Origin of the sequence: Streptomyces sp. Y2F8-2 (genome assembly GCF_014905555.1) — a bacterium.
GTDB lineage: Bacteria > Actinomycetota > Actinomycetes > Streptomycetales > Streptomycetaceae > Streptomyces > Streptomyces cynarae.
This window is the reverse complement of sequence record NZ_BNGS01000007.1, coordinates 226,015-340,382: the sequence shown is the minus strand read 5'-3', so window position 1 is coordinate 340,382 and position 114,368 is coordinate 226,015. Positions and strand designations below refer to the sequence as shown.

Below are 114,368 nucleotides of genomic sequence, written 5' to 3'. Positions count from 1 at the left end.
ACGACCCCCAGGTCATCCGGTGGCGGCTGGCCGGCGCCGACCGCCCCCGGCAGCTGCGCTCACTGACCGTGCTGCGCTCGGCGATCGAACCGGTCGCCGCGGGCCTCGCCGCGCGCCACGCCACCGCCGAGCAGTGCGCCGAACTCACCGAGTGCGCCCTTGGGATGGTGGCCAACTCACGCGGCCACAAACTGGAGGCCTACCTGGTCCACGACGTGGCCTTCCACCGGGTCGTCCTCCGGGCGTCGGGCAACGAGATGTTCGCGCGCCTCGGGGACGTGGTCGCTGAGGTCCTCTCGGGCCGCACCCACCACGACGTCATGTTCGAGGACCCCGACCCGGCCGCGGTCACCCTGCACGTCCAGGTCGCGGAGGCGGTACGGGAGGGCGACGCGGCCCGCGCCGAGCAGCTCACCCGCGAGATCACCGTGGGCGCGCTGCACGAACTGGACATCCTGGCGCCGTGACGGCGCAGGGAACCGCCAGGAGCCGTCAGTCCCGGTCGAGGAACTCCCCGTCGACGTACACCCACGCCCCGTCGACCCGCTCGAACCGGCTGCGCTCGTACAGCGAGCCACCCCGGTAGGAGGCGCGGAAAGTCACGGTCCCCGTGGAGTGGAACGCGGAACCCTCCGTCGTCCCCAGGATCTCCAGCCCCGTCCACCGCATCCGCGGGTCGAGGTCGAGCCGTGCCGGGCGGGTGCGCGGATGCCAGGTGCGCAGCAGATACCCCGCGTCCCGCAGAACGAAGGCGCTGTACCGGGACCGCATGAGCGTCTCGGCGGTCGGCGCGGCCGCGGTCCCCATGGGGGTCCCCCCGGCCGAGCGCGTTCGAGGCTGGGGGAGGAAGCGGCCGCAGCAGTTCTCGTAGGCCTCGGGCAGCCCGCACGGGCAGGAACGCGTGGTCATGACCGCCATTCTGCCCGGCCCGGCGACGCGCCCCGCCAGGACTGTGCGGCACGCGCCCATCGGAGTCACAGTGGAAGGGGGCCGCACCCCCTTCAGTCCTCTTGCCTCGCACCCGCGTGAGGAGGGACGGACGATGACCCGAGCCGCCGACAGCCGGCCTGCGTCCGCCAAGGAGTGGACGCTGCACCTGTACCTGTCCGAACACGACCCGGCGACCACGGCCCGGGCCGTCCTGGACACCGGCGAGAACGTGCTCGAGAGCCACGCCGAGGCCCACCGCAGCCCGTACGACACGGCCGTGCCCGAGATCGGCGACGAACTCGCCGCCGGACGGGCCCTGATCGCCCTGGGCCGTCGGCTGGTCCGCGCCGCCGTCGGTGACATCACGGCGGCAGGGGCGTCCGAGGAGCCCCCGCCCGCACCGCTCTGGTCCCCCCGGGAGTGAGGAGGCTGCATCGTGGTCTTCACCGATCGTCTCGAAGCCGGACGGCAGTTGGGCGCCCGCCTCAGGCACCTCAGGGGCCGGGACCTCGTGGTGCTGGGACTGCCCAGGGGAGGGGTGCCGGTCGCCGCCGAGGTCGCCGAAGCGCTCGGGGCACCGCTGGACGTGTGCCTGGTCCGCAAGCTGGGCGTGCCCTTCCAGCCGGAGCTGGGGATGGGGGCGATCGGCGAGGACGGCGTGCGCGTGATCAACGACGCGGTGGTGCGGGAGGCCCGCGTCACCCCGGAGGAACTGGCCCAGGTCGAGGAGCGCGAGCGCGAGGTGCTGGAGCTCCGGGCCCGGCGCTACCGGGGCGGGCGCTCACCGGTCCCCGTCGAGGGGCGGACCGTGGTGGTCGTCGACGACGGGGTGGCCACCGGGTCCACCGCGCGTGCCGCCTGCCGGATCGCCCGGGCCAGGGGAGCGGCACGGATCGTGCTGGCGGTGCCCGTCGCGCCGCACGACTGGACCGAGCGGCTCGCCGACGAGGCGGACGAACTGGTCTGCCTCGACACACCGCGGGTCTTCTTCGCGGTCGGCCAGTTCTATGCCGACTTCGCCCAGGTCGACGACGCCGAGGTGGCCGCCTGCCTGCACCGGGCGGCGGGGCACACGGGGACCGTGGACCGCGAGGTGGAGGCGGCCGCCGGCGCCGTACGCCTCGGCGGACGGCTGACCGTGCCCGAGGACCCGACCGGGATCGTCGTCTTCGCCCACGGCAGCGGCAGCAGCCGGCACAGCCCGCGCAACCGCTTCGTGGCCGAGGGCCTCAACCGGGCCGGGCTCGGCACGCTGCTGTTCGACCTGCTCACCGAGGAGGAGGAGCGGGACCGGGCCAACGTCTTCGACACCGAGCTGCTGGCCCGGCGGCTCGCCGACACCACCGGCTGGCTGCGCACCCGGCCGGAGGCGCAGGGCCTCGCCGTCGGCTACTTCGGCGCCAGCACCGGCGCCGCCGCCGCGCTGTGGGCGGCCGCCGAACCGGGGGCGCACATCGCCGCGGTCGTCTCCCGCGGCGGCAGGCCGGACCTCGCCGGACCGCGCCTGCCCGAGGTGACGGCACCCACGCTGCTCGTCGTCGGCGGCGCCGACCCCGTCGTCCTCGACCTCAACCGGCAGGCCCAGGCCCGGCTGCGCTGCGAGAACCACCTCGCGGTCGTCCCCGGCGCCACCCACCTCTTCGAGGAACCCGGCGCCCTGGAGGCGGTCACCGACCTGGCCCGCGACTGGTTCACCGACCACATGGCCCCCGCGCACGTATGACCGGGACCCCCGTGGAACCGCGACCCTTCGCGCGGCGCCCGATACCGCCTTAGCGTGGGAGAGTGCACACGGGCGCGGTGACCCTGTTCCTGTGCGGGGACGTCATGCTCGGCCGGGGCGTCGACCAGATCCTCCCGCACCCCGGCGACCCGGCGCTGCGGGAGACCTACATCCACGACGCCCGGGCCTACGTCGGCCTGGCCGAGGCCGCCAACGGGCCCATTCCCCAGCCGGTCGACTACTCCTGGCCCTGGGGAGAGGCGCTGGCGGTCCTGGAGGACGCCGCGCCCGACGTGCGGGTGGTCAATCTGGAGACCGCCGTCACCGGCGACGGGCAGTTCGCGCCCGGCAAGGGCGTCCACTACCGGATGAGCCCCGCCAACCTGCCCTGCCTGACCGCGCTGCGCCCGGACGTCTGCGCCCTCGCCAACAACCACGTCCTCGACTTCGGCCGGCGCGGCCTCGAGGAGACCCTCGACTCCCTGGCGGCGGCGGGGCTGCGCACGGCCGGGGCGGGCCGGGACGCGACCGCGGCCGGACGGCCCGCGATCGTCCCCCTCGACGGAGGCGGACGCGTGCTGGTGTTCTCCTTCGGCATGCCCTCCAGCGGGATCCCGGAGGACTGGGCCGCCACCGAGGACCGGTCCGGCGTCGACTTCGTCACGGGCCCGACCGTCGCCGTGGCCGCCGCGTTCGCCGCCCGGCTGCGGCAGCTCAAACACCCCGGAGACATCGTCGTCGCCTCGGTCCACTGGGGCCCCAACTGGGGCTACGACGTCTCCCGCGCCGAGATCCGCTTCGCCCACGCGCTCGTCGACGCGGGCGTGGACATCGTCCACGGGCACTCCTCGCACCACCCGCGCCCGCTGGAGACCTACCGGGGCAGGCTCGTCCTGTACGGCTGCGGGGACCTCGTCGACGACTACGAGGGCATCGGCGGCTACGAGCGCTACCGCGACGACCTGCGCCTGCTGTACCTGGTGACGGTCGACCCGGACACCGGCCGGACGACCGGCGCCCGCATCGTCACCCTCCAGGCGCGCAGAATGCGGCTGGAGCACGCCTCGGACGAGGACACCGCCTGGCTGCGCACCGCCCTCGACGGATTCAGCCGGGAGTTCGGCACCCGCGTCGACCGTGAACCCGACGGCACGCTCACGCTGCGCGTCCAGCGCTGACCTACGGCCCGGTCTCGTCCTCGCCGTCATCCGGCACGACGTGCACGGCGGCCTCCTCGGCCGTGCGGGCGCCGCTGTCGAAGCCGACGTCGTTCGCGACGGCCTCCGCGTCGGTGTCCTCGTGCGCGCCCTCGTCCGGCGCGACCAGCCGCCCGGCGTCCGGGCCGCCGACCTCGTCGTCCCTCGGCTCACCCTCACCGCCGGGCAGGTCCCCGATCCCGTCGCCCACCGTGGCCGTGTCCTCGGGCACCTCCCGGGCCAGCCGCTCGTCCAGCGACTCCCCGTCGCGCTGCTCTGCCGCGGTGGTGCCCACGTCGTTCACCGCGAGAGGCTTCTCCGGCGGCGAGTAGCCCTCCTCCATGGGCTCCACGACCCGGTTCTCCAGGCTGTCCGGGGACTCCAGCGGGCTCATGTCCTCCACGACGTCCTCGTCCTGCTGGGGCTGGTAGACCTCGTCACCCATGCTGTTCTCAGTCACCGGGGCACCCCCTCACATATCGCGTCCCACAAGTTGCGGCGACCACCCCTCGGGTCTCCGGTCCCCCGGACGGCAAACGCGCGCCACCTCACCCCGACCCGTCCTTCGCCAGGAACCGGCGCAGCCGCCGCAGCGGCCAGGTGTTGATCACGTCGTCCGCCGTGAGCCAGCCGCGCTGCGCGGTACCGACGCCGTAGCGCAGATGGGCCAGGTGGAGCACGGAGTGCGCGTCGGTGTTCACGGCGAACCTCACGCCGTGCTGCCGGGCCCGCAGGATGTCCTCGTCGCACAGGTCGAGCCGGTCCGGCTGGGCGTTGATCTCCAGCGCGGTGCCGGTGCGCGCGCAGGCCGCGAAGACCTCGTCCCAGTCGGCGTCCACCCCCGGCCGCTTGCCGATCAGGCGCGTGGTCGGATGGCCGATGATGTTGACGTGCGGGTTCTCACAGGCCCGCACCAGCCGCCGCGTCATCGCCCTGCGGTCCAGGTCGAAGTGGGAGTGCAGCGAGGCCACGCACAGGTCGAAGCCGGCCAGGAACGCGCCCGGCCAGTCCACGTCCCCCTCGGCACTGATGTTGAGCTCGGTGCCGTGCAGCAGCCGCATCCCGTGGTGCGCGCCGTCCAGCGCTCGCAGCTCCTCCCGCTGGGCGAGGATCTTCTCGTCCGTCATGCGCTGCATGTACAGGTTCGGCGCGTGGTCGGTGACCGCGTAGTACGCGTAACCGCGCTCGGCCGCCGCCTCCACCATCGCCTCCAGGGAGGCCAGCCCGTCGGTGAGGTCCGTGTGCGTGTGCAGATCGCCGCGCACATCCCGCTCCGTGACCACTTCCGGCAGCTCCCCGCGCACGGCCGCCTGGATCTCCCCCCGGTCCTCCCGAAGCGTCGGCGGAATCCACGGCAGGCCCAGCCGGGCGTACACCTCCTCCTCGCTGCGGGAGGCGACCGACTCCCCGCTGCCCGTGTCGAACAGGCCGTACTCGGACAGCTTCAGACCCTGGCGTACGGCGATGGTGCGGGTGCGGATGTTGTGCGCCTTGGAGCCGGTGAAGTACTGGAGCCCCGCGCCCCACGAGTCGGGCGGCAGCACCCGCAGGTCCACCTGCACGCCCTTGGAGGTGCGGATCGACGTCTTCTTCTCACCGTGCGCGATCACCTCGGCGGTCGAGGGCAGCGCCTCCAGGGCCTCCATGAAGGGGGCCGACCGCTTCGCGGCGACCAGGATGTCGATGTCGCCGATCGTCTCCCTCATCCGCCGCAGCGATCCCGCGTACGTGCAGCGCTTGCAGCCGGTGACCTGGGACAGCTCGGCGACGATCTCCTCGGCGGTGTCCAGCGCCAGATGGATCGGGATACGGCCGCCCGCCTGCTGCATCAGCCGGATCCCGTGCAGGATGTTCTCCTGCGTCTTCTCGCCGAACCCCTTCAGGTCGGCCAGCGCGTCCGCCTCGATCGCGGCCGCCAACTCGCTCACCGAGGAGATGTGCAGGTCCTCGTAGAGCCGCATCGCCTTCTTCGGACCCAGCGTGGGGATCGTGATCAGCTCCCGCACCCCGGCCGGGATCTTCGCCCTGCGCTCCTCGACCACCGCGACCGTGCCGGTGCGCAGATACTCGATGACCTTCTCGGCGATCGACCTGCCCACGTTCGGGATGTCCCGCAGCCCGTCGGCGTCCAGATGGGAGATGTCGGCCGGGTGGCCGCCGATGGCACGCGCGGCCTTCTCGTAGGCGCGCGCCTTGAAGGCGTCGCCTCCCGTGATCGCGACGAGGTCCGCGTACTCCTGCAGGAGCGCCTCGACCTCTTCGTTGGCCCGGGCCACACCTCGAGTCTAGGAACCGCCCGAGAGGTGGGCCACACGCGAAAGGGTGCCGACCCCAACCGGTCGGCACCCTTCGCCTCAAGTGTCCGAGGGGGGACTTGAACCCCCACGCCCGATAAAGGGCACTAGCACCTCAAGCTAGCGCGTCTGCCATTCCGCCACCCGGACAAGGTGTCTGTCGTGCGGGCTTCCCCCGCGGCGACGAAGGAAACATTACCAGGCTTTCGGCGGCGTTCGATCACCCCCGTTCCCGCGTGAACGGCATGTGACGGGCCGTACACCGCCTTGGGGCGCGGCGGGGGTCGGGGGGAGGATGAGGAGGACCACCAGCAGGGAACCGGGAGGAAGCAGCGTGACCGACACCGGCACGGCCAGGAGCGTCACCGGCGAGGACGAGGTCGTCGACCTCTGCCGTGAGCTGATCCAGATCGACACCAGCAACTACGGCGACCACTCGGGTCCCGGCGAGCGCAGGGCTGCCGAGTACGTCGCAGAGAAGCTCGCCGAGGTGGGGCTCGAACCGAAGATCTTCGAGTCGCACCCGGGCCGTGCCTCCACGGTGGCCCGTATCGAGGGCGAGGACCCCTCACGGCCCGCGCTGCTCATCCACGGCCACACCGACGTCGTGCCCGCCAACGCGGACGACTGGACGCACCACCCGTTCTCCGGCGAGATCGCCGACGGATGCGTGTGGGGGCGCGGCGCGGTCGACATGAAGGACATGGACGCCATGACCCTGGCGGTCGTCCGCGACCGGCTGCGCAGCGGGCGCAGGCCGCCGCGCGACATCGTCCTCGCCTTCCTCGCCGACGAGGAGGCGGGCGGCACCTACGGCGCCCGGTACCTGGTCGACAACCACCGCGACCTCTTCGAGGGCGTCACCGAGGCCATCAGCGAAGTGGGCGGTTTCTCGTTCACGGTGAACGAGCAGCGCCGGCTCTACCTGATCCAGACGGCCGAGAAGGGCATGCACTGGATGAAGCTCACCGTGGCCGGCACCGCGGGCCACGGGTCGATGATCCACCGGGACAACGCGATCACCGAGCTGTCCGAAGCCGTGGCACGCCTCGGCCGGCACAAGTTCCCGGTGCGGGTCACCAAGACGACGCGGGCCTTCCTCGACGAACTCGGCGACGCGCTCGGCACCGAACTCGACCCGGAGAACATGGAGGGCACCCTCGCCAAGCTCGGCGGCATCGCCAAGCTGATCGGCGCGACCCTGAGCAACACCGCCAACCCCACCCAGCTGAACGCCGGTTACAAGGTGAACGTCATTCCCGGCGAGGCCACCGCGCACGTCGACGGGCGCTTCCTGCCCGGCTTCGAGGAGGAGTTCCTCGCCGACGTGGACCGGATCCTCGGGCCGAACGTGCGGCGTGAGGACGTGCACGCCGACAAGGCCGTGGAGACGGGCTTCGACGGCGCGCTGGTCGAGGCGATGCAGTCGGCGCTGCTGGCGGAGGACCCGGCCGCGAAGGCGATCCCGTACATGCTCTCCGGCGGCACGGACGCCAAGTCCTTCGACGACCTCGGCATCCGGGGCTTCGGCTTCGCGCCGCTGAAGCTGCCGCCGGAGCTGGACTTCGCGGGCATGTTCCACGGGGTCGACGAGCGGGTGCCGGTGGACGCGCTGCAGTTCGGCGTGCGGGTGCTGGACCGGTTCATCGACGCGTCCTGAGCCGGCGCCGGTCCAGTGCGCTATTCGCCAGCGTGTACGGGAACACGCCGGGACGAGTGAATGCGACCATACGCTCGTAGCTCCATTACTCCCTCCTCGTTACACGTGATGCGGTCCGAGGCTTGGATCGCTTTGCCAACAAGGAGGAATAATGATCAAGAAGGTCGTCGCTGCTGCGGCTGCCACCGGTGGTCTGGTTCTCGCGGGTGCGGGTCTGGCTGTCGCCGACTCCGGCGCCCAGGGTGCCGCCACGCACTCCCCGGGTGTCGTGTCGGGCAATGTGATCCAGGTTCCGGTGCACGTCCCGGTGAACGTCTGCGGCAACACGATCTCGGTGATCGGGCTGCTGAACCCCGCCTTCGGCAACACCTGCATCAACCACTGACGTGGTGCCTCACCCCATGAGGGGCCCGAACCCCGTGAGGGTGTGAGTCCGTCGGCCCCGGAGTGCGTGCCATGCGCTCCGGGGCCGACCGGTTCCTCCGCGTCCGCGCCCACCGCGCGGGACGCGTTCCGAAGGTCCACGACCAGCTCGAAGACAGGGAAATCAGCAATGCGACAGGTCACCCGCAAGGGCCTGATGACCATGGCGGCGGCGACCGGAGTCCTCGCCGTCACCGGCGGCTACGCGCACGCCGACGCCGGAGCGAACGGCTCCGCCAGCAACTCGCCCGGCGTGCTGTCGGGCAACCTGGTGCAGGTGCCCGTGCACGTGCCGGTGAACGTCTGCGGCAACACCGTGAACGTCATCGGGCTGCTCAACCCGGCGGCCGGCAACACGTGCGCGAACACCGGCAGCCAGTCCGGCGGCGGGGGCGGCGCCCACGCCGGCGGGCACACCGGCGACTCGCCCGGCGTCGGCTCGGGCAACACCGTGCAGGTGCCGGTCGACGTGCCGGTGAACGTGTGCGGCAACTCCGTCAACGTGGGCGGGATCGGCAACCCGGCGGGCGGCAACGACTGCGCCAACCCGGGCGGCGGCCACTCCACCACGCCGCCCGGCGGCGGTGGCGGGACGACGCCTCCTGGTGGCGGTGGCGGGACGACGCCTCCCGGTGGCGGTGGCGGGACCACGCCTCCCGGCGGCGGGGGCAGTACCACGCCTCCCGGCGGCGGCACCACCACGCCTCCCGGCACGCCCCGTCACCCCGGCACTCCGCAGCAGCCGGGCGGCGGCACCCACGTCAACCACCCCGGCGGTCAGTCCGTCACCCAGCCGGCGGCCACCGCACAGCTCGCCCACACCGGTAGCGACCTGCCGCTCGGCCTCCTGGCGCCGGTCGGCGCGGGAGCCCTGCTCGGCGGCGCGCTGCTCTACCGCAGGGCGCGGGCGCACGCGTAGCGGCACCGGCGCCGCCTGCTTCCCCCGTGGCCGACTGAACGGATCGGGCCCCGTCCGTGCGGGGCCCGATCCGTTTCAGCCACCTTTGCTCACCACGTGGCGCGCACCTGGCGGATGATCCGCCGGCGCAACCGCACCCTGCGGCTCCCGTCGCGCAGCAGGCTCAGGCGGTCCAACTCCCAGTGTCCGTACTCGGCATGCTCCGTCAGCAGGCGTGTGGCGTCCTTGCGGGAGACCCCGCGCGGTACGTACACGTCGACAAATTCGTATTCCGGCATCGCATCTATTGTGCGGGCTGGGGCCCGGTACGGATAGCGTCTGCACTATGTCTGATGCTGCGCAGCCCACCGCTGCCGAGGTACGTGCCGCCGCCGAGGCGGTCAAGACCGCACTCGACCGCCACCTTGCCGCGGTCGAGCGCAGGACGGGTGAGGACGACCCGGCCGTCTACGAGGCGTTCAACGAGCTGGCCGCGGCGGCCGAGGAGTACGACGAGCTGCTCTACGACCGCTACGACGAGGTCACCCCCTTCGAGATCCCCGGTGCGGAGGAGCCTCTTCCGCCGTACACGGGCCCCGAGGAACCGAGCGCGCTGAGCGTCCTGATCCGCCGGGACTACGCGGTGGCGGAGCCCCAGCGGCTGCTGGCACAGGCGGAGCGCGTGGAGGCCGCGGACGAGGAGACCGCGCCGGCGTCGTCGGCCGGCACCGTCCACGGCGCGCTGGGCGTGCTCTTCGGGGAGTTCGAACCGGACGAGATCGCCTCCCGGCACAAGGAGTTCGGCCTCGAGGAGGGCGACTCCACGCTGTGGGTGGTGGCCGCCGAGGAACCGGCCGAGCCGGGGGAGTGGCTGGAGGCGCCCTTCGAGCAGGTCGATCCCCAGCGGGTGATCTGCCGTTTCGACGTCAGCTCCGTCTTCGACGAGGAGGCGGACGACGAGGAGCTGCGGGGCGAGGTGCTGGAGGACGACGAGCTCGAGCTGGACGACGACGAGGACCTGGAACCGCTGGATCGTTGATCGTCAGCAGGGGCTTCCCCGGCGGTGCCGTGTGACCTGGGGCTGCACGGCACCGCCGGGACCCCCCGAGGTGAGAGCCCCGCCGTAGTGAGGTGCCTCTCTCAGTCCGACGTCGGGACCTGGGGCCTCAGCAGCGCGAGCAGGCGGGTCGTACGCGGCTTGGCCTGGATCTCCGCCACGGCCCGCGGCAGGGCCTGGTCCGCGCCGTGCACCACCGACAGATGGCGCACCGCGCGGCCGAAGGCCGTGTAGACCCACGGCCGGGTGAGGCTCTGGGCGGCGTCGCCCGGCAGGACCACGACCACCGCCGGCCACCGCTGCCCCACCGCCTGGTGCGCGGTCAGCGCCCAGCCGTGCCGCAGGGTCTGCTCCACCCGCTCCTTCGGCACCACCACGGAGACGCCCGCGCACTCCAGGTGCAGCCCCTCGGCGTCGCCCTTCACGACACGGCCCGGCAGCGTACGCCCCGGCGCGGGGGAGTAGGCGATCCGGTCGCCCGGGTCGAAGCCGCCGAAGCGACCCGGGCCCGGGTTCAGCCGTTCCTTCAGTGCCGCGTTCAGCGCGCGGGTGCCCGCAGCGCCGCCGTGGCCCGGGGTGATCACCTGCGTCTCCTCCGCCGGAACCCCGATCGCCCGCGGCACCGAGTCCGCGACCAGTTGCACGGTCCGGTGCACGGCCTCCCCGGCGTCCCGCACCGGCACGATCACGACCTCCTTGCCGGGCGCGTCGACCTGCGGCAGCTCACCGATGCCGACGGCGGAGACCAGTTCGCCGAGCGGGCCCGGGTCGGGGGTCCGCGAGGCGATCTGCGGGCATACGCGGGCCGCGAGCAGGTCCCCGAACACGCGTCCGGGGCCGACCGACCAGAGCACACCCGGGTCGCCGCTCAGCACCAGCCGGGCCCCGTCGGGCAGCGACTCGACGAGCAGGGCCGCTGTCTCGACATCCAGCTGGGGCGCGTCCAGCACGACGAGCAGATCGAGGTCCAGCGCGCCGTCGGCGTCCCGCCCGGGACCCTCGCCACCGGACAGGAGGCCCGCGACGGTGGCGAGCGGCGGCTGCGTTCGCCCGTCGTCCGGCAGGTCGAGGCGGGCCAGCAGCGCGCCGAACTGGTCGCGGCCGGCCGGGCTGTGCGTGGCGGCCCAGGCGCGCAGCCCGAGCCGGCGTGCCGCACGCAGCAGAGTCGCCGGCTCGATGCGGGACGCCTCCGACCCGGTGTGCAGTACCAGGCCGTGCCCCGCGACCGCACCGATCAATTCTGCCGCGGAACCCGCCGCCGACCGGGCCGCCCGCTGCCAGTCCTCCGCCGCGCCGTCCTCCTTCGGCACGGAGCCGACCAGCCGGGCCAGTCCGTCGGCGAGGCTCTCCTCCGCGAGCGCGTACCGCTCCAGGCCGATCAGGACGCGCACCGGGCGCTCCTGTTCCTCGTCGTCGCCCGGTGGGGCCGACTCCAGGGCGTCCTGGAAGACCAGGGCCTCGCCCTCGGCGATGGTGTCGCGCACGGCCGCCTCGGGGTCCGGCACCTGGCGCCGGCCGAGCGCCGCCTCCAGGGCCGGGACCTCCAGGGCGGTGTGCCCGGCCAGGGCCGCCTGCTCCAGCAGCCAGACCGTCATCGCACGGGCCCGGCGCTCGTCGTCCGGGCGGCAATCCGCGCCGAGCAGGGCGCGGGCGAAGGTGTCGGCCTGCTCGGGGCGCAGTCCGAAGACGCGCAGCAGCTGCCAGGGGTCGGAGCGCAGCTGCGCCTCCGCACCCTCGCCGAGCACCTCGGCGACCTGGAGGGCGAGTGTGTCCGGGGCGCCGCCCTCGGCCAGGACGGCCCGCACCGCCGCCACCGTCTCGGCGGCGGGAGGCGCCGCGGCGGCCGCCACGGGCTGGGGGCGCCGCACCGGCTCGGGGGCGGTGGGGCGGCGCGGTGCGGGCGTGGGCTTGCTGAAGGCGCTCGCCACCGGCTTCTCACCGCTCTCCACGGCCCGCACGGCGGCGAGCAGGTCGGCGGCCTTCCCGCTGAGCTTCCCACCGGCCTCGACGGGTCCCTGCTTCGCGGCCTTCCGCCGCTCGATCCGCTCCCGCTCGACCCGCTGAGCGGCCAGCTCGGCCTCGGCCTCGGACATCTCGGGCGCGGCACCCTCGCCCTCGGCGGCGTCCTGCGAGGGATCAGGGGAGCCGTCCGCCGGGTCCGGGCCGCCGTCCGCCGGCGCCTCGTCCCCGGAGCCCTCGGCGAGCCCCTCTGCGGGCATCGGGTCCGCGGCCCTGTCGCTCCCCGCACCGCCGCCCCCGGCGGTCCCGGCCCCGTCCTCCGCCCGAGGGGCCGTCTCCGTCGTCTCCGGGTCCGTGGTCACAGCGTGCTCCAGTCGTGATCGGGATAGCGGTGCACCGGGGCCGACACATCGTCCAGCGCCCGGCAGATCTCGTCCGGAAGACTAAGCGCCTCCACTGACAACGCCGCCGTGAGCTGCTGCGCGTTGCGCGCGCCGACGATCGGCGCGACCACACCCGGCCGGTCCCGCACCCACGCCAGCGCCACCTGCAACGGCGTCGCGGCGAGCCCGTCGGCGGCCGTCTGCACCGCGTCGACGATGCTGCTCGCGGTGTCGTCGAGGTAGGGCGCGACGAACGGCCCCATGTGCTCCGACGCCCCGCGCGAGTCGGCCGGTGTCGAGTGCCGGTACTTGCCGGTCAGCACACCCCGGCCCAGCGGAGACGACGGCAGCAACCCGACCCCCAGGTCCAGCGCCGCGGGCAGCACCTCCCGTTCCACTCCCCGCTGCAGCAGCGAGTACTCCATCTGCGTACTGGCGATCCGGGTCCTCACGCCCGGCGCCGCGAGCTGCCACGTCGCCGCCTTCGCCAGCTGCCAGCCGCAGAAGTTGGACACCCCCGCATACCGCGCCCGGCCGCTGCCGACCGCCAGGTCGAGCGCCTGCAGGGTCTCCTCCAGCGGGGTGTACGGGTCGAAGGCGTGGACGTGCCAGACATCGACGTAGTCCGTGCCCAGGCGGGCGAGCGAGGCGTCCAGAGCGGAGAGGAGATGACCGCGCGAGCAGTCGAAGCGACGGTCCGGGTCGGGGACGCTGCCCGCCTTCGTCGAGATCACCAGGTCCCGGCGGGGCACGAGGCCGTCCATGAGCCGCCCGAGCAGATACTCGGCCTCCCCGTCCCCGTACACGTCCGCCGTGTCGACGAGGGTCCCGCCCGCCTCCCAGAACACCTTCAACTGGTCCGCGGCGTCGTGCTCGTCCGTGTCGCGGCCCCACGTCAGGGTGCCGAGCCCGATCCGCGACACACGAAGGCCGGTACGGCCGAGATGCCTCTGCTCCATGAACGCCGAGATTACGGCCTGAACTCGGCTCATGGGGGGCCTGTGGACAACGCGTTCCCCCCGTCGGTGCGGGGATTTCCGGGGGGCCCGCCCCCACGCTAAGGTCGGGCACCAAGGGACGTTACTGATCGGTAAGGGGAATGGGCCATGCAGCTCGGGATCAACCTCGGCTACTGGGGCGCCGGAATGGACGCGGACAACCTCGCCGTGGCCCAGGAGGCCGACCGGCTCGGATACGCGGTGTGCTGGGCCGCCGAGGCGTACGGCTCCGACGCGGCCACCGTGCTGTCCTGGGTCGCCGCCAAGACCGAGCGCATCGACGTCGGCTCCGCCATCTTCCAGATCCCGGCGCGCCAGCCCGCGATGACCGCGATGACCGCCGCCACCCTCGACTCCCTGTCCGGCGGCCGCTTCCGTCTCGGCCTCGGCGTGTCGGGGCCGCAGGTCTCCGAGGGCTGGTACGGCGTCAAGTTCGACAAGCCGCTCGCCCGCACGCGCGAGTACGTGGAGATCGTACGGAAGGCGATGACCCGTGAGCGGCTGACGTACGAGGGCGAGCACTGGACGCTGCCGCTGCCCGGCGGACCCGGCAAGCCGATCAAGCTGACCGTGCACCCGCAGCGCGAGCACATCCCGCTCTACATCGCCGCCATCGGCCCGAAGAACCTGGAGCAGACCGGCGAGATCGCCGACGGCGCCCTGCTGATCTTCCCCTCCGCCGACCATCTCGAGGACACCGCGATCAAGTACCTGAGGGCCGGCCGGGAGAAGGCCGGCAAGACCCTCGACGGCTTCGACGTCTGCCCCACGGTCCCGCTCGCCGTCGGCGACGACAAGGACGTGACCGCGCTCGCCGACACCTTCCGCCCCTACACGGCCCTGTACGTCGGCGGCATGGGCAGCCCCAAGCAGAACTTCTACAACCAGCTCGCCCAGCGCATGGGCTACGAGAAGGCCGCCGCCGAGGTCCAGGAGAAGTACCTGTCCGGCGACAAGCAGGGCGCGGCGGCCGCGATCCCGCACGAGCTGATCGACCGGACCACCCTCCTCGGCTCCGTCGACCGGATCGCCGACCGCATGAAGGCCTACGCCGCGGCCGGCGTCACCACGCTCAGCCTGGCACCGGCGGGCTTCACCCTCGAGGAGAGGATCGCAGGGCTCCGGGCCGGGACGGAGGCCCTGGAGCGGGCCGGGCTCGCGTAGCGGGCAGCAGGCGAAGAGGTCTCTGCGGCCGTGGTGGGGGCTCGGGGGGTCTTCCCCGCCACGGCCGTCACCGGGAACAACGCTCGGCCGCCCGCGCGGTTACGGCCCGACCCAGCCCGCCTCCTCCTCCTTTCGGCCGAGTAGCTCCCGCGCAGCTGTTGCAGCACCTCCAGGGCCCCATTTGACTCGTTGTGACTCGATCGTCGCGGGTCCTGCAGAGAGGTGCGCCCATGCTGTCGGCCAAGAGCCTGTTCCAAGAGATCCTCGACAACGACGAGTCGTTCCGGCTGTTCTGCTCCATCGCGGCCGGCGGGGAGGCGCAGGGCGGCTGGGAGAACGGGCGCATCGCCCAGCTGGTGCCGGAGAGCGAACGCGCGCTCGCCCCCAAGATCTCCCGCCACGGCGCGGACGAGGAAAAGCACGGACGCATCTTCCACGCCCTGCTCAAGAAGCGCCGCCTGCAACCCGTACCGGTGCCCCCGGAGACCGACTACACGATGCTCCTGGAGCGCCGGGGCATCGGTCTCGCGCACGCGAGGCTCAAGGCGGACCAGCCGCTCACCGTGCGCGACGTCATCGTCTACCTGGCGCACAGCCGGGTCACCGAACAGCGCGCAGCCGAGCAGATGCTGATGCTGCGCAAGCACTTCGGGGACCACCCGGACATCGGCCGGGCCGTCCAAATGATCGCCGACGACGAGGACAACCACCTTGCGTACACCCACGAGGAACTGCTGCGCCTCGCCGCCGCCGGACACGGCCGGTTCATCCGGCGCACCCTGCGCGCGTACGCACTGGCCGAGATCCGCGGCCACCGGGACGTCAGCCTCGCGGTCATGGCCCACATGGCACGCATCCTCGGCTGGTCCGGAGCGAGGCCGGCGCTGCTCGCGACCGTGATCCGCCTCGTCTACGTCTACGAGCGGCTCGTCGGCCACCGGCGCATGGTGACCCTGCGGACGCCCGAGCGCCGCGACGCGCTCGGCGGTCCGGCTACAACCAGCCCCGCCGCTTGAACAGCCGGTACAGCAGCACCTCGAGCACTGCCATGATCACGATCACGGCAGGGTAGGACCACACCCAGTGGAGCTCCGGCATGTGGTCGAAGTTCATGCCGTAGATCCCCGCGATCATCGTCGGCACGGCGGCCATCGCCGCCCACGCCGAGATCTTCCGCATGTCGTCGTTCTGCCGCACGCTCATCTGCGCCAGATGCGCCGACAGGATGTCCGACACCAGCCGGTCCAGGCCCTCCACCGACTCGTTCACCCGGGTCAGATGGTCGTTGACGTCCCGGAAGAAGGGCCGCGACTTCTCCTGCACGAACGGCACCGCCGCACCGTACGCGCCCTGCCCCGCCAGCCGGGCCGTCGGCGGTCCCAGCGGCACCGTCGCCCGCCGGAACTCCAGGACCTGCCGTTTGAAGGCGTAGATCCGGGACGCCGTGTGCCGCGAGCCTCCGACGGACGGCGAGAAGACCTCCGCCTCCAGCTCCTCCAGATCGGTGCCCAGCTCGGTCGCCACCTCCAGGTAGTGGTCGACGATCGAGTCCGTGATCGAGTACAGCACCCCGGTGGGCCCGTGCCGCAGCATCTCAGGCTGCTGCTCCAGATGACGGCGGACCTGCCCGAGCGGCATGTCCACACCGTGGCGAACGGTCACCACGAACGAGTCGCCGAGGAACACCATCAGCTCGCCGGTGGAGACGGTGTCGCTGTCCGGCTCGTACGACACCGGCTTGAGCACCATGAACAGCGAGTCCTCGTACACCTCCAGCTTGGGCCGCTGGTGCGCCTTCAGGGCGTCCTCCACGGCCAGCGGATGCAGCCCGAACTCCTTGGTGACCAGCTCGAACTCGTCCTCCGTCGGCTCGTACAGGCCGACCCACAAGAACGTGTCCGACGAGGCGCGCGCCTGGTCCAGCGCGGTGGAGAGGTCATCCGGCCCCTCGTTGCCCTCGTTGCGGCGCCCGTCGCGGTAGACGGCGCAGTCGACGATCACGGAGCCCACTCTCCTCTCACTGGTACCCGGGCACCGACGGGCGTTTGACGACAAGACCTAGGCTGGTCGTCATGCCCACGTTGCTCCTCGTCCGGCACGGACGTTCCACCGCCAACACCGCGGGGCTCCTCGCCGGCTGGACGCCCGGCGTAGCTCTCGACGAACGCGGCGCCGCGCAGGCCGCGGCCCTGCCCGGGCGGCTCGCCGAGCTGCCGATCGCCGAAGTCGTCACCAGCCCCCTGCAGCGCTGCCAGGAGACCGTCCAGCCGCTCCTCGACGCCCGTCCCGAACTGCGCGCCCACACCGACGACCGGATCGGCGAGTGCCACTACGGCGACTGGTCCGGCCGCAAGCTCGCCGAGCTGAAGGACGAGCCGCTGATGGAGGTCGTCCAGGCGCACCCGTCGGCGGCCGCGTTCCCCGGCGGCGAGTCGATGCGGGCGATGGCGACCCGCGCCGCGGAGGCCGTACGGGAGTGGAACGCGCGCGTGGAGCGCGACCACGGCGCCGACGCCGTCTACCTCATGTGCTCGCACGGCGACGTCATCAAGTCTCTCGTCGCGGACGCACTCGGACTTCATCTCGACCTCTTCCAGCGGATCTCCGTGGAACCGTGTTCCATCACTGCGATCCGTTACACCCGGCTGCGGCCATTTCTCGTTCGTCTCGGCGACACCGGCGATTTCTCCTCCCTCGTGCCGCGTCCGGAAGCCTCGGATCCGGACGCCACGGTCGGGGGCGGTGCGGGCGCACCGTGATCGTCGAGCGCAGTAGGGTGAAGCGGTCGAACGAGCGCAGTAGTTGTTCAGCGTAGTTGTCAGCAACCCCACAGGACCGGCGCGGTCCGCCGGTCCCGACCCGATCCAATGGAGACAGGACGTGTCCCGTCAGGTGTTCCTCTACGACCCCCCGGACCGCTTCGTGGCCGGTACGGTCGGGCTGCCCGGGCGCCGTACCTTCTTCCTGCAGGCCTCGGCCGGACCTCGGGTGACCAGCGTAGCCCTGGAGAAGACCCAGGTCGCGGCGCTCGCCGAGCGCATGGACGAACTGCTCGACGAGGTCGTGCGGCGCAGCGGCGGCAGCGCCGCCGTCCCGGCCGTGGCCCCCGCGGAGATCGCCGACACGGCGCCCCTGGAGACCCCCATCGAGGAGGAGTTCCGGGTCGGCACCATGGCGCTCGCCTGGGACGCCGAGGAACAGCGCATGATCGTCGAGGCCCAGGCCCTCGTCGAGCTGGACGCCGATTCCGAGGAGGACCTCGCCGAGGCCGAGGAGCGGCTGCTGCAGGACGAGGAGAACGGTCCGCCGATGCTCCGGGTCCGGCTCACCGGCGCGCAGGCCAGAGCCTTCGCCAAGCGCGCACTCGACGTCGTCAACGCCGGGCGGCCGCCGTGCCCGCTGTGCAGCCTCCCGCTCGACCCGGAAGGACACGTATGTCCGCGCCAGAACGGATACCGCCGCGGAGCGTGACCACGGCCGAACTGCTCGCCGAGGGCGAGCTGACCGTGCGCGGCCGCATCCGCGACGCGTCCAACGCGGCGCTGTACTGCACGGTCTCCTACAACGGACGGGAAGCCACCTGCGTCTACAAGCCCGTCGCAGGGGAGCGGCCCCTGTGGGACTTCCCGGACGGGACGCTCGCCCAGCGCGAGGTCGCCGCGTACGAGGTGTCGGAGGCGACCGGCTGGGGGCTCGTGCCGCCCACCGTGCTGCGCGACGGCCCGTACGGCGAGGGCATGTGCCAGCTGTGGGTGGAGGTCGTGCCCGACGGCGAGCTCCTCGCCCTGGTGGACGGCGAGGAGCCCGAGCCGGGCTGGAAGGCGATCGGTCTCGCGGAGGTCGGCGACGGCGAGACGGCGCTGCTCGTGCACGCCGACGACGAGCGGCTGCGGCGGCTCGCCGTCCTGGACGCGGTCATCAACAACGCGGACCGCAAGGGAGGCCATCTGCTGCCGGCGGCCGAGGGGCGGTTGTACGGGATCGACCACGGGGTCACGTTCAACGTCGAGAACAAGCTGCGGACGCTGCTGTGGGGATGGGCGGGGGAGCCGCTGACGGGGGAGGCGGTGGAGGTGCTGAAGGGGCTGAAGGACGGCCTCTCCGAAGGGGCCGCCCTTGCCACCCGCCTGGCGGCACTGATCACTCCTGCGGAGGTCCGGGCGACGCGGGCGCGGGTGGAGGCGCTGCTGGAGTCGGGCCGGCACCCGGAGCCGAGCGGGGAGTGGCCGGCGATTCCCTGGCCGCCTGTCTAGTGGCCGCCGGTGCAGAAGCCGCCGTGGGCTGGGGCCGGGCGGGGGCAGGTCGCGCAACCCGGCGCTGACGGGGTGCCTCCCCGAGCTCTTCGAGCAAGGGGTGCCCCCGGTGCCCACCCGTGCCGCCCCGGGGGTCCCCCGGCCGGTCAAGGCTCTTGGGGGAGGCACGAGCGCCCGCAGCCGCGCAGGGCCGGGCATGCACACCGGCCGGGCTCCCGCAAGAGCGTCTTCCCGGTCATTCGCCGCCCCTCCGCCCGATCCGGTTCGTGGACAGAACTTCCCGCCGGTTACGCTCATGACATGCATGCCTGGCCCGCTTCCGAGGTCCCCGCCCTGCCTGGTCAGGGCCGCGACCTGAGGATCCACGACACCGCGACCGGCGGCCTCGTCACCCTCGACCCCGGTCCCGTCGCCCGTATCTACGTCTGCGGGATCACCCCGTACGACGCGACCCACATGGGTCACGCGGCGACCTACAACGCGTTCGACCTCGTTCAGCGCGTGTGGCTCGACACCAAGCGCCAGGTCCACTACGTCCAGAACGTCACCGACGTCGACGACCCCCTCCTCGAGCGCGCCCAGCGCGACAGCGTCGACTGGGTGGCTCTCGCCGAGCGGGAGACCACCCTGTTCCGCGAGGACATGACCGCCCTCCGGATGCTGCCCCCGCGGCACTACATAGGCGCCGTGGAGGCGATACCCGGCATCGTCCCGCTGGTCGAGCGCCTTCGGGACCTCGGAGCCGCGTACGAACTGGAAGGGGACGTCTACTTCTCCGTCGAGTCCGACCCCGACTTCGGCAAGGTCTCCCGCCTGGACGCCGCCGCGATGCGCCTGCTCTCCGCGGAGCGCGGCGGCGACCCCGACCGGCCCGGGAAGAAGAACCCGCTCGACCCGATGCTGTGGATGGCCGCCCGCGACGGCGAGCCCAGCTGGGACGGCGGCTCGCTCGGCCGCGGCCGCCCCGGCTGGCACATCGAGTGCGTGGCCATCGCCCTGGACCACCTGGGCATGGGCTTCGACGTCCAGGGCGGCGGCTCCGACCTCGCCTTCCCGCACCACGAGATGGGCGCCTCGCACGCCCAGGTGCTGACCGGCGAGTTCCCCATGGCCAAGGCGTACGTCCACGCCGGCATGGTCGCCCTGGACGGCGAGAAGATGTCCAAGTCCAAGGGCAACCTCGTCTTCGTCTCCCGGCTCCGCCGCGACGGCGTCGACCCGGCCGCCATCCGGCTCGCACTGCACGCCCACCACTACCGGTCCGACTGGGAGTGGACCGACCAGGTCCTCCAGGACGCCGTGGCACGGCTCGGCCGCTGGCGCGCCGCCGTCTCCCGGCCCGACGGCCCGTCCGCCGACGCGCTCGTCGAGGAGATCCGCGACGCCCTCGCGAACGACCTCGACGCACCCTCCGCGCTCGCCGCGGTCGACCGCTGGGTCACGCTCCAGCAGGAGAGCGGCGGCACGGACACCGGGGCGCCCGGTGTCGTGTCGCGGGCCGTGGACGCGCTGCTCGGCGTGGCTCTCTGAGCCCCTTCTGCCGGTATGGAGCGGGGCCGGTGCGCAGCAGCGCACCGGCCCCGCTCACTCCTCCGGTGAGTCCTCGTCCTCGCCGCCCGGCCGCGGCGGCTTCGGCGGACGCGGACGACCGCCGGGGTTGTCCTTGAGGAACGGGCCGCCCTCGCCGCCGTCCGCGGTGGCGTGCCCGCCGGGCGGGCTGACGTCCCGGCGCCGCAGATACCGCTCGAACTCGCGGGCGATCGCCTCGCCGGACGCCTCCGGCAGCTCGGCGGTGTCCCGGGCCTCCTCCAGCGTCTGCACGTACTCGGCGACCTCGCTGTCCTCGGCGGCCAGCTGGTCCACGCCGAGCTGCCAGGCGCGCGCGTCCTCCGGCAGTTCGCCGAGCGGGATACGCAGGTCGAGGAGGTCCTCCAGCCGGTTGAGGAGGGCCAGCGTGGCCTTCGGGTTCGGCGGCTGCGACACGTAGTGCGGGACCGCCGCCCACAGCGACACGGCCGGCACGCCCGCGTGCGTGCACGCCTCCTGCAGGACGCCCACGATGCCCGTGGGGCCCTCGTACTTCGTCTCCTCCAGGTCCATCCGGCGGGCCAGGTCCGGGTCGGACGTGGTCCCGCTGATCGGGACCGGACGCGTGTGCGGGGTGTCGCCGAGCAGGGCGCCGAGGATCACCACCAGTTCCACGCCCAGTTCGTGGGCGAAGCCCAGCAGCTCGTTGCAGAACGAGCGCCAGCGCATCGACGGTTCGATGCCGCGGACCAGCACCAGGTCGCGGGGCTTCTCACCGCCGACGCGGACCACCGAGAGCCGGGTCGTGGGCCAGGTGATCTTGCGGACCCCGGCCTCCATGAACACTGTGGGGCGGTTCACCTGGAAGTCGTAGTAGTCCTCGGCGTCCAGCGCCGCGAAGACCTCGCCCTTCCATTCCCTGTCCAGATGCGCGACCGCGGTGGAGGCGGCGTCGCCGGCATCGTTCCAGCCCTCGAACGCGGCCACCATGACCGGGTCGATCAGCTCGGGAACCCCCTCGAGCTCGATCACCCAGCGCCTCCTTCCGACGTGCCCTCACGTACGCCCCAACCTTACGGCGTTCGGCGGGGACGCCCGCAGTCCCCTGCCACGGGGGAGTGAACGGATGACTGCCCCGTCCGGGGCCGTCGAACACCCATGATCGCCTACCGGTCCGGCACGCCGCACGGGTGGCTCACACCGTGGGGCCTCACAAGGTCGAGCGCAGCCACTGCTCGACGGACGCGATGTGCACGGTCGCCCAGGAGCGGGCCGCCTCGGCGTCGCGGTCGCGCAGGGCGCCGAGGATCGCGCGGTGCTCGCGCAGGGTGCGGCCGACCGCGTCCTCCTGGGTGAGGCCGCGCCAGACACGGGCCCGGGTGGTGGGCCCGGACAGGCCGTCCAGCAGGGAGCACAGCACCGAGTTGCCGGAGCTCTGCACGATCCCCCGGTGGAACTCCAGATCGGAGGCGACCAGCTCCTCCACGGAGGGTTCGGGGCCCAACTTGTCCAACTGGGCGGTCAGCGCGTCCAGTTGCTGCTCGCCGATGCGGGAGGCCGCCATGGCCGTCGCGGCCGGCTCCAGGATGCGGCGCACCGCGAGGAACTCCAGCACGGTGTCGTCGCGGTGGAAGTCCACGACGAAGCTCATCGCCTCCAGCAGCAACTGGGGGTCCAGGCTCGTGACATACGTGCCGTCGCCCTGCCGCACGTCCAGGATGCGGATCAGCGACAGGGCACGCACGGCCTCGCGCAGGGAGTTGCGGGACAGCCCCAGCTCCGCGGCCAGCTCGCTCTCCTTGGGCAGGCGGTCGCCCGGGCGCAGCGCACCGGAGACGATCATTTCCTTGATCTTCTCGATCGCCTCGTCGGTGACCGCCATGACGTGCCTCCAGGTGCTCAGACATCCGATGTCTCGGCGTCATTATGGGGTCCAAGGGCCGAACGGAACCAGGATTTCCCATGTCACCCCGGGAAACACAGGAAGCCGCTCGCCGTGGGCCGCTCGCCGTGGGCCGCCCGCCGGGGGCTCTCCGCGGCTCTCCGTGGGCTCTCCGCGGACGCTCAGCCCACCGCCTCCAGCTCCGCCAGCGCCGCCGCCTCGTCGAGCGTTGTCAGCACCCGGTCCCGCATCAGGATCCGCCCGTCGACGACCGTGTCCCGCACATCCGCGGAGTGCGCCGCGTACGCGAGCGTGGACCACACGTCGTGCCGGGGACGCAGATGCGGCCGGCCGAGGTCGAGCACGAGCAGGTCGGCCCGCTTGCCTGCCTCCAGTGAGCCCAGCCGATCCCCGAGCCCCAGCGCGCGGGCGCCCTCGATCGTCGCCATCCGCACCGCCTGTTCGGCATCCACCGCGGTGGGGTCACCGGCCGCCTTGTGCACCAGTGCCGCCTGCCGCATCGCGTCGAACACGTCCAGCGTGTTGGAGCTGACCGCCCCGTCCGTGCCGAGCCCGACGGTCACACCCGCGTCCAGCAGCCGCGGCACCGGCGCGATCCCGCAGCCCAGCTTGAGGTTGGACACCGGACAGTGCGCGACCGCCGTCCCGCTTCCGGCCAGCGCGGCGATCTCCGGGCCGGTCAGATCGACGGCGTGTGCGAGCAGCACATCGGGGCCGAGCACACCGAGCGAGTCCAGCAGCTCCACCGGCCGCCTGCCGTACCGCGCCTCGACGGTGGCGACCTCCGTCGCGTTCTCCGCGGCGTGCAGGTGCAGCAGCGCCCCGAACTCCCGCGCCAGCGCGGCGATCCCGGTCAGCTGATCCGGGCTCACGGTGTAGGCGGAGTGCGCGAACACGACCGGCCGGAACCCCGGCCGCTCCCCGCTGCGCGCCGCCAGGTCCCGGCGCGCCCACTCCATGCGCTCCCCGTAGGCCCTGCCGTCCGGGGAGCCCGCGACGTCCATGAAGGTGGGCCCGGCCAGCAGCCGCCAGCCCGCCTCCTGCGCCACTCGCTCGGCCGCCTCGTGGAACCAGTACATGTCGAGCGCCGAGGTCACCCCGGCCCGTACGCTCTCGGCGACGGCCGCCCGCACCCCCGCCGCCACGTGTTCCGGCGACAGCAGCTCGGCCTCCCGGCGCAGCACGCGCTCCAGGAAGCCCTGCAGGGTGACGTCGTCGGCGCTGCCCCGCAGCAGCGTCATCGCCAGGTGCGTATGGGCGTTGACCAGGCCCGGCAGGACCAGACAGCCCCCGGCGTCGATCTCCTCCTCCGCCGCGTACCGGGCCCGCAGCTCCCCGGCGGGCCCGACCGCGATGATCTCCCCGTCCCGGACGGCGACGGCTCCCTCCCGGACCACGCTTCCGGCGTCGTCGACCGTCAGGACGTCACCGCCGTGCACCAGCAGATCCACGGGCTCGCTCATCCCGCCCGCCCCTCCGCCAGCAGTCGCAGCGCCTCCAGCGAGACCACCGCGCCGCGCTCCACGCCCCGGGCGACGACCTCGCGGTGCGGGTCGTAGGCGCCCGCCGAGAAGGGGGACGCCTCGTCGACGAGTTCGTCGGCGTTGACGCCGTCCACCACGAGCACCCCGCCCGCGACCAGCCCGCGCAGCGAGGCGGTCACCAGCAGCGCGGACAGCTCCATCTCGATCGCCACCAGACCCGCCCTGTCATAGGCGTCGAGCGGGATCAGGCCCGGCTGGAACGCCGCCCTCGTCCAGACGATCCCCCGGTGGTGCGGCACCCCCGCCTCGCGCGCCGCGCGCTGGAGGGCGAAGACCGCCTCGGGCGCGGCCACCGCCGGGTACTCCGGCGGCAGCAACTGCTGGGTGACCCCGTCGTCGCGCACGGCCGCCTCCGCGATCACCAGGTCGCCGTCTCCGATCTTTGGCCTCATCGCGCCCGCCGTGCCGAACCGCAGGACGGTGTGGATCCCTGCGTCCGCCAGCTCCTGGAACAGCAGGACCGCGCCCGGCGCACCCACCCCGTGCGAGGCGACCGTGACCGGCAGGCCCTTCCAGCTCCCGGTGAACACCCGGTACTCGCGGTGGTAGGAGACCTCCTCGGCCCCCTCCAGCAGCGCGGCGACGGTCGCCGCGCGCGCCGGGTCGCCCACGACCACGGCGTACGGCGGCAACCCGGTGCGTCGGATGCGGGCGATGGGGGACAGCTCCTGCGTCATGCGGCGACTCCAGTGGTACGGATGTACGAACACCGTACGCACCCCGGAGTCGCGCACAGCAGTCGCGCACCGGAAGCGCGCACACGAAAGGGGCGGCTCCGTGCGGGAAGCCGCCCCTCGCTGTGTGGGACCCGGTGGGTCCTGACCAAGGGCCTCTCGTTCGGATCACGCCGGGCTCGCGGGGCCGGGCACGCACCGCCCCGCTCCCTGATCCGGCCTGATCCGAACGAAAGACCCTGGACCTGCTTCAGACCTACTTCTTGTCCAGCAGGTCCTGCACCTTGCCGCGCACCTCGTCCGTGGCCAGGCCGCGGATCGTCAGGGTGGTGCGGCGGCGCAGCACGTCGTCCACCGTCTCGGCCCACTCGTGGTCCCGGGCATAGACGACCTGCGCCCAGATCTCCGGGGCGTCCGGGTGGACGCGCTCGCCCAGCTCCGGATTGTCGTTGGCCAGCCGGGCGATGTCGAAGGCCAGCGAACCGTAGTGGGTCGCCAGGTGCTTGGCCGTGTCGGGCGCCATGCGCGGGCCGGGCGCCGGGCCGTCCACGACGAGCCGGTGCGCAACCGCGCGCGGGTTGGCGATGCCCGGCAGCGGCAGCTTCTTCGGCAGCGAGGAGATCGGCTCGAAGTCGTCGCCCAGCGGGTGACCCGGCAGCGACTCCAGCTTCTGCATGACCGTACGGCCGATGTGCCGGAACGTCGTCCACTTGCCGCCCGCGACGGACAGCATGCCGCCCTTGCCCTCGGTCACCACGGTCTCCCGCTTGGCCTTGGCGGTGTCGCCGGGACCGCCCGGCAGCACCCTGAGGCCGGCGAACGAGTAGGTGATCAGCTCCCGCCGCAGCTGCTGGTCGCGGACGGAGAAGGCGGCCTCGTCCAGGATCTGGGCGATGTCCTTCTCGTTGACCGCCACCTCGGCCGGGTCGCCCTCGTACTCCTCGTCGGTCGTGCCGAGCAGCAGCATGTCCTCCCACGGGAGGGCGAAGGTGATGCGGTACTTGTCGATCGGGGTCGCCAGCGCCGCCTTCCAGGGGGAGGTGCGCTTGAGGACCAGGTGCACGCCCTTGGACAGCCGGATGGACGGCGCCGCGTTCGGGTCCTCCATACGGCGCAGGTGGTCGACCCACGGCCCGGTCGCGTTCAGCACCAGCCGCGCGTCCACGCCGAACTCCTCGCCCGAGACCCGGTCGCGCAGCTCGGCGCCGGTGACCCGGCCCTTGGTGAACCTCAGGCCGGTGACCTCGGCGTGGTTGAGGACGACGGCGCCCGCGTCGACGGCCGCGCGGACCGTCATCAGCGCCATGCGCGCGTCGTTCATCTGGTCGTCGCCGTACACGGCCACGGCCTTGAGGTTCTCGGTGCGCAGCTCCGGCACGTCCTGTGCCGCCTTGGCCGGCGACAGCAGGTGACCTATGCCGTCGCCGAACGCCGACAGCGCGGAGTAGGCGAACACGCCCGCCCCGAGCTTCGCCGCGCCGTGCGGCCCGCCCTTGTACACGGGGAGGTAGAACGTGAGCGGGTTCGCCAGGTGGGGGGCCACCTGACGGGAGACCGCACGGCGCTCGAAGTGGTTCTCCGCCACCAGCTTCACCGCACCGGTCTGCAGGTAGCGCAGACCGCCGTGGAGCAGCTTGGAGGAGGCGGAGGAGGTGGCGCCGGCGAAGTCGCCGGCGTCCACCAGCGCCACCCTGAGGCCCGACTGCGCGGCATGCCAGGCCGTGGAGATGCCCAGGATCCCGCCGCCGATCACCAGGAGGTCGTAGGTCGCCCTGGACAACTGCTCGCGGGTCTCGGCACGGCTCGGGTTGGAGCCGTAGGCCGGGTGGGTCCCCAGAGCCGGAACACTCTGCAGGGTGGTCATCGTGAATTACTCCTCGTGCTCGATCCAGCCCATGGTCCGCTCGACGGCCTTGAGCCAGTTCTTGTACTCACGGTCGCGGGTCTCCGCGTCCATGTGGGGCGTCCACTCGGCGGCCCGCCGCCAGTTGGCGCGCAGGTCGTCGGTGCTGGTCCAGAAGCCGACGGCCAGGCCGGCGGCGTAGGCGGCGCCGAGGCAGGTGGTCTCGGCGACCATCGGGCGCACCACCGGCGCGTCCAGGACGTCCGAGAGCGTCTGCATCAGCAGGTTGTTGGAGGTCATGCCGCCGTCGACCTTGAGGGTCGCCAGCTCGACACCCGAGTCCTTGGTCATGGCGTCGGCGATCTCCCGCGTCTGCCAGGCGGTGGCCTCCAGGACGGCGCGCGCGAGGTGCGCCTTGGTGACGTACCGGGTCAGACCGGCGATCACACCGCGGGCGTCGGAGCGCCAGTACGGGGCGAACAGACCGGAGAAGGCCGGTACGAAGTAGGCGCCGCCGTTGTCCTCGACCGAGAGCGCGAGGGTCTCGATCTCGGCGGCGGTCTTGATCAGGCCCATCTGGTCCCGCATCCACTGCACCAGGGAGCCGGTGACGGCGATCGAGCCCTCCAGGGCGTAGACCGGCTTGTCGTCACCGATCTGGTAGCCGACCGTGGTCAGCAGGCCCGAGTAGGAGTTGATGATCTTGTCACCGGTGTTCATCACCATGAAGGTGCCGGTGCCGTAGGTCGACTTGGTCTCGCCCTCGGAGAAGCAGGTCTGGCCGAACAGGGCCGCCTGCTGGTCGCCGAGCGCGGAGGCCACCGGGATGCCGCCGAGCAGCTCGCCGAGGCGTCCGCCCGTGATCTCGCCGTAGACCTCGGCGGAGGAGCGGATCTCGGGCAGCATCGCGAGCGGGACGCCGATGGACTCGGCGATCTTGTCGTCCCACTGCATGGTGTGCAGGTTCATCAGCAGGGTGCGGGAGGCGTTGGTCACGTCGGTGACGTGGCGGCCCCCGTCGACACCACCGGTCAGGTTCCAGATGACCCAGGTGTCCATGGTGCCGAAGAGGATGTCGCCGGCCTCGGCACGCTCGCGCAGGCCCTCGACGTTGTCGAGCAGCCAGCGGGCCTTGGGACCCGCGAAGTACGAGGCCAGCGGCAGGCCGGTCTCGCGGCGGAAGCGGTCCTGGCCCACGTTGCGGCCGAGCTCCTTGCAGAGCGCGTCGGTGCGGGTGTCCTGCCAGACGATGGCGTTGTGGACGGGCTCACCGGTGTTCTTGTCCCACAGCACGGTGGTCTCGCGCTGGTTGGTGATGCCGATGGCCTTGATGTCGTCTCTGGTGATGCCGGCCTTCTCGACGGCTCCGGCCACGACCTCCTGGACGTTGGTCCAGATCTCGGAGGCGTTGTGCTCCACCCAGCCCGGCTTCGGGAAGATCTGCTCGTGCTCCTTCTGGTCGACGGAGACGATCCGGCCGTCCCGGTCGAAGATGATGCAGCGCGAAGAGGTCGTGCCCTGGTCGATGGCGGCGATGAAGGGGCCGGCGGTGTGTGCGTCGGTCACGGTGTGCTCCTGGAGTTCCATGGTTAAAAGGGGCTGTCTTTACGGCGCGGTGCTGATGTGCGGAGCCTTGTACAGCTCACTCGATCTCAAGCAAAAGCGACGTTGTAGATGCCTGCGGCGATCGCCGCGCCGATCAGTGGACCGACGACCGGGATCCAGGCGTAGCCCCAGTCGGAGCCGCCCTTGTTGGGCAGGGGGAGGAGGGCGTGCACGATACGCGGACCGAGGTCACGGGCCGGGTTGATCGCGTAGCCCGTCGGTCCGCCCAGGGAGAGGCCGATCGAGACCACGACCAGCGAGGTGATCAGGGCGCCCAGGGTGCCCAGACCGTTGCCCTTGTCATTGAGGCCCTGCGTGAGGACCGCGAGCACCAGCACGATCGTGCCGATGATCTCCGTGGCGAGGTTCTGCACCGTGTTCCGGATCTCCGGGCCGGTGGAGAAGACGCCGAGCACGGGGCCGGCGCCCTTTTCCTGGGCCTCGACCGCCTTCGCGGTGGTGGCCTGCGCGCCCGGCCCGCCCACGATCTCCTTGTCGGTGAGGTGGGCCTGGAACTGGCCCGCGTAGGCGACCCACACCAGCGTCGCACCGATCATCGCACCGAGCAGCTGTCCTGCCCAGTAGACCGGGAGGTTGCTCCAGTCGCCGGTCTTGATGGCGAGTGCGAGGGTCACGGCCGGGTTCAGGTGGGCACCGGAGAGCGGTGCGGAGGTGTAGACCGCCGTCAGAACGGCGAAACCCCACCCGAACGTGATGGCGAGCCAACCGGCGTTACGGGCCTTGGAGGCCTTCAGTGTCACGGCGGCGCACACGCCGCCGCCGAGCAGGATGAGTATGGCGGTACCGATGGTCTCGCCGATGAAGATGTCGGAGCTGGACACCCGCGACTCCTTTGTCCTTCGTCCAGGGGAAGGCGAACCCCGGGTCCCTCCGGTGGTCCGCGCCCTCGGGGGTGAGAGCGATGCCGGCCCGTGGCGTTGTCACACTCTAGCGCTTATTGCCGGTAGGTGTTCGACAATGCCGACCGATGGACGGGAGTCTTGCTTCCTGTTCGCAGGGTCGTCAAGAGTCCTGTTGCACGAAGCGGGATCGTTACTGATCGACATCCGCCCACGCCCCTTCGATGCGTGCGCATCGCGTGCGAACAGGCACGTTTCGTGGCGGCCGCTCCCGGACGCGGGCAGGCCGAAGGCCCGGTACGGCAATGCCGTACCGGTTCTCGGGACTGCGCGATTCCGGGAGGGCGGGACCCGTGGTGGCCGCAGGGCTCAGAAGCGTCCGGCGCCCAGGTCACGCGACACCGCGCGGGCGCAGTCACGCACCGCCGCGATCAGCTCAGCGCGCAGCTCCCCGTCCCGGCACACGCGCTCCACGGCGCCGGTGATGCCCACGGCGCCCACCGGCATCCGCCGCCGGTCGTGGATGGGTGCGGCGACCGAGGCCACCCCGGTCCACGTCTCCTCGACGTCGGCCGCGTACCCGCGCGCCCGGGTGAGGTCGAGGACGTGCTCGAAGTCGTCCAGGTCGCACACGGTCCGGTCGGTGAACGCTTTGCGGTCGGCCTCCAGCGCCTCGCTGTGCGCGACCGGGTCGTACGCCGACAGCACCTTGCCCAGGGCCGTGGAGTGCAGCGGCTGCATGGCCCCGATCTCCAGGACCTGCCGACTGTCGTCGGGCCGGAACACGTGGTGCACGATCAGGACACCCTGCTGGTGCAGGACCCCGAGGTAGACGCTCTCCCCGCTGGAGCGGGCCAGGTCGTCCGTCCACACCAGGGCGCGCGCCCGCAGCTCGTGCACGTCCAGGTAGGTGGTCCCCAGGCGCAGCAGCTCCGCCCCGAGCTGGTAGCGGCCGGAGGCCGTGTCCTGCTCGACGAACCCCTCCTGCTGGAGTGTGCGGAGTATGCCGTGGGCCGTGCCCTTGGCGAGGCCCAGGGATGAGGCGATGTCCGACAGGCCGAGCCGTCGCTCGCCGCCCGCGAGCAGCCGCAGCATCGCGGCCGCCCGTTCGAGCGACTGGATGTTCCGTGCCATCGCCGTCCTGCCCTCCGTCCACTTCGGCCGTCGGCTGAGTACGTACACGCCGTTCGGCAATGCCGAACACTACCGGTCGTTGCCGACCTCCCGCTAATGGGTGGTCGCCATCCGTTCGATGGAAATCCCCGCGGGGGTCATCCGGGGCCTCGCCCGTCCCGCCCCGTGGACGCCCCTGACCGTACGGCGTGCTCCGGGCTACCCTGGCCGCGGGCGTCTTCCGTGGGAAGGTCCGGGGGAGACGCAAAGCCGACAGCCGTCGCACTCCAGGGAGCATCTTCCATGGCCTCGTTGCCGAACCCGTCCCTTTCGTCCGCCTCCACCGACAGCCGGACCCGAACCGAAGCCCTCCGGGAAGCCCTCGCCACCCGTGTGGTGGTGGCCGACGGCGCCATGGGCACGATGCTCCAGGCCCAGGACCCGACGCTGGAGGACTTCCAGGGCCTCGAGGGCTGCAACGAGATCCTCAACGTCACCCGCCCGGACATCGTCCGCACGGTGCACGCCGCCTACTTCGACGCGGGCGTCGACTGCGTCGAGACCAACACCTTCGGCGCCAACCTCACCGCTCTCGGCGAGTACGACATCGCCGAGCGGGTCGCCGAACTGTCCGAGGCCGGCGCCCGCATCGCCCGCGAGACGGCCGACGAGTTCACCGCGCGCGACGGGCGCCAGCGCTGGGTGCTGGGCTCCATCGGCCCCGGCACCAAGCTGCCCACCCTCGGCCACACCACCTTCACCGGCATCCGCGACGCCTACCAGCGCAACGCCGAGGGCCTGCTCGCCGGCGGCGCCGACGCCCTGCTGGTGGAGACCACCCAGGACCTGCTGCAGACCAAGGCCTCCGTCATCGCCGCCCGCCGTGCGATGGAGACGGCCGGCTACGAGGTCCCGCTGATCGTGTCGGTCACCGTCGAGACGACCGGCACCATGCTGCTCGGCTCGGAGATCGGCGCCGCGCTGACCGCGCTGGAGCCGCTCGGCATCGACATGATCGGCCTCAACTGCGCCACCGGCCCGGCCGAGATGAGCGAGCACCTGCGCTACCTCGCCCGCCACTCCCGCATCCCGCTGTCGTGCATGCCGAACGCGGGCCTGCCCGAGCTGACCAAGGACGGCGCGCACTACCCGCTGACCGCCCCCCAGCTGGCCGACGCCCAGGAGACGTTCGTCACCGAGTACGGCCTGTCCCTGGTCGGCGGCTGCTGCGGTACGACGCCGGAGCATCTGCGCCAGGTGGTCGAGCGGGTCCGTGGCCTGACGCCGCCCGAGCGGCACCCGCAGCCCGAGCCGGGTGCGGCGTCGCTGTACCAGTCGGTGCCGTTCCGCCAGGACACCTCCTACCTGGCGATCGGCGAGCGCACGAACGCCAACGGGTCGAAGAAGTTCCGTGAGGCCATGCTGGAGGGCCGCTGGGACGACTGTGTGGAGATGGCCCGGGAGCAGATCCGTGAGGGCGCCCACATGCTCGACCTGTGCGTCGACTACGTGGGCCGCGACGGAGTCGCCGACATGGAGGAGCTGGCCGGCCGTTTCGCCACCGCCTCCACGCTGCCCATCGTGCTGGACTCCACCGAGGTCGACGTCCTGCGGGCCGGGTTGGAGAAGCTCGGCGGCCGTGCGGTGATCAACTCGGTGAACTACGAAGACGGTGACGGCCCCGAGTCCCGTTTCGTGAAGGTCACCCGGCTCGCCAGGGAGCACGGGGCGGCGCTGATCGCGCTGACCATCGACGAGGAGGGCCAGGCCCGCACCGCCGAGAAGAAGGTGGAGATCGCCGAGCGGCTGATCGCCGACCTGACGGGGAACTGGGGCATCCGTGAGGAGGACATCCTCATCGACTGCCTGACGTTCACCATCTGCACCGGTCAGGAGGAGTCCCGCAAGGACGGCCTCGCCACCATCGAGGCCATCCGCGAGCTGAAGAAGCGCCACCCCCAGGTGCAGACCACGCTGGGCCTGTCGAACATCTCCTTCGGTCTCAACCCGGCCGCGCGTATCCTGCTCAACTCCGTCTTCCTCGACGAGTGCGTGAAGGCCGGTCTGGACTCGGCGATCGTGCACGCCTCGAAGATCCTGCCGATCGCCCGGTTCAGCGAGGAAGAGGTGCGGACGGCGCTGGACCTGATCCACGACCGCCGGGGCGAGGGCTACGACCCGTTGCAGAAGCTGATGGCGCTGTTCGAGGGCGCCACCGCGAAGTCGTTGAAGGCGGGCAAGGCCGAGGAGCTGGCCGCGCTGCCGCTGGAGGAGCGCCTGAAGCGGCGGATCATCGACGGCGAGCGCAACGGCCTGGAAGCCGACCTGGACGAGGCCCTCCAGGAGCGCCCGGCCCTCGCCATCGTCAACGAGACCCTGCTGGACGGCATGAAGGTCGTCGGCGAGCTGTTCGGCTCCGGCCAGATGCAGTTGCCGTTCGTGCTGCAGTCCGCGGAGGTGATGAAGTCCGCGGTCGCCTACCTCGAGCCGCACATGGAGAAGACCGACGAGGCCGGCAAGGGCACCATCGTGCTGGCCACCGTGCGCGGCGACGTGCACGACATCGGCAAGAACCTCGTCGACATCATCCTGTCCAACAACGGCTACAACGTCGTCAACCTCGGCATCAAGCAGCCCGTCTCCGCGATCCTGGAGGCCGCCGAGGAGCACAAGGCCGACGTCATCGGCATGTCCGGTCTCCTGGTCAAGTCCACGGTGATCATGAAGGAGAACCTGGAGGAGCTCAACCAGCGCGGTCTGGCCGCCACCTACCCGGTCATCCTCGGCGGCGCCGCCCTCACCCGGGCCTATGTCGAGCAGGACCTGCACGAGCTGTACGAGGGCGAGGTCCGCTACGCCCGTGACGCGTTCGAGGGCCTGCGGCTGATGGACGCCCTGATCGGGGTCAAGCGGGGCGTGCCCGGGGCGAAGCTGCCGGAGCTGCGGCAGCGGCGGGTGCGCGCGGCCGCCGTGGAGATCGAGGAGCGGCCCGAGGAAGGGCACGTCCGCTCCGACGTCGCCACCGACAACCCCGTGCCCGCCCCGCCGTTCTGGGGGACCCGCATCGTCAAGGGCATCCCGCTCAAGGAGTACGCGAGCTGGCTGGACGAGGGCGCGCTGTTCAAGGGCCAGTGGGGGCTGAAGCAGGCCCGCACCGGCGAGGGGCCGACGTATGAGGAGCTGGTCGAAACCGAGGGCCGGCCCCGGCTGCGCGGCCTGCTGGACCGGCTGCAGACCGAGAACCTCCTCGAAGCGGCCGTCGCCTACGGCTACTTCCCCTGCGTGTCCAAGGACGACGACCTGATCATCCTGGACGACGAGGGCAACGAGCGCACCCGGTTCACCTTCCCGCGCCAGCGCCGCGGCCGCCGGCTGTGCCTGGCCGACTTCTTCCGTCCGGAGGAGTCGGGGGAGAGGGACGTGGTCGGCTTCCAGGTCGTCACCGTCGGCTCGAGGATCGGCGAGGAGACCGCGCGGCTGTTCGAGTCGAACTCCTACCGTGACTATCTGGAACTGCACGGCCTGTCCGTGCAGTTGGCGGAGGCGCTCGCCGAGTACTGGCACGCGCGCGTGCGCGCCGAGCTGGGCTTCGCGGGCGAGGACCCCACCGACATGGAAGACATGTTCGCCCTGAAGTACCGCGGCGCCCGCTTCTCCCTCGGCTACGGCGCCTGCCCCGACCTGGAGGACCGCGCGAAGATCGCCCAGCTCCTGGAGCCGGAGCGGATCGGCGTCCGCCTCTCCGAGGAGTTCCAGCTGCACCCGGAGCAGTCCACGGACGCGATCGTGATCCACCACCCGGAGGCCAAGTACTTCAACGCCCGGTAACGTCCGTCCGCGGGCCCCGGCGGCCCCTCCCGTGTCGTCCGGCGCGGGCGGGGTGTGCCCCGCCGAGCTCCGGTGGCGGGTCTTCGGCGCGGGCGGGGTGTGCCCCGGTAAGCCACGCCGACGCGTCTTCGGTTCGGTGAGGGTGTGCCCCGGCGAGCCCGCCGGCGCGTCTCCCCGCGCCGCCGAGCGCCCAGAGCGCCCAGAGCGCCCCGGGTGTCCTGGTGGCCGGGTGGATGCCGCCCCGGCGGTCTCCGCAGGTCCCCCTGGGCCCGCACGGCGTGGCGCCCCCGCGCGAAGAGGCACTTCTTCCACGCGCGACGTACACTGGTCGATCCACCGCAGGCCGGTTCCCTTGCTGGGAACCGGCCTGGTCGTCCCTTGAAGGAGGTACGCCGGATGACCACCACGGTTCCCGCACTCGGAACCCGTACGGCCGAAGGCTCCGCCCTGCAGGCCGTGCTCCTCGACATGGACGGCACCCTCGTGGACACCGAAGGATTCTGGTGGGACGTCGAAGTCGAGGTCTTCGCCGGCCTCGGCCACACGCTCGACGACTCCTGGCGCCATGTCGTGGTCGGCGGTCCCATGACGCGCAGCGCGGGATTCCTCATCGAGGCCACCGGCGCGGACATCACCCTCGACGAACTCACCGTCCTGCTCAACGACGGGTTCGAGAACCGTATCGACCGCAGACTGCCCCTGATGCCGGGCGCCGCACGGCTGCTGGCCGAACTCGCGGCGCACGACATCCCCACCGCCCTGGTCTCCGCCTCCCACCGGCGCATCATCGACCGCATCCTGGCCTCCGTCGGCCCGCAGTACTTCGCCCTGACCGTCGCAGGCGACGAGGTCGAGCGCACCAAGCCGTTCCCGGACCCGTATCTGCGGGCCGCCGCCGGCCTCGGCGCCGACCCCACGCGGTGCGCGGTCATCGAGGACACCGTGACCGGGGTCACGGCCGCCGAGGCCGCGGGCTGCCGCGTGGTGGCCGTGCCCTCGATCGCTCCCATCGAACCGGCCGCCCGCCGCACCGTCGTCACCTCGCTCGAAGAGGTCGACCTGCCATTTCTGCAGCGTTTGATGACGCACGTTTGATGACGCACATGCGCTGATCACTCACTCAGCGTGCAGAGTGAATGGACGGATTACTTCCGGCTGTCCAGCCGAATGAATTAATACCGGCCCAGCCGAGCGAATTCCGGGCGGAGAGCGCCCGTTCAGTATGTGACGTTCCCCACGCTCGCAGGGGTCGACAGCGGGCCCGGCGTGTGCTGTTCCACCCCATTCGGGCGGCCTCGACGCGCCCTTGTGTCCCGATTGGTGAAACGCTGCACGAATCCTTCCCCCGCCCGGTTTTTCGGTCCGTTCACACCCGGTTTCACAGCGTGATGGGAACTCAACTCCGGTGGCTGTCAGCCCTCGTGCAGGTGCGGACTAATCTCAGCGCGAGAACATCACCACTTCCCCGTGATCCGCCGCACCACCCATGCATGGCGGATACACGGACCCAACAGCTCTGGAGAAACTCGAGCATGAACCGCAAGACTTTGGTGCTGCCGGCCGTCGCCGGTCTGCTCACCCCCGTCCTCGCTGCCTGTGGCGGGTCCAGCAGCGGGGGCAAGAGCGGTGACGCCATCGTCGTCGGCACCACCGACCGGTTCATCGCCTCCAGTGACGCCCCCGCGCCCGTCGACCCGGCGTACGCCTACGACGTCGGCTCCTGGAACATCCTGCGCCAGACCGTGCAGACGCTGATGGTGCAGCCGCGCGGCGACGGCGAGCCGCAGCCCGAGGCCGCCGAGAGCTGCGGCTTCACCGACACCGGCAACGAGCGCTACGCCTGCAAGCTGCGCAAGGACCTGAAGTTCGCCAACGGCGACCCGGTGACCGCGGCCGACGTGAAGTACTCCATCGACCGCGCCCGCGCCATCAAGGCCGACAGCGGTGTCTTCGCCCTGCTGTCCACCATCGACACGGTCGAGACGCAGGGTGACAACGAAGTCATCTTCCACCTCAAGACCGCGGACGCCACCTTCCCGTTCAAGCTGTCGACGCCGGTCGCCGGCATCGTCAACCCCAAGGACTACGAGAAGAACAAGCTCCGCGACGGCTTCGACATCGACGGCTCCGGGCCGTACACGATGCATGCCGAGGTCAAGAAGAACGAGCTGGTCAAGGCCACCTTCACCAAGAACCCCCACTACGAGGGCCTGCTGACGCCGAAGAACGACAAGGTCGTCCTCGAGTCGTTCCCCGACGCCGACGCGATGGGCTCCGCCCTCGACAAGGGCGACATCGACGTCATGACCCGCACGATGGACCCGGACCAGATCCGCAAGCTCCAGAACGACAGCCACGGCAACGTCAACCTCGTGGAGATGCCGGGCCTCGAGATCCGCTACCTGGCCTTCAACACCGACGCCCCCACGGTGAAGAGCAAGGCCGTCCGCCAGGCCATGGCCCAGGTCATCAACCGCGGTGAGCTGGTCTCCAAGGTGTACGGCACCGAGGCCGAGCCCCTGTTCTCGCTCGTCCCCGCCACCATCACCGGCCACTCCAACTCGTTCTTCAACAAGTACGGCAACCCCAGCGTGAGCAAGGCCCGCACCATACTCTCCAAGGCGGGCATCACCGACCCGGTGAAGCTGACGCTGCACTACACGACCGACCACTACGGTCCGGCCACAGCCAAGGAGTTCGAGGTGCTCAAGCAGCAGCTCAACGCCAGCGGTCTGTTCGACGTCACCATCCAGGGCGCCCCCTGGGACAAGTTCCGCCCGGCCGAGAAGAAGGGCGAGTACGACGTCTACGGCATGGGCTGGTTCCCGGACTTCCCGGACGCCGACAACTACCTCGCGCCGTTCCTCGACAAGGACAACACCCTCGGATCTCCGTACGCCAACCCCGAGATCATCAACACGCTGATCCCGCAGTCCCGCCGTGAGGCCGACCGGCTCACCGCGTCGAAGAGCCTCGCCGACATGCAGGACATCGTCGCCGACGACGTGCCGATCCTGCCGCTGTGGCAGGGCAAGCAGTACGTCGCCACCCGCGACGACATCACCGGCAGCGAGTACGCGATGAACTCCTCCTCCACGCTGCAGCTGTGGGAGCTCGGCCGCGGCGTCGGCAGCTGACCGGTCGGCCGACCGGTTTCCCACCGGCCAGGTGACCAGCGGTTCTTCAAGGCCCCCGGGCAGATGCCCGGGGGCCTGCCCCGTTCGCGGTACGATCCGGGAACTTCCGCACGGCCCGGAACGCGCGGAGTCCGGGGCGAACGACAACCGAAGACAAGGCACATGCACGTGAACATGCGCACCCAGTGGCCGGTTCTGTCCATAGCGACGGGGCTGGCCGCCGGCCTGCTCACCGGATGCGGCACCTCGACCGACGACTCCTCGGGCACCGGCTCCTCCGTGGTGGTGGGGATGTCCGACGACGTCCTGGCCACCGACCCGGCCTCCGGCTACGACCCGGGGTCCTGGCTGCTGTTCAACAATGTCTTCCAGTCCCTGCTGGGCTTCCCCAAGGGCGGCACGGAACCGGAGCCGGAAGCCGCCAGGGAGTGCACGTTCACGGACACGCAGACCAAGGTCTACTCCTGCAGCCTCAGGGACGGTCTGAAGTTCAGCAACGGTGACCCGCTCACCTCGAAGGACGTGAAGTTCTCCTTCGACCGCATGCTAAAGATCAACGACTCGGCCGGCCCCGCCATCATGTTCCCCATGCTCGGCTCGGTCGAGACACCCGACGCCAAGACCGTCGTCTTCAAACTGAAGTACTCCGACGCCACCTTCCCCAGCAAGATAGCCTCCGGCGCGGGCTCCATCGTCGACCACAACGTCTACCCCGCGGACAAGCTGCGCACGGACGGCAAGGCGGTCGGCTCCGGCCCGTACAAGCTGGACTCCTTCGGCAAGGACAAGGCCGTCTTCTCCGTCAACCCGCAGTACCAGGGCACCGCCAAGGTGCACAACTCCGGCGTCACCCTGAAGCTCTTCCACGGCGACCAGTCCGCTCTGAAGAACGCCCTCCTGGACCGGAAGGTCGACCTTGCCTACCGGGGACTGGCCGCCGCCGACATCGCCGGCATCGACAAGGACACCTCCACCGGCAAGGGCATCGAGGTCGTCGAGGGTTCCAGCGCGGAAGTCCAGCACCTCGTCTTCAACATGGACGACCCGGTCGCCGGCAAGCTCGGCGTCCGCAAGGCCATCGCCTACCTCCTCGACCGCGACGCCCTCGTCAACAAGGTGTACAACGACACCGCGACGCCCCTGTACTCGATCATCCCGGCCGGCATCACCGGCCACGACACGTCCTTCTTCGACACCTACGGCGCCCGCCCCTCCAGGGCCAAGGCGGCCGCCGCGCTGCGCGCCCAGGGCATCACCGGCAAGGTCACGCTCACCCTCTGGTCGACGCCCTCCCGCTACGGGCCCGCCACCGATGAGGAACTGAAGACCATCGCCCGGCAGCTGAACGACAGCGGACTGTTCGACGCCAGCGTCAAGTCCGTCCCCTTCGACCAGTACGAGAAGGACATCGCGGCCGGCAAGTACGGGGCCTACGTCAAGGGCTGGGTGCCCGACTACCCCGACCCCGACAACTTCACCGCGCCGTTCTTCGGCAAGGGCAACGTACTGGACAACCACTACGCCAACAGCACCATCACCGGTGAACTGATCCCCAAGACGGCCGCCCAGAGCGACCGCTCCGCCACCGACGACGAATACCGCACGCTTCAGCACATCGTCGCCGAGGACGTCCCGGTCATCCCCGTCTGGCAGGCCAAGCAGTACGCGGTCACACGGGACGACGTCTACGGGCTCGAGTACTGCCTCGACGCCTCCACCGTGTTCCGGTTCTGGGAGATCAGCAAGGGCTGAGCCGGGCCCCCACGCACGAAGGGCGCCCCCCAAGGGGCGCCCTCACCGTCACAGTGCCCCGACTACTGGGCGCCGGGACGCACCAGCCCGCTCTCGTACGCGTACACCGCCGCCTGGACCCGGTCCCGCAGCCCCAGCTTCGTCAGGACATGGCCGACGTGCGTCTTGACCGTGGTCTCGCTGACGAACAGATCGGCGGCGATCTCCGCGTTGGACAGCCCGCGCGCCACCAGCTTCAGCACCTCCACCTCCCGCTCTGTGAGGGTGTGCAGGGTGTCCGGCACCGGCTCGTCCCCGGACGGCAGATGCGTGGCGTACTTGTCGAGCAGCCGCCTTGTGATGCTCGGCGCGAGCATCGCCTCGCCCGCCGCGACGACCCGGATCGCCTGCACCAACTCGTTGGCGGGCGCGTCCTTGAGCAGGAACCCGCTCGCACCGGCGCGCAGAGCCTCCACCACGTACTCGTCCAGATCGAACGTCGTCAGCACCAGCACCTTCGCCGGGCCGTCCCGCCCCGGCCCGGTGATCTGCCGGGTCGCCTCCACGCCGTCCATACGGGGCATGCGGATGTCCATCAGAACCACATCGGGCTGCAGGGCACGCACCTGGTCGAGCGCCTGGAGGCCGTCTCCGGCCTCACCGACGACCGCGAGATCCTGCTCGGCCTCCAGAATCATCCGAAAGCCCGTACGCAGCAGCGGCTGGTCGTCGACCAGTAGGACGCGGATGGCCACGTAAGTCTCCTTCGCTAGTCCGGCCCCATTCTGCCCTGCGCGTCACCGCCCGATTCGGGCACCCTGACCGACGCGGACACCCCCGGGTCCGCAGCGCCGTCCACCCGCTGAGCCGGCAGCGACTGCGCCGCCGCCGGGACACCCGCGGCCGGGCGGACGTGCAGCGGATACGGCGGGGGAGTGCCACCGAACTCCGGGCACACCGCCTGGTGGTCGCACCAGCCGCACAGCTTGCTGCGGCGGGGCCGCCAGTCGCCCGTCTCCGTCGCCACCCGGATCGCCTCCCACAGCGCGAGCAGCTTGCGCTCCACACGCTCCAGGTCGGCAAGGACCGGGTCATACGTCAGCACGTCCCCACTGCCCAGATACACCAGCTGAAGCCGCCGCGGGACGATCCTCTTCAGCCGCCACACCACCAGGGCGTAGAACTTCATCTGGAACAGCGCGCCCTCGGCGTACTCGGGCCGGGGCGCCTTGCCCGTCTTGTAGTCGACGATCCGCACCTCACCCGTCGGCGCCACGTCGACGCGGTCGATGATCCCGCGCAGCCTCAGCCCCGACTCCAGCTCCGCCTCCACGAACAGCTCACGCTCGGCGGGCTCCAGACGCGTCGGATCCTCCAGCGAGAACCAGCGCTCGATCAGCCGCTCCGCCTCACCCAGCCAGCGCGCCAGCCGCTCACCGTCCGGATCGTCCGCGAACAGCTCCACGACCTCCGGTCTGCTCTCCCGCAGCCGGTCCCACTGGCCGGGCAGCAGCGCCTTGGCGCGCGGCGCGGTCCGCTCGGCGGCGGGCGCGTCGAACAGCCGCTCGAGCACCGCGTGCACCAGCGTGCCCCTCGTGGCCGCCTCACTCGGCTTCTCGGGCAGCTTGTCGATCACCCGGAACCGGTACAGCAGCGGGCACTGCATGAAATCGCCGGCGCGCGACGGCGACAGCGAAACCGGGGGCGCGGCGGCCACGGCGGACGGCACGGCGGCGCCGTCGGTGCTGGATTCCATGACCACAGACCATACGGCCCACCACTGACAGTGACCCAGCCACCATCCGGCCCGAGCACCCACCGACGGGCCGGGAAAGACCCGACCACGGGCAGAACGGAGGGGTGCCGGGGCGGAACACGACGCGACGGCCGCATACCATCGACACCGGACCCTCCCACCCGGCACGACCGGGGCCGGGGAGACGCATCGATCGAGGGGACAGCGTGGACGAGAGCGGCGGGAGCGCACAACCGCGCCCCGGCAACAACGGGGAGCCCCACGACACGCCCCGCGAGGAATCACCCAGTCCCGCCCAGCCCCCCACCGAGCCCGCGGCACCCACCACCGCGACCCCGGGACCCGATGACGAGCACACGCCGTCCCCCCACGGGCCCACCGCACCCACCACAGCCCCTGGCGCGCCCGGCGACGAGGACCCCGCGCCCGCCGGACCGCCGACCCCGCCCCCACCCGGCGGCGAAGCCACGACACCGGCCCCCACCCAGCTGCCCGCCGCCGACGACGGCAGCACCCCGCAGCCCCCGGCGAACGGCGCCCCCGACACCCGGGCGGACAACCACTCCGCACCCCGGCCGGCACCCCCTCACTCCGACGGCCCAACCACCCCCCAACCGCACACCGACCACCGCCAGGCACCCCCCGCGGACACCCACCCCGCCCCCCGGAACCCGCACAGCCACACGCCCGAGCGCACCACCGCCCACACAGGCGCCCCCGGCCAAGGACGCCCCCCGCAGCGCCCCAAGGACCCCGGCGGCGGCATCCTCATGGGACGGCCCTTCGGCGTCCCCGTCTACGTCGCGCCCAGCTGGTTCCTCGTCGCCGCACTGATCACCTGGGTGTTCGGCGGACAGCTCGACCGCGTCCTCCCCGAACTCGGCGCCGCCCGCTACCTCGTCTCCCTCTTCTTCGCCGTCGCCTTCTACGCCTCCGTCCTCGTCCACGAACTGGCCCACACCGTCGCCGCCCTCCGCTTCAAACTCCCGGTACGCCGCATCCAGCTCCAGTTCTTCGGCGGCGCCTCCGAGATCGAGAAAGAAGCCGAGACCCCCGGCCGCGAATTCGTCCTCGCCTTCGTCGGCCCCCTGCTCTCCCTCGCCCTCGCCGGGATCTTCTACCTCGCCCTCAAGCCCGTCGAACCCGGCACCGTCCCCGGCGTCCTCCTCGCCGGCCTCATGGTCTCCAACCTCATCGTCGCCGCCTTCAACCTGCTCCCCGGCCTCCCCCTCGACGGCGGCCGCATGCTCCGCGCCATCGTCTGGAAGATCACCGGCCGCCCCATGAGCGGCACCGTCGCCGCCGCCTGGGTCGGCCGCGCCCTCGCCCTCGCCGTCCTCATCGGACTGCCCCTGCTCACCCAGTCCGGCGCCCTCGGCTCCACCGCCGAGGACAACGTCGGCATGGACACCGTCACCGACGCCCTGCTCGCCGCCATCCTCGCCGCGATCATCTGGACCGGCGCAGGAAACAGCCTGCGCATGGCCCGCCTGCGCGAGCACCTCCCCGAACTGCGCGCCCGCACCCTCACCCGCCGCGCCGTCCCCGTCGAGACCGACACCCCCCTCTCCGAGGCCCTGCGCCGCGCCAACGCCGTCGGCGCCCGCGCCCTCGTCGTCGTCGACGCCCACGGCCAGCCCCTCTCCCTCGTCCGCGAGGCCGCCATCGTCGGCGTACCCGAACACCGCCGCCCCTGGGTCCCCGTCAGCGGCCTCGCCCAGGAACTCACCGACGGCATGCGCGTCTCCGCCGAACTCGCCGGAGAAGACCTCCTCGACGCCCTGCGCGCCACCCCCGCCACCGAATACCTCGTCGTCGAGGACACCGGCGAGATCTACGGCGTCCTCTCCGCCGCCGACGTCGAACGCGCCTTCGTCAAGGCCATGGCCCGCCCCAGCTGAGCCCAGTGCCACCGGGCATGGTCGGCGGCCCCCTCAGGTGCCGGTAGGCTGGTCACATGTCCGAACCGACCGGTGCCGCCCGCCGTCGCGGGCCCTTCAAGGTCGGGGACCAGGTACAGCTGACCGACCCCAAGGGCCGCCACTACACGTTCACGCTCGAAGCGGGAAAGAACTTCCACACCCACAAGGGCTCCTTCCCGCACGACGAACTGATCGGCGCACCCGAGGGCAGCGTTGTCCGCACCACCGGGAACGTCGCCTACCTCGCGCTGCGCCCCCTGCTCCCCGACTACGTCCTGTCCATGCCCCGCGGGGCAGCCGTCGTCTACCCGAAGGACGCGGGGCAGATCCTCGCCTTCGCCGACATCTTCCCCGGCGCCCGCGTCGTGGAGGCCGGCGTCGGCTCCGGCTCGCTCAGCACCTTCCTGCTGCGCGCCATCGGCGACCAGGGCATGCTGCACAGCTACGAGCGCCGCGCCGACTTCGCCGAGATCGCCCAGGCCAACGTGGAACGCTACTTCGGCGGCCCCCACCCCGCCTGGCAGCTCACCGTCGGCGACCTCCAGGACAACCTGTCCGACACGGATGTCGACCGCGTCATCCTCGACATGCTCGCTCCCTGGGAATGCCTCGAGGCCGTCTCCAAGGCACTCGTCCCCGGCGGCATCGTCTGCTGCTACGTCGCCACCACCACCCAGCTCGCCCGGACCGTCGAGTCCATCCGCGAGATCGGCTGCTTCAACGAGCCGACCGCCTGGGAGACCATGATCCGCAACTGGCACATCGAGGGCCTCGCCGTCCGCCCCGACCACCGCATGATCGGGCACACCGGCTTCCTCCTCACCGCCCGCCGCCTCGCCGACGGCGTCGAGCCGCCCATGCGCCGCCGACGCCCCGCCAAGGGCGCCTACGGCGAGGACTACACCGGCCCCAACGCCGACGGAGGCACCGGCCGCTGACCCCGGCCCCCACACAGCCCCCAACACACCAGCGCCGTGGCCGAGTTCCCGCACGCCTCGCGGAACTCGACCACGGCGCTCACGCGTTCAAGCACACACACCCACACACGCCCACCCGCCGAAGCACACACACGCGCACACACCCACCCACTGGCGCGGCCATCCCTCTCCACCCCCGGCGCACACGGAAACTGACGCACCACCAGCAGTGCCCACCCCGCAGTTCCCCCGCACTGTGACGTGTGGCACGATGCGGGGCACCCCCACCGGCACAGCCCTCACAGGAGACACCTCCCCCGTGCAGCACTCCGCCGTCCCGGAACTGGCTCACACCACCACCCGGCCCATCCACTGGGTTGCCACCGCCGCCGCAGTCTCCGGCGTGATCGCCCTGTCCTCCGTGCTGCAGCCGGGCGCCGCAACGGCGGCCCAACCCGACACCGGGACCAAGGCCGCCCCCGCCGCCACGGCACCCCCCGACCCCGCCAGGGCCGACTTCCCCCTCGACTGCGGCCCCACCAAGCTCCTCGTCGTCAAGAAAGCCACCGGCGACCTGGACGGCGACGGCCGCCCCGAAACCGTCGTCGTCGTCCACTGCGACGCCGGCATGGGCACCCCACCCGACGGCCTCTACGTCCTCACCCAGGCGGCGGGCACCACCACACCCCGCGTCGTCGCCACCCTCGTCGACCCGAAGGACCGCAACACCGTCACCGACTTCGCCGTCCGCGACGCCGCCGTCACCGCAACCCTGCTCGGCTACTCCTCGCCCGACGTACCGAGTTGCTGTCCCGACGTCAAAGACGACGTCAAGTGGCAGTGGAAGAACGGCGCATTCCTCCGCACCGCCGCCGACGGCAGCCGCAAAGCCTCGACAGTGTGAGAAAAGAGACACGGCTGACCTGAGGTGGCCGAGTGATCACGCAGCGTCCGGGCCGTACACCTCCACCCTGTCCGAAACCCGACGCACATGGATGCACTCGCCAGGACACTCCCTCGCCGAATCCACCACGTCCCCGACCAGCGGCAGCGGCACTCGCGTCGCAGCACCCCTGACCTGCAGAAGCTCCTCGTCCGGCCCCTTCACATAAGCCAGACCGTCGATGTCCAGCTCGAAGACCTCCGGCGCGTACTGGGCACAGATGCCGTCACCGGTACACAGGTCCTGGTCGATCCAGACCTCCAGCTCCTCGCCGCCGACACCGGCCTCCTGCTGCACGGTCATCTCCCCTGCCGTTGACTGCGCAGAGCCCCGGGAATCCGGCCAGCTCTGACGGGTGTTGAACACCCCGACCCTACCTTCGGCCGCTTCCCAATCATGTTCGGTGGGTATTCCCCTGGCGTGAGGGAGAGCGCAAGGGTGAAGATCGGACACACCCCGACAGTCTTTGTGATCTAGGGGTTTCAATCGACACCCACCCAGGTAGGGTCTGGAAGCGTCCAGCTCCCCTTGGAGGAGGTGAGGACCGTGGCAGCCCACGACGACGACATGAACCGCGGCATCCGCCCGGGACGAGGGTCCGACGACCCTGCCGGGCAGATCGCCTACCTTGAGCAGGAGATCGCCGTCCTGCGACGCAAGCTCGCCGACTCTCCGCGGCACACGAGGATTCTCGAAGAGCGGATCGTCGAGCTGCAGACCAATCTGGCCGGCGTGTCCGCGCAGAACGAGCGGCTCGCCAACACGCTCCGTGAGGCCCGCGACCAGATCGTGGCCCTCAAGGAGGAAGTCGACCGGCTCGCACAGCCACCGGCCGGCTTCGGTGTCTTCCTGCAGGCGAACGAGGACGGCACCGCCGACATCTTCACCGGAGGCCGCAAACTCCGCGTGAACGTCAGCCCCAGCGTGGACCTCGACGAGCTCCGCCGCGGCCAGGAAGTAATGCTCAACGAAGCGCTCAACGTGGTCGAAGCCATGGAGTTCGAGCGCGTCGGGGACATCGTCACCCTCAAGGAAATCCTCGAGGACGGCGAGCGCGCCCTGGTGCTCGGGCACACCGACGAGGAACGGGTGGTACGGCTCGCCGAGCCGCTGCTGGACGTCACCATCCGCCCCGGCGACGCCCTCCTGCTCGAACCCCGCTCCGGCTACGTCTACGAGGTCGTCCCCAAGAGCGAGGTCGAAGAACTCGTCCTCGAAGAGGTACCCGACATCGGCTACGAGGCGATCGGCGGCCTCGCCGGCCAGATCGAAGCCATCCGCGACGCGGTCGAGCTCCCGTACCTCTACCCCGACCTCTTCAAGGAGCACGAGCTGCGCCCGCCCAAGGGAGTCCTCCTCTACGGACCCCCCGGATGCGGCAAGACCCTCATCGCCAAGGCCGTGGCGAACTCCCTCGCCAAAAAGGTCGCCGAAGTGACCGGCCAGGCCGCCGGCAAGAGCTTCTTCCTCAACATCAAGGGCCCCGAGCTCCTGAACAAGTACGTCGGCGAAACCGAACGACAGATCCGCCTCGTCTTCCAGCGAGCCCGTGAAAAGGCCAGCGAGGGCACCCCCGTCATCGTCTTCTTCGACGAAATGGAATCCCTCTTCCGCACCCGCGGCTCCGGCGTCAGCTCGGACGTGGAGAACACCATCGTCCCCCAGCTCCTCGCCGAGATCGACGGTGTGGAAGGCCTGCAGAACGTCGTGGTCATCGGCGCCTCCAACCGCGAGGACATGATCGACCCCGCCATCCTGCGCCCCGGCCGCCTCGATGTGAAGATCAAGATCGAACGTCCGGACGCCGAAGCCGCCAAGGACATCTTCGGAAAGTACCTCACCGAAAACCTCCCCCTGCACGCCGACGACGTCAGCGAACACGGAGGCGACAAGGGCGCCACTGTCCAGGCCATGATCCAGACCGCCGTGGAACAGATGTACGCCGAGTCCGACGAGAACCGCTTCCTGGAAGTCACCTACGCCAACGGCGACAAGGAAGTCCTCTACTTCAAGGACTTCAACTCCGGCGCCATGATCGAAAACATTGTCGGCCGCGCCAAGAAGATGGCAATCAAGGACTTCCTCGAACACAACCAGAAAGGCCTCCGCGTCTCCCACCTCCTCCAGGCGTGCGTGGACGAGTTCAAGGAGAACGAGGACCTGCCCAACACCACCAACCCCGACGACTGGGCCCGAATCTCCGGAAAGAAGGGCGAGCGGATCGTCTACATCCGTACCCTCATCACCGGAAAGCAAGGCGCAGACACCGGACGCTCCATCGACACGGTGGCAAACACCGGTCAGTACCTGTAAAAGCAAGGGCGGCTGCGGGTGCCCCCACCGGGTACCCGCAGCCCACTGCTTTTCGGGCCACGGCTGGAGCACAGCAATGACGCAAATGATCTCCCCACCAGCGCAAAGGCGTTCTAGGCTCTTTGTTACCGCCGCGTCGCGCCGTGCGGGGACGGGCACCGCACGCGCACCGGAGCACCAGCGGTATCTGAGCGCCGCCCCCGACCGAGGGCGCCGCCGGGCAAGGAGGGCCGCATGACCGTACGGCGAGTAATGGGCATCGAGACGGAGTACGGCATCTCCGTCCCCGGCCACCCCAACGCCAATGCCATGCTCACCTCGTCCCAGATCGTCAACGCCTACGCGGCAGCGATGCACCGGGCCCGCCGGGCCCGCTGGGACTTCGAGGAAGAAAACCCGCTGCGGGACGCGCGAGGCTTCGACCTCGCCCGCGAGGCCGCCGACGCCAGCCAGCTCACCGACGAGGACATCGGCCTCGCCAACGTCATCCTCACCAACGGCGCACGGCTCTACGTCGACCACGCACACCCCGAATACAGCGCCCCCGAGGTGACCAACCCCCGCGACGCCGTCCTCTGGGACAAAGCCGGCGAACGCATCATGGCAGAAGCCGCGGAACGAGCAGCCCAGCTCCCCGGCGCCCAACCCATCCACCTCTACAAGAACAACACCGACAACAAGGGCGCCAGCTACGGCACGCACGAGAACTACCTGATGAAGCGGGAAACCCCCTTCTCCGACATCGTGCGCCACCTCACCCCCTTCTTCGTCTCCCGCCAGGTCATCGCCGGCGCCGGCCGCGTCGGTATCGGCCAGGACGGCCACGAACACGGCTTCCAGCTCAGCCAGCGCGCCGACTACTTCGAAGTCGAGGTCGGCCTCGAGACGACACTCAAGCGGCCCATCATCAACACCCGCGACGAACCCCACGCGGACGCGGAGAAATACCGCCGCCTCCACGTGATCATCGGCGACGCGAACCTCTCCGAGATCTCGACATACCTGAAGCTCGGTACGACGGCCCTGGTCCTGTCCATGATCGAGGACGGCTTCATCGCCGTGGACCTCGCGGTCGACCAGCCCGTACGCACCTTGCACCAGGTCTCCCACGATCCGACGCTCAAGCGCCTGATCACCCTGCGCAGCGGCCGCACACTCACCGCCGTCCAGCTCCAGATGGAGTACTACGAGCTTTCCCGCAAGTACGTCGAGGAGCGGTACGGCGCCGACGCGGACGACCAGACCAAGGACGTCCTGTCCCGCTGGGAGGACACCCTCAACCGCCTCGAGCACGATCCGATGAGCCTGGCGGGAGAGCTGGACTGGGTCGCCAAACGAGAGCTCATGGAGGGCTACCGGCGCCGCGACGGTCTCGACTGGGACGCCGCGAAGCTCCACCTCCTCGACCTCCAGTACGCCGACGTACGCCCCGAGAAGGGCCTGTACAACCGCCTCACGGCCCGCGGGCGCATGAAGCGCCTCCTGGACGAGACAGAGGTCGAGCGGGCCCGTACGAAGCCACCGGAGGACACACGCGCCTACTTCCGCGGCCGCTGCCTCGAGCAGTACGCGGACGACGTCGCCGCCGCCTCCTGGGACTCGGTCATCTTCGACCTCCCAGGCCGGGACTCCCTGCAGCGCGTTCCAACCCTGGAACCGCTACGCGGAACGCGTAATCACGTCAAGGAGCTCCTGGACCGCTGCCGCACGGCCGAGGACCTGGTCAGGGTCCTGTCAGGCGGCTGAGGGGTACTCGGACGAGCCCGGCCGCCCGGGGTGTAAATCCCGGCGACCGGGAATCATCGAGGTGGTCCCCGCACGTTGGAGTAACTGCGGGGCCGTTGTCGGACCCGGCTAGTAGGGTCTGATCACCACCGATCGGCAGGAAAGCCGACCTGTCGACCATGTCGGGCGAACTGAGCGGGGTGAGGGTTATGGCGACCAAGGACACCGGCGGCGGCCAGCAGAAGGCCACGCGCTCCACCGAGGAGATCGAGGAGCAGGAGCAGGAGGCTCAGGCTTCGGGGGATCTCAAGGAGCGGCACGAGAAGCTGAGCGACGATGTGGACTCCGTCCTGGACGAAATCGATGACGTACTCGAGGAAAATGCCGAGGATTTCGTGCGAAGCTTCGTGCAAAAGGGTGGAGAGTGAAGGTCTGAAGTAGCTTTTCCCTTCGGATCGAAATTGGCGGGGGACGGGAGTGGCTACAGAGCCGTCCGCAAAGCGATGCACGAGCTGCGAGAGGGAATCGCCCCTCGCTGCCTTCGCGCGGGACAGGAATGGGCGTGACGGTCTTCAGGTCCGGTGCCGGGAGTGCGTGGCCGAGTACAGTGCCGCGCACTACCGGCGCCGCCGGGCGGCCATGGGCAAGCAGGTGCGCGAGAAGGTCGAGGTCCCGCCGGGGGACAAGCTCTGCCGGACTTGTGGCCAGGTCAAGCCGCACAGTGAGTGGCATCGCAACGCGACCGCGTCGGACGGCCTGTCGACGCGCTGCAAGGCGTGCCGGGCGGTTCAGGGGCGGCAAGGTCACCTGAAGCGTCAGTACGGCATCACCGAGGCCGAACGTGACGAGTTGATCGCCTCGCAAGCAGGCGTCTGTTGCATATGTCCATCGGCCCCGGCAGCGCATGTGGATCACTGCCACCAGACGGGTAGGGTCCGTGGCGTACTGTGCTTCAGCTGCAATGCCGCACTGGGGCAGTTCAAGGATCGGCCCGACGTCATAAGGCGGGCTGCGACATACGTGGAAGGAAACGCGTGGAAGCCAATCCTCGTAGCACCGGGCGTCTACCAGCTGCCTTCCTGACGCCTGGCTCGTCGTCCTTCATGGACTTCCTGTCGGAGCACCAGCCCGAGCTGCTGCCCGGCAACCGGCAGCTGCCGCCCACGCAGGGCGTGATCGAGGCTCCGCACGGCACCACCATCGTGGCCACGACGTTCCCGGGGGGCGTCGTGCTCGCGGGTGACCGCCGGGCGACCATGGGCAATGTGATCGCGCAGCGGGACATCGAGAAGGTGTTCCCGGCGGACGAGTACTCGGCCGTGGGCATCGCCGGCACGGCGGGTCTCGCCGTCGAGATGGTGAAGCTGTTCCAGCTGGAGCTGGAGCACTTCGAGAAGGTCGAGGGCGCGCAGCTGTCCCTGGAGGGCAAGGCGAACCGTCTGTCGACCATGATCCGTTCCAATCTGGGCATGGCCATGCAGGGTCTTGCCGTGGTTCCGCTTTTCGCCGGTTATGACCTGGACCGTGGCAAGGGTCGCATCTTCTCCTATGACGTGACGGGCGGTCGTTCCGAGGAGCACGGCTTCGCGGCCACGGGTTCCGGTTCGATCTTCGCGCGTGGTGCCATGAAGAAGCTCTACCGTGAGGATCTGACCGAGGAGCAGGCCACGACCCTGGTGGTTCAGGCCCTGTACGACGCGGCGGACGACGACTCGGCGACCGGTGGTCCCGATGTCGCTCGCCGGATCTATCCGATCGTCACCGTGATCACCGAGGACGGCTTCCGCCGGCTGAGCGACGAGGAGTCGTCCGAGATCGCCCGCTCGATCCTGGAGCGGCGTCTGGAGCAGCCCGACGGTCCGCGGGCCGCGCTGCTCTGACGGCGGGACCGGTTGTTATCAGGGTGATCGTGTGACTTCGACAGAAAGGGACGGATAACCGGTGTCGACGCCGTTCTATGTCTCCCCCCAGCAGGCCATGGCCGACCGGGCGGAGTACGCCCGCAAGGGCATCGCGCGCGGCCGCAGTCTGGTCGTGATGCAGTACGCCGACGGCATCGTGTTCGTCGGTGAGAACCCGTCCCGTGCGCTGCACAAGTTCAGTGAGATCTACGACCGGATCGGTTTCGCGGCCGCCGGCAAGTACAACGAGTACGAGAACCTGCGGATCGGTGGTGTGCGTTACGCCGACCTGCGTGGTTACACCTACGACCGTGATGACGTGACCGCCCGTGGTCTGGCGAACGTCTACGCGCAGACGCTGGGCACGATCTTCTCGAGTGCGGCGGAGAAGCCGTACGAGGTGGAGCTGGTGGTCGCCGAGGTGGGGGAGACCCCGGAGGGTGATCAGATCTACCGTCTGCCGCATGACGGGTCGATCGTGGATGAGCACGGTTCGGTGGCGGTCGGCGGCAATGCCGAGCAGATCAGCAGTTTCCTCGATCAGCGTCATCGTGACGGGATGACGTTGGCGGAGGCGTTGAAGCTGGCGGTGCAGGCGCTGTCGCGTGACACGAACGGCAGTGAGCGGGAGATTCCGGCGGAGCGGCTGGAGGTCGCGGTGCTGGACCGTACGCGACCGCAGAAGCGCAAGTTCAGGCGGATCACCGGCCGTCAGCTGTCGCGTCTGTTGCAGGCGGACGGTGCGTCGACGGCGGCGGAGGCGGAGGCGGAGGCCGACGCGGACGCCGAGTCGGAGGAGTAGGTCGCCTCACTCGTGTGACGGTATGACCGTTTGACGGTATGACGCTGCGCGCCCCGCCCGTTTCGGGTTGGGGCGCGCAGCGTTGTGCTCCCGGGTGTTCGCGAGTCACTGGCGCGGTGGTGCTGTGGAGCCTCGTACGACCAGTTCGACGGGGATGTCGCGCTGCTCGGGGGTGCGGCCTTCCAGGACCGCCAGCAGTGCCTGCATGCCGCGTTCTCCGAACAGTTCGGCGTCCAGTCGTACGGTCGTCAGTTCGGGGTCGATGGCGGTGGCGAGGGCCAGGTCGTCGAGGCCGGTGACGGAGAGGTCGTCGGGGATGCGCAGGCCGAGGCGGCGGGCGGCTTTGTAGGCGCCGGCGGCGAGTTTGTCGTCGTCGCAGACGAGGGCGGTGGGGCGGGGGCCCGGGGTGGCGAGGGCGGTTTCGGCGGCGGTGCGGGCGCCTTCGATGGAGATGGGGGCGTGGGTGGTGCGCAGGGTGGTGCCGGGGACGGTGCCGAGGCGTGCCGCGAGTTCCTGTGCGCGTATCCGGAAGGTCCAGGAGGGGATGTCGGCGGCGAGGTGGAGGAAGTGCCGGTGGCCGAGACCGAGGAGGTGTTCGGCTACCTGGCGTACTCCGTCGGTGATGTCGAGGTTGACGGTTGCTGCGCCGGGGCTGCCTTCGGGGTCGCTGTCGAGCATGACGAGGGGGAGTTGGTCGCCGTGGATGGCGGTGAGGGCGTCGGCGGCCATGGAGGAGGCGATGACGCCGTCGAGGGCGGCTTGTGCGGAGTGGAAGGGGTCTCTGGCGGGTCCGACGCCTTCGGGTGAGGGGTAGAGGACGACGCCGAAGCCGTGGTCGGCGGCGATGCGGGCGGCGCCGGTGTAGACGCCGGCGAAGAATTCGGTGGTGAGGGCGGGTACCACCAGCAGGACTGTGCGGGTGTGGCCGAGGCGGAGGTTGCGGGCGGCGAGGTTGGGCCGGTAGCCGAGTTCTCGTGCGGCCTGTCGGACGCGTTCGGCGACGGGTTCGGAGACGCGTCCGCGCCATTTGTCGCCGAGGACGAGGGAGACGGCTGCCTGGGAGACGCCGGCGGCCTGGGCGACATCGCGGCTGGTGGGTCGCGTGCTACCTGGTGGCACGGTGGGCGTGCTCCTTCGTACGGGTTGGCGGGTCGGCCGTCGTGTGGACTGCGGGTCAGCGCTCATGGTACGTATGACGGGCGACGTTATACGTAAAACTTCACCCGTCGCGGGTACGGAGAAGCGGGGTGGGGCCGGGAGAAGGGACGCGCATGGCCGCGGGATACGTGGAGATCCTCAGGGCGAGGCATGCGGCCCGCCTGCTGGTGGGGACGCTGGTGGGCCGGTTGCCCAACGCGGTGGCGGCGATCGTCGTGGTGCTGTTCGTGCGCTCCGAGGGCGGCACGTACAGCCTCGCGGGGGCGCTGGCCGCGGTGTACGGGGTGGCCAACGCGGTGGGGCAGCCGGTGCTGGGGCGGCTGGTCGATCTGCACGGGCAGCCTCGGGTGCAGCTGCCGGCGGCTGTGGTGTCCGCCGCCGCCATGACGGTGTTCGCGCTGACGGGTCTGGAGCCGATCGCCGTGGCGTATGCCGCGATGGTGGTGGCGGGGCTGTTCACGCCGCCGCTGGAGGGCGGTCTGCGGGCGCTGTGGCCGGTGGTGCTGCGCCGGGAGGAGCAGGTGCACACGGCCTATGCGATGGACGCGGTGGCGCAGGAGGTGATGTTCACCGTCGGGCCGCTGCTGGTGACGTTGTGTGCGTCGTTGTGGTCGGCGCGTGTGGCGGTGGTGGTGCTGAACGTCGTCGGGGTGCTGGGTGCGTTGTCGGTGGTGGTGTCGCCGCCGTCGCGTGCGTGGCGGTCGGCGCCGCGTGAGGCGCACTGGCTGGGGGCGTTGCGCTCGCGGGGGCTGCTGGTGCTGCTCGGGGCGTTCCTGTTCGTGGGGATGGCGTTGGGTTCGATCGCGGTGGCGGCCGTGTCGTACGCCGATGGTCATGGGGGCGACGGGGTGTACGGCTGGCTGATGGCGGCGATCGGCTTGGGTGCTCTAGTCGGGGGTTCGGTGTACGGGGCGCGGCGGTGGCCGGGCGCGCCGGAGCGGCGGTTGCGTGTGCTGGTGGCGCTTTTGGCGCTGTGTTATCTGCCGCTGATGCTGATGCCGGGTGTGGTCGCGATGGTGGGGCTGACCGCGGTGGCGGGGGTGTTCCTGGCGCCGTGTATCGCGTGTGCGTTTGTGCTGGTGGACCGGCATGCGCCGAGGGGTACGGTGACGGAGGCGTTCTCGTGGCTGGTGACGACGTTCACGGTGGGTGCGTCGGTCGGGACGGGCGTCGCGGGGCCGGTGGTGCAGGCGGGTGGCGCGCTGTGGGGTTTCGCCGTGCCGGGGGCCGCGGGGGCCGTGTCGCTGCTGGTCCTGGTGGTCGCGGGGCGGGTCCTCGCAGCTCCCGCCGGGGGCGGGGTGGTTGCGGGTTCACCGGAAAATGATCCAAACCGTGCTGTCGAACCCCGTTTCAGCTCAGGGGATCGGGCGTAATGTTCAGTCATGGACCGCCGCATTTTCGGGCTGGAGAACGAGTACGGCGTCACGTGCACGTTCAGGGGACAGCGCCGTCTGTCGCCTGACGAGGTGGCGCGGTACCTCTTCCGCCGTGTCGTGTCATGGGGCCGCAGCAGCAATGTGTTTCTGCGCAACGGGGCCCGTCTCTATCTCGACGTGGGCTCGCATCCGGAATACGCGACACCCGAATGTGACAACGTGATCGAACTGGTCACCCACGACAAGGCCGGCGAGCGCATTCTCGAGGGGCTGCTGGTCGACGCCGAACGCCGCCTGCACGAGGAGGGAATCGCGGGCGACGTCTACCTCTTCAAGAACAACACGGACTCGGCGGGCAACTCCTACGGTTGTCACGAGAACTATCTGGTGGCGCGACACGGGGAGTTCTCCCGGCTCGCGGACATCCTGATTCCGTTCCTGGTCACCAGGCAGCTGCTGTGCGGTGCCGGCAAGGTGCTGCAGACCCCGCGCGGGGCGGTGTACTGCGTGAGTCAGCGGGCCGAGCACATCTGGGAGGGTGTCAGCTCGGCGACGACCCGTTCCCGGCCGATCATCAACACGCGGGACGAGCCGCACGCGGACGCGGAGCGTTACCGCCGTCTGCATGTCATCGTCGGCGATTCCAACATGTCCGAGACGACGATGCTGCTGAAGGTCGGCGCGACCGATCTGGTGCTGCGCATGATCGAGGCGGGCACGGTGATGCGTGACCTCACCCTGGAGAACCCGATCCGGGCGATCCGCGAGGTCAGCCACGACATCACGGGCCGCCGCAAGGTGCGCCTGGCCAGCGGCCGGGAGGCCTCCGCGCTGGAGGTGCAGCGGGAGTACTACGAGAAGGCCGTGGACTTCTGCGAGCGCCGCGGTATCCGGACGGGCACGGTCGAGCAGGTGCTGGAGCTGTGGGGCCGTACGCTGGACGCGATCGAGTCGGAGGATCTCGACCGGATCGGTACCGAGATCGACTGGGTGATGAAGTACAAGCTCATCGAGCGGTACCGGGCCAAGCACAACATGACGATGTCGCATCCTCGGGTGGCGCAGATAGACCTCGCCTACCACGACATCCACCGTCGTCGCGGCCTGTACTACCTGCTGGAGAAGAAGGGCCAAGCCGCCCGGATCTGCAACGACTTGAAGATCTTCGAGGGCAAGTCGGTTCCGCCGCAGACCACTCGCGCGCGGCTGCGCGGTGACTTCATCCGGCGGGCGCAGGAACAGCGCCGTGATTTCACGGTCGACTGGGTGCATCTGAAGCTCAACGACCAGGCACAGCGGACGGTGTTGTGCAAGGACCCGTTCCGTTCGGTGGACGACCGGGTGGAGAAGCTGATCGCCGGAATGTGATACCGGGATCTGAGAGCCGCGTTTCGCGTGTGTCACCGGAACGCCACACGGGCGCCGTACGTTTGCCGTACGGCGCCCTTCTTTCGCCGGCAGTGCTGTCCCGGGGGGCAACCCCCGGACCCCCGGCCGAAACTGAAGCGGGCCGGAACCCGGATCGGCACCCAAACGTCAGTAAGGTAGCGCGCACGCCATCCATCAAGATCGACCGATTGAGGCCCCATCGTGCGCCGACGCTCTCTTCTTCTTGCCGCTGTGCCCGCCGGGCTGGTGACCGTCGCCGGATGCGGTGACGACAAGTCCGGCAAGGGTGCGGGAGGTACCAGTTCGTCCCCCGCGCCCTCGGCGACGTCGGCCGCTCCGCCGCCGAAGATCGTCGAGGGGCCGTTGCCGACGATCACCGCCGGGACGAAGTTCGACGAGAAGCCGACTGTGGCGAAGGGGTCCGGCTCGCCCTCCAAGGACCTGGCGGTCAAAACGGTGATCGCCGGCGGCGGGCAGACGGTCGCGGAGAACGACTACATCCAGGCGAACTACCTGGGCCAGATCTGGGACACGGCCAAGGTCTTCGACAACTCCTACGACCGCAAGACGCCGCTGGTGATCCAGCTCGCCCAGGGCGGCATCATCGACGGCTGGCGGTATGCGCTGGCGGGGAAGAAGGTCGGCAGCCGGGTGTTGATGGCGGTACCCCCGACCTGGGGGTACGGCACGCAGGGCAACCCGCAGGCGGGCATCAAGGGCACCGACACGCTGGTGTTCGTGGTGGACGTGCAGAACACGTTCAACGCGAAGAGCTCCGCCAAGGGCGAGGCGGTGGCGCAGAGCGACTCCGACCTGCCGAAGGTGGGCACGAACACCGACGGCAAGGCGCCGTCCATCGACGTGCCGAAGGCGAAGCCGCCGACGGGGCTGGTCGCGAAGTACGTCATCGAGGGCGACGGCGACGAGGTCAAGGCGGACAACACCGTTCTCGTGCAGTACAAGGGCGTGCTGTGGGACACCGGCAAGGAGTTCGACTCCACGTACGGCCGTGGCCAGCTGGCGTCGTTCTCGCTCCAGCAGGTCGTCAGGGGCTGGGCGCAGGGGCTGACCGGGAAGAAGGTGGGCAGCCGTGTGCTCGTCGTCATCCCGCCGAAGCTGGGGTACGGGGACAACCCGCCGAGCGGCAGCGGCATCAAGAAGGACTCCACGCTGGTCTTCGTGGTGGACATCCTGGCGAAGATGTAAGCCCTGCAGGGATGTGAGAGTGTCGGTGGTGCCGCAATGGCCTCAACACGAAACAGCAGGAGCTTTTGACGTGAGCATCGAGAAGCCCGAGATCGACTTCCCGGGCGGCGAGCCCCCGGCCGACCTCGAGATCAAGGACATCTGGGAGGGTGACGGCCCGGAGGCCAAGGCGGGCGACACCGTCTCCGTCCACTACGTGGGCGTCGCCTTCTCCACCGGTGAGGAGTTCGACGCTTCCTGGAACCGCGGTACGCCGCTGAAGTTCCAGCTGGGTGTCGGCCAGGTCATCAAGGGCTGGGACCAGGGCGTCCAGGGCATGAAGGTCGGCGGCCGCCGCCAGCTGACGATTCCCCCGCACCTGGCCTACGGCGACCGTGGCGCGGGCGCCCGGATCAAGCCGGGCGAGACGCTGATCTTCGTCTGCGACCTGGTCGCGGTCTGACCGAGGCACCGGTCGCCCGACCGCCGCCGGGCCGGGCCCGGCGGCGGAACCCCTGTCGGCCGCCGGGGGCCGTCCGGCAGCCGCTGTGCGGGGCCGCGGAAGCGGTCACCCGGCGGCTGCGAAGGTGATCCGGCCGCGAAGCCGCCTCCGGCGGGGCGGCTTCGAGGTGTGCCTCCGGCAGTCTGCGGGGCGGCCGAGGCCGGGTCGGCCGCGGACGGTGCGGGAGGCTGCCTGGAGGCGACCGGAAACGATCAGCTGGGTCCATGCCTGTGCGGGCGTGGGCCCTCGGCTTTTGCCGGGGTGCTCGCGGGCGGTACGGTCGTCCGTCGTAAGCACCATGGGGAGGCGAAGGGCGTCGATGGCCATTGCCAAGGCCGAGCGGCTGATGAATCTGGCGCTGTGTCTGCTCGGGACGCGGCGGCCGCTCAGCAAGCGTGAGCTGCGCGAGTCCATCGAGGCCTATCTGGAAGCAGGGTCCGACGACTCCTTCAACCGCATGTTCGAGCGGGACAAGGACGACCTGCGTGAGCTCGGACTCGTGATCGAGACCGTGGAGAACCTCGAGGGCGAGGTCGGCTACCTGGCGCGCCGCGACAGCAACCGCCTTCCGCCCATCACTCTCGACGCCGAGGAGGCCGCCGCGCTCGGCCTGGCCGCCAAGGTGTGGCAGCAGGCCCGGCTCGCCGGTGCAGCGAGCGGCGCCCTGCAGAAACTGCGCGCCGCCGGTCTGCCCGAGGACGTCGACCCGTACGAGGTCCACGGCGCCCTGGAACCCCGCATCCCCGTGCACGAGGCCGCGTTCGAGCCGCTGATGCTGGCCTGCCGGGACCGCCGCCCCGTCGTGTTCGACTACCGCAAGGCCACCGCCGCCCACCCCGAACAGCGCCATGTCGAACCCTGGGCGCTGGAGTGCTGGCGCGGCCACTGGTACCTGGCGGGCTGGGACCGCGACCGGGGAGCCGAGCGTGTCTTCCGGCTCTCGAGGATCACCGGCAAGGTGCGCAGCCGCGGCGGCGCCTTCACCGCCCCGGTGCCCGACGTGGTCACCGTCCGTGAGACCGTGGCGAGCTGGGCGGGGGAGACCGCCGACCGTTCGGCGCGGATCCGGCTGCGCAAGGACGCGGGGTACCCCCTTCGGGCGAAGGCCACCTCCGTGCGGGAACTCGGTGACGGCTGGGACGAGTTGGAGATCCCGTACGGGCACGGCCTCGACGCCTGGCTGGTGGAGTTCGGGCCCGACGTGGTGGTCCTGGAGCCGGCGGAGCTGAGGGCCGACGTGGTGGACCGGCTGCGCGCCGTGGCCAAGGGCTGAGGGGGAGAGGTACGACCGTGGCAGGCAAACCGGCCAGACCAGCGAACGCCATCGACCAGACCCGGCGGCTGCTGTCCCTGGTGACGTATCTGAGGGAGCGTCCCGGGGCGCGCGTCGAGGACGTCGCCCGGGCGTTCGGCATCACCGAGGAGGAGCTGGTCTCGGACCTCGACGTGCTGCCCATGTGCGGCACCAGCTTCCGCGGCGGCGACCTCCTCGACATCGACACCGACGGCGAGCGCATCTGGTGGCACAACCCGGCCGCTCTCGGCGCGGACGCGGCCGAGCCCCTGCGGCTGGCGGCGGACGAGGCGACCGCGCTGCTGGTGGCCGCCCGGGCCGTGGCCACCCTGCCGGGGCTGCGGGAGAGCGACCGGCAGGCGCTGCTGCGCGCCACCGCCAAGGTGGAGACCGCCGCCGGCGAGGCGGCGGGCGCCAGCTCCCGGCTGTCGGTGACGTTCGAGTCCGAGGGCGGTGTCTTCGCCGACGTCGACCGGGCCATCTCCGAGCGCCGCCGCCTGTGGATCCGCTACTACTCGCCGGCCCGCGACGAGGTCACCGAGCGCGAGATCGACCCGATCCGCCTGGTCAGCGTCGGCCACACGTACGTGGAGGCGTGGTGCCGCCGCTCCGAGGCGCGCCGCACCTTCCGGCTCGACCGGGTCGCCGAGATCAAGATCCTCGACGAGCCGTCGGCGCCTCCGGAGGTCGAGCTGCGGGACCTGTCCGAAGGGCTCGTCCAGCCCGCCGCCGAGGACCCCGAGGTGGTCGTCGAGGTCGGACCGGGCGGTCGCTGGGTCGCCGAGTACTACCCGCACGACAGCGCGGACGAGCTGCCGGACGGCGGGCTGCGTATCACCTTGCGGACCCCCGACCCGGCGTCACTCAGACGGCTGGCGCTGCGGCTCGGACGGGACGGCCGGATCGTGTCGCCGCAGGACCTCGCGGACAGCGCCCGCCGGGCGGCCCGCGAGGCGCTCGCGGCGTACGACGGGCCGGATCCGGTTCAGGACGGGCTGTACGACAGGCAGGAGCAGCAGCTGTGAGCACGTGGGCGATGTCTGGTGCCTCGGAGCAGTCGGAAGCGTCGGCCGGTGCGCCGCAGGCGCCGGGGGCCGCGGAGATGTCGGTGCGGACGGCGTTCGCCGGGATGAGGCGGGTGGCCGACGTGGTGTTCCGGGCCGGCTGCCCGGACTGCCGCGCCCGTTTCGAGCTGGGGGCGAGCGCCCTGCGGCTGGCCATCGGCGCCACCAGCAAGACCACGTTCTACTCCTTCACGTGCCCCGAGTGCGGCGCATCCGTCCGCAAGCCGGCCGGGGAGCGCATCGTCGAACTGCTCACCGGGGGCGGGGTGCGGACCCTGCGGCTGCACTCGACCCTCTAGGCTCTTACGTCATGTTCTGGCCGATGCTCGCGATCGCCCTGGGGTTCCTGGGGCTCGCCGTTCTGGGTGTGTTCGCCGTCCGGGTCTTCCTGGAGGCCCAGCGCCTCGGGCGGCAGGTCGCCGACTCGGCGCGCCGGATCAACCGTGCCGCGGAGGACCTGGAACGGGCGGCCGTGGGCGCGGCGCGGGCCGCGGACCGGATATGAATCCGCCACAGCTCGGCAATCCCGCCGCAGCTCGGCAATCCGCCTCACGCCGCGCATCGCCTCCCGCCGCCGATCCGCCTCACGCCGGCAATGGCGTCACGACGGTGATCCGCATCCGCCGGTTCTCCGGCGCATGCCCTTCTCCGCCGCACGCCGTGCCGCGACGGTGTTCCGTGGATCCGGTAAGAGGGGCCGCAAGAGGCGCAATGAGTCACTTCGCCCTGTCTACTTCCCACTGCGTACAGGTACGCTGCTGGTCGCGGCCCGGAGAACGAGGCGCGGTCCGCAGACCGGGAGTACGCACAGGGATTGCCTCACGTTCACCCCTGAGCGTTACGATCGCTGCACGGCTGTCGGACATTTGTCCGATTGGCCGAACAGCACCCCCACCCAATGCCGCCTCGGTGAGAAGGTAAAGACTTATGTTCGGAAGGCTCGGAGCCCCCGAGATCATTCTCATCCTCGTCGTCATCATCCTGCTGTTCGGCGCGAAGAAGCTTCCGGACATGGCGCGCTCCCTCGGCAAGTCCGCGCGCATCCTGAAGAGCGAGGCCAAGGCGATGAAGGAGGAGGGCAAGTCCTCCGCGCCGGCCGGCCCGCCGAACGACGAGCAGCCCCCGGCCCAGCGCACCATCCAGGCCGCTCCCGGCGACGTGACCAGCGCCCGCCCGGTCAACGAGCCGACGGACACGACCCAGCGCTGACGGGAGGACCGGAGTTCCCGGTCCACTGCACGAGATGAGGATGTGGGTTGCTCAAGTCTGCCCGCAAACAGGAGAGGGACCCCGAGGGGCGGATGCCCCTCGCGGAGCACCTGCGTGAACTGCGCAACCGGCTCGCCAAGGCCATGCTGGCCATCATCGTGGTCACGGTCGTCGCCGCCTTCTTCTACAACGACATCATCAACTTCCTCACCAAGCCGATCCTCGACTCGGTCGGGTGCGGGAAGAGCTTCGAGGAGCTGGCGAGGTCCTCGAGCCACAACCAGCAGTGCGCGCGGATCACGATCAACGGTCTGCTCGCGCCGTTCACCCTGGCACTGCAGGTCTCGCTGATGGCCGGTGTGGTGTTCGCCTCCCCGGTCTGGCTCTACCAGCTGTGGGCGTTCGTCGCGCCGGGTCTGCACCGGCACGAGAAGAAGTACGCCTACGGGTTCGTCGGCACCGGTGTCCCGCTCTTCCTCGGCGGCGGGTTCTTCGCCTACAAGGTGCTGCCCACCACCGCGAAGGTGCTGATCGACTTCACGCCGTCCGGCGTCGACAACCTGCTGCCGCTGGACGACCTGCTGCAGCTCGTCACACGCATGGTGGTCGTCTTCGGGCTGTCCTTCGAGCTGCCCCTGCTGTTGATCATGCTCAATCTCACCGGGGTGCTCAGCGGGACGCGCATGCTCGGCTGGTGGCGCGCCATGATCCTGGGCATCACGGTCTTCGCGGCCGTGGCCACCCCCAGCACCGACCCCCTCTCCATGCTGGCGCTGGCCGGGCCGATCTGGGTGCTGTACTTCGGCGCGGTCGCCTTCTCGCTGCTCAACGACCGCCGCAAGCAGCGGCGCGAGGCCGAGGGACCCGCCGACGACGAGGCCTCCGAACTGGATCTCACGCCCGAGGACATCGGCGAGGTCGAGAGCGTCACCGCGACCCGGGCACTGCCCCAGGCGCCGAGCACGGACCGGGTCAACGGGTATGACGACGTGACGTGACCGCGCGGAAGCGGCATGTGAGGTGCTGACCGACGGCCGTGGGGCCCCGCCGAGGACATCGGCGGGGCCCCACGGCCGTCCGCGCCCCGGTCCGTGCCCGTGATCCGCATAATGATCGTCCTGTTGTCAGTGGCTCCCGGTACGCTCGAAAGCACGATGACAGAGGACCTCTCCCCGGCCGAGCGGTACGCGGCAGCCCGTAGGCGCGCTGCCGAGCAGGCCACCGCGCTCGCCTCCTTCCGCGAGATGTACGACTTCGGCCTCGACCCCTTCCAGATCGAGGCCTGTGAGTCGCTCGAGGCCGGCAAGGGCGTGCTGGTGGCCGCGCCCACCGGCTCCGGCAAGACGATCGTCGGCGAGTTCGCCGTCCACCTCGCCCTCAAACAGGGCAAGAAGTGCTTCTACACGACACCCATCAAGGCGCTGTCGAACCAGAAGTACAACGACCTGTGCCGCCGCTACGGCACACAGAAGGTCGGCCTCCTCACCGGCGACAACAGCGTCAACTCCGACGCGCCGATCGTCGTGATGACCACCGAGGTCCTGCGGAACATGCTGTATGCGGGCTCGCAGACCCTCCTCGGCCTCGGCTATGTCGTCATGGACGAGGTGCACTACCTCTCCGACCGCTTCCGCGGCGCCGTCTGGGAGGAAGTGATCATCCACCTCCCGGAGTCGGTGACGCTGGTGTCGCTGTCGGCGACCGTGTCCAACGCGGAGGAGTTCGGCGACTGGCTGGACACCGTCCGCGGCGACACGGAAGTGATCGTCTCCGAGCACCGGCCCGTGCCGCTGTTCCAGCACGTGCTGGCCGGCCGCCGGATGTACGACCTGTTCGAGGAGGGCGAAGGACACCGCAAGGCCGTCAACCCCGACCTCACGCGCCTGGCCCGCATGGAGGCCAGCCGCCCCATGTTCCAGGACCGCAGGCGTGGCCGCGCCATGCGCGAGGCCGACCGCGAACGGGAGCGCAGACAGCGCGCCCGGGTGTGGACACCGAGCCGGCCCGAGGTCATCGAACGGCTGGACGCCGAGGGCCTGCTGCCCGCGATCACGTTCATCTTCAGCCGCGCCGCCTGCGAGGCCGCCGTCCAGCAGTGCCTCTACGCCGGCCTCAGGCTCAACGACGAGGAATCGCGGGAACAGGTGCGCGCCCTCGTCGAGGAGCGCACGGCCTCCATCCCTCCCGAGGACCTGCACGTCCTCGGCTACTACGAGTGGCTGGAAGGCCTCGAGCGCGGCATAGCGGCCCACCACGCGGGCATGCTGCCCACGTTCAAGGAGGTCGTCGAGGAACTGTTCGTCCGCGGCCTGGTGAAGGCCGTGTTCGCCACCGAGACCCTCGCGCTCGGCATCAACATGCCCGCGCGCTCCGTGGTGCTGGAAAAGCTCGTCAAGTGGAACGGCGAACAGCACGCCGACATCACCCCCGGCGAGTACACCCAGCTCACCGGCCGTGCCGGCCGCCGCGGCATCGACGTCGAGGGCCACGCGGTGGTGCTGTGGCAGCGCGGCATGAGCCCGGAGCACCTCGCGGGCCTCGCCGGGACGCGCACCTACCCGCTGCGCTCCAGCTTCAAGCCGTCGTACAACATGGCCGTCAACCTGGTCGAACAGTTCGGCCGGCACCGCTCCCGCGAACTCCTCGAGACCTCCTTCGCGCAGTTCCAGGCCGACAAGTCGGTCGTCGGCATCTCCCGCCAGGTGCAGCGCAACGAAGAGGGCCTCCAGGGCTACAAGGAGGCCATGACCTGCCACCTCGGCGACTTCGAGGAGTACGCCCGGCTGCGCCGCCAGCTCACGGACCGCGAGACCGAGCTGGCCCGCCAGGGCGCCGCCCAGCGCCGCGCGGAGGCCGCCGTCGCCCTGGAGAAGCTCAAGCCAGGTGACGTCATCCACGTCCCCACCGGCAAGTACGCGGGTCTGGCCCTGGTCCTCGACCCCGGCCTGCCCGCCGGCCGCGCAGGCGGCCACCGGGGCCTGGAGTACCAGGACGGCCCGCGCCCGCTCGTCCTCACCGCCGAACGGCAGGTCAAGCGGCTGGCCGCGATCGACTTCCCGGTACCCGTAGAACCGCTGGAGCGGATGCGGATCCCCAAGTCCTTCAACCCGCGCTCCCCGCAGTCCCGCCGGGACCTCGCCTCCGCGCTGCGCACCAAGGCCGGGCATATCCCGCCGGAGCGGCACCGCAAGCGGCGCTCCCAGGCGGCCGACGACCGCGAGATCGCCCGGCTGCGCGCCGCGCTCCGCGCCCACCCCTGCCACGGGTGCAACGACCGTGAGGACCATGCCCGTTGGGCCGAGCGCTACCACCGGCTGCTGCGCGACACCAAGCAGCTGGAACACCGCATCGAGGGCCGGACGAACACGATCGCGCGTACGTTTGACCGGATCGTGGCGTTGCTCACCGAACTGGACTACCTGCGCGGCAACGAGGTGACCGAGCACGGCAAGCGGCTCGCCCGGCTCTACGGCGAACTGGACCTGCTCGCCAGCGAATGCCTGCGCGAACGCGTCTGGGAGGGGCTCGCTCCCGCCGAACTCGCCGCGTGCGTCTCCGCGTTGGTGTACGAGGCCCGGGTCGGCGACGACGCGATGGCGCCGAAGCTGCCCTCGGGCAAGGCCAAGGCCGCGCTCGGCGAGATGGTGCGGATCTGGGGCCGTCTGGACGCCCTGGAGGAGGAGTTCCGCATCAACCAGACCGAGGGCGTCGGCCAGCGCGAACCCGACCTCGGGTTCGCCTGGGCCGCGTACATGTGGGCCAGTGGAAAGGGGCTGGACGAGGTCCTGAACGAGGCGGAGATGCCGGCCGGCGACTTCGTGCGGTGGTGCAAGCAGGTGATCGACGTCCTGGGGCAGATCGCGGCGGCTTCTCCTGTGGAGGGCTCGACCGTGGGCAAGGCCGCGCGCAAGGCGGTTGATCAGTTGCTGCGGGGTGTTGTCGCCTACTCGTCGGTGGGATGAGAGTCGTCGGGCGGGTGCGGGTCTTCTGTGGTTGTTCGCGCCCACGCGGCGGAGCCGGCCAATGTCACAGCCCCGCGCCCCTTCAGGCCCGTTGACCCTGCCTCCGAGTCACATACGTCCGCCAGCTGCCGTACTCCGTGATGTCCTCCGTGTCGGTCAAGGCGCTGGGTTCGCACAAGAAGCCCGGGACTCGGCTTCCATCCGCCAGTTCCACGCTGCCCAGCGTCATCGGGCGGGGGAGAGCGGTGAGCAGGCGGCCCAGCCCCTCTGCGGGCAGGCGCCAGACCTCCGTCTCGATCGCCGCTCCGCCCTCGCCGACGTGCACCAGGCCCGGCTTCGGCGGATCGGTGCGCAGGGCGTGCAGGCGGTAGACGGGGGCCGTGGTCGTCGTACGGTCCAGCCGGGCGCCCAGTGCCAGGAGTTGGGGGTTCAGGGGCTGGCCCGACAGGTGTGCGCCCACCACGGCCACAGACGACTCCGGTTCCAGCACTCGGGCGATCCGGGCCAGCCGTTCGTCCGTGAACGCCGGGCCGATCAGCATCACGCCGAACGGCAGTCCGTTCACCTCGCCCGCCGGGACGGCCACCGCCGCCAGATCGAACAGGTTTGTGGAGTTGGTGAAGCGGCCCAGACGGGCGTTGGCGCCCACTGGGTCCGCGGCGACCTCGGCGAGCGTGGGGTGCCCCGGGGCGGTGGGCAGCAACAGGGCGTCCGCGTCGGCCAGTTCCGCCAGGGCGCGGGCCCGCAGGGCGGCCAGGCGGGCCTGGTCGGCGAAGAGCTGGTGGGCCGGGATGTCGCGGGCGCGGGTGATGATGCCGGCGACCGTCGGGTCGAGCCCCGCACCACCCTCGGCGATCAACTTGTCGACAAAGCTCCCGACCGCCGTATACCGCTCCGCCACGAACGCGCCCTCGTACAACATCGCGGCGGCCTCCGTGAAGGGGGCCAGGTCGATGCTTCGCACCTCGGCGCCCGCGTCGGCGATCCGGGCGACCGTGGCCTCGTAGGCCTCCGCCCAGCCCTCGTCCAGTTCGCCGAGGTCGGCGAGCGGGGGGACCGCGATGCGCCACGGGCCCGGGGCCCGCTGGGGGAGCGGCGGGAGTACGCGGTCGGGCGGTGAGGCCATGTGGGCCAGGGCCTGCTCGGCCTCCGGGAGCGTACGGGCGAACACCGTGACGCAGTCGATCGAGGCGCAGGCCGGTACGACACCGGTCGTGGGGACGAGGCCACGGGTGGGCTTCAGGCCGACGATGCCGTTGAAGGCGGCCGGGACGCGGCCCGAGCCCGCGGTGTCGGTACCCAGGGCGAAGTCGACGATGCCCAGCGCTACGGCTACGGCTGAGCCGGAACTGGAGCCGCCGCTGATCCGTGCTGGATCACAGGCATTGCGGACGGCGCCGTAGGGGGAGCGCGTCCCCACCAGACCGGTTGCGAACTGGTCCAGGTTCGTTGTGCCGATCACTATGGCGCCGGCTTCGCGTAGGCGTGCCACGGCCGGGGCGTCTTCTTCGGGTGCGTACGCGTAGGCCGGGCAGCCCGCTGTGGTGGGCAGGCCCTTGACGTCGATGTTGCCCTTCACCGCGAAGAGCCTGCCGGCCAAGGGGAGGTGTTCGCCTGCGGCCACTCGGGCGTCGATGGCGCTTGCTTCGGCTTCCACCGCTTCCTGGGGGCGGAGGCCGATCCAGATTTCGGGGCGGTTGACGGTTTCCGTACGGGCGTAGGCGAGGCGGACTCGTGTGAGGGTCGACATCTGTGCTCCTGGGCTGATGCGGGTTCGTCGGCAGACCACCGGCCGGGTTTCATGGCGCCGTGGGCTGCAGTGGCGCGAGGACCAGGAGTGGCGTGCCCGCCTCCACCTGGGCGCCCGGCTTGGTGAGGAGCTCCGTCACCACGGCGTCGACCGGCGCGTGCACCCTCGACTCCATCTTCATCGCCTCCAGTGCCAGCAGGGGCTGTCCCGCCGTCACCTCGTCGCCCGGCTCCACGTTCACCTGCCACACGGACGCGGCGAAGTCGGCCTCCACGAGCCGGCCGCCCGGCGGAACCGTCACCTCGGACCGCGCCGCAGGCACGGTCGCCGTCTCCGCTCGGGCGAACTCGCCCGACGCCTCCCAGGCGGCGCGTTCCGCGGCGAAGGCGGCCTGCTGACGGGCCCTGAACCCGGCGATCGCCGCGGCGTTCCCGGTGAGGAACGCCTCGTACTCCGCCAGGGAGAACACGCCCTCCTCGATACGCGGCACGAAGCGGCCCGAGACGATGTCCGCGCGGAGTTCCAGCAGTTCCTCCGCGCTCACCGGGTACCACTTGATGCGGTCGAAGAAGCGGAGCAGCCACGGGGAGCCCGGCTCGAAGGCGCCCCGCTGCTGCCATCCCGACCAGACCTGTGTCGTCCGGCCCACGAACTGGTAGCCGCCGGGACCCTCCATGCCGTACACGCACAGGTAGGCGCCGCCGATGCCGACCGAGTTCTCGGCGGTCCAGGTGCGGGCCGGGTTGTACTTCGTGGTCACCAGGCGGTGGCGGGGGTCCAGCGGTGTGGCCACCGGGGCGCCCAGGTAGACGTCGCCCAGGCCCAGGACCAGGTACTCGGCGTCGAAGACCGTGCGGTGGACGTCCTCCACCGATTGCAGGCCGTTGACGCGACGGATGAACTCGATGTTCCAAGGGCACCAGGGCGCGTCGTCGCGGACGCCCGCCATGTAGCGGGCGATGGCCTCACGGGTGGCCGGGTCGTCCCAGGACAGGGGGAGGTGGACCGTGCGGGACGGGACGACCAGTTCGCCGGTGGGAGGCAGGGCCGCGACCATCTCTCTCACGGACGCGAGCAGTTCGGATTGGGTGAGCCGGCGCGGGTCGGTCCGGATCTGGAGGGAGCGGATGCCGGGGGTGAGATCGGTGACCCCCTCCAGGCACGCCTGCGACACCGCCTCCATCAGTGCGTGCACCCGCATCCGCAGCGCCAGGTCCAGCCGCATGGGCCCGAACTCGACCAGCAGGTTGTCGTCGCCGCTGCGCCGGTACGTCACATCGCCGTCCCGGGCCAGTACGCCGCCGTCCACGATGGCGGGCCGGGGCGTGCCGTCGTCGGCCAGCGGTGCGAAGCGGACGGTGTCGCCCGGGCGCAGTTGGCCGAGCTTCCAGCGTTCCCGGGTGGGCACGGTCGCCGGGCAGACGAACCCGCCGAGTGACGGGCCGTCCGGGCCGAGCAGGACCGGCATGTCGCCCGTGTAGTCGACGGCGCCCACCGAGTAGGGCGTGTCGTGGATGTTGGACGGGTGCAGGCCCGCCTCGCCGCCGTCCGGGCGCGCCCAGCGCGGCTTGGGGCCGACCAGGCGTACTCCGGTGCGGGCCGAGTTGAAGTGGACCTTCCACTCGGCGGCGTAGAAGTCGTGGATGTCGTCCTCGGTGAAGAACTCCGGTGCCGCGTGGGGGCCTTCCAGGGCTCCCAGCAGCCACGACGAGGTGAAGGCCGGGCGGTCGGCGGCCGGCACCGGGGAACCCGCCGTCACCGTGCCGCCGTGCAGGACGTCTCCCGTGCGCAGCGCCCGGCCGCCGTGGCCGCCGAACCGGCCCAGGGTGAAGGTGGCCGTGCTGCCGAGGAAGGCGGGCACGTCCAGGCCGCCGCCCGCGAACAGCACATACGTCCGCAGCCCGTGCTCGGACGGCGCCCCGACCTCCAGGACCGCGCCCGCCGGCACCGTCACCGGCTCCCACTGCGCGACCGGCGTGCCGTCCACCGTGACCGGTGCCGGGGCGCCCGTGACGCACACGGTGGTGGCGTGCGTGAAGCGCAGGGTCGGCCCCTGGAGCGTGCACTCCAGGCCGGGAGCTCCCTCCGCGTTGCCGAGCGCCCGGTTGCCGCGCCGGAAGGACAGGTCGTCCATCGGGCCGCACGGGGGCACGCCGACCTGCCAGTAGCCGGTGCGGCCCGGCCAGTCCTGCACGGTGGTGAGCGTTCCGGCCGCCACGACCTCGATACGCGGGGTGGGGTCCGTGACGGTGGCGAGGGTCGCCGTGGAGTGCGTGGCGGACCGGAAGGCATCGGCCGCGAGGGCCGCCCGGATCTGGCCCAGGTTGGTCTCGATGCCGTCGATCCGGGTGCGGGCCAGGGCCTCGTCCAGCCGCCGCAGCGCGTGTTCCCGGTCCGGGCCGTACGCGATCACCTTGGCGAGCAGGGGGTCGTAGGAGGTGGTGACCTCCGTGCCCGTCTCGATCCAGCCGTCCACGCGCACGCCCTGCGGGAACTCGACCCGGGTGAGCAGTCCGGCGCCGGGCCGGTGGTCGCGGGAGGGGTCCTCGGCATAGAGGCGGGCCTCGACGGCGTGGCCGCGGGGCGCGCCCGGGTCCCGTACGACGCCGTGGTCGCCGCGCGCCAGGCGCAGCATCCAGGCGACCAGGTCGACGCCGTACGTCTCCTCGGTGACCGGGTGCTCGACCTGGAGGCGGGTGTTGACCTCCAGGAAGTACGCCTCCTCGCGGGCCGCGTCGTACACGAACTCGACGGTGCCGGCGGAGCGGTAGCCGACGGAGGCGCACAAGTCACGGGCTGATGCGGTGAGTTGCCGCCGTATGCGGGGCGGGAGTTCCGGTGCCGGTGCCTCCTCCACGACCTTCTGGTTGCGGCGCTGGAGGGAGCAGTCGCGGTCGCCGAAGGTGACGACCTTCCCCGCGCCGTCCCCGAAGATCTGCACCTCGACATGGCGGGCGTGCTCGACGAGCCGCTCCAGGAAGACACCGGCCGTGGAGAAGGAGGCGGCGGCGACCCGCTGCACCCGCTCCCACGCCTCGGTCAGTTCGCCGGCGGATCGGCACGCCGACATGCCGATGCCGCCGCCCCCGCCGGTGGCCTTCAGCATCACCGGATAGCCGATCGCGTCGGCCTGGTCCAGCGCCTCGTTCAGGGAGGCGAGCAGGCCCGTGCCCGGGGCCAGCGGTACTCCCGCCGTCAGGGCCGCCGCCCGCGCGGTGTGCTTGGTGCCGAACAGCTCCAGCTGTTCGGGGGTCGGGCCCACGAACACGATCCCGGCGTCCTCGCAGCGGCGCGCGAACGCCGCGTCCTCGGACAGGAAGCCGTAGCCGGGGTGGATCGCCCCGGCGCCCGTGTCCTTGGCGGCCTTCAGGACCAGGTCCGGATCGAGGTAGGACTCCCTCGCGGGCGCCGGGCCCAGCCGTACCGCGCGGTCGGCGAGACGGACGTGGGGCGCCGAGCGGTCGGCGTCGGAGTACACCGCGACCGTGCGCAGGCCCAGCTCGCGGGCCGTGCGCAGGATCCGGACGGCTATCTCGCCCCGGTTGGCGACCAGCAGCGTGTCGAAGCTCATGCGCTGTCCCCCCGGCCCGCTTCGATCGTCATCTCCACCGCCGTCGGCTCGAAGCCGTTGCACGGGTTGTTGATCTGGGGGCAGTTGGAGACGAGCACGAGGACGTCCCGCTCCGCCCGCAGGGTCAGCGAGAGGCCGGGGGCCGAGATGCCGTCGACGATGCCGAGGGTGCCGTCCTTCTCGACGGGAACGTTCATGTACCAGTTGATGTTGGACACCAGGTCGCGCTTGCCGAGGCCGTACTTGGCGCCCTCCGCGAGGAAGTTGTCCACGCAGGCGTGCTGCGACCAGGTGTGGTGGCCGTACCGCAGCGTGTTCGATTCCTTGGAGCAGGCCCCGCCGACCGTGTCGTGGCGGCCCACGTCGTCCGCGACGACCGTCATCAGCGGGGTGTGCTCGTTCGACAGCAGCACACTGCCCGTGGTCAGGAAGATGGTGCCCTGCGCCTGGATCGTGTCGGGGGCGCTGTAGCGCACGGACGTGTCGTGTGCGTCGTAGACGAGGAAGTCGACGGCCTGGTTGCCGTACAGGTCGGTGACGGTCAGCGTCTCGCCGGTGCGTACGACGGACGACCAGGCGGCACGGGCCGGAACGACGGTTTTCACGTTCTTCATGCGAGCCCCCTGGCGGCTAGGAATTCGGCGGTGTTCAGGAAGGCACGGCGGCCCTCGGGGGTGGTCTCCCACAGCTGGTCGCCGGGGCGGGTCGCCTCCGAGCGCCAGGCGAGGACCTCCAGCGGGGTGCACACGTAGTCCGGGCGCGGGTCGACCGGGTGGGGGACGTTGGCGATGAGCACCGTGACGTCCTGCTCGGCGCGCAGGGTGACGCTGCCGCCCGGGCCGGCGGAGCCCGTGAAGTCGAGGGCGCCGTCCTCGCGGATCTCCACGCCCTGGAAGAACGACAGCGACGGCGGCAGGTCGCGTGGCTTCAGCCCGTTCTTCGCGGCGGCCAGCTTGAACAACTCGCGTCCGGCGGAGGACGCGGACTGCGGGGTGCCGTCCCCGTAGCGCTCGGCGTTGCGGGCGAGCGTGGAGGTGCCGCACAGGGCGTCGTGCCGCCCGGAGGTGTCGGCGACGACCGACGCGAGGACGCGGCCCTGGTCGGACAGGAGCAGGCGCCCCTGACCGAGGTATGCGTTCCACTGCACCTTGACCGTGTCGGCCACGTTCAGCCGCTCCCACGGGCGGTCGGCGACGAACAGCAGCAGATGGGCGCAGGCGTCGCCGAGCAGATCCGTCAGGCGCAGCTCGGTGCCGCGGGCCAGCACCCGGTGCGTGTAGTTGCCGCCCGCCACGGTCTCCGCCCACACCAGGTGGCCCGCCTCGCAGGGCGGCGCGGGCCAGGCGCTCGCCGGCACGACGGGCATGGCCTCGGCACGGGCGCCCTCCTGTGCCCGGGCGTGGTCGCGTGCTCCGTAGGTGGTCGCTGTCGCCATCGCGGGACCTTTCGGGGTCGGGTGACTGCTGCGGTGATTTCTGTCGCCCGACAGAAATTAGGCGGGGAGCGGGTCGCCGCCGTGTCCCGGGCGTTGCCGGTCGGTTTCCGGTCCCTCACGGCGGGCGCCGGGCAGGCCCGTCGTCGCACCGCGCCGAGATCGCCGTACGGCGTCATGTGCGAGGATCGACCGCATGGGAACCGGTGGTGGGCGGCGGGTCGGCAGGCCGCGGGCGGAGCGGCGGCCCGACAGCGGACTGTCGCCGCGCGACGAGCTCCTCACGGCCGCCGCCGAGTTGTTCACCACCCGCGGGTATGCCGCGACCACCACGCGCGCCGTGGCCGAGCGGGCCGGGATGCGGCAGGCCTCCATGTACCACTACGTGTCCGGCAAGGAGGAACTGCTCGCCGAACTGCTGGAGTCCACCGTCACGCCCTCGCTGTCCTGTGCCCGCGACCTGCTCGCCGACGACACCGCCCCGGCGGAGGACCGGTTGTGGGAGCTGTGCCGCACCGACGTCGAGCTGCTCTGCGGCGGCCCGCACAACCTGGGCGGCCTCTATCCGCTGCCCGAGGTGCGCTCCGAGCGGTTCGCCGGCTTCCATGCCGTGCGCTCCGAACTCAAGGACGCCTACCGGCAGTTGATCGCCGCCACCCGTGCGGGCTCCGGCCTCGCCAAGGGTGAGCTGGAGCTGCGGACGGATCTGGTCTTCGGGCTGATCGAGGGCGTCATCCTGGTCCACCGCTCCGACCCGGACCGCCCGGTGTCCGTCTTCGCGGAGGCCACGGCGGACGCGGCACTGCGCATCGCCGGAGTCTGAGGCTCTCCCAAGGGCCTCGGGGCCTCGGGATATCGGGGTCTCGGGGTGTCGCGGGCCTCGTGGCCTCAGGTCACCAAGTCCACCAGTCCACTGTCACAGGGGAATTCAGGTCCACTGTCACAGGGGAATTCACCTGGGCGGGGGACCCGTCTCGCCTGCCCGTGCGCCGTGACAGCGCGTGTTCGAATAGCAGCGCACCGTATGAAAAATGCCGAGCGTACTCCTGGCGCGAGGGGCATTTCAGGTGCTTGCCGAATATGACATGGCGATGATCCGGTCGGACTAAGCTCGCCCGCGGCGCACCGAGTTGAGGTGTATTCGTGCGCCTGTTCCCAAACATAACGAAGATCCAGTTGTCATCCCGTTTCGATCCGGTACCTACCCGTCTTTTTCCTCGTAAGCACCCCCCGATCCAGCCGATTCCGTCTCAGAGGGCATACATGGTGAGTGTTCAATCGCCTCCCGGTGGCCGCGAACTTCCCTACGCACGCGTGCTGTTGATGCCGTTCATACTGATGTGCGCGGCGACGGGGGCCGCCGTCGCCGTGCTCACCGGGCCGGCCCAAACCGCCGTCGGCTGGTGCGGGGCCATCGCCACGGTCCTGGTGACCGCCGTCGCGGCCGTGGCGGTCCACCGTGAGCGCGCCCTGCGTGCGCTGCGCGCCGACTGCGCGGAGCGCACCGCCTTCCTGGAGCGGCGGATCGCCTCGCAGAACGACGACCTCGACTACCTCCGCACCGAGATCGTGCCCAGGGCGGTCGCCAAGCTGCGCGAAGCCATCTCGCCCGGACAGGTGCTCACCCAGCTCGTCGACGGCACCCCGGAGTTCCGCGGGATCCCCGACGCGCAGCGCCGGTTGCTGAAGACCGTGCTCCAGGTCATCGACCGTGAGATCGCGCGGCGTGACTCCGCGCTGCGCGCCTTCGTCCACATCGCCCGCCGCGTCCAGGCCATCGTCCACCAGCAGGCCAACGAACTGCGGGAGATGGAGGAGGACCACGGGCTGACCCCCGAGGTCTTCGACGACCTGCTGCGCCTGGACCACGGCAACGCGCTCATCGGCCGCCTCGCCGACTCCATCGCCGTCATCGGCGGCGGCCGTCCCGGCCGCAAGTGGCCCCAGCCCGTGCCGCTGTACAGCTGTCTGCGCGGCGCGATGAGCCGCATCCTGGAGTACCGCCGCATCGAGCTGCACTCCATCGCCAAGGTGAACATCAGGGGCGAGTCGGTCGAGCCGATCATCCACGCCGCCGCCGAACTCCTCGACAACGCCACGCGTTACTCGCCGCCCAACACCAAGGTGCACGTCACCGCCACCGAGGTGCAGACCGGTGTCTGCGTCGAGATCGAGGACGGCGGAGTCAGCCTCAGCGGGGAGAACCGCGCCAAGGTCGAGAGGATGCTCGCCGAGGCCCAGGCCGGAGTGGACGTCCAGCAGCTCGGTGAGGCCCCCCGCCTGGGCCTTGCGGTCGTCGGCCGACTGTCGTCCATGTTCAACATGGAGGTCTCGCTGCGGAAGTCGGCGTACGGCGGTGTCCGCGCCATCCTCGTCGTCCCGAACGACATGACGACCACCGACCCCGCCCCCGGGCAGGCCCACGGCGTCGGCATCACCTCCATTCCGACCCTGGACAACGACGGCGTCGAGGGGCCCAAGCGCAAGGAGAAGCCCCGCCGCCCCACGACCGGGCCTCGGGTCCCGGAGCGGCTGTCCCTGGAGGACGACGTCCCCGTGGTCACCGAGTGGACGGCGGGCGGCCTGCCGCAGCGCCGCAGCCGGGTGAAGATCCCGCTGAGCCAGCAGATCGCCGAGGCGGCCGCCGCGGAAGCAGCCGCCCAGGCCATCCAGGCCAGGAGTCATGCGCCGGTCAGGCCCGAGCGCGAACGCAAGAAGAAGGACGAGCCGCCGCCCGGCATGTGGGTGGAGGCGTTCTTCGCCGGCCTCAAGGCCGACCCGGACCCGAACGCCTTCTCCTCCGGGCCGCCCGACGACGACGCGTACGCAACCACCAGCACCGACGAGCCGGCCGCTGCCCAGGCCGACGACGAGGGGGACCCGAAGTGATCCAGCAGCGAGGCAACCTGGACTGGTTGCTGAAGGAACTCGCCGACGGCGTGCCGGGCATCCACCAGATCGTGGTGCTCTCCGCCGACGGGCTGCGCATCGCCCGCTACGGCGGCGACCCGGACGCCGCCGACCGTGTCGCCGCGGCCTGCGCCGGACTGCAGAGCCTGGCCGGGGCGGTCGCGGCCGAGATGCCGGACAGCGACGGCCGGATGCGCATGGTCATCATCGAGATCGACGGCGGCTACTTCTACATGATGGAGGCCGGTCCGAACGCCTATCTGGCGGTGCTCTCCGACGTGGTCGCGGAGGCCGGCCTGATGAGCAACCGCATGCGCGATCTCGTCGTCCGCATCGGCGACCACCTGACGAGTCCGCCGCGACGGACCGGGCAGACCGTATGACTCCTCCGCAACGGCGCCGGCGCCATCCCCAGGAACAGCCTCCCCCGGAGCCTGTCACCGAAGGCGGCGCGGCGGAAGGCGAGGGGAAGCAGCCCGAGCGGCTGTACATCCTCGCCGGCGCGGCCGACGGGGGTGAACGGGCCCCCATCGACCTGGTCACCCTGATCGTGACCAGCGCCGACCCGCCGCCCGCCGCCACGCCGGAGCAGTCGGCGCTGCTCCGGCTCTGCCGGGCCCCCCTGTCCGTGGCCGAGATCTCGGCCTACCTCAGTCTGCCGTTCAGTGTGGTGACCATGCTGATCACCGACCTGCTGGCGGCAGAACTGGTCCAGGCACGCGCCCCGATCGTCCGGCAGGCGGTGCCCGACCGTTCCCTCCTCGAAGCGGTGATGCATGGACTTCAAAAGCTCTGACACCGTCCCGGGGCCGCCCCCCGAGGACCACCTGCCGCACACCACGCAGGCCGCGGTCAAGATCGTCATCGTGGGCGGGTTCGGGGTCGGCAAGACCACCATGGTCGGTTCCGTCAGCGAGATCAGGCCGCTGACGACCGAGGAGACCATGACCCAGGCGGGCATCGGGGTCGACGACAACTACGGCTCCGACAGCAAGACGGCCACCACCGTGGCCATGGACTTCGGCCGGATCCGCATCACCGAGCAGTTGGTGCTGTACCTGTTCGGCACCCCGGGCCAGGAACGCTTCTGGTTCCTGTGGAACGGACTGTTCGAGGGCGCGCTCGGCGCCGTCGTCCTGCTCGACACCCGCCGCCTCGAGGTCAGCTTCGATGTCATCGGCCGGCTGGAGGAGCGTGGCGTGCCCTTCGTGGTCGCCGTCAACTCCTTTCCCGATGCGCCGCGTTACCCCATCGAGGAGTTGCGCGGGGCACTCGACCTGCCCGTCGAGATTCCGATCATGGAGTGTGACGCCCGGCGCCGGGCCTCCAGCCGCGAGGTCCTGATGACGCTGGTGCGCTTCCTGCACTCCCTGGCGATGCGCCGCGCCCCCGTGTGAAGGCGCTCACCGCCGCCCGTGAGGGCGCCCCTGCCGTGAGGGCGCCCCTCCCCCCGTGTGAAGGCGATCGCGACCGCTTGAGAACGCCCGCGTCGCCGTCCCCGAGTTCTGTGCCCATTCCCATCTCCACCCCATCCCCAAGACACAGGTTCGACCTGACGTTCCGGAGCGACCATCGTGACGCCTGAATCCCCCTCCCTGACCGGCAGCGACCACACCGGCACGGACGCCTCCTCCGCCGTCCCGCCGCCCGGCTGTCCGGCCCACGGCCTCGGCCCCGGCGGAGTGCGCCGGCTGTACGGTCCCGAGGCGGAGGACCTGGGAGCCCTCTACGAGAAACTCCGCGCCGACCACGGCCCCGTGGCGCCCGCGCTGCTCCACGACGACGTGCCGATCTGGGTCGTGCTGGGGCATGCGGAGAACCTGCACATGGTGCGCAGCCCCGCGCACTTCACCCGTGACAGCCGCATCTGGGCCCCGCTGGTGAGCGGCGAGGTCAAGCCCGACCACCCGCTGACGCCGCACTTCGCCTGGCAGCCCATCTGCTCGCACGCCGAGGGCGACGAGCATCTGCGGCTGCGCGGTGCGGTCACCGGCGCCATGTCGACCATCGACTACCGGGGCCTGCGCCGGTTCATCAACCGTGCGACGCAGTACCTCGTCAACCGCTTCTGCGAACAGGGCCGGGCCGACCTCGTCGGCCAGTTCGCCGACCACCTCCCGATGGCGGTGATGTGCGAGGTGCTCGGCATGGGCGAGGAGTACAACGACCGGATCGTCCACGCCGCCCGCGACATGCTCAAGGGCACCGAGACCGCGATCGCCAGCAACCAGTACATCGTGGAGGCCCTCGGCCGGCTCGTCGCCCGCCGCAGGACCGATCCCGACGACGACTTCACCACCCACCTCATCAACCACCCGGCCCGGCTCACCGACGACGAGATCAGGGAGCACCTGCGGGTGGTCCTGATCGCCGCCTACGAGGCCACCGCCAACCTCCTCGCCAACGTGCTGCGGATGATCCTCACCGATCCGCGGTTCCGGGCGCAGCTCAGGGGCGGCCAGATGACGGTGCCCGAGGCGGTCGAGCAGTCCCTGTGGGACGAGCCGCCGTTCAGCAGCATCCTCGGCTACTTCGCCAAGCAGGACACGGAGCTGGGCGGGCAGCGGATCCGCAAGGGCGACGGACTGCTCTTCGCCATCGCGCCCGGCAACGTCGACCCGCGGGTGCGGCCCGACCTCTCGGCCAACATGCAGGGCAACCGCTCCCACCTCGCCTTCGGCGGCGGCCCGCACGAGTGCCCCGGCCAGGACATCGGGCGTGCCATCGCCGACACCGGCATCGACGCCCTGCTGACGCGGCTGCCCGACCTGGAACTCGACTGCGACGAGGAGGAGTTGCGCTGGACCGCGTCCATCGCGTCGCGGCACCTGGTGCAACTGCCGGTGCGGTTCCAGCCGAAGCCGCCGCAGGACGTCGCGCAGCAGCCGTCGCTGCGGCCGGAGCCGGCGCAGCGCACCGACTGGGAGATCACGACGGCGTCCGCTGCCGGGAGCGCCACCGCCGCCCCGGACCCGCTGCCGGCTCCGCCCCCGCCGCCGGCCGCCCCGCCGGCGCCCTCCGAGCCGGCCGCCGAGCCGCGGCCCCGGCCGGGACTGTGGCGCCGGGTGCTGCGCTGGTGGCGGAGCCGCTGAGCCGCTACCCGGCCCACGCCCCGTAGGAGGACCAGGCCTCGAGCACCCGCTCGCTGACGAAGCGGTGGGCGCGCCCGGTGACCGGATCGGTGAACTCCAGCACCCGCGCCAGCAGTTGCAGCGGGCGCCGGAAGTCACCGGCCGGCGCGGGGGCGGCCACCACCGGATACAGCGGGTCTCCGAGGATCGGCAGGCCCAGCGCGTTCATGTGCACGCGCAGTTGGTGGGTCTGCCCGGTGTACGGCAGCAGCCGGTAGCGTCCGAGCCCGGCGCGGTGCTCCAGCAGCTCCACCCGGCTGACCGCGTTGGGCTCGCCCGGCACCTCCCGGGCCGCCATCACCCCGCGCTCCTTCACGATGCGGCTGCGCACGGTGCGGGGCAGGGCGGCCTCGGGGTCGTACGGGGCGACGGCCTCGTACTCCTTGGTGACGCGCCGGTCCCGGAACAGCGACTGATAGGTGCCGCGCTCCTCGGGCCGCACGGTGAACAGCACCAGCCCGGCGGTGAGCCGGTCCAGCCGGTGCGCGGCGGTCAGTGTCGGGATGCCCAGGTCGCGCCGGAGCCGGGCGAGCGCGGTCTCGGCGACATGGCTGCCGCGCGGGGTGGTGGCGAGGAAGTGCGGCTTGTCGGCGACGACGATGTGCTCGTCCCGGTACACCACGTCGACCGGACACGGCACACGCGGCTCGTCGGGCAACGCACGGTGGAACCACACGTACATGCCCGGCACATAGGCCGCGTCCGGGGCGACGGGCCGTCCGTCCGCCCCCACGACGAGCCCCGCCTCGAGCATCCCGTCGATCACCCCGTCCCCGGCCGCGAGCCGCGCCACGAGATGCTCCCGCACGGTGGCCCACCCCCCGTCGAACGGCAACCGCACCCGCACGGGATCGACCCCGCTGCGCTGCGGCAGGGGAGAGGGCGGGGTACGGGGTCGGCGTCTCATGGGGCTCCAGCGTACGAGGCGGCCGGAGCGGGGCCCTAGGCGGTCGCCTCCTGCACCGCCGCCTCCGGAACGGGAGCGGAAGCGGGGGTCCGTCTCCGGTACGCCCGGTAGGCGGCGCCGGCTGCGACCGTCGCCGTGAGGAACAGCAGCGTGAACCACCGGAAGTACCAGTGCCCGCCCGTGGGGTCGTACACCGCGACTCGGGGCCAGGCCAGGTTGACGGTCATCAGGAGGCCGTAGAGAAGGGCGAGGGCGTTCACCGGGATGCCCCAGCGGCCCAGCGAGAACAGCGGGGCCCCCGCCTCGTCCGTGCCGCCGGCCGGGAAGCCGCCGCGCAGGCGCCGTACCAGCAGCGGGCCCGTCACCATCGCGTAGGCCAGGTACAGCATCACGATGCAGGTGGTGCCGATGGCCAGGAAGGCGTCCGGGGAGGCGAAGTCGAGCAGCAGGAGGGCGGCGGCGAGGACGCCGACCACCAGGGCGGGCGCGCTCGGCATGCCCGTGCGCGGGTTGACCCGTGCGAGCCGCCGCGCGAACGGCAGTCGGCCGTCTCGGGCCATGGAGAACAGCATCCGGCAGGCGGCCGTCTGGATCGCCAGCGTCGCCACCGCGATCGCCACCACCACGTCGGCGAGCAGCACCCGGCCCACCCCGTCGCCGAGGCTGCTGGTCAGGACATAGCTGAGGCCGTCGGTGCCGAGCCGGCCGTCGGTCAGGCTCGGAGCGGCGAGAATGCCGCCGAGGACGATGAGCCCGCCGAGCAGCCCCGCCGCGCCGAGCGCGGTCAGGATGGTGCGCGGCGCCGTGCGGCGCGGGTTGTGGGTCTCCTCGCTCATCTCGCCGGCGCTGTCGAAGCCGATCATCACGTACGCCGCCGTGAACGACCCGACGAGCAGCGCCCCGAGCAGCCCGCCCGTGCCGGAGCCGGTGTGGAAGGTGATGCCGGGGGAGCGCCGGGAATGGGTGAGCAGCAGCACGACGATCAGGCAGGCGCCGATGATCTCGGCGGTGACCCCGATGCGGTTGACCGCGGACATCACCCGGTTGTCGACGACGTTCACGAGCGTCGTGAGCACCAGCAGGATGACGCCGAGGACCGCCGCGTTCGCCGCGCCGGTGGGCGAGGTGGGTGACGGGTCGCCGCCCACCAGCTGGAAGCCGGACCACAGCGGCGGCATCACCATCTGCAGCGCCAGCGCCGCCGCGGCGACCACCACGATCTGCCCGATGACCATGATCCAGCCGGCGAACCAGCCGAAGCCGGCGTTCGACAGGCGTGAGGACCACTGGTAGATCGCGCCGGAGATCGGGTACCGCGCGGCCAGCTCGGCGAAGCACGCGGCCACCAGCACCTGGCCCGCCATCACCACGGGCCAGGTCCAGAAGAAGACGGGCCCGCCGAACGCGTACCCGAACGCGAAGAACTGGAAGACGGTCGTCAGGACGGAGATGAAGGAGAACCCGGCCGCGAAGGAGGCGTACCGGCCCAGGCTGCGGTGCAGTTCCTGGCGGTAGCCGAAGCGCGCCAGGTCGGCGGCTCCCTCGGGGCCCGGAGGGTCGGGGCGGACGTCGGCGGGGGCGGTGCTCGTCATGGCGGCAACCTGCTTTCGCACTGCGCGCGAGAGTTCCTGTCGGGCGACAGAAATTGCTGTCGGGCGACCGAACGTAGGGAGCACCTGTTTCACCGGCGTCACGCCGGGGTGTCGGGGTGGGACCCAAGTCCTCACGCCCTCGCGAGAGCACCGCACGACAAGGCGGCGGCACCCGGGCATCCCCGGAGTGCCGCCGCCTTGGGTGTCCGGCCGGGTGTCCGGCCGCGGTGTCCTACGCGGCGGACGCGCCCTCCTGCTCTGCCTCTATGCGCGCGTTCCACTCCCGCTTCGACGCCTGCCAGCCGTCCTCGTTGTGCCCGAGGCGCCAGTAGCCGGAGATGGAGAGGTCCTCGCGCGGGATCCGGTGCTCGACGCGCAGCAGCCGGCGCAGTTCCTTCACGAAACCGGCCTCGCCGTGCACGAACGCGTGCAGTCGGCCCTCGGGGAACTCAAGCGCCCGTACGGCCTCGATCAGCGCCGCGCCGACCGGCCGGTCCCCGCGGTGCAGCCAGACCACCTCCACATCGGAGGCGATCTTCTGCTCCTCCTCCGGGCCGGCCACCTCCACGAACGCGTGCACCCGGGCGCCGTCCGGCAGCGCCTCCAGGGCCGCCGCGATCGCGGGCAGCGCGCTCTCGTCACCGGCGAGCAGATGCCAGTCGGCGCTCGCGTCCGGGGCGTAGGCGCCGCCCGGCCCCATGAACCGCACGGTCTCGCCCGGCTGCACCCGCAACGCCCACGGCCCGGCGAGCCCCTCGTCGCCGTGGATCACGAAGTCCAGGGTCAGCTCGCGGTGCTCCGGATCCCAGGCGCGCACCGTGTACGTCCGGGTCACGGGCCACTGCTCGCGCGGCAACTCCTCGCGGATGCGCTGCAGGTCGAAGGGTTCCGGATAGGTGACGCCCTCGGCAGGGGGGAAGAGCAGCTTCACATAGTGGTCGGTGCAGCCGCCCGCCGCGAAGTCGGCGAGCCCCTCGCCGCCGAGCACCACCCGCTGCATGTGCGGGGTCAGCCGCTGGGTACGGACCACCTGCGCGCTGTGGGCCCTGCGCGCCTTGCCTGCGCGGCGCTCTGCCATGACGGCCTCCCGGTTCCCTTAGTTAGGTTCACCTAAGTTAGCATCTCCCGCCAGTCAACACCTCATTCCCGACTCTCCCCTGAGGACGGGATGACACTTCGCCCCGGAACCGTCACGCCTCCAGCGTGGTGAGCAGCCGCCGCAGTGAGCCGCCCAGACCCCAGCGGGCCTGAAGGGCGTCCAGTGCCGCCGGGTCGCGCGGCGAGCGCGGCAGCGCCGTGTCGACCTCCGGCAGCGGTACGTCCTCGGCGACCCGGACGACCGAGGGTGCGACCGCGACATACGTCCGGGCCTCGGCGAGCCGCTTGCGCTGGGCGGGTGTGAGCTTCGACGCCGGGTCGTCGACCGCGGCCATGATCCCGGCCAGGTCGCCGAACTCGGCGAGCAGCTTCGCGGCCGTCTTCTCGCCGATGCCCGCGACACCCGGCAGTCCGTCGCTCGGGTCGCCGCGCAGCAGCGCCAGGTCCGCGTAACCCCGCCCGTCCACGCCGTACTTCTCGCGCAGCGCCGCCTCGTCGGTGAGCTGGAGCGTGCCGACGCCCTTGACCGGGTACAGCACCCGCACCCCGCGCGCGTCGTCGACCAGCTGGTACAGGTCGCGGTCACCGGTGACGATGTCGACCGGGCCCTTGGCGCGCGCCGTGAACGTGCCGATCACGTCGTCCGCCTCGTACCCCGCGACCCCCACGCGCGCGATGCCCAGCGCGTCCAGGACGTCCTCGATCACCGGCACCTGCGGGGACAGCGTGTCCGGCACCTCCTCCACGTCCGGCTCCGCCTCATGGGCCTCGGCCACGCGGTGCGCCTTGTAGGAGGGGATCAGCTCCACCCGCCAGTGCGGGCGCCAGTCGGCGTCCATGCAGGCCACCAGGTCGTCGGGGTGGTGGTCCTTCACCAGGCGGTCGATGAAGTCGAGCAGCCCGCGCACGGCGTTCACGGGCGTGCCGTCGGGTGCCTTCACGGACTCCGGCACGCCGTAGTAGGCACGGAAGTAGAGCGAGGCGGTGTCGAGGAGCATGAGCCGTCGAGTTCTCTGCGTCACGTTCCGCATCATGCCGTACGGCGCCGACAGTGCCCCTTCCGTGAGCGTTCCGTGTGCATGCGTGGCAGAAGTAAACGCCTTGTGAACTGGGCCACCCCTGCGTTTGGCCTTGAGGACCGGGGGCAGGGGCGCCTCGAAGCGATGCCGGTTGCAGTTTCAACGTTTGCAACGGCTCGGAGGCTTCGAGACGAGAGGTACCTGTGTCTTCCAGGCTTGAGACCGAGCACCTGTACAAGGTGTTCGGCAGACGACCGGATCGGGCGGTGGAACGGCTCCGGCAGGGGGCCGACCGTGAGGAACTACGCGCCGACGGGACCACCGCGGCTGTGATCGACGCGTCCTTCACGGTGGAGCCGGGCCAGATCTTCGTCGTCATGGGCCTGTCCGGATCCGGCAAGTCCACGCTGCTGCGCATGCTCAACGGCCTGCTCGAGCCGACCGCCGGACACGTCCGTTTCGACGGCCAGGACCTCACCGCCCTCGGCCCCCGTGAGCTGCGCGAGGTCCGCGCACGGAAGATCAGCATGGTCTTCCAGCACTTCGCGCTCTTCCCGCACCGCAGCGTCCGCGAGAACGCCGCGTACGGCCTGGAAGTGCAGGGCGTGCCCCGCGCCGAGCGCCTGAAGCGCGCCGACGAGGCGCTCGCCCTGTGCGGCCTGGCCGGCTGGGAGAAGTCGTGGCCCGACGAGCTGTCCGGCGGCATGCAGCAGCGCGTGGGCCTGGCCCGGGCGCTCGCCACGGACGCCGACCTGCTGCTGATGGACGAGTCGTTCAGCGCGCTCGACCCGCTGATCCGCCGCGACATGCAGGACCAGCTGCTGCAGCTGCAGCAGACCCTGAAGAAGACCATCGTCTTCATCACCCACGACCTGAACGAGGCCATGCGCCTGGGCGACCGCATCGCCGTGATGCGGGACGGCCGCATCGTGCAGATCGGCACCGCCGAGGACATCCTGGTCCGCCCCGCCGACGACTACGTCGCCTCCTTCACCCAGGACGTCGACCGCTCCCGGGTCCTCACCGCCGGCGCGGTCATGGACACCACGGTCACCGGCGACGAGCCGGCCTGCGGCTGCGAGACCGCGACCCTCGACACGCCGTTCACCGAGCTGTGCGCGATCAGTGCCCGGCTCTCCCATCCCGTCGGGGTGGTCGACGAGGGCAACCGGCTCATCGGCGTCGTAGCGCGGGAGCGGCTGGTGGGCTTCCTGGGCAACGAGGCCGCCGACCCCGCCCCCTGCGACGACAGGCGCGACGCCCACGGCGGGAAGGTGGTCGCCCGTGCCTAGGATCCCGTTCGGCGACTGGGTCAACTCCCTGGTCGACTGGCTGCTGCACCACATGGCGTGGCTGTTCGACTTCTGCAAGACCGTCTTCCTGGGCGCCTTCGACGGCATCAACGCCGTCCTGCAGGCACCCGAGCCGCTGCTGCTCGCGGGCATCTTCGCCGTGATCGCGTTCTGGCTGCGCGGCACGGCCGCCGGTGTCCTCGCCTTCGCCGGCTTCGCCTTCATCGACTCCCTGCGACTGTGGGACGACGCGATGGTGACCCTGTCGCTCGTCCTCGTGGCGACGCTCATCGCGCTCGTGGTGTCCGTGCCCGTCGGCATCTGGGCGGCCCGCTCCAGCCGGGTCGGCGGCCTTGTGCGGCCGGTGCTCGACTTCATGCAGACGCTGCCCGCGATGATCTACCTCATCCCGGCGATCCTGTTCTTCGGCACCGGTGCGCCCGCCGGCATCGTGGCCACCCTGATCTTCGCCCTCGCGCCCGGCGTCCGCATGACCGAGCTGGGCATCCGCCAGGTCGACAAGGATCTCGTGGAGGCTGCTGAGGCGTTCGGCACCACCCCGCGCAACACGCTGCTGCGCGTCCAGCTGCCGCTCGCCCTGCCGACCGTCATGGCGGGCGTCAACCAGGTGATCATGCTGGGTCTGTCCATGGCGGCCATCGCCGGCATGGTCGGCACCGGCGGCCTCGGCGGCGACGTCAACGAGGCCATCGGCCAGCTCGACGTGGGCCTCGGCTCCGAGGCCGGTGTCGCCATCGTCATCCTGGCGATCTACCTGGACCGCATGACCAGCGCCCTCGGCACCCAGGTCTCCCCGCTGGGCCGCCGCGCCGCCGCCCGGCTGCGCGCCGCGCAGGGCCTGAAGATCTGGTCCTACCGGCCCCGGCCCGCCGTGGCCGTGATCGGCGTGGTGGTGCTCGCGCTGGTCGCCGGCGGCATGGGCGTCTTCGCGGGCGGCGGCAAGTCCGCCACCGCAGCCGACGCGCAGAACGTCGGCCGGGGCAAGAAGATCACCATCGGCTACATCCCCTGGGACGAGGGCGTCGCCTCCACGTTCCTGTGGAAGGAGGTCCTGGAGCAGCGCGGCTTCCAGGTCGACGTCAAACAGTTCGACGCCGGCCCGCTCTACACCTCGCTCGCGCAGGGCGACATCGACTTCGAGACCGACTCCTGGCTGCCCACCACGCACCAGCAGTACTGGAAGAAGTACGGCAGCCGGCTCGACGACCTGGGATCCTGGTACGGTCCGACGTCGCTGGAGCTGACCGTGCCCTCCTACATGAAGGGCGTCGACTCGCTGGAGGACCTCAAGGGCAAGGCCGCCACCTTCGGCGGGAAGATCACCGGCATCGAGTCCAGCGCCGGTGAGATGAGCCTGCTCAAGAGCACGGTCCTCAAGAAGTACGGCCTGGACAAGGAGTACCAGGTCGTCGACAGCTCCACGCCCGCGATGCTCGCCGAGCTCAAGCGCGCCTACGGGCAGAAGAAGCCGGTCGTCGTCACGCTGTGGTCGCCGCACTGGGCGTACAACGACTACGACCTGAAGAAGCTCAAGGACCCCAAAGGCGCCTGGGGCAAGGGCGACTCGGTGCACACGCTCGCCCGCAAGGGCTTCGCCCAGGACGACCCGGTCGTCGGGACCTGGCTGAAGAACTTCAGGATGGACGAGAAGCAGCTCACCAGCCTGGAAGCCGAGATCAACAAGGCCGGGAAGGGCAGGCAGCAGGACGCCGTGCGGGCCTGGCTGAAGAAGAACCCGGGCGTCGTCGACAAGCTCGCCCCGGTGCAGAAGTCCGCGGCCGGCAGCCCGGCCGAGGCCGAGCGGCCGCTGAACGTCGCCTGGTTCCCCTGGGACGAGGACGTCGCCGTCACCTACCTGTGGAAGAACGTCCTTCAGCGGCGCGGCTACCGGCTCGACCTGAAGCAGATGGACGTCGGCCCCGTCTACACGGGACTGGCGGGCGGCGACCTCGACCTCAACTTCGACGCCTGGCTGCCGTACGCCCAGAAGAACTACTGGGACAAGACGAAGGACAGGCTCACGGACCTGGGCACCTGGTACCAGCCGACCTCCCTGGAGATCGCCGTGCCCTCCTACGTCAAGGACGTGAAGTCCCTGGAGGACCTCAAGGGCAAGGCGAGCACCTTCGACGGAAAGATCATCGGCATCGAGCCCGGCACCGGCGAGATGAACCTGCTCAAGACGAAGGTCCTGCCCGGCTACGGCCTCGACAAGGAGTACCAGGTCGTCGACGGCTCCACGCCCGCGATGCTCGCCGAGCTGAAGCGCGCCTACGCGCAGAAGAAACCGGTCGCCGTCGTCCTGTGGTCGCCGCACTGGGCGTACAGCCAGTACAAGCTCACCAAGCTCGCGGACGACAAGAAGCTGTTCGGTGAGGGCAACACGATCCGCACCATCGCCGCCCGCGCGTTCCCGGACCGGTACCCGCAGCTCACCAAGTGGATCAGGAACTTCAGGATGAGCGAGGCGGAGCTGGGCAGCCTGGAGAGCGAGATCAAGAACCGCGGCCAGGGCCATGAGGAGGCCGCCGTGGCCGCGTGGGTGCGGCAGCACCCGGACATCGTGCAGCGGATGACCCCGCAGTAACCCGCCCGTAGTGCTCCGGGAGGACACCCGGAGCACTCCCAGGACCGCGAGCCGCCCGGCGCCCTCACCGCGCCGGGCGGCTCCGTTCTCCCGTTCACCCGTTCTCCTGTACTCCCGTTCTCCTGTACTCCCGTACGAGACCGTGCGAGAAAAAATCCGGACAACCCCGCAACGGCCCAATTCGCCGATCGTGACCGTACGACTGTCTTCCCTGACCGGTCCCGACGCATCCGGCACCTCGCGCGGGGTGCCAGACGCCCCTGGTCAGCCCTTTCCTCGCAGGTGAGCGCGGCGTGCGCGGGGAGGCGGGGCGGCTCGTCCGGTGGCGCGAACCCTGGCCTTCACCACTCTTGTATATGACACCGATGTGACGGGCGCATGAAACGGTTTGCCGAACATGCGTAGGGTGCAGACAACTCAGAAGAAGCAGTGGACCGACGAGCGAGGGAGGGAGCCGGAGCGATGGGCGACCACAAAGAGCAGCCCCTTCGGGTGGGCGCGGCCGTACGGCGGCGCCGCCGCGCGCTGGAGCTCACCCTCGCCGTCGTGGCCGAGCGCAGCGGCCTGTCGGTGCCCTTCCTGAGCCAGGTGGAGAACGAGCGGGCGCGTCCGAGCCGGCCGTCCCTGGAGCGGATCGCCGACGCCCTGCGCACCACCGCCGTCGACCTGCTGGCCGCGGCGGACCCTGCGTGCAGCGTGGACGTGCTGCGCGCCGACGACGAGTCGGTCCCGCCGGGGCAGACCAGAGTGCGTCCGCTGGTGCGCGGGCACCACCAGCTGCACGCGATGGAGTTCATCGGGGACCACGACGAGGGACGCGAATTCCAGCACCGCAACGACGAGTTGATGTACGTCGTCGAGGGCGCCGTCGAGATAGAGGCGGAGGGCCGGGCGCACCGGCTCGGGCGGGGGGACACGCTGTACCTGAGCGGGGGAGTGCGGCACCGCTGGCGGGCGACCGTCCCGGACACGCGCGTGGTGGTGGTCGCGGTCGCGGACCACATCGAGGCGGTCGAGGACCGGTCGCGCCGCCGCTGACCTGATTGCCGTCACCGCCAAGGCCCGAGGAGGCAGGATGCGGGTCGTCTCACTGGTGCCGTCGCTGACCGAGGCCGTCACCGCCTCCGTGCCGGGCGCCCTGGTCGGCGCCACCGACTGGTGCACCCACCCGGCGGACCTCGACGTCGTCCGGATCGGCGGCACCAAGAACCCGAAGGTCGACCGGATCGTCGGGCTCGCCCCCGACCTGGTGCTCGCCAACGAGGAGGAGAACCGCGGACCGGACCTCACCGCCCTGCGCGAGGCGGGCCTGGACGTCCTGGTCACCGAGGTGCGGAACGTGCCGCAGGCGTTCCGCGAGCTGAAGCGGGTGGTGGCGGCGTGCGGCGCGCCGACCCGGCCCCGCTGGCTGGAGGAGGCGGAGGCGGCGTGGTCACGGCTGCCGGAGCCGGGGACCCGGAGGACCGCCGTCGTCCCCGTCTGGCGCAGGCCCTGGATGGTGCTGGGCCGGGACACCTTCGCCGGGGACGTCCTGGCCCGGCTCGGCGTCGGCAACCTGTACGGGACGCACCCGGAGCGCTATCCGAAGGTTCCCCTTCAAGAGTTGCGGGACGCCGCCCCCGACCTGGTGGTGCTGCCCGACGAGCCGTACCGCTTCACCGCCGACGACGGTCCGGAGGCGTTCGAAGGGCTGCCGTGCGCGCTGGTCAGCGGGCGTCACCTCACCTGGTACGGTCCCTCGTTGACCGAGGCGCCACAGGTACTCGCCCAGGGGCTGCGAGCAGCTCGCCGCTGACGACACCCCGGCCGGTCCGGACGGCGGCCACGGCCCACGCGGCGACGAGCAGCGCGTACAGGCCGACCGCGAGCCCGTCGAAGGCGGCGAGCCCCGTGCGCCGGGCCAGCGCCTCCGCGCCGGTGGCACAGGTGCCGACCGGGAACGTGAACGCCCACCAGGTCATGGCGAAGCCCATGCCCTGCCGCAGGGCCCGCACCACCAGCGCGGCCGCGAGCGCCAGCCACAGCAGGGCGAAGCCCATGACCGGGACGCCGTACAGCACGGCGAGGACGGCGAAGCCCTCGGCGTACGGGGCCGGTACGGCTCCGCGGGCGGCGTCGGCGGCGGTGCCGACGGCGGTGGTGGACTGGCCGAGCGGGCCGAGCACCAGGAACAGGGTCGGTGTCAGGGGCAGCGGGAGCGGTCCCGCGGTGATGAGCCGGGTCAGGATCGGCGGCAGGGTCACGAGCGTGGCCAGCAGGCTCAGCCCGAACAGGGCGAGACAGACGAGCAGCAGCGTCTCGCGGGCCCGGCCGGCGGGCAGGTGCGGGACCAGCAGCGGACCCTGGGCCGCGGAGACCATGGGAGCGACCAGGGGCAACAGCCACACAGGGCTCGCCTGTTCCGGCTCGATGCGGTGCCGGGCGACCATCAGATACGGCACGGCGACGGCGGCGACGAGACCGATGACAGTGCCTGCGGTGAACAGGACGGTGTCCACGGCGACGGCGGGGCCCGCCCCGATCCAGTCCCGGCCGACGGCCAGGGTGGCGCCGCCCACCGCGAGCAGGGCCATGGCCAGGCAGCCGTAGAAGGGGGCCACGGCGGGGTCGAGGAGATGGGCGCGGGCCTGGTCGCGGTGGTGGACCCAGTGCAGGGTGCGGGCGACGAGCAGGGCCGCGAGCAGGGTCGACGCCACCGCCCAGACGACCGTGCAGACGGTCCGCAGCCCCGGCACGTGCACGGCCCCGGGCAGACCGGCGCCGGCGGTCGCCACGATCGCGGTGCCCATCACGGAGGCGTACCAGTTCGGTCCGAGGTACCGGACAGCGGGGGCACGTCGGGAGCGGGTGGGCAGGGAGAGGGCGCTCCTCACGGATCCCCGTGAGAAGGACCCTGGGGGCTGGGCTGCGGTGACCATGGATGCACGGTCCCGCCGGGCAGAGGCCGGCACCAGGGATCACGCCTCTATGTGGGCATAAGCTGTGTTTATGGCTGAGGATGTTGAGGCGGGGCTTCCGGGGGCGGGTCTGGCGCACCGGGTACCGGATCTGGGGGCACTGGAGTTGCTGCTCGCAGTGGCCCGGCTGGGCAGCCTGGGGCGGGCCGCGCGGGAGCTGGGGATCACCCAGCCGGCGGCCAGCAGCCGGATCCGCTCGATGGAGCGGCAGCTCGGGGTGGCGCTGGTGGACCGTTCGCCCCGGGGGTCCCGGCTGACCGCCGCGGGGGCGCTGGTCACCGACTGGGCGCGGCGGATCGTGGAGGCGGCGGAGGCGTTCGACGCGGGGGCGCAGGCGCTCCGGGGCCGGCGGGACTCCCGGCTGCGGGTGGCCGCGAGCATGACGATCGCGGAGTACCTGCTGCCCGGCTGGCTGATCGCCCTGCGCGCCCAGCGGCCCGACACGGCGGTGTCGCTGCTGGCCGGGAACTCGGCGGCGGTCGCGGAACGGCTGCTCGCGGACGAGGCCGACCTGGGCTTCGTGGAGGGGCTCTCCGTACCGACGGGACTGGACGAGGCGGTCGTCGCCAGGGACCGGCTGATCGTGGTGACGGCGCCGGGGCACCCCTGGGCCCGCCGCCGCAGGCCGCTCACGGCCGGGGAACTGGCCTCGACCCCGCTGATCCTCCGGGAGGAGGGCTCGGGCACGCGTCAGGTCCTGGACGCGGCCCTGGGCGGCCTCGCCCGCCCGCTGCTCGAACTGTCGTCGACCACCGCGGTGAAGGCCTCGGCGGTGAGCGGCGCGGGCCCCGCGGTCCTCAGCGAACTCGCCGTGGGCGAGGAACTCTCGGCCCGCCGCCTGGTGAGTGTCCCGGTCGACGGCGTACGCCTGGACCGCGCGCTGCGAGCGGTGTGGCGCACCGGACACCGTCCGACGGGCCCGGGACGGGATCTGCTGGGGCTGACGCGGCACAGAGGGCAGGGCTGACGCGGGACGAGGCCTGGGTTGGCGCGGGACGGAGTCGGGGCTGACGCGGGACGAGGCCTGGGCTGACGCCGCACGGAGGCCAGGGCTGACGCGGGAGACAAGCGTCAGGGCTGACTCGTAAGACGAGCGCCGGGGTTGCGCGCGGCCTGGGCGCGGGCGGACGCCGCCTCCACCAGCGCCCGCATCACCCGGACGTCCTCGCCCATCTCCGGGTGCCACTGCACGCCCAGCACCCAGGCGGCACCCGGCACTTCGACCGCCTCCGGTGTGCCGTCCTCCGCGTACGCCGAGATCACCAGTCCGTCCCCGAGGCGGTCCACGGCCTGGTGGTGGTGGGTCGGGACCGACACCGACTCCGCAACCACCTCCCCGTAGCGCGTGCCCGGCACCGGCTTGACCCTGTGCCCGCCGAACGCGCCGACCTGGACGACGTGACCGTCGAGGTGCTGCACGAGTGTGCCGCCCAGGGCCACGTTGAGCAGCTGCATCCCGCGGCAGATGCCGAGCAGCGGCGTGCCGGACGCGAGCGCCGCCCCGATCAGCGCCAGTTCCCAGGCGTCCCGCTCGGGCGCGGGCGGCCCGGTGCGCGGGTCGCGCTCCGCCCCGTAGCGGGCCGGGTCCACGTCCGGGCCGCCCGCGATCACCACGCCGTCCAGCCGGGCGACCGTCGCCGCCGCCTGCGCCGGATCGTCCGGCGGGAGCATCGCGGCGAGCCCGCCGGCCCGCTGCACCAGCCGCGGATAACCCGCCGGCAGCAGCGCAGCCTCCAGCTCCCAGACGCCCCAGCGCGCCCCGCCCTCCAGATACGTGCTCACGCCGATCAGCGGCCGTCCGGTCATACGGGCCTCCTCCCAGAGCCTCAATGGTGCATGCCGATACCTTAAATGCGAACTCAGGCCAGGAAGCCCCGCAGCAGCGCCGCCGTCCCCGCGCAGTGCTCCCGCATGATCTCCCGAGCCCCGTCGGCGTCCCCGTCCAGCACCGCCTCCACCAGCGCCTCGTGCTGCCGCTGCGAGTGCTCCAGGTTGCGCACCAGCAGCGGGATGCAGTCCAGCAGGTCGTTCACCGAGGCCCGTACGGCCGCGTACTGCGCCGTCAGCGACGGTGACCCGGCGAGCTCCGCCAGTGTGAGGTGCAGCAGCGTGTCCAGGCGCCGGTACTCCGTCAGCGGGGCGTCCTGGGTGCGGACCAGGGCCTCCCGCAGCCGTGCCGCCTGCTCGTCCGTGAGGCCGTGCCTCGCGCACAGGCCCGCCGCCCCCACCTCCAGCACCTCACGGAACCGCAGCACGTCCTCGATGTCGACCCTCTCGATGCGCCGGCGCAGCTCGTCCTCGCCGCCCGCGTCCACGCGCGGCAGGACGAACGTGCCGCCGTAGCGCCCCCGCCGCGACTCGACGAGACCCTGGTCCTGGAGCACCTTCAGCACCTCGCGCAGCGTCACCCGGCTGATCCCCAGCCGCTCCGCCAGCTCCCGCTCTGCGGGCAGCCGCTCGCCGCCCGGCACCAGCCCCAGGCGGACCACCTGGAGGATCTGCTCCAGCGCCTCCTCGAAGCCGTTGCCCGCCCGCACCGGCCGCAGCACCGGCGTCAACCGGTCCCGCACGCCGGCGGCGAGGTCGTCGCCCTCCGCCTGCGACATCCGGCCGTGCCCCCTTCCCAAGCAATGGTTCTCGGAAATACCTTATGACTTCCGGCGGACCCGAAGGAGACCTCCCGTGGCAGACCGCACATCCCCGCTCGGCCTCGAGGAGCTGCACGCCCTCGTAGCGGGCGGCGAGATCGACACTGTCGTCCTGGCCTTCCCCGACATGCAAGGGCGCCTCCAGGGCAAGCGGTTCGCCGCGCGCTTCTTCCTCGACGAGGTGCTGGAGCACGGCACCGAGGGCTGCAACTACCTCCTCGCGGTCGACACCGAGATGAACACGGTCGACGGGTACGACATGTCCTCCTGGGACCGCGGCTACGGCGACTTCGCCCTCCACCCGGACCTGAGCACCCTGCGCCGGGTGCCCTGGCACGAGGGCACGGCCATGGTCATCGCCGACCTCGCCTGGAACGACGGCTCACCCGTGCTCGCCGCCCCCCGCCAGATCCTGCGCCGCCAGCTGGAGCGCCTGGCCGCCCTCGGCTACACCGCCCAGGTCGGCACCGAGCTGGAGTTCATCGTCTTCAAGGACACCTACGAGCAGGCCTGGGACGCGAACTACCGGGGCCTGACCCCGGCCAACCAGTACAACATCGACTACTCCGTACTCGGCACGGGCCGTATCGAGCCCCTGCTGCGCCGCATCCGCAACGAGATGGCCGGCGCCGGGATGACCGTCGAGTCCGCCAAGGGCGAGTGCAACCCCGGCCAGCACGAGATCGCCTTCCGCTACGACCACGCCCTGGTGACCTGCGACCAGCACGCGATCTACAAGACCGGAGCCAAGGAGATCGCCGCCCAGGAAGGCGTCTCGATCACCTTCATGGCCAAGTACAACGAACGCGAGGGCAACTCCTGCCACATCCACCTCTCGCTCGCCGACGAGCACGGCCGCAACGCCATGGCCGGCGGGCCCGGCGACCCCGGCGGGATGTCGGAGGTCATGCGGCACTTCCTCGCCGGGCAGCTGGCCGCCCTGCGCGACTTCTCGCTGCTGTACGCGCCGAACATCAACTCCTACAAGCGCTTCCAGCCGGGATCGTTCGCCCCGACCGCGGTCGCCTGGGGCTACGACAACCGAACCTGCGCCCTGAGGGTCGTCGGCCACGGACGCTCGACGCGCTTCGAGAACCGGGTCCCCGGCGGCGACGTCAACCCGTACCTCGCCGTCGCGGGGATGGTCGCGGCCGGGCTGTACGGCATCGAGCAGGAGCTGGAGCTGCCCGAGCCGTGCCCCGGCAACGCCTACACCGCCGAGTACGCGCACGTGCCCACCACCCTGCGCGAGGCGGCCGAACTCTGGGAGAACAGCGCACTCGCCAAGGCGGCCTTCGGCGACGAGGTGGTCGCGCACTACAGCAACATGGCCCGCGTCGAACTGGCGGCCTTCGACGCCGCGGTGACCGACTGGGAGCTGCGCCGCTCCTTCGAACGCATGTGAGGGGTTCTTTCGTGCCGAACGCCGTGTCGAACGAGCTCGATCTGCAGGTACTGAATCCGGCCACCGAGGAGGTCGTCGCCACCGTCCCCGCCGCCACCGCGGCCGACGTGGACGCCGCCGTCGTACGGGCCGCGCGGGCGCAGTCCCGGTGGGCGGCGCTCCCGCCCGGCGACCGGGCCCGGCTGCTGCGCCGGTTCGCCCGGGCAGTCGACGAACACCTCGAGGAACTGGCCGAGTTGGAGGTACGCGAGGCGGGCCACACGATCGGCAACGCCCGCTGGGAGGCCGGCAACGTCCGTGACCTGCTCGACTACGCGGCCGGCGGAGTGGAGCGCCTGACCGGGCGCCAGATCCCGGTCCCCGGCGGCCTGGACGTCACGATCCTCGAACCGCTAGGGGTCGTGGGCGTCATCGCACCCTGGAACTTCCCGATGCCGATCGCCGCATGGGGCACCGCTCCGGCGCTCGCGGCGGGCAACGCGGTGCTCCTCAAGCCCGCCGAGACGACCCCGCTCACCGCCCTGCGCCTGGCCGAACTGGCCCTGGAGGCGGGCCTGCCCGAAGGACTGTTCCAGGTGCTGCCCGGCCACGGCCCCGTCGCGGGCGCCGCGCTCGTCGAGCACCCGGGCGTGGCGAAGATCGTCTTCACCGGGTCGACAAGCGTGGGCAAACAGGTGTTGGCGAAGGGCTCCGCCCTGCTCAAGCGCGTCACCCTCGAACTCGGCGGCAAGAGCCCCAACATCGTCTTCGCGGACGCCGACCTCGAGACCGCCGCGGCCACCGCCCCCATGTCGTTCCTCGACAACTCCGGCCAGGACTGCTGCGCCCGTACCCGCATTCTCGTCCAGCGCTCCGCCTACGACCGCTTCCTCGACCTCCTCGCCCCCGCCGTCGAGTCCGTCCTCGTCGGCGACCCGGCCGACGAGAACACCCAGATGGGCCCGCTGATCTCCAGGGCCCAGCTGGAGCGGGTCCGCTCGTACGTCCCCGCGGACGCCGAAGCGATCCGCGGCAAGGCACCCGAGGGGCGGGGCTTCTGGTACCCGCCGACCGTCCTCACCGGCGTCGACCCGCACGCGCGCGTGGCCGTCGAGGAGGTCTTCGGCCCGGTCGCCGTCGTCCTGCCCTTCGAGGACGAGGCCGACGCGGTCCGGCTCGCCAACGACACGCCGTACGGGCTCTCCGGCTCCATCTGGACCCGGGACGTCGGCCGCGCGCTGCGCGTCTCCCAGGCCGTCCGCGCGGGCAACCTGTCCGTCAACTCCCACTCCAGCGTCCGCTACTGGACCCCCTTCGGCGGCTTCAAGCAGTCGGGGATCGGCCGCGAACTCGGCCCGGACGCCCTGACCGCCTTCACCGAGACCAAGAACGTCTTCATCAGCACGGAGGGCCCCGCACAGTGACAGTGACCTCGCAGACCTCTGACACCATCTGCCGCCGCCTGGTCGGCCGCACCGCCGTCGTCACCGGTGCCGGCAGCGGCATCGGTCTCGCCAGTACGCGCCGCCTCGCCGCCGAGGGCGCGCACGTCGTCTGCGGCGACATCGACGAGACCCGCGGCAAGGCCGCCGCCGAGGAGGTCGGCGGGCTGTTCGTGAAGGTCGACGTCACCGACCCCGGGCAGGTGGAGGCGCTGTTCAAGGCGGCCTACGACACCTACGGGTCCGTCGACGTCGCCTTCAACAACGCGGGCATCTCGCCGCCCGACGACGACTCTATCCTCGAGACCGGTCTGGAGGCCTGGAAGCGGGTCCAGGAGGTCAACCTGACCTCCGTCTACCTGTGTTGCAAGGCCGCCATCCCCTACATGCGGCGCCAGGGCAAGGGCTCCATCATCAACACGGCCTCGTTCGTGGCCCGGATGGGCGCGGCCACCTCGCAGATCTCGTACACGGCCTCCAAGGGCGGGGTCCTCGCCATGTCCCGTGAGCTGGGCGTGCAGTTCGCACGGGAGGGCATCCGGGTCAACGCACTGTGCCCCGGGCCGGTCAACACCCCGCTCCTGCAGGAGCTGTTCGCCAAGGACCCCGAGCGGGCCGCGCGCCGACTGGTCCACATCCCGGTCGGGCGGTTCGCGGAGGCCGAGGAGATCGCCGCGGCGGTCGCGTTCCTTGCCAGCGACGACTCCTCCTTCGTGAACGCCACCGACTTCCTGGTGGACGGCGGAATCGCGGGCGCGTACGTCACGCCTCTGTAGCGGGCCTCGGCCCCCGTGACTCCAGGTCACGGCGGCATCAGGGCGGCCCAAAGGCGGCACCGGTGCCTGGCGCCGGTGCCGGTGCCGGTGCCGGTGGTCGCGTCAGAGGAAGGTGTGCCCCTCGCCGCGGTACGTCGGCACGGTCGCCGTGACCCGGTCGCCCTCGACCAGGTGGAGCGCGTCGAAACGCTCGCACAGCTCGCCCGCCTTGGCGTGCCGGAACCACACCTTGTCGCCGATGAGCAGGTCGTCGGCGGCCGAGCCCAGCAGCGGCGTCTGCACCTCGCCGGGCCCCTCCTGCGGGTCGTACTTCAACCCCTCGGGCAGATACGGCACGGGCAGCCGGTCGGGGCCCGCGGCGCCCGACGCGGGGTAGCCGCCGCCCAGCACGGTCACCACCCCGACGCCCGGCCTGCGCACCACCGGCTGGGCGAACAGGGCGGCCGGACGGCCGCGGAACGAGGTGTAGTTGTCGAACAGCCGCGGCTGGTAGAGCCCGGAACCCGCCGCTATCTCGGTCACCGCGTCCTCGGCGGCCGTGTACTGGACGCTGCCCGTGCCGCCGCCGTTGACGAACTCCAGGTCCGGCGCCACGTCCCGGACCGCGCGCACCACTTCCGCGCGCCGCCGGCCGAGCTCCCTGCGCGCCGTGGCCTGCATCAGCCGGATGGCCCGCGACCGCACCGGACGCCCGGCCACCGCGTCGCCGACACCGGCGACATGGCCCTCGTACGCCATGATGCCCACCAGCCGGAAACCGGGCGTACGGACCACCGTGCGGGCCATCTCGGCGACCTGCTCGGGTGAGTGCAGCGGTGAGCGGCGCGCGCCGACGCGGACCCGGCCGCCGAGCAGCTTCAGCGAGGTGTCCAACTCCAGGCAGACGCGCACCTCTTCGGTGCCGCCCCGGCGGGCGTCGTCGATGAGGCGCAGCTGGGCCGGGTCGTCGATCATCACCGAGACGGCGGCGGCGAGCTTGGGGTCGCCGGTCAGTTCGGCGAACGCCTGGCGGTCGGCCGACGGGTAGGCCAGCAGGACGTCGTCGAAACCGGAGCGGGCCAGCCACAGGGACTCGGTGAGCGTGAAGGACATGATGCCGGCGAAACCCTCCCGGGCGAGCACCCGTTCGAGCAGAGCGCGGCAGCGTACGGACTTGCTGGCGACCCGGATCGGCTTGCCGCCGGCCCGGCGGAGCAGGTCGTCGGCGTTCGCGTCGAACGCCTCGAGGTCCACGATCGCGACAGGGGCGTCGAGATGAGCGGTGGCCCGGTCGTAGCGGGCCCGGTCTGCGGCGCGGGCAGTCATGGACGCAGCCTGCCAGATGCGATTACCGCAGGGTAGGGGGACGATCCGGGCAGATGCCGCCGGTGACCTGGACCGGTTCCCGTTCGAGGCGGATCAACCCGTAGAGTGACGCGCACGTGGGCAAGCGGCTGCTCCGCTCGGGCGCGCACGCCTGGGATGGGCGTCCGCGCGCGCGGGTATGTCTGCCCAGGACGGGCCGGCGTCCGCACCACGCCTACCGGCCGTCCGCCCTGGGCGGTCGAACACCCGGGACGTCCCGGGAGGTCCGGCTACAACGAAACGGGGGGTGCATGAGCACGGAAGCGCACCGCGCCTCCATCCCTCCGCGCCCCTCGAGCCCGCCCCGCCCGGCCACGCAGCCGGGTGACCCCGTGCCTCCGCGCCGTCCGTCGACGGCACCCGACGAGCCGGCGACCGCGCCCCGCCCGACGACGCGCTCCGACGCCTCCGTGCCACCGCCGCGCCCGTCGACGCCGCCGGGTGTCCCTCCCGCGGGGGCGAACGGCACCTCCGCGCCCGGAGGCGACCGACCTCGGCCGACGCAGCGCAACGGCTCCGCCGGAACGATCCCGCCCCGCCCCGGGCAGCCGCCCGCGGCGGCACCCCCGTCCGGCCCGCAGGCGCCGGTCGCACCGCGGCCAACTCCGCCTGTCCGTACGTCCTTCCCGCCGGTCCCGCCCCGCCCCGAGCAGCCGCCCCGGACGCAGGCCGCGGCCGGGTCCGGCGCCGCCGGGGCCCCGGTGCGGCCCGGCGCGGACGACTCCTTCGGCCGTTCCGGTACGCAGCTTGGCTCTCACCGGCCGGACACGGCGGAGGCCCCCGGCCACTCCGCCGCGGCCGGGCACCCGGCCCCTTCCGGTGCGGGCCGGCCCCCGGCCGGTCCCGGTGCGGTCGGTGCGTCCGCCCGGACCGGTGCCGTCGCGCGGCCGTTCCGGCTCGGCGCGGGAGTGCCCCAGCGGCCCGCAGGCGTCTCCGAGGGCGCATCCGGTGGTGACCGGGAACCGTCGGCGCGGCCCGCCCCCGAGTCCCGCCGGCTCGCGGACGTCCGGTCCGACCCGCACGCCGGGACCCCGGGTCCGCCCCCGCCGGTGGCCACCGCACGCTTCCCCGACGCGCCCCCGGCCGTCGGCGCCGCCCCCGCCGCGGACACCCCCGGCATCGTGGAGACCACCGCGCGGCTGCGCCCCGTCCAACCGGTGCGGCCCTTCGTGACCCTCGCCCAGCCCGACACCCGCGGTGTCGAACCCCCCAGGCCGCGGCTGCACTTGGGCGCCCGCGTCCGCCCCAGGGTCGCCGCCTCCGCCGCCTGCCTCGTCCTCGGGCTCGGCCTCATCGGCGGTGCCGTGACCGGCAGTTGGCTCACCGGGGACGACTCACCGGACGGTGCGCGGGGCGCGTACGCCGTCGCCGGAACCCTGTGGCACAGCGTCCCCGTCGACCGGCTCTTCCCGCCCACCGTCAACGGCCCGGGCGCCGGCCCCGGCGGCGCCGACCGCATCTGGACCCGTATCGCCGTCGCCCCCGACAGCGGCTGCACGGACGCCTTCGACCCGCTCCTGCGCAAGGCCCTCGCCCCCGTCGGCTGCCTGCGCCTGCTGCGTGCCACCTACACCGACGCGACCAGCAGTCAGGTCACCACCGTCGGACTGCTGTTCACCCGGGCCGACGCCGCCGCCATGGGCGCCCTCGCCAGCCGCTTCAAGGACGAGGGCCTGGACCGCCGCACCGACCTCATGCCCCGCCCGTACGCGGCCGAGGGGACCGTCGCGGCGGGCTTCGGCGACGCCCAGCGCGCGTCCTGGACGATATCCGTCCTCACGGACGCCCCCGTCGTCGTCTACGGCGTCTCCGGCTTCGCCGACGGCCGCACCGTCACCGAACCCGAGCCGGCCGAGAGCGCCATGAAGACGGGTGCCACCACGGCCCCCGCCCAGGCGGGGCTCGGCAATGACGCGGCCGGCCTCGCCGACCGTATCGAGGCGGCCCTGCGCAAGACCTTCACCTCGGCCACGGAGAGGTCCTCATGAGCGCCCGCACGACCGGCGCGCGCCTGCTCACCCCCCTCATCGCCGCCGCCCTCGCCCTGCTGCCCGCCACCGCCGCCCACGCCGACGGCATACGGGCCCAGGAGTGGGCCCTCGACGCCCTGCACGTCCAGCAGGCCTGGCAGACGACCAAGGGCAAGGGCATCACCGTCGCCCTCCTCGACACCGGCGTCGACGACACCCACCCCGACCTGGTGGGCAACGTCCTCCCCGCCAAGGACCTGGTCGGCTTCGGCGCCCGGCGCGGCGACCCCGCCTGGGCCGTGCACGGCACCGCCATGGCCGGCATCATCGCGGGCCACGGCCACGGGATCGACGACTCCGACGGCGTCATGGGCGTCGCCCCCGAGGCGAAGATCCTCCCCGTGCGTGTCATCCTCGAGGACGGCGACCCGGCCCGTACGAAGGCCCGCAACACCCGTGGCAACGCACTCGCCGAAGGAATCCGCTGGGCCGCCGACCACGGCGCCGACGTCATCAACCTCTCCCTCGGCGACGACTCCAGCTCCGCGCACCCCGAAGCGGCCGAGGACGAGGCGATCCAGTACGCGCTGAAGAAGGGCACGGTCGTCGTCGCCTCAGCCGGCAACGGCGGCGAGCACGGCGACCACACCTCGTACCCGGCGGCCTACCCCGGCGTCATCGCGGCCACCGCCGTCGACAGCGACGGCACCCGCGCCTCCTTCTCCACCCGCCGCTGGTACGCCACGGTCAGCGCCCCCGGAGTCGACGTCGTCATCGCAGAACCGGACCGCAAGTACTACGAGGGCTGGGGCACGAGCGCGGCATCCGCCTTCGTCTCGGGCGCCGTGGCGCTCATCAAGGCGGCCCATCCGGGACTCGGCCCGGCCCAGATCAAGCGGCTCCTGGAGAAGACCGCTCGCAACCCTCCCACCGGCGGCAGGGACGACTCCCGCGGCTTCGGCTTCATCGACCCCGCGGCAGCCATCAAGGCGGCCGCCGGCCTCAGACCGGACAACCTGCACCCGGCGGCGTACGGCAAGGAGTACTTCGGCTCCGGCCCGGACACGGCCGGCGCCGCCTCGGACCCACCGGGCTGGGCGGGCCCCCTGGCGGGCGCCCTGGGCGTGGCGCTGCTGGTGGCTTCGGCACTGCTGTGGAGGGGCCGCAGAAGCGCCGCGTAGACGACCCGCGGTGCTGCGGTGCTCTCACCGGAAGACGGCCACGGCCGCTCGCGCCGCGGCCTCCACCACCGAAATCCCCTTCTCCTTCGTCGAGTTCCCGCCGGACAGCGCCGCCACCAGGAAGTCGCGCCCGCCGACCGTGACCCGTCCGATGCTGTTGACGTCCCACAGCCCGGTCGTGCTCCGCGCCAGCCAACCGTTCTTCAGCGCCCACGCGGAGCCGTCCGCCGCCGCGGAAACCCCCCACCGCTGATCCTCGGCGATGTCGCCCATGAGCCCCCGCAGGTAGGACCGCGAGGCCTCGCTCAGCAGCGAGTCGTCCTCGAACACCTGCCGGAGCAGGGTCAGCTGGTCCGCCGCCGTGGTCTGCGTGAGCCCCCACAGCGTGCCCTCACCACCGACCGTGTCCGTCAGGCCGAACCGCTTGTTCGCGCTGTCCAGGCCGTCGGCGCCCCCGATCGCCGTCCACAGTGCCGACGCGGACCCGTTGTCGCTGTTCTCGATCATCGCGGTGGCGTGCGCCTTCTCCTGCGCGGTCAGGTGCCGGCCGTCGTCCTGCGCCTGGAGCAGCAGCGCCGCCAGGATGTCCACCTTCACGATGCTCGCCGTGTCGAAGGTGCCGTCGCCGTACGCGGCGCTCTCCCCGGAGTCCATCGAGAGGACCGCCACGGCCGCGTCCGCCGTGTCCTCGACGGCCACCGACGCCATCGCCCGCTTCAGCAGCGCGTCCCGGTCCACCGAGGGTTCCGCGGCAGGTTCCACCGATGCCTCCTGGCTCGACGGGGCCGACGCCGAGGGCGTCACCGACGACGCCGACGATACGGCGCCCGCGTCGGCGTGCGCCCGCTCCCTCAGGTACACCGTCCCCGTCGCCGTACCGCCGGCCACGACGGCTGCCGCCAGCGCCGTGCAGAAGTACGCCCGGCGCCGACAGGCGCGGGCGCGGTGGTGACGGTGGGCTCTCGGGGACGCCATGGCCGCCGATGGTCTTCACCCGTGCTGTGCACGCCGTGGGACGGGCGTGAGAGGTGTGTCAGGAGACGCTGAGAAACCGGTGAGAGCGGTGACCACCCGTGTCTCAGGGGCGGCACTGCCCCGGCGAAGACCCCCCGATAGGGTCGGTGACCGTGGCGAACAAGAACATTCCCGACTCCGGCTTCTCCGACGACGACGGTTCGGCCGACCCCCGGCTGAGCGCGGCGCTCGCCGCCTGGGCCGAGGACCGCACCGCCGTGGGGCCCGTCCTGGAGGCGCTGAAGGGTGCACGGCTCCTCGTCCCCGTCGTCGCGATCCTCGGCGAGGTGGAGGAGGACGAGAAGGGGCTGCGCCGCGAGAAGACCAGCGAGATGGCCGTACCGACCCTGAAGGCCGGCGGCCGCACCGCCCTGCCCGCCTTCACCTCGACGGACGCGCTGGCCCGCTGGGACCCTGCGGCCCGCCCGGTCGCCGTCCCGCTGCACCAGGCCCTCCAGGCCGCCGCGCACGAGAAGGCCGACACGATCGTGCTGGACCTGTCCGGTCCGGTGCCGTTCGAACTGACCGGCCCCACGCTGCTCGCCCTCGCCGAGGGCCGTACGACCACCGACCCGCTCGCCGACCCGGCCGTCACCGGCGCCGTACGGGCCGCCGTGGCCGCCGAGCCCGCCGTGCGGCGCGCCTACCTCGGCCCGGGCAAGGCCGACGGCATCCTCGCGCTCGTCCTGGACCCGGCGGCGAGCCCGGGCGAGGCCGCGCGCGCCGTGGCCGAGCGGATGGCGGCCGACGACACACTGAGGGCCCGCCTGGTGCGCGGCCTCGACCTGGCAGTCCTGCCGGCCGGAGCGACGCCTCCGGGCGAGCCCTTGTTCGTGCGTTCGTGACGATCTTCGTACGGTCCCGGGTCGGCCCTGGGGTCTTTCGTTCGGATCAGGCCGGGTCGGGGAGCGGGGCCATGGGGGCGCCCCCGCGCGAGCTCGTTCGAGCGCGGGGGAGCGTGCAGCCGCACGGCGAGGAGGCTGTGACATCGGCCGCTACCGCGGCGGGCGACGCGATGGGGGTCCCCCCGCGCGAGCGTGTTCGAGCGTGGGGAGTCGGCGAGTGACGACAACGCCGCTGGGGGTGCCCCCACGCCGTTGAGGCAGTGGGGGAGTGCGTGCCGGGCCCCGCGAGCCCGGCACGATCCGAACGAGAGGCCCTAGCCGTAGATCGGCCCGGTGTACTTCTCGCCCGGGCCCTGGCCCGGCTCGTCCGGGACGACGGACGCCTCGCGGAACGCCAGCTGCAGCGACTTCAGGCCGTCGCGCAGCGGCGCCGCGTGGAAGGAGCTGATCTCCGTCGCGCTCGCGTCGAGCAGCCCGGCGAGGGCGTGCACCAGCTTGCGGGCCTCGTCCAGGTCCTTGTACTTGTCGCCCTCCTCGGTGAGACCGAGCTTCACGGCGGCGGCGCTCATCAGGTTGACGGCGACCGTCACGATCACCTCGACCGCGGGCACCTCCGCGATGTCGCGGGTCATGGCGTCGAAGTCGGGCTGCGCGGCGGAATCCGGGGATTCCGTGGGGGCCTCGGATTCCGAGGGGGAGGTGTCACTCATGCACCACACGATAGGTGCCGGACGTGCGTTCGCTTGAATTAGCCCTGGCCGACCGAAGCTGCTAGCCTTGACTGACGACCGGCCGGACACCTGGTTGCCCGGCCCACAAGTGGAGGCTCCGATCTCCCACCTTGCCACCCCGAGGGGCGGCGGGTCACCGGTCAGGCGGCCACCACCGTTCCGTACGGACGGTGGAGTCGCCCGAAATCGCGCCCCGCGGACCACCGCGGCGGTGCTCCGGAAAGTTCGGAGTCCCGCCTGTGTCCCGTCCGGGGCATTTTTCATGCGCCGTGATGGTTGGTCCTTATGTCAACCCAGACATATACGCGGCCGTCCGCCAGGCGGCCGTAGGTGCTACCGAGGAGGATCCATCAGCGCCGAGCCCCGCATCAACGACCGGATTCGCGTTCCCGAGGTGCGACTTGTCGGTCCCAGTGGCGAGCAGGTCGGCATCGTGCCGCTTGCCAAGGCCCTGGAGCTTGCGCAGGAGTACGACCTGGACCTGGTCGAGGTCGCGGCGAACGCCCGTCCGCCCGTGTGCAAGCTCATGGACTACGGGAAGTTCAAGTACGAGTCGGCCATGAAGGCCCGTGAGGCGCGCAAGAACCAGGCGCACACGGTCATCAAGGAGATGAAGCTCCGGCCGAAGATCGACCCGCACGACTATGACACCAAGAAGGGTCACGTCGTCCGGTTCCTCAAGCAGGGCGACAAGGTCAAGATCACGATCATGTTCCGTGGCCGCGAGCAGTCCCGCCCCGAGCTGGGCTACCGACTGCTGCAGCGTCTCGCGGAGGACGTCCAGGACCTCGGTTTCGTGGAGTCGAACCCGAAGCAGGACGGCCGCAACATGATCATGGTTCTCGGTCCGCACAAGAAGAAGACCGAGGCGATGGCCGAGGCCCGTCAGGCGCAGGAGGCCCGCAAGGCGTCTGCGAAGGCCAACCCCGGCCGCTCGCAGAACCCCGCCGACGCCGAGACCGCCGAGGCCCCGGCCGAGGCATCCGCCGAGGCCTGATCCCGGGGCGTGAGCCCCGGGGGAGCCGGACGTACGGACGTACGACCGCCGCTGGGCGGACGTACGGACCCCGGAAAGCCCGGGACGCCAGTCCCAGGATGTAACCGATACAAGAGCGACGCTCCAGCGTGCCCGGTTTAACGACCGGGCACCGGAGCGCCACCGACGAGGAGAGAACGGCGCTATGCCGAAGAACAAGTCGCACAGCGGTGCCAGCAAGCGCTTCAAGGTCACCGGCTCCGGCAAGGTGCTCCGTGAGCGCGCCGGCAAGCGCCACCTGCTCGAGCACAAGTCGTCCCGTCTGACGCGTCGCCTCACCGGCAACGCCGAGATGGCCCCGGGCGACGCCAAGAAGATCAAGAAGCTTCTCGGCAAGTGACGCCACGGCGCTTGATCTGCTGATCAGTCCGCGCCGTACGTACGTCAGGACCGGGACCCAATCGTTTCGGGCCGTGTGAGGACCCCCACGGCCCCGCTACAAGGAGTTAACAAGTGGCACGCGTCAAGCGGGCAGTCAACGCCCACAAGAAGCGCCGGGCGATCCTCGAGCAGGCCTCCGGCTACCGCGGTCAGCGTTCGCGCCTGTACCGCAAGGCCAAGGAGCAGGTCACCCACTCGCTGGTCTACAACTACAACGACCGCAAGAAGCGCAAGGGCGACTTCCGTCAGCTGTGGATCCAGCGCATCAACGCCGCTGCCCGCGCCAACGGCATCACCTACAACCGCTTCATCCAGGGTCTGAAGGCCGCGAACATCGAGGTCGACCGCAAGATCCTCGCTGAGCTGGCCGTCAACGACGCGGGTGCGTTCGCCGCGCTCGTCGAGGTCGCGCAGAAGGCCCTGCCGTCGGACGTGAACGCGCCCAAGGCTGCGTGACGCGACGGCGCCGCGCCGGCTTCAGCCGGATGTGAACCGGACCCGCAGGCCTACGACGGCCTGCGGGTCCGGTTGTGTCTGCGCCCTGCGAGCGCCGGCAAGCGACAAACCCCTCCCGTACGGCACGACACGCTGCGCGCCGCGACGGACAGTTCGGCACCTCCCCCGCTGCCTCAAGGGCGTGGGGAGCCCCCCAGGTCCGCCGTCGTGGCTGGGCGCCGTCGCGGTGGGAAAGAGCCGGCTGTCACGCCACAGAGACCCCTGAGCTTCCGAAAGTGAACCGCATGCCCCCCGCCACCCCCGAGCTCATCTCCCCCCGCTCCCCCCGCGTCAGCGCCGCGCGGCGGCTGGCGAAGCGGAACTTCCGGGGCAAGGAGCGGCTGTTCCTCGCGGAGGGCCCGCAGGCCGTACGGGAGGCCGCGGCGCACCGCAGCGGGGGCACGGCGACCCTCGTCGAGCTGTTCGCCACCCCGGACGCGGCGGAGCGGTACCCGGACATCGTGGGGGCGGCCCGTGACGCCGGCGCCCGCGTCCACCTCGCCGCGGAGCAGGTCGTCGCCGACATCTCCACCACCGTGACCCCGCAGGGCCTGGTCGGGATCTGCCGCTTCCTGGACACCGGCTTCGACGCGATCCTGGCGGCCCGCCCCCGCCTGGTCGCCGTCCTCGCCCATGTGCGCGACCCGGGCAACGCCGGCACCGTCCTGCGCTGCGCCGACGCCGCAGGTGCCGAGGCCGTCGTCCTCACCGACGCCTCCGTCGACGTGTACAACCCCAAGGCCGTCCGCGCCTCCGTCGGCTCCCTCTTCCACCTGCCCGTCGGCGTCGGCGTCCCCGTCGAGCGGGCCGTGGCCGGGCTCAAGGACGCCGGGGTGCGCATCCTCGCCGCCGACGGAGCGGGCGACCACGACCTGGACGACGAGCTCGACAAGGGCACGATGGGCGTGCCCACCGCCTGGGTGTTCGGCAACGAGGCATGGGGACTGCCGGAGGAGACGCGGGAGCTGGCCGACGCCGTCGTCCGTGTGCCCATCCACGGCAGGGCCGAGAGCCTGAACCTCGCGACCGCCGCGGCCGTATGTCTCTACGCGTCCGCCCGTGCACAGCGCGCCCCCGGAGGGTGCCGCTCCGTCACTCACGGCTAGTAGGGTGGCGGGCTCGGGGCCCACGGCCTGACGAGAGGTGGGGTACGGGGATGAGGGTCGGTACGAGCAGAGCACCGGAGGCACGGGACGCGCACCGCGCCCCGGGGTCCCGGCACGGCGATCCCGCCGAGCTCGGCATCGACCCGGACGAACTCCCCGACGGGCTCGTCATCGCCGACGAGCACGCGCGCGTCATCTGCTTCAACGCCCCGGCCGAACGCATCACCGCCGTCCGCGCCGCCGACGCCCTCGGGCAGCGGCTCGACAGAGCCCTGCCATTAGAAGATCTCGAGGGGCGGCGCTGGTGGCAGCTGACCGACCCCTACGGAGGGCTCACGATCCGCGTCCGGCAGCCCGAGCGCAACCTCCTGCTCCCCGGGGGCCGCGAGGTCCTCGTCTCCGCGCGCTATGTGCGCACCCGCCCCACCGGGCCCATCCGCCGCGTGGTCGTCACCCTCCGCGACACCGAGGCGCGCCGCCGCACCGAACGCAGCCACGCCGAACTGATCGCGACCGTGGCCCATGAACTGCGCTCCCCGCTCACCTCCGTCAAGGGCTTCACCGCCACCCTCCTCGCCAAGTGGGAACGCTTCACCGACGACCAGAAGCGGCTCATGCTGGAGACCGTCGACGCCGACGCGGACCGGGTCACCCGGCTCATCGCCGAGCTGCTGGACATCTCGCGGATCGACTCCGGGCGGCTGGAGGTGCGCCGCCAGCCCGTCGACATAGGAGCGGCCGTCGGACGGCACATCCAGGCCTACGTCGCCGCCGGGCAGCCCGCCGACCGTTTCCTGCTGCGCATCGAGCAGCCCCTGCCCGCCCTCTGGGCCGACCCCGACAAGATCGACCAGGTGCTCAGCAACCTCCTCGAAAATGCCGTGCGCCACGGGGAGGGAACCGTCACGATTGACATCACGCCCTCGGTTTCGCCCCGCGAAGGGGAGGACACCGGCACGTCGGTCACGGTGAGCGACGAGGGCCCCGGCATCCCGGAGGAGTCCATGAACCGCGTCTTCACCCGCTTCTGGCGGGGCAGCAAGCGCGGGGGCACGGGCCTCGGGCTCTATATCGTCAAAGGCATCGTCGAGGCCCACGGCGGCACCATCACGGTCGGCCGCGCCCGCAGCGGCGGCGCCGAGTTCCGATTTACGTTGCCCGTGGGGGCACCGGCTTACCTGGCCTGAGCAACCCACGGGCGCATTCACTTTCCCCAGCCCCGTTAGACTCGGCCATTGGCACCTTTGCGTCCCAATATCCGGAGACGACTCGTCCACGAGTCGGTGACGGGGACCGTCAGCCAGCCAATCGGAAGCACGGGAAGAGATGTCGGCACCCAATAAGTCGTACGACCCTGTCGAGGTCGAGGCCTTGAAACCGGAAGAGATCGAGCGCATGCGGGACGAGGCGCTCGCCGCCTTCGCCGCCGCGGACTCCCTCGACGCGCTCCACGAGGCCAAGGTCGCCCACACCGGCCCCACCTCGCCGCTGGCTCTCGCCAACCGCGAGATCGGCGCCCTGCCCCCGCACGCCAAGGCCGACGCCGGCAAGCGCGTGGGCCAGGCCCGTGGCGCCGTGAACAAGGCCCTCGCCGGCCGCCAGGCCGAACTCGAGGCCGAGCGGGACGCCCGCGTCCTGGTCGAGGAGTCGGTGGACGTCACGCTGCCCTACGACCGCGTGCCCGCGGGCGCCCGCCACCCGCTGACCACGCTCTCGGAGCGCATCGAGGACGTCTTCGTGGCCATGGGCTACGAGGTCGCCGAGGGCCCCGAGGTCGAGGCCGAGTGGTTCAACTTCGACGCCCTGAACATCGGACCGGACCACCCGGCCCGCGGCGAGGCCGACACCTTCTTCGTGCAGGCGCCCGACGGCGGCTCGGAGTCCGGTGTCGTGCTGCGCACCCACACCTCGCCCGTGCAGATCCGTTCCCTGCTCGACCGCGAGCTGCCGGTCTACGTGATCTGCCCCGGCCGCGTGTACCGCACCGACGAGCTGGACGCCACCCACACCCCGGTCTTCCACCAGGTCGAGCTGCTCGCCGTCGACGAGGGCCTGACCATGGCGGACCTGAAGGGCACGCTGGACCACATGGTCCAGTCGCTGTTCGGCGAGGGCATGAAGACCCGGCTGCGGCCGAACTTCTTCCCGTTCACCGAGCCGTCCGCCGAGATGGACATGGTGTGCTACGTCTGCCGCGGCGAGTCCGTCGGCAACCCCGACCGGCCCTGCCGCACCTGCTCGTCCGAGGGCTGGATCGAGCTCGGCGGCTGCGGCATGGTCAACCCGCGGGTGCTCACCGCCTGCGGCGTCGACCCGGAGAAGTACAGCGGCTTCGCCTTCGGGTTCGGCATCGAGCGGATGCTGATGTTCCGCCACAACGTCGAAGACATGCGAGACATGGTCGAGGGTGACGTCCGGTTCACCCGGCCGTTCGGGATGGAGATCTGATGCGGGTCCCGCTTTCTTGGCTGCGGGAGTACGTCGACCTGCCGGCGACGGAGACCGGGCGCGATGTGCAGGCCAAGCTGATTTCGGCCGGCCTGGAGGTCGAGACCGTCGAGCAGCTCGGCGCCGACCTCACGGGTCCGCTGGTCGTGGGCCAGGTGCTGACCATCGAGGAGCTGGAGGGCTTCAAGAAGCCGATCCGCTACTGCACCGTCGACGTCGGCAAGGCGAACGGCACCGGCGAGCCCCAGGAGATCGTCTGCGGCGCCCGTAACTTCGCCGTCGGCGACAAGGTCGTGGTGGCCCTCCCCGGCGCGGTCCTGCCCGGCGACTTCGCGATCGCCGAGCGCAAGACGTACGGCCGGATGTCGCGCGGCATGATCTGCTCCAGCGACGAGCTGAACATGGGTGACGACGGCACCAAGGGCATCATCGTGCTGCCGCCCGGCACCGAGGTCGGCAAGGACGCCGTCGAGCTGCTCGAGCTGGTCGACGAGGTGCTCGACATCGCCGTCACCGCCAACCGCGGCGACTGCCTGTCGATCCGCGGTGTCGCCCGCGAGACCGCCATCGCCTACGGCCTGCCGCTGCGCGACCCCGCCCTGCTCGACGTGCCGGCGCCGAACGCGTTCGGCCACCCGGTGAAGATCTCCGAACCCCTCGGCTGCGACCGCTTCACCGCCCGTACGGTGACCGGCGTCGACCCCGAGGCCCGCTCCCCGATCTGGCTGCAGCGCCGGCTGCAGAAGGTCGGCATGCGCCCGATCTCGCTCGCCGTCGACATCACCAACTACGTGATGATGGAGATCGGCCAGCCGCTGCACGCCTACGACCGCAAGTTGATCCAGGGCACGATCGGCGTGCGCCGTGCCGAGGAGGGCGAGAAGTTCACCACCCTCGACGGCGTGACGCGCACCCTGCACTCCGAGGATCTCGTCATCACCGACGACCGCGGCCCGATCGGCCTCGCCGGTGTCATGGGCGGCGCCAACACCGAGATCGCGGACCACGACGACGGCGAGAACGCCACGACTGAGATCGTCATCGAGGCCGCGCACTTCAACCAGGTCTCCATCGCCCGCACCGCGCGCCGTCACAAGCTGTCCTCCGAGGCGTCCCGCCGCTTCGAGCGCGGCGTGGACCCGCTGGCCGCCCCCGCCGCCGCCCAGCGCACGGTCGACCTGCTGGTGCTGCTCGCGGGCGGTACCGCCGACGCGGGCGTCACCGAGATCATCGCGCCGTCCGCGCCGCACACCATCGCCATGCCGGCCGACCACCCGGACAAGGTCGCCGGCGTGCACTACGGCCGCGAGACCGTCGTACGCCGCCTGCAGGAGGTCGGCTGCGACGTCTACGGTCAGGACGAGCTGATCGTCACCGTGCCGTCGTGGCGGCCGGACCTGGCGGAGCCGAACGACCTGGCCGAGGAGGTCATCCGGCTGGAGGGCTACGAGAACCTGCCCTCCACGCTGCCCAAGCCCCCGTCCGGGCGCGGCCTGACCCACCGGCAGCGGCTGCACCGCCGCGTCGGCCGGGCTCTGGCCGGGGCAGGCTACGTCGAGGCGCCGAACTACCCGTTCGTCAGCGAGCAGGTCTTCGACCAGTTCGGCCTGGAGGCCGACGACCCGGCCCGCCGCGTCGTCAAGCTGGTCAACCCGCTCAGCGACGAGGAGCCCGCGCTGCGCACGACGCTGCTGCCGGGCCTGCTCGGCGCGCTGCGCCGCAACGACGGCCGCGGCTCGCACGACCTGGCGCTGTTCGAGACCGGGCTGGTCTTCCACCCGCGCGAGGAGCGGCGTGTGGCCGCCCACCTGCCCGTCGACCGGCGTCCCACCGATGAGGAGATCGCCGCGCTGACCGCCGTGCTGCCCGAGCAGCCGCGCCACGTGGCCGTCGTCCTGGCGGGCGCCCGCGAACAGGCCGGCTGGTGGGGCAAGGGCCGCCCGGCCGACTGGGCGGACGCGATCGAGGCCGCCCGGACCGTGGCCCGAGAGGCCGGGGCCGAGCTGATCGTCCGCAAGGGCCAGTACGGTCCGTGGCACCCGGGCCGCTGCGCCGAGCTCGTGGTCGTCACGGACGGTGCCGAGCGGGTCGTGGGCCACGCGGGCGAGCTGCACCCGCGCGTCGTGAAGGCGCTGGGGCTGCCCGAGCGCACCTGCGCGACGGAGCTGAACCTGGACGCGCTGGAGGCGGCCGGCGACGGCACCCCGCAGGCGCCGGGCATCTCCACCTTCCCGGTCGCCACGCAGGACGTCGCGCTCGTCGTGGACAAGCCGGTGCCGCAGGCGGAGGTCGAGGCCGCGCTGCGCGAGGGCGCCGGCGAACTCCTCGAGTCCATCCGGCTGTTCGACGTCTACGAGAACGAGGAGCAGCTGGGGGAGGGGCGCAAGTCGCTGGCCTACGCGCTGCGCTTCCGCGCGGCTGACCGGACGCTCACGGTGGACGAGGCGTCGGCTGCGCGCGACGCGGCGGTCGCGCTGGCCGCTGAGCGCACCGGCGCCGTGCTGCGGAGCTAGTCTCGGCGAGCGCCGGGCGACTGCGGGCCGGGTGTCGGCCGCGGGTGGTCGGTGGCTGATCGCGCAGTTCCCCGCGCCCTCAAAGGGGCGCGGGGAACTGTGCGAGAAACCACATCGGACCCGCAGCCGACGAACGACCCGCGGTGCCCGGCGCTCAGCCGCTCGGCCCCGCCGGCGGAGCCGTCCGCCCCGCCACGGAGTGTCGGGCAGGCGGCTGGGCGGACGGCGCCGAGCGGGCCGCCGCACTGTACGAGGGGGAGCCGGCGGCCCGGCCGGCCTCTTGCGAGGGGTTTCAAGTCAAGCGCCCGGAAACTCTCCGCGACAGCGCACGCACAGCCCGGATTCGCGCACTCCGTTCACACCCCGTGTGAAGCGCTTCGCACTACCCTGGCGAAACCGAGCCACCGGAGTGCACCCATGCAGCCCAACACTCTGCTCGACGCGATCCTCGACGAGGCCGGAATCTCCCACGCGGGACTGGCCGCGCACGTCAACCAGGCGGGGCGGGCACGCGGCCTCGCTCTCAGATACGAACACACGGCCGTGGCACGCTGGTTGAAGGGCCAGCGCCCACGCGGCCAGGTGCCCGACCTGATCTGCGAGGTGCTCGCGGCCCGGCTGCACCGCCCGGTGACCCTCGACGACATCGGCCTCGGCGTGCCGGGCGAACCGGCCGCTCCCCACGGCTCCAGCCTCTCCGGGTTCGTGGAGCGCGCCACCGCCCTGTGGCGCTCCGACGAACAGCAGCGCCCCCACATCCTGGGCGCCCCGGCCGTGACCGGAACACCCGCCGTGATGCCCGTGTGGGAGTGGGAGAACCCGCCGGAGGACGTGGACGTCTCCCGCGGCGGACGCCACCGGGTCACCCCGGCCGACATCGACATGCTGCGCGCGGCCCGCGCCCACTACGAGCAGATGTACCGCAAGGCCGGCGGCATAGCCACCCGTGCCCGTATCGTCGGCTTCCTCAACGCCGAGACGGCACCGCTGCTGCGCGGTGGCTACACCGACGCGACGGGCCGCCAACTGCACCGTGCCACCGGGGGACTTGTGGCGATCGCCGGTATCTGCGCGTACGACTCCGACGCCCACGGTCTGGCCCAGCGGTACTTCCACCAGGCCCTGCGCCTGGCCAAGGCCAGCGGGGACCGGGGGCTCGGCGCGTACGTCATAGCCCTGCTGGTCAACCAGTCGCTGTTCATGAGGGAGTACCGGCAGGCCGTGGCCTTCGCCGAGGCCGCGCTGCGCGCCGCGGGCAAGCAGATCACCCCGGCGCTCGCCTCGGACCTGTACGCGATGCAGGCGAAGGCGTACGCGCACCTCGGGGACGCGTCGGGCGCGCTGTCCTGCATACGGCGGGCCGAGTCGGCCGCCGAGCGCATTCGGCGCGGCCACGAACCGGACGAGACCGGCTACGTCCAGCCCGGCCTCGTCAACGTCCAGGTCGCCGAGGCGCTGCTCAGCCTCGGCGACCTGACGGCGGCCGGGGAGCACGCCGCGGCCGCGGTGGGCACGCCCGCGCACGACCGGGGCCGGGTCCACCGGCTCGCCATGCTCAGCCAGATCGAACTGCGCCAGGGCAACGCCGACAAGGCGGTGGCCACCGCGGTGGAGATGGCGGAGCGGGCGCGTGGAATGGAGTCCATGCGCCTGCGCGACAGACTCCGGGCGGTGCGCGAACACCTCGTCCGCAGCGGCTGCGCCGGAACGGCCGAGGCGGCCGAACTCATCGACGGGGCCCTGCGCGTACCGCTGTAGTCACCGCCCCACCCACTGCATGAGAGCCGCGCGATGTCCGTCGGCGCGGGCGACTGCGCCCGCCGCTGCGCCGGGCGTGCGCCGCTGTGAGCCTGCTGAGTCGCCGCTCCTGCTGCGATATTGCCCCTTACTCGGCGGAAGGTGGCAGAACCATGCAGTGGACGAAACAGAACGAACAAACTGTGTATGAAAACCGCTGGTTCAGCGTCAACCTGGCGGATGTCGAGCTGCCGGACGGCCGGCACCTCGACCACTTCCTGATACGGCTGCGGCCCGTCGCCGTGGCCACCGTCGTCAACGAGGCCAACGAGGTGCTGCTGCTGTGGCGGCACCGCTTCATCACCGACAGCTGGGGGTGGGAACTCGCGGCGGGCGTCGTCGAGGACGGCGAGGACATCGCCGACGCGGCGGCCCGTGAACTGGAGGAGGAGACCGGTTGGCGGCCGGGACCCCTGCGCCATCTCATGAGCGTGGAGCCCTCCAACGGACTCACCGACGCCCGGCACCATGTCTACTGGGCGGACGAGGGCGAGTACGTCGGGCACCCCGTGGACGACTTCGAGTCGGACCGCCGGGAATGGGTTCCCCTCAAACTCGTGCCCGACATGGTCGCCCGTGGGGAGGTCCCGGCCGCCAACATGGCGGCCGCGTTACTGCTTCTGCATCACCTGAGGCTGGGGCAGGACGCGATGCCCTGAGCCGGTGCGCCCGGTCCTAGTGGCCCAGCGCCTGCCAGACCGCCACGACGAGCGCGCCCACCGCCGTGAGGGCGGCGACGGCGGGCAGCGGCCAGCGTGCGTGTTCCAACGTGATGAGGCGGGTGTGCAGTTCGTCCAGCTCCTTCGCCGTCTCCTCGGTGCGATGGCTGAGCAGCGCCAGCCCACCCTCGACGCGTGCGTAGGCCACGTCGAGTCGGCGGCGTAACTCTGCGAGTTCTCCATGGACGACGGGATGCTCGGGATCGGCGGTCACAAGTCCGCTCCTTTCCGTAGTCGTCTCACATCCCTTGCATGCGCATGCTGAGTCAACCCCCCTGGTGGGCACGTGAGGAGAGTGTGCGAGCGGCATATGCGGGTCCGGCGCGCACACGCCGTGTGAATGGCGTGGGCCCGGCACCGTCCGACGGTGCCGGGCCCACGCGAGCCGGGTCTTGACGTTGTGTAATCAGGAGTAGGTGTAGAAGCCCGAGCCGGTCTTGCGCCCCAGCCGGCCCGCCTCCACCATCCGCTGCAGCAGCGGGGGAGCGGCGTACAGGGGCTCCTTGTACTCGTGGTACATCGAGTTGGCGATCGAGACGACGGTGTCCAGCCCGATCAGGTCGGCGAGCTTCAGCGGTCCCATCGGGTGGGCGCAGCCCATCTCCATGCCGTTGTCGATGTCCTCGCGCCCGGCGATGCCCGACTCGAACATCCGGATCGCGGACAGCAGATACGGCACCAGCAGCGCGTTGACGACGAAGCCCGAGCGGTCCTGGGCGCGGATGGCGTGCTTGCCGAGGAGCTTCTCCGCGAACAGCTGGGCCCGGCTCAGGGTGCCCTCGGAGGTGGTGAGCGCCGGGATCAGCTCGACGAGCTTCTGGACCGGGGCCGGGTTGAAGAAGTGGATGCCGATCACCTGGTCCGGCCGCGAGGTCGCCACGGCCAGCTTCACCAGCGGGATCGAGGAGGTGTTGGAGGCGAGGATGGCGTCCGGGCGGGTCACCACCTGGTCGAGCACCTGGAAGATCTCGGTCTTCACCTGCTCGTTCTCGACGACGGCCTCGATCACCAGATCGCGGTCCGCGAACTCGCCGAGGTCGGTGGTGAAGGTCAGGCGCGCCTGCGTCGCCTCCCGCTCCTCCTCGGAGATCTTGCCGCGTTCGGCCGCCTTGGACAGGGAGTTGAACAGGCGGGTGCGCCCGATCTCCAGGGCCTCGCCGGTGGTCTCGGCGACCTTCACGTCCAGTCCGGCGCGGGCGCACACCTCGGCGATGCCCGCGCCCATCTGGCCGCAGCCCACCACTCCGACGCGTTCGATGTCGGTCACATCGTCCCTTTCGCTGATCTACGGCTGTGGCAGGTCCGATCGGGTCCCGGTCGCCTGCTCCGATCGTGCACGTTACTCCCAAGTATCGATGATCGATCGTCCGGGTGGGAGCATGCTGGGCCACCGGAACGATCCGTGACGAGGCGGGTCCGCAGAGTACGGGGGTATGCCGATGGGCCGGTTGTCACGCCGGGCGTTCACGGTGGCCGCGCTGGCCGGCCTGGTCACGGCGGGCGACGCCGCGGCCGCACCGCGGGGTGCGGCGGCCGGGGAGATGCGGGGGATGTGGCTGGCCTGCGTGGCCAACCGCGACTGGCCCTCGCGTCCCGGTCTGACGGCGTCCGCGCAGCGCGCCGAGCTGTGCGCCCTGCTGGACGTGGCCGTGCGGCGCCGGCTGAACACGGTGTTCTTCCAGGTGCGCCCCACGGCCGACGCCCTGTGGCCCTCCCCGTACGAGCCCTGGTCCCAGTACCTGACCGGCGTCCAGGGGCAGGACCCCGGCTGGGACCCGCTCGGCACGGCCGTCACCGAGGCGCACGCGCGGGGCCTGCAACTGCACGCCTGGTTCAACCCGTACCGGATCGCCCTGCACGCCGACCCGTCCCGGCTCGCCGCCCGGCACCCCGCCCGCGAGCACCCCGACTGGGTCGTGGCCTACGGCGGCAAGCTCTACTACAACCCCGGCCTGCCGGAGGTCCGCGCCTTCGTCGAGGACGCGATCCTGGACGCCGTACGCCGCTACCCGGTCGACGGCGTCCACTTCGACGACTACTTCTACCCGTACCCGGTCGCCGGGGAGGACTTCGACGACGACGACGCGTACGAGGAGTACGGCGACGACTTCCCGAGCCGGGCCGACTGGCGCCGGGACAACGTCGACCAA

Annotated in this window: 100 protein-coding genes and 1 tRNA gene (2 of these 101 only partly in view); 65 read left to right on the top strand and 36 right to left on the bottom strand. The window is 71.4% G+C overall.

The window, feature by feature from the left end; genetic code table 11:
- A protein-coding gene (locus SY2F82_RS24775; RefSeq protein WP_200421370.1) for a FadR/GntR family transcriptional regulator crosses the window boundary here: on the top strand, positions 1-467 show its 3' portion. 235 nt of this gene lie to the left of the window's left edge; only the last 467 of its 702 coding nucleotides appear in the window; its start codon lies off the left edge, out of view; it ends in the stop codon at positions 465-467.
- Between the two features lie 25 nt (positions 468-492).
- Here SY2F82_RS24775 and SY2F82_RS24770 read toward each other — a convergent pair whose 3' ends face one another.
- Entirely contained in the window at positions 493-909 is a 417-nt protein-coding gene (locus SY2F82_RS24770) for a YchJ family protein (RefSeq protein ID WP_200421369.1), read from the bottom strand.
- Positions 910-1,042: 133 nt separating this feature from the next.
- Here SY2F82_RS24770 and SY2F82_RS24765 point away from each other — a divergent pair, with 133 nt between their 5' ends.
- From SY2F82_RS24765 to SY2F82_RS24755, 3 genes are all read left to right on the top strand, one after another.
- On the top strand, positions 1,043-1,354 hold the full coding sequence (locus SY2F82_RS24765; RefSeq protein WP_200421368.1) for a dsRBD fold-containing protein: 312 nt from the start codon (positions 1,043-1,045) through the stop codon (positions 1,352-1,354).
- 12 nt (positions 1,355-1,366) lie between these two features.
- The gene (locus SY2F82_RS24760; protein WP_200421367.1) at positions 1,367-2,653 is read left to right on the top strand and encodes a phosphoribosyltransferase family protein; all 1,287 of its coding nucleotides are present in this window, start codon (positions 1,367-1,369) and stop codon (positions 2,651-2,653) included.
- A 62-nt stretch (positions 2,654-2,715) separates the two neighbouring features.
- A complete protein-coding gene (locus SY2F82_RS24755) occupies positions 2,716-3,831 on the top strand; it encodes a CapA family protein (protein ID WP_200421366.1) in 1,116 nt (371 codons plus the stop codon).
- A gap of 1 nt (position 3,832) precedes the next feature.
- On the opposite strand, the gene SY2F82_RS24750 is transcribed toward SY2F82_RS24755, so the two are convergent.
- From SY2F82_RS24750 to SY2F82_RS24740, 3 genes are all read right to left on the bottom strand, one after another.
- Entirely contained in the window at positions 3,833-4,309 is a 477-nt protein-coding gene (locus tag SY2F82_RS24750; RefSeq protein WP_236041770.1) for a DUF5709 domain-containing protein, read from the bottom strand.
- Positions 4,310-4,397: 88 nt separating this feature from the next.
- Positions 4,398-6,125: a DNA polymerase/3'-5' exonuclease PolX gene (gene polX, locus SY2F82_RS24745; protein WP_200421365.1), complete on the bottom strand. Its 1,728-nt coding sequence runs from the start codon at positions 6,123-6,125 to the stop codon at positions 4,398-4,400.
- Between the two features lie 83 nt (positions 6,126-6,208).
- A tRNA-Leu gene (locus SY2F82_RS24740) sits at positions 6,209-6,293 on the bottom strand.
- Positions 6,294-6,477: 184 nt separating this feature from the next.
- Between SY2F82_RS24740 and SY2F82_RS24735 the strand changes: the two genes are divergently transcribed.
- From SY2F82_RS24735 to SY2F82_RS24725, 3 genes are all read left to right on the top strand, one after another.
- The gene (locus SY2F82_RS24735) at positions 6,478-7,803 is read left to right on the top strand and encodes a M20/M25/M40 family metallo-hydrolase (protein WP_200421364.1); all 1,326 of its coding nucleotides are present in this window, start codon (positions 6,478-6,480) and stop codon (positions 7,801-7,803) included.
- A gap of 151 nt (positions 7,804-7,954) precedes the next feature.
- Positions 7,955-8,188 (top strand): chaplin ChpH, encoded by a 234-nt coding sequence (gene chpH, locus SY2F82_RS24730; RefSeq protein ID WP_103839114.1) that lies wholly within the window; start codon positions 7,955-7,957, stop codon positions 8,186-8,188.
- 168 nt (positions 8,189-8,356) lie between these two features.
- A complete protein-coding gene (locus tag SY2F82_RS24725) occupies positions 8,357-9,145 on the top strand; it encodes a chaplin (protein ID WP_200421363.1) in 789 nt (262 codons plus the stop codon).
- Between the two features lie 89 nt (positions 9,146-9,234).
- Here SY2F82_RS24725 and SY2F82_RS24720 read toward each other — a convergent pair whose 3' ends face one another.
- Positions 9,235-9,423, bottom strand: a complete 189-nt coding sequence (locus tag SY2F82_RS24720; protein ID WP_200421362.1) for a DUF5703 family protein — start codon at positions 9,421-9,423, stop codon at positions 9,235-9,237.
- A 47-nt stretch (positions 9,424-9,470) separates the two neighbouring features.
- Here SY2F82_RS24720 and SY2F82_RS24715 point away from each other — a divergent pair, with 47 nt between their 5' ends.
- Positions 9,471-10,163 carry a hypothetical protein gene (locus tag SY2F82_RS24715; protein WP_200421361.1) on the top strand — a complete coding sequence of 231 codons (693 nt, stop codon included), beginning with the start codon at positions 9,471-9,473 and terminating at the stop codon, positions 10,161-10,163.
- Between the two features lie 101 nt (positions 10,164-10,264).
- On the opposite strand, the gene SY2F82_RS24710 is transcribed toward SY2F82_RS24715, so the two are convergent.
- Positions 10,265-12,502 (bottom strand): helix-hairpin-helix domain-containing protein, encoded by a 2,238-nt coding sequence (locus tag SY2F82_RS24710; protein ID WP_374707204.1) that lies wholly within the window; start codon positions 12,500-12,502, stop codon positions 10,265-10,267.
- Positions 12,499-13,482, bottom strand: coding sequence for an aldo/keto reductase (locus tag SY2F82_RS24705; RefSeq protein WP_200421360.1), 984 nt, complete (start codon positions 13,480-13,482; stop codon positions 12,499-12,501). Before SY2F82_RS24705 ends, SY2F82_RS24710 begins: the two co-directional genes overlap by 4 nt.
- A gap of 147 nt (positions 13,483-13,629) precedes the next feature.
- On the opposite strand from SY2F82_RS24705, the gene SY2F82_RS24700 reads away from it, so the two are divergent.
- Positions 13,630-14,685 carry an LLM class F420-dependent oxidoreductase gene (locus SY2F82_RS24700; protein ID WP_200421359.1) on the top strand — a complete coding sequence of 352 codons (1,056 nt, stop codon included), beginning with the start codon at positions 13,630-13,632 and terminating at the stop codon, positions 14,683-14,685.
- A 230-nt stretch (positions 14,686-14,915) separates the two neighbouring features.
- Positions 14,916-15,701, top strand: a complete 786-nt coding sequence (locus tag SY2F82_RS24695; protein ID WP_200421358.1) for a ferritin-like domain-containing protein — start codon at positions 14,916-14,918, stop codon at positions 15,699-15,701.
- On the opposite strand, the gene corA is transcribed toward SY2F82_RS24695, so the two are convergent.
- Positions 15,679-16,686 carry a magnesium/cobalt transporter CorA gene (corA, locus tag SY2F82_RS24690; protein ID WP_200421357.1) on the bottom strand — a complete coding sequence of 336 codons (1,008 nt, stop codon included), beginning with the start codon at positions 16,684-16,686 and terminating at the stop codon, positions 15,679-15,681. The genes SY2F82_RS24695 and corA overlap by 23 nt on opposite strands.
- A 71-nt stretch (positions 16,687-16,757) precedes the next feature.
- Between corA and SY2F82_RS24685 the strand changes: the two genes are divergently transcribed.
- The 4 genes from SY2F82_RS24685 (at position 16,758) to mshC (ending at position 20,468) form a co-directional block, all read left to right on the top strand.
- Entirely contained in the window at positions 16,758-17,444 is a 687-nt protein-coding gene (locus SY2F82_RS24685) for a histidine phosphatase family protein (RefSeq protein WP_200421356.1), read from the top strand.
- Positions 17,445-17,565: 121 nt separating this feature from the next.
- On the top strand, positions 17,566-18,156 hold the full coding sequence (locus SY2F82_RS24680; RefSeq protein WP_200421355.1) for a DUF3090 domain-containing protein: 591 nt from the start codon (positions 17,566-17,568) through the stop codon (positions 18,154-18,156).
- Complete coding sequence (locus SY2F82_RS24675; protein ID WP_200421354.1) at positions 18,120-18,938, top strand: SCO1664 family protein; 819 nt, start codon at positions 18,120-18,122, stop codon at positions 18,936-18,938. The genes SY2F82_RS24680 and SY2F82_RS24675 overlap by 37 nt, the downstream gene beginning before the upstream one ends.
- Before the next feature lie 300 nt (positions 18,939-19,238).
- Complete coding sequence (gene mshC, locus SY2F82_RS24670; RefSeq protein ID WP_200421353.1) at positions 19,239-20,468, top strand: cysteine--1-D-myo-inosityl 2-amino-2-deoxy-alpha-D-glucopyranoside ligase; 1,230 nt, start codon at positions 19,239-19,241, stop codon at positions 20,466-20,468.
- A 54-nt stretch (positions 20,469-20,522) separates the two neighbouring features.
- Here mshC and SY2F82_RS24665 read toward each other — a convergent pair whose 3' ends face one another.
- From SY2F82_RS24665 to SY2F82_RS24630, 8 genes are all read right to left on the bottom strand, one after another.
- Positions 20,523-21,497: a PAC2 family protein gene (locus SY2F82_RS24665; protein WP_200421352.1), complete on the bottom strand. Its 975-nt coding sequence runs from the start codon at positions 21,495-21,497 to the stop codon at positions 20,523-20,525.
- A 178-nt stretch (positions 21,498-21,675) separates the two neighbouring features.
- Complete coding sequence (locus SY2F82_RS24660; protein ID WP_200421351.1) at positions 21,676-22,347, bottom strand: FadR/GntR family transcriptional regulator; 672 nt, start codon at positions 22,345-22,347, stop codon at positions 21,676-21,678.
- A gap of 182 nt (positions 22,348-22,529) precedes the next feature.
- Positions 22,530-23,831 carry an amidohydrolase gene (locus tag SY2F82_RS24655; RefSeq protein WP_200421350.1) on the bottom strand — a complete coding sequence of 434 codons (1,302 nt, stop codon included), beginning with the start codon at positions 23,829-23,831 and terminating at the stop codon, positions 22,530-22,532.
- Complete coding sequence (locus SY2F82_RS24650; protein WP_200421349.1) at positions 23,828-24,589, bottom strand: nucleoside phosphorylase; 762 nt, start codon at positions 24,587-24,589, stop codon at positions 23,828-23,830. Before SY2F82_RS24650 ends, SY2F82_RS24655 begins: the two co-directional genes overlap by 4 nt.
- Before the next feature lie 253 nt (positions 24,590-24,842).
- Entirely contained in the window at positions 24,843-26,450 is a 1,608-nt protein-coding gene (locus SY2F82_RS24645; protein ID WP_200421348.1) for a glycerol-3-phosphate dehydrogenase/oxidase, read from the bottom strand.
- Between the two features lie 6 nt (positions 26,451-26,456).
- The gene (glpK, locus tag SY2F82_RS24640) at positions 26,457-27,995 is read right to left on the bottom strand and encodes a glycerol kinase GlpK (RefSeq protein WP_200421347.1); all 1,539 of its coding nucleotides are present in this window, start codon (positions 27,993-27,995) and stop codon (positions 26,457-26,459) included.
- 86 nt (positions 27,996-28,081) lie between these two features.
- Entirely contained in the window at positions 28,082-28,876 is a 795-nt protein-coding gene (locus SY2F82_RS24635) for an MIP/aquaporin family protein (protein WP_200421346.1), read from the bottom strand.
- Between the two features lie 387 nt (positions 28,877-29,263).
- Positions 29,264-30,028 (bottom strand): IclR family transcriptional regulator, encoded by a 765-nt coding sequence (locus tag SY2F82_RS24630; protein ID WP_200421345.1) that lies wholly within the window; start codon positions 30,026-30,028, stop codon positions 29,264-29,266.
- Between the two features lie 282 nt (positions 30,029-30,310).
- On the opposite strand from SY2F82_RS24630, the gene metH reads away from it, so the two are divergent.
- The 4 genes from metH to SY2F82_RS24610 all read left to right on the top strand — a co-directional run bounded on the left by metH (position 30,311) and on the right by SY2F82_RS24610 (position 38,724).
- Entirely contained in the window at positions 30,311-33,835 is a 3,525-nt protein-coding gene (metH, locus tag SY2F82_RS24625; protein WP_200421344.1) for a methionine synthase, read from the top strand.
- Between the two features lie 396 nt (positions 33,836-34,231).
- The gene (locus SY2F82_RS24620) at positions 34,232-34,930 is read left to right on the top strand and encodes an HAD family phosphatase (protein ID WP_200421343.1); all 699 of its coding nucleotides are present in this window, start codon (positions 34,232-34,234) and stop codon (positions 34,928-34,930) included.
- Between the two features lie 437 nt (positions 34,931-35,367).
- Entirely contained in the window at positions 35,368-36,972 is a 1,605-nt protein-coding gene (locus tag SY2F82_RS24615; RefSeq protein WP_200421342.1) for an ABC transporter substrate-binding protein, read from the top strand.
- 168 nt (positions 36,973-37,140) lie between these two features.
- The gene (locus tag SY2F82_RS24610) at positions 37,141-38,724 is read left to right on the top strand and encodes an ABC transporter substrate-binding protein (RefSeq protein ID WP_200421501.1); all 1,584 of its coding nucleotides are present in this window, start codon (positions 37,141-37,143) and stop codon (positions 38,722-38,724) included.
- Between the two features lie 62 nt (positions 38,725-38,786).
- On the opposite strand, the gene SY2F82_RS24605 is transcribed toward SY2F82_RS24610, so the two are convergent.
- Positions 38,787-39,458 (bottom strand): response regulator transcription factor, encoded by a 672-nt coding sequence (locus SY2F82_RS24605; protein WP_058926326.1) that lies wholly within the window; start codon positions 39,456-39,458, stop codon positions 38,787-38,789.
- 14 nt (positions 39,459-39,472) lie between these two features.
- The gene (locus tag SY2F82_RS24600) at positions 39,473-40,459 is read right to left on the bottom strand and encodes a RecB family exonuclease (RefSeq protein WP_236041769.1); all 987 of its coding nucleotides are present in this window, start codon (positions 40,457-40,459) and stop codon (positions 39,473-39,475) included.
- Between the two features lie 206 nt (positions 40,460-40,665).
- Here SY2F82_RS24600 and SY2F82_RS24595 point away from each other — a divergent pair, with 206 nt between their 5' ends.
- The 3 genes from SY2F82_RS24595 to SY2F82_RS24585 all read left to right on the top strand — a co-directional run bounded on the left by SY2F82_RS24595 (position 40,666) and on the right by SY2F82_RS24585 (position 44,202).
- Positions 40,666-42,360 (top strand): site-2 protease family protein, encoded by a 1,695-nt coding sequence (locus SY2F82_RS24595; protein WP_200421341.1) that lies wholly within the window; start codon positions 40,666-40,668, stop codon positions 42,358-42,360.
- 56 nt (positions 42,361-42,416) lie between these two features.
- Positions 42,417-43,319: a tRNA (adenine-N1)-methyltransferase gene (locus tag SY2F82_RS24590; RefSeq protein WP_103839091.1), complete on the top strand. Its 903-nt coding sequence runs from the start codon at positions 42,417-42,419 to the stop codon at positions 43,317-43,319.
- Between the two features lie 298 nt (positions 43,320-43,617).
- Positions 43,618-44,202, top strand: coding sequence for a hypothetical protein (locus SY2F82_RS24585; RefSeq protein ID WP_200421340.1), 585 nt, complete (start codon positions 43,618-43,620; stop codon positions 44,200-44,202).
- A gap of 36 nt (positions 44,203-44,238) precedes the next feature.
- On the opposite strand, the gene SY2F82_RS24580 is transcribed toward SY2F82_RS24585, so the two are convergent.
- A complete protein-coding gene (locus SY2F82_RS24580) occupies positions 44,239-44,544 on the bottom strand; it encodes a ferredoxin (protein WP_103839089.1) in 306 nt (101 codons plus the stop codon).
- 243 nt (positions 44,545-44,787) lie between these two features.
- Between SY2F82_RS24580 and arc the strand changes: the two genes are divergently transcribed.
- The 6 genes from arc to prcA all read left to right on the top strand — a co-directional run bounded on the left by arc (position 44,788) and on the right by prcA (position 50,982).
- Entirely contained in the window at positions 44,788-46,554 is a 1,767-nt protein-coding gene (gene arc / locus SY2F82_RS24575) for a proteasome ATPase (protein ID WP_200421339.1), read from the top strand.
- Positions 46,555-46,788: 234 nt separating this feature from the next.
- Positions 46,789-48,300 carry a depupylase/deamidase Dop gene (dop, locus tag SY2F82_RS24570; RefSeq protein WP_374707203.1) on the top strand — a complete coding sequence of 504 codons (1,512 nt, stop codon included), beginning with the start codon at positions 46,789-46,791 and terminating at the stop codon, positions 48,298-48,300.
- 188 nt (positions 48,301-48,488) lie between these two features.
- Positions 48,489-48,707 (top strand): ubiquitin-like protein Pup, encoded by a 219-nt coding sequence (locus tag SY2F82_RS24565; protein ID WP_200421338.1) that lies wholly within the window; start codon positions 48,489-48,491, stop codon positions 48,705-48,707.
- A gap of 166 nt (positions 48,708-48,873) precedes the next feature.
- Entirely contained in the window at positions 48,874-49,362 is a 489-nt protein-coding gene (locus SY2F82_RS24560) for an endonuclease VII domain-containing protein (RefSeq protein ID WP_236041768.1), read from the top strand.
- Positions 49,314-50,159, top strand: a complete 846-nt coding sequence (gene prcB, locus SY2F82_RS24555; RefSeq protein WP_200421336.1) for a proteasome subunit beta — start codon at positions 49,314-49,316, stop codon at positions 50,157-50,159. The genes SY2F82_RS24560 and prcB overlap by 49 nt, the downstream gene beginning before the upstream one ends.
- A 61-nt stretch (positions 50,160-50,220) precedes the next feature.
- Positions 50,221-50,982 carry a proteasome subunit alpha gene (gene prcA / locus SY2F82_RS24550; protein ID WP_200421335.1) on the top strand — a complete coding sequence of 254 codons (762 nt, stop codon included), beginning with the start codon at positions 50,221-50,223 and terminating at the stop codon, positions 50,980-50,982.
- A gap of 105 nt (positions 50,983-51,087) precedes the next feature.
- Here prcA and SY2F82_RS24545 read toward each other — a convergent pair whose 3' ends face one another.
- Positions 51,088-52,101, bottom strand: a complete 1,014-nt coding sequence (locus SY2F82_RS24545) for a LacI family DNA-binding transcriptional regulator (protein ID WP_200421334.1) — start codon at positions 52,099-52,101, stop codon at positions 51,088-51,090.
- 152 nt (positions 52,102-52,253) lie between these two features.
- Between SY2F82_RS24545 and SY2F82_RS24540 the strand changes: the two genes are divergently transcribed.
- From SY2F82_RS24540 to SY2F82_RS24490, 11 genes are all read left to right on the top strand, one after another.
- Positions 52,254-53,513, top strand: a complete 1,260-nt coding sequence (locus SY2F82_RS24540) for an MFS transporter (RefSeq protein ID WP_200421333.1) — start codon at positions 52,254-52,256, stop codon at positions 53,511-53,513.
- 9 nt (positions 53,514-53,522) lie between these two features.
- Complete coding sequence (gene pafA, locus SY2F82_RS24535) at positions 53,523-54,884, top strand: Pup--protein ligase (RefSeq protein ID WP_019754142.1); 1,362 nt, start codon at positions 53,523-53,525, stop codon at positions 54,882-54,884.
- Between the two features lie 222 nt (positions 54,885-55,106).
- Positions 55,107-56,111: an FKBP-type peptidyl-prolyl cis-trans isomerase gene (locus SY2F82_RS24530; RefSeq protein ID WP_200421332.1), complete on the top strand. Its 1,005-nt coding sequence runs from the start codon at positions 55,107-55,109 to the stop codon at positions 56,109-56,111.
- 70 nt (positions 56,112-56,181) lie between these two features.
- A complete protein-coding gene (locus SY2F82_RS24525) occupies positions 56,182-56,553 on the top strand; it encodes an FKBP-type peptidyl-prolyl cis-trans isomerase (protein WP_103839080.1) in 372 nt (123 codons plus the stop codon).
- A 358-nt stretch (positions 56,554-56,911) separates the two neighbouring features.
- On the top strand, positions 56,912-57,865 hold the full coding sequence (locus SY2F82_RS24520) for a YafY family protein (RefSeq protein ID WP_200421331.1): 954 nt from the start codon (positions 56,912-56,914) through the stop codon (positions 57,863-57,865).
- 17 nt (positions 57,866-57,882) lie between these two features.
- Positions 57,883-58,911, top strand: a complete 1,029-nt coding sequence (locus tag SY2F82_RS24515) for a YafY family protein (protein WP_200421330.1) — start codon at positions 57,883-57,885, stop codon at positions 58,909-58,911.
- A gap of 77 nt (positions 58,912-58,988) precedes the next feature.
- The gene (locus tag SY2F82_RS24510; RefSeq protein WP_236041782.1) at positions 58,989-59,249 is read left to right on the top strand and encodes a CpXC domain-containing protein; all 261 of its coding nucleotides are present in this window, start codon (positions 58,989-58,991) and stop codon (positions 59,247-59,249) included.
- 11 nt (positions 59,250-59,260) lie between these two features.
- Entirely contained in the window at positions 59,261-59,455 is a 195-nt protein-coding gene (locus SY2F82_RS24505) for a hypothetical protein (protein WP_200421328.1), read from the top strand.
- A gap of 422 nt (positions 59,456-59,877) precedes the next feature.
- Positions 59,878-60,159, top strand: coding sequence for a Sec-independent protein translocase subunit TatA (gene tatA, locus SY2F82_RS24500; protein WP_200421327.1), 282 nt, complete (start codon positions 59,878-59,880; stop codon positions 60,157-60,159).
- Positions 60,160-60,206: 47 nt separating this feature from the next.
- Complete coding sequence (gene tatC, locus SY2F82_RS24495) at positions 60,207-61,157, top strand: twin-arginine translocase subunit TatC (protein WP_200421326.1); 951 nt, start codon at positions 60,207-60,209, stop codon at positions 61,155-61,157.
- A 111-nt stretch (positions 61,158-61,268) separates the two neighbouring features.
- On the top strand, positions 61,269-64,121 hold the full coding sequence (locus SY2F82_RS24490; RefSeq protein WP_200421499.1) for an RNA helicase: 2,853 nt from the start codon (positions 61,269-61,271) through the stop codon (positions 64,119-64,121).
- Between the two features lie 82 nt (positions 64,122-64,203).
- On the opposite strand, the gene atzF is transcribed toward SY2F82_RS24490, so the two are convergent.
- From atzF to SY2F82_RS24470, 4 genes are read right to left on the bottom strand one after another with little or no spacing between them, the layout of a single operon-like run.
- A complete protein-coding gene (atzF, locus tag SY2F82_RS24485) occupies positions 64,204-65,871 on the bottom strand; it encodes an allophanate hydrolase (RefSeq protein WP_200421325.1) in 1,668 nt (555 codons plus the stop codon).
- Between the two features lie 49 nt (positions 65,872-65,920).
- Positions 65,921-69,442, bottom strand: coding sequence for a 5-oxoprolinase/urea amidolyase family protein (locus SY2F82_RS24480; RefSeq protein WP_200421324.1), 3,522 nt, complete (start codon positions 69,440-69,442; stop codon positions 65,921-65,923).
- Positions 69,439-70,056, bottom strand: a complete 618-nt coding sequence (locus tag SY2F82_RS24475; protein ID WP_200421323.1) for an urea amidolyase associated protein UAAP2 — start codon at positions 70,054-70,056, stop codon at positions 69,439-69,441. Before SY2F82_RS24475 ends, SY2F82_RS24480 begins: the two co-directional genes overlap by 4 nt.
- Positions 70,053-70,877, bottom strand: coding sequence for an urea amidolyase associated protein UAAP1 (locus SY2F82_RS24470; protein WP_200421322.1), 825 nt, complete (start codon positions 70,875-70,877; stop codon positions 70,053-70,055). The genes SY2F82_RS24475 and SY2F82_RS24470 overlap by 4 nt, the downstream gene beginning before the upstream one ends.
- Positions 70,878-71,070: 193 nt before the next feature.
- Here SY2F82_RS24470 and SY2F82_RS24465 point away from each other — a divergent pair, with 193 nt between their 5' ends.
- The 6 genes from SY2F82_RS24465 to SY2F82_RS24440 all read left to right on the top strand — a co-directional run bounded on the left by SY2F82_RS24465 (position 71,071) and on the right by SY2F82_RS24440 (position 76,876).
- Positions 71,071-71,697 carry a TetR/AcrR family transcriptional regulator gene (locus SY2F82_RS24465; RefSeq protein WP_200421321.1) on the top strand — a complete coding sequence of 209 codons (627 nt, stop codon included), beginning with the start codon at positions 71,071-71,073 and terminating at the stop codon, positions 71,695-71,697.
- A gap of 440 nt (positions 71,698-72,137) precedes the next feature.
- Positions 72,138-73,763, top strand: coding sequence for a sensor histidine kinase KdpD (locus SY2F82_RS24460; protein WP_200421320.1), 1,626 nt, complete (start codon positions 72,138-72,140; stop codon positions 73,761-73,763).
- Positions 73,760-74,167 carry a roadblock/LC7 domain-containing protein gene (locus SY2F82_RS24455; RefSeq protein ID WP_200421319.1) on the top strand — a complete coding sequence of 136 codons (408 nt, stop codon included), beginning with the start codon at positions 73,760-73,762 and terminating at the stop codon, positions 74,165-74,167. Before SY2F82_RS24460 ends, SY2F82_RS24455 begins: the two co-directional genes overlap by 4 nt.
- On the top strand, positions 74,164-74,580 hold the full coding sequence (locus tag SY2F82_RS24450; RefSeq protein ID WP_200421318.1) for a DUF742 domain-containing protein: 417 nt from the start codon (positions 74,164-74,166) through the stop codon (positions 74,578-74,580). The genes SY2F82_RS24455 and SY2F82_RS24450 overlap by 4 nt, the downstream gene beginning before the upstream one ends.
- Complete coding sequence (locus SY2F82_RS24445; protein WP_200421317.1) at positions 74,561-75,181, top strand: ATP/GTP-binding protein; 621 nt, start codon at positions 74,561-74,563, stop codon at positions 75,179-75,181. The genes SY2F82_RS24450 and SY2F82_RS24445 overlap by 20 nt, the downstream gene beginning before the upstream one ends.
- Positions 75,182-75,358: 177 nt before the next feature.
- The gene (locus SY2F82_RS24440; RefSeq protein ID WP_236041767.1) at positions 75,359-76,876 is read left to right on the top strand and encodes a cytochrome P450; all 1,518 of its coding nucleotides are present in this window, start codon (positions 75,359-75,361) and stop codon (positions 76,874-76,876) included.
- Positions 76,877-76,880: 4 nt separating this feature from the next.
- On the opposite strand, the gene SY2F82_RS24435 is transcribed toward SY2F82_RS24440, so the two are convergent.
- The 4 genes from SY2F82_RS24435 to SY2F82_RS24420 all read right to left on the bottom strand — a co-directional run bounded on the left by SY2F82_RS24435 (position 76,881) and on the right by SY2F82_RS24420 (position 81,543).
- Complete coding sequence (locus SY2F82_RS24435) at positions 76,881-77,822, bottom strand: RluA family pseudouridine synthase (protein WP_200421316.1); 942 nt, start codon at positions 77,820-77,822, stop codon at positions 76,881-76,883.
- Positions 77,823-77,857: 35 nt separating this feature from the next.
- A complete protein-coding gene (locus SY2F82_RS24430) occupies positions 77,858-79,414 on the bottom strand; it encodes an amino acid permease (RefSeq protein WP_200421315.1) in 1,557 nt (518 codons plus the stop codon).
- Positions 79,415-79,646: 232 nt separating this feature from the next.
- Positions 79,647-80,492: a siderophore-interacting protein gene (locus tag SY2F82_RS24425; protein ID WP_200421314.1), complete on the bottom strand. Its 846-nt coding sequence runs from the start codon at positions 80,490-80,492 to the stop codon at positions 79,647-79,649.
- 112 nt (positions 80,493-80,604) lie between these two features.
- A complete protein-coding gene (locus SY2F82_RS24420) occupies positions 80,605-81,543 on the bottom strand; it encodes a 5'-3' exonuclease (protein WP_236041781.1) in 939 nt (312 codons plus the stop codon).
- 191 nt (positions 81,544-81,734) lie between these two features.
- On the opposite strand from SY2F82_RS24420, the gene SY2F82_RS24415 reads away from it, so the two are divergent.
- The 4 genes from SY2F82_RS24415 (at position 81,735) to SY2F82_RS24400 (ending at position 87,226) form a co-directional block, all read left to right on the top strand.
- A complete protein-coding gene (locus tag SY2F82_RS24415; RefSeq protein WP_200421312.1) occupies positions 81,735-82,823 on the top strand; it encodes a glycine betaine/L-proline ABC transporter ATP-binding protein in 1,089 nt (362 codons plus the stop codon).
- Positions 82,816-85,431 carry an ABC transporter permease/substrate binding protein gene (locus SY2F82_RS24410; RefSeq protein ID WP_200421311.1) on the top strand — a complete coding sequence of 872 codons (2,616 nt, stop codon included), beginning with the start codon at positions 82,816-82,818 and terminating at the stop codon, positions 85,429-85,431. The genes SY2F82_RS24415 and SY2F82_RS24410 overlap by 8 nt, the downstream gene beginning before the upstream one ends.
- 462 nt (positions 85,432-85,893) lie before the next feature.
- Positions 85,894-86,469, top strand: a complete 576-nt coding sequence (locus SY2F82_RS24405) for a helix-turn-helix domain-containing protein (protein ID WP_200421310.1) — start codon at positions 85,894-85,896, stop codon at positions 86,467-86,469.
- Between the two features lie 37 nt (positions 86,470-86,506).
- Positions 86,507-87,226, top strand: coding sequence for a helical backbone metal receptor (locus SY2F82_RS24400; protein ID WP_200421309.1), 720 nt, complete (start codon positions 86,507-86,509; stop codon positions 87,224-87,226).
- Here SY2F82_RS24400 and SY2F82_RS24395 read toward each other — a convergent pair.
- Positions 87,153-88,349: a TDT family transporter gene (locus SY2F82_RS24395; RefSeq protein ID WP_200421308.1), complete on the bottom strand. Its 1,197-nt coding sequence runs from the start codon at positions 88,347-88,349 to the stop codon at positions 87,153-87,155. The genes SY2F82_RS24400 and SY2F82_RS24395 overlap by 74 nt on opposite strands.
- A 70-nt stretch (positions 88,350-88,419) precedes the next feature.
- On the opposite strand from SY2F82_RS24395, the gene SY2F82_RS24390 reads away from it, so the two are divergent.
- Entirely contained in the window at positions 88,420-89,355 is a 936-nt protein-coding gene (locus tag SY2F82_RS24390; RefSeq protein ID WP_200421307.1) for a LysR family transcriptional regulator, read from the top strand.
- Positions 89,356-89,459: 104 nt separating this feature from the next.
- Here SY2F82_RS24390 and SY2F82_RS24385 read toward each other — a convergent pair whose 3' ends face one another.
- On the bottom strand, positions 89,460-90,194 hold the full coding sequence (locus tag SY2F82_RS24385; RefSeq protein WP_200421306.1) for a gamma-glutamyl-gamma-aminobutyrate hydrolase family protein: 735 nt from the start codon (positions 90,192-90,194) through the stop codon (positions 89,460-89,462).
- Positions 90,195-90,247: 53 nt separating this feature from the next.
- Positions 90,248-90,994 carry a FadR/GntR family transcriptional regulator gene (locus SY2F82_RS24380; RefSeq protein ID WP_200421305.1) on the bottom strand — a complete coding sequence of 249 codons (747 nt, stop codon included), beginning with the start codon at positions 90,992-90,994 and terminating at the stop codon, positions 90,248-90,250.
- Positions 90,995-91,070: 76 nt separating this feature from the next.
- Between SY2F82_RS24380 and SY2F82_RS24375 the strand changes: the two genes are divergently transcribed.
- Genes SY2F82_RS24375 through SY2F82_RS24365 form a run of 3 tightly spaced genes read left to right on the top strand, consistent with a single transcriptional unit; the run spans position 91,071 to position 94,638 of the window.
- A complete protein-coding gene (locus SY2F82_RS24375; protein WP_200421304.1) occupies positions 91,071-92,441 on the top strand; it encodes a glutamine synthetase family protein in 1,371 nt (456 codons plus the stop codon).
- Between the two features lie 23 nt (positions 92,442-92,464).
- A complete protein-coding gene (locus SY2F82_RS24370) occupies positions 92,465-93,844 on the top strand; it encodes an aldehyde dehydrogenase family protein (protein ID WP_200421497.1) in 1,380 nt (459 codons plus the stop codon).
- A 2-nt stretch (positions 93,845-93,846) separates the two neighbouring features.
- A complete protein-coding gene (locus SY2F82_RS24365) occupies positions 93,847-94,638 on the top strand; it encodes a 3-oxoacyl-ACP reductase (RefSeq protein ID WP_200421496.1) in 792 nt (263 codons plus the stop codon).
- 102 nt (positions 94,639-94,740) lie between these two features.
- On the opposite strand, the gene SY2F82_RS24360 is transcribed toward SY2F82_RS24365, so the two are convergent.
- Positions 94,741-95,943, bottom strand: coding sequence for an amino acid deaminase/aldolase (locus SY2F82_RS24360; protein ID WP_200421303.1), 1,203 nt, complete (start codon positions 95,941-95,943; stop codon positions 94,741-94,743).
- 1,088 nt (positions 95,944-97,031) lie between these two features.
- On the opposite strand from SY2F82_RS24360, the gene SY2F82_RS24355 reads away from it, so the two are divergent.
- Entirely contained in the window at positions 97,032-97,970 is a 939-nt protein-coding gene (locus SY2F82_RS24355; RefSeq protein ID WP_374707202.1) for a hypothetical protein, read from the top strand.
- Positions 97,967-99,133, top strand: coding sequence for a type VII secretion-associated serine protease mycosin (gene mycP / locus SY2F82_RS24350; RefSeq protein WP_200421302.1), 1,167 nt, complete (start codon positions 97,967-97,969; stop codon positions 99,131-99,133). Before SY2F82_RS24355 ends, mycP begins: the two co-directional genes overlap by 4 nt.
- 24 nt (positions 99,134-99,157) lie before the next feature.
- Here the strand turns inward: mycP and SY2F82_RS24345 are convergent, their stop codons facing one another.
- On the bottom strand, positions 99,158-100,108 hold the full coding sequence (locus SY2F82_RS24345) for a serine hydrolase (protein ID WP_200421301.1): 951 nt from the start codon (positions 100,106-100,108) through the stop codon (positions 99,158-99,160).
- A gap of 152 nt (positions 100,109-100,260) precedes the next feature.
- Here SY2F82_RS24345 and SY2F82_RS24340 point away from each other — a divergent pair, with 152 nt between their 5' ends.
- A complete protein-coding gene (locus tag SY2F82_RS24340) occupies positions 100,261-100,992 on the top strand; it encodes an SseB family protein (protein WP_200421300.1) in 732 nt (243 codons plus the stop codon).
- Positions 100,993-101,306: 314 nt separating this feature from the next.
- On the opposite strand, the gene SY2F82_RS24335 is transcribed toward SY2F82_RS24340, so the two are convergent.
- A complete protein-coding gene (locus SY2F82_RS24335; RefSeq protein ID WP_200421299.1) occupies positions 101,307-101,702 on the bottom strand; it encodes a DUF1844 domain-containing protein in 396 nt (131 codons plus the stop codon).
- A 370-nt stretch (positions 101,703-102,072) separates the two neighbouring features.
- On the opposite strand from SY2F82_RS24335, the gene infC reads away from it, so the two are divergent.
- The 9 genes from infC (at position 102,073) to SY2F82_RS24290 (ending at position 112,158) form a co-directional block, all read left to right on the top strand.
- Entirely contained in the window at positions 102,073-102,720 is a 648-nt protein-coding gene (gene infC, locus SY2F82_RS24330) for a translation initiation factor IF-3 (RefSeq protein ID WP_103845041.1), read from the top strand.
- Positions 102,721-102,904: 184 nt separating this feature from the next.
- Entirely contained in the window at positions 102,905-103,099 is a 195-nt protein-coding gene (gene rpmI / locus SY2F82_RS24325; protein ID WP_007829094.1) for a 50S ribosomal protein L35, read from the top strand.
- Between the two features lie 113 nt (positions 103,100-103,212).
- Entirely contained in the window at positions 103,213-103,596 is a 384-nt protein-coding gene (gene rplT, locus SY2F82_RS24320) for a 50S ribosomal protein L20 (protein ID WP_019325184.1), read from the top strand.
- A gap of 284 nt (positions 103,597-103,880) precedes the next feature.
- Entirely contained in the window at positions 103,881-104,741 is an 861-nt protein-coding gene (locus tag SY2F82_RS24315; protein WP_200421298.1) for an RNA methyltransferase, read from the top strand.
- 50 nt (positions 104,742-104,791) lie between these two features.
- Entirely contained in the window at positions 104,792-105,928 is a 1,137-nt protein-coding gene (locus SY2F82_RS24310; protein ID WP_200421297.1) for an ATP-binding protein, read from the top strand.
- 139 nt (positions 105,929-106,067) lie between these two features.
- On the top strand, positions 106,068-107,189 hold the full coding sequence (pheS, locus tag SY2F82_RS24305) for a phenylalanine--tRNA ligase subunit alpha (protein WP_200421296.1): 1,122 nt from the start codon (positions 106,068-106,070) through the stop codon (positions 107,187-107,189).
- Positions 107,189-109,702 carry a phenylalanine--tRNA ligase subunit beta gene (gene pheT, locus SY2F82_RS24300; protein WP_200421295.1) on the top strand — a complete coding sequence of 838 codons (2,514 nt, stop codon included), beginning with the start codon at positions 107,189-107,191 and terminating at the stop codon, positions 109,700-109,702. Before pheS ends, pheT begins: the two co-directional genes overlap by 1 nt.
- Before the next feature lie 417 nt (positions 109,703-110,119).
- Complete coding sequence (locus tag SY2F82_RS24295) at positions 110,120-111,460, top strand: transcriptional regulator (protein ID WP_200421294.1); 1,341 nt, start codon at positions 110,120-110,122, stop codon at positions 111,458-111,460.
- Between the two features lie 152 nt (positions 111,461-111,612).
- Positions 111,613-112,158 (top strand): NUDIX hydrolase, encoded by a 546-nt coding sequence (locus tag SY2F82_RS24290; RefSeq protein ID WP_200421293.1) that lies wholly within the window; start codon positions 111,613-111,615, stop codon positions 112,156-112,158.
- Between the two features lie 16 nt (positions 112,159-112,174).
- Here the strand turns inward: SY2F82_RS24290 and SY2F82_RS24285 are convergent, their stop codons facing one another.
- Together SY2F82_RS24285 and SY2F82_RS24280 are read right to left on the bottom strand one after the other, a co-directional pair.
- Positions 112,175-112,432: a hypothetical protein gene (locus SY2F82_RS24285; protein ID WP_200421292.1), complete on the bottom strand. Its 258-nt coding sequence runs from the start codon at positions 112,430-112,432 to the stop codon at positions 112,175-112,177.
- Between the two features lie 192 nt (positions 112,433-112,624).
- Complete coding sequence (locus SY2F82_RS24280) at positions 112,625-113,485, bottom strand: 3-hydroxybutyryl-CoA dehydrogenase (protein ID WP_200421291.1); 861 nt, start codon at positions 113,483-113,485, stop codon at positions 112,625-112,627.
- A 172-nt stretch (positions 113,486-113,657) separates the two neighbouring features.
- On the opposite strand from SY2F82_RS24280, the gene SY2F82_RS24275 reads away from it, so the two are divergent.
- Positions 113,658-114,368: the 5' portion of a glycoside hydrolase family 10 protein gene (locus SY2F82_RS24275; protein ID WP_200421290.1), read on the top strand. The gene runs 510 nt beyond the window's last position; the window shows 711 of its 1,221 coding nt (coding positions 1-711); its start codon is at positions 113,658-113,660; its stop codon lies beyond the right edge, outside the window.

What these genes read in the sequence shown, in the direction of transcription:
- SY2F82_RS24770 (WP_200421369.1), bottom strand. Translation starts at nt 909, where the DNA reads ATGACCACGCGTTCCTGCCCGTGCGGGCTGCCCGAGGCCTACGAGAAC.
- SY2F82_RS24765 (WP_200421368.1), top strand. Translation starts at nt 1,043, where the DNA reads ATGACCCGAGCCGCCGACAGCCGGCCTGCGTCCGCCAAGGAGTGGACG.
- chpH (WP_103839114.1), top strand. Translation starts at nt 7,955, where the DNA reads ATGATCAAGAAGGTCGTCGCTGCTGCGGCTGCCACCGGTGGTCTGGTT.
- SY2F82_RS24725 (WP_200421363.1), top strand. Translation starts at nt 8,357, where the DNA reads ATGCGACAGGTCACCCGCAAGGGCCTGATGACCATGGCGGCGGCGACC.
- SY2F82_RS24720 (WP_200421362.1), bottom strand. Translation starts at nt 9,423, where the DNA reads ATGCCGGAATACGAATTTGTCGACGTGTACGTACCGCGCGGGGTCTCC.
- SY2F82_RS24715 (WP_200421361.1), top strand. Translation starts at nt 9,471, where the DNA reads ATGTCTGATGCTGCGCAGCCCACCGCTGCCGAGGTACGTGCCGCCGCC.
- SY2F82_RS24705 (WP_200421360.1), bottom strand. Translation starts at nt 13,482, where the DNA reads ATGGAGCAGAGGCATCTCGGCCGTACCGGCCTTCGTGTGTCGCGGATC.
- SY2F82_RS24700 (WP_200421359.1), top strand. Translation starts at nt 13,630, where the DNA reads ATGCAGCTCGGGATCAACCTCGGCTACTGGGGCGCCGGAATGGACGCG.
- SY2F82_RS24695 (WP_200421358.1), top strand. Translation starts at nt 14,916, where the DNA reads ATGCTGTCGGCCAAGAGCCTGTTCCAAGAGATCCTCGACAACGACGAG.
- SY2F82_RS24685 (WP_200421356.1), top strand. Translation starts at nt 16,758, where the DNA reads ATGCCCACGTTGCTCCTCGTCCGGCACGGACGTTCCACCGCCAACACC.
- SY2F82_RS24675 (WP_200421354.1), top strand. Translation starts at nt 18,120, where the DNA reads ATGTCCGCGCCAGAACGGATACCGCCGCGGAGCGTGACCACGGCCGAA.
- mshC (WP_200421353.1), top strand. Translation starts at nt 19,239, where the DNA reads ATGCATGCCTGGCCCGCTTCCGAGGTCCCCGCCCTGCCTGGTCAGGGC.
- SY2F82_RS24660 (WP_200421351.1), bottom strand. Translation starts at nt 22,347, where the DNA reads ATGGCGGTCACCGACGAGGCGATCGAGAAGATCAAGGAAATGATCGTC.
- SY2F82_RS24655 (WP_200421350.1), bottom strand. Translation starts at nt 23,831, where the DNA reads ATGAGCGAGCCCGTGGATCTGCTGGTGCACGGCGGTGACGTCCTGACG.
- SY2F82_RS24650 (WP_200421349.1), bottom strand. Translation starts at nt 24,589, where the DNA reads ATGACGCAGGAGCTGTCCCCCATCGCCCGCATCCGACGCACCGGGTTG.
- SY2F82_RS24645 (WP_200421348.1), bottom strand. Translation starts at nt 26,450, where the DNA reads ATGACCACCCTGCAGAGTGTTCCGGCTCTGGGGACCCACCCGGCCTAC.
- SY2F82_RS24630 (WP_200421345.1), bottom strand. Translation starts at nt 30,028, where the DNA reads ATGGCACGGAACATCCAGTCGCTCGAACGGGCGGCCGCGATGCTGCGG.
- metH (WP_200421344.1), top strand. Translation starts at nt 30,311, where the DNA reads ATGGCCTCGTTGCCGAACCCGTCCCTTTCGTCCGCCTCCACCGACAGC.
- SY2F82_RS24620 (WP_200421343.1), top strand. Translation starts at nt 34,232, where the DNA reads ATGACCACCACGGTTCCCGCACTCGGAACCCGTACGGCCGAAGGCTCC.
- SY2F82_RS24615 (WP_200421342.1), top strand. Translation starts at nt 35,368, where the DNA reads ATGAACCGCAAGACTTTGGTGCTGCCGGCCGTCGCCGGTCTGCTCACC.
- SY2F82_RS24600 (WP_236041769.1), bottom strand. Translation starts at nt 40,459, where the DNA reads ATGGAATCCAGCACCGACGGCGCCGCCGTGCCGTCCGCCGTGGCCGCC.
- SY2F82_RS24590 (WP_103839091.1), top strand. Translation starts at nt 42,417, where the DNA reads ATGTCCGAACCGACCGGTGCCGCCCGCCGTCGCGGGCCCTTCAAGGTC.
- SY2F82_RS24580 (WP_103839089.1), bottom strand. Translation starts at nt 44,544, where the DNA reads ATGACCGTGCAGCAGGAGGCCGGTGTCGGCGGCGAGGAGCTGGAGGTC.
- dop (WP_374707203.1), top strand. Translation starts at nt 46,789, where the DNA reads ATGACCGTACGGCGAGTAATGGGCATCGAGACGGAGTACGGCATCTCC.
- SY2F82_RS24565 (WP_200421338.1), top strand. Translation starts at nt 48,489, where the DNA reads ATGGCGACCAAGGACACCGGCGGCGGCCAGCAGAAGGCCACGCGCTCC.
- SY2F82_RS24540 (WP_200421333.1), top strand. Translation starts at nt 52,254, where the DNA reads ATGGCCGCGGGATACGTGGAGATCCTCAGGGCGAGGCATGCGGCCCGC.
- pafA (WP_019754142.1), top strand. Translation starts at nt 53,523, where the DNA reads ATGGACCGCCGCATTTTCGGGCTGGAGAACGAGTACGGCGTCACGTGC.
- SY2F82_RS24520 (WP_200421331.1), top strand. Translation starts at nt 56,912, where the DNA reads ATGGCCATTGCCAAGGCCGAGCGGCTGATGAATCTGGCGCTGTGTCTG.
- SY2F82_RS24510 (WP_236041782.1), top strand. Translation starts at nt 58,989, where the DNA reads ATGTCGGTGCGGACGGCGTTCGCCGGGATGAGGCGGGTGGCCGACGTG.
- SY2F82_RS24505 (WP_200421328.1), top strand. Translation starts at nt 59,261, where the DNA reads ATGTTCTGGCCGATGCTCGCGATCGCCCTGGGGTTCCTGGGGCTCGCC.
- tatA (WP_200421327.1), top strand. Translation starts at nt 59,878, where the DNA reads ATGTTCGGAAGGCTCGGAGCCCCCGAGATCATTCTCATCCTCGTCGTC.
- SY2F82_RS24490 (WP_200421499.1), top strand. Translation starts at nt 61,269, where the DNA reads ATGATCGTCCTGTTGTCAGTGGCTCCCGGTACGCTCGAAAGCACGATG.
- atzF (WP_200421325.1), bottom strand. Translation starts at nt 65,871, where the DNA reads ATGTCGACCCTCACACGAGTCCGCCTCGCCTACGCCCGTACGGAAACC.
- SY2F82_RS24480 (WP_200421324.1), bottom strand. Translation starts at nt 69,442, where the DNA reads ATGAGCTTCGACACGCTGCTGGTCGCCAACCGGGGCGAGATAGCCGTC.
- SY2F82_RS24475 (WP_200421323.1), bottom strand. Translation starts at nt 70,056, where the DNA reads ATGAAGAACGTGAAAACCGTCGTTCCGGCCCGTGCCGCCTGGTCGTCC.
- SY2F82_RS24470 (WP_200421322.1), bottom strand. Translation starts at nt 70,877, where the DNA reads ATGGCGACAGCGACCACCTACGGAGCACGCGACCACGCCCGGGCACAG.
- SY2F82_RS24465 (WP_200421321.1), top strand. Translation starts at nt 71,071, where the DNA reads ATGGGAACCGGTGGTGGGCGGCGGGTCGGCAGGCCGCGGGCGGAGCGG.
- SY2F82_RS24460 (WP_200421320.1), top strand. Translation starts at nt 72,138, where the DNA reads ATGGTGAGTGTTCAATCGCCTCCCGGTGGCCGCGAACTTCCCTACGCA.
- SY2F82_RS24450 (WP_200421318.1), top strand. Translation starts at nt 74,164, where the DNA reads ATGACTCCTCCGCAACGGCGCCGGCGCCATCCCCAGGAACAGCCTCCC.
- SY2F82_RS24445 (WP_200421317.1), top strand. Translation starts at nt 74,561, where the DNA reads ATGGACTTCAAAAGCTCTGACACCGTCCCGGGGCCGCCCCCCGAGGAC.
- SY2F82_RS24435 (WP_200421316.1), bottom strand. Translation starts at nt 77,822, where the DNA reads ATGAGACGCCGACCCCGTACCCCGCCCTCTCCCCTGCCGCAGCGCAGC.
- SY2F82_RS24430 (WP_200421315.1), bottom strand. Translation starts at nt 79,414, where the DNA reads ATGACGAGCACCGCCCCCGCCGACGTCCGCCCCGACCCTCCGGGCCCC.
- SY2F82_RS24425 (WP_200421314.1), bottom strand. Translation starts at nt 80,492, where the DNA reads ATGGCAGAGCGCCGCGCAGGCAAGGCGCGCAGGGCCCACAGCGCGCAG.
- SY2F82_RS24420 (WP_236041781.1), bottom strand. Translation starts at nt 81,543, where the DNA reads ATGCGGAACGTGACGCAGAGAACTCGACGGCTCATGCTCCTCGACACC.
- SY2F82_RS24405 (WP_200421310.1), top strand. Translation starts at nt 85,894, where the DNA reads ATGGGCGACCACAAAGAGCAGCCCCTTCGGGTGGGCGCGGCCGTACGG.
- SY2F82_RS24400 (WP_200421309.1), top strand. Translation starts at nt 86,507, where the DNA reads ATGCGGGTCGTCTCACTGGTGCCGTCGCTGACCGAGGCCGTCACCGCC.
- SY2F82_RS24395 (WP_200421308.1), bottom strand. Translation starts at nt 88,349, where the DNA reads ATGGTCACCGCAGCCCAGCCCCCAGGGTCCTTCTCACGGGGATCCGTG.
- SY2F82_RS24390 (WP_200421307.1), top strand. Translation starts at nt 88,420, where the DNA reads ATGGCTGAGGATGTTGAGGCGGGGCTTCCGGGGGCGGGTCTGGCGCAC.
- SY2F82_RS24385 (WP_200421306.1), bottom strand. Translation starts at nt 90,194, where the DNA reads ATGACCGGACGGCCGCTGATCGGCGTGAGCACGTATCTGGAGGGCGGG.
- SY2F82_RS24380 (WP_200421305.1), bottom strand. Translation starts at nt 90,994, where the DNA reads ATGTCGCAGGCGGAGGGCGACGACCTCGCCGCCGGCGTGCGGGACCGG.
- SY2F82_RS24360 (WP_200421303.1), bottom strand. Translation starts at nt 95,943, where the DNA reads ATGACTGCCCGCGCCGCAGACCGGGCCCGCTACGACCGGGCCACCGCT.
- mycP (WP_200421302.1), top strand. Translation starts at nt 97,967, where the DNA reads ATGAGCGCCCGCACGACCGGCGCGCGCCTGCTCACCCCCCTCATCGCC.
- SY2F82_RS24345 (WP_200421301.1), bottom strand. Translation starts at nt 100,108, where the DNA reads ATGGCGTCCCCGAGAGCCCACCGTCACCACCGCGCCCGCGCCTGTCGG.
- SY2F82_RS24335 (WP_200421299.1), bottom strand. Translation starts at nt 101,702, where the DNA reads ATGAGTGACACCTCCCCCTCGGAATCCGAGGCCCCCACGGAATCCCCG.
- rpmI (WP_007829094.1), top strand. Translation starts at nt 102,905, where the DNA reads ATGCCGAAGAACAAGTCGCACAGCGGTGCCAGCAAGCGCTTCAAGGTC.
- SY2F82_RS24315 (WP_200421298.1), top strand. Translation starts at nt 103,881, where the DNA reads ATGCCCCCCGCCACCCCCGAGCTCATCTCCCCCCGCTCCCCCCGCGTC.
- SY2F82_RS24310 (WP_200421297.1), top strand. Translation starts at nt 104,792, where the DNA reads ATGAGGGTCGGTACGAGCAGAGCACCGGAGGCACGGGACGCGCACCGC.
- pheS (WP_200421296.1), top strand. Translation starts at nt 106,068, where the DNA reads ATGTCGGCACCCAATAAGTCGTACGACCCTGTCGAGGTCGAGGCCTTG.
- pheT (WP_200421295.1), top strand. Translation starts at nt 107,189, where the DNA reads ATGCGGGTCCCGCTTTCTTGGCTGCGGGAGTACGTCGACCTGCCGGCG.
- SY2F82_RS24295 (WP_200421294.1), top strand. Translation starts at nt 110,120, where the DNA reads ATGCAGCCCAACACTCTGCTCGACGCGATCCTCGACGAGGCCGGAATC.
- SY2F82_RS24290 (WP_200421293.1), top strand. Translation starts at nt 111,613, where the DNA reads ATGCAGTGGACGAAACAGAACGAACAAACTGTGTATGAAAACCGCTGG.